This window comes from Pseudomonas sp. 5P_3.1_Bac2 (assembly GCF_025465995.1).
Classification (GTDB): Bacteria; Pseudomonadota; Gammaproteobacteria; order Pseudomonadales; family Pseudomonadaceae; genus Aquipseudomonas.
In genome coordinates this window covers 1-97,812 of record NZ_JANLNY010000017.1, presented here as the reverse complement: position 1 = coordinate 97,812, position 97,812 = coordinate 1, and the positions used below count along the sequence as shown (strand labels likewise).

The window sequence follows — 97,812 nt, the reverse complement described above, 5'->3', positions numbered from 1 at the left end:
GTCGATCATCAGCACACCCAGCTCGTTGAGTTTGCGGCTGTTTTCTGCGTGTACGTAAGCGCTGGTGGCATCGAAGGCGATGCGGATTTCATCGGCTTCGACGTGTGGCAGCAGGCCGTCGACACCGTCGCTGGTGGTTTTCAGGCCCATTTCGCGGGCGCGGGTCAGGCCTTCGGAGGTGGCATCAATACCGACCATCCACACCGGCTCAAGGTATTCGCTGCGCTTGAGCTTGTATAAGAGATCGGTGCCGATGTTGCCGGGGCCGATCAGGGCGCATTTGATTTTTTTGCTCATCAGAGTTCTTCCTATTCAATGCGTCGTTATGCAACGAAGCGCAGGCTGGATTCGCCCAGACCGCCAAGCGTCAGGCTGATTGCATCACCGGGGGCGACAGGGATCAGGGGCGCCAGAGCACCGGAGAGGATGATTTCACCCTTGCGAAAGGGAATGCCGAATTCGCCCAGGGTGTTGGCCAGCCAGGCGACCGCTGCAGCCGGATGGCCCTGTACGGCACTGCCGAAACCACGACCGACTTCCTCGCCGTTTTTCAGCATCACCAATTCCAGTTTGGCCAGATCGGTTTCACGCGGGTTGATACGCTGCTGGCCCAGCGTGAACACGCCGCAGGAGGCGTTATCCGCTACGGTGTCCTGGATGCGGATCTGCCAGTTGTGGATGCGTGAGTCGACTATCTCGAAGCACGGCACTACATAGTCAGTGGCTGCCAGTACGTCGGCGGCAGTGATGCCGGGGCCGCACAAGTCTTCGCGCAGAATGAAGGCAATTTCACCTTCGGCGCGGGGTTGGATCAGGCCGTTAGCGGCGCAGCTGACATCACTGCCGTCAGCGACTTGCATCGCGTCGGTGAGAAAACCGAAGTCGGGCTGATGGACGTCGAGCATGTCCTGCACGGCCTTGCTGGTGACACCGATTTTTTTACCGATGATCTTTTCCCCATCGGCCTGCCGCATGCCCATGGCAATCAGGGAAATCTGGTAGGCGTCGGCGATGCTAAGTGCCGGATGATCCGTCGTCAGGGGGGGGATGGTCGTACCATCGCGCAGTGCACGGTACAGACGTTGAGCTAACTGCTGGTGCAGTGGTTGGTCGCTATTAGGGGTGGTGGGGAGCATTGCGCAATCCTCTACTCAGGCTTGCGTGCATGATGCTCGATGGCTGTTTTGTTGACCTCACCCTATTGGATTATGCCTGCCAACTATCTTGTGCAAGGCCCAGGCAGAGCGCTTCTGCCTGGGCCGTAAGGCCCTTAGCTGGCGGCTTGTGCCCGGCGTTGTGCGCACCAGGCTGCAAGCAGACCGAGGCCGCCGAACACGAAGATACCTAAGCCAAGGGCACTGGCCAGCTCAACAAAGGGTACGTGGGAGTTGATGGCGGGAATGGTGCAGACGGTTAGAAACAGCATGGTTGCGGTGTTAATAATGCTGGGGAGCCACGACATGATGGTGCAGTAAATAGCAAACACCAGGGCGAGCAGGACCACTACGGTCATCAGCATGCCAACGGACTGCATAATCCATAAACAGTAAGCGAGCGCCATGCCCACTGCTGCGCCTAACGCGTCGGCCAGGAGGCGATCCGTGCGTGCTTGATCGATGGACGCCCAATACAGAACAAACAAAAAAGCGGGCCAAAAGTTATGGATGTTCAAGGACATACTCAAGGCGATAAACCCGCTGATCACGGCGATCACGCAGATGAGGACGATCAGGCCTTTGGCCGGTGATAGCTTTGCGTGTGGTACTGCATTCTCAATCGAGCTCATGTTATTTCCTGTTGTTGTTATGGTGGGCACGGAGATGTGCGTAGGCATCATGGCGTGAAGAATTACGCCATTCCTCACCCTCTTGGCTTAGTTGTGCGCGGGAGGAGGGCACTTAGTCCGAGTGGGTGAGGCCCCGATGGCGGGCAGGTGGCATGCTCGGGAAAACTCTGGAGAGGCAACCGTGACATCCCCATTGCCTAGATCCCCTGCGCCATTTCGCCAGCAGCTGCATGCTATGGCTGGCATCTATGCCGTGCTGTTTTTGCTCGGCTTGGAAACAACGCTGGGCGGCTCGGTGTTACCGCAAGCCGCTGCGCAATTGGAGGGGCTCGAACACATTGGCTGGTTGAGCACCATTCAGATGCTCGCCGCCGCTTGTGCAACGCCGGTAACTGCCCGGTTGGGGGATATCTGGCGGCGCAAGTGGTTAGTGTTTATTTCGATTATTTTGCTCTGCACGGCCGGGTGCTTAGCGGCAGCGGCTTCATCCATGGGCGTGTTGCTCGCTTCGCGAGTGGTTAACGGGGTGGCGCTGGGCATGATGGCGGGATCGGCATTTGCGGTGCCGGTCGATGTCTTCCCCGACCCTGCGCAGCGGATACGCTGGCAAAGTATTAGTGGCGTGATGTTCGCCATCTCGAGCAGTCTCGGGCCAGTGTTGGGGGCTGTACTGAGCGAGTTTTTCGGTTGGCGTATGGCCTTGTTGGTGCTGCCGGGAGCTTGTCTGCCAGTGCTCCTCGCCTTGGCCACAATGCCGGATCTGCAGGCGCGCTCGTTGACCCGGCAACGCTTTGATGTCTATGGGGCCTTGTTGATGAGCCTGTTTATTGTGGGTTCATTACTGGGTTTGCAAAGCCTGGGTCATAGTCATGCCGCATGGCTGTATTGGCTGGTTGGCGCGTTGGCGCTGCTGTTGTTGTGGCGCCAGCAGCAGGGGGTGCAACAACCCATTCTGGCTCTGGAGGTTCTGCACAACACGCAGGTCAGGGTTATTTCGCTGACTACCGTCTTGAGTGGCGCGATTCTGGCCGTGCTGATGTTCTATAGCCCCTTGCTCCTCACCACGCTGAACGATATGAGCTTTCGTGAGGCTGGTTTGGTCATGATGCCGATGTTGATTGGGATGCCGTTAGGCAGTCTGCTGAACAGCTTTCTGTTTCCCAAATTGGCCCAGCCCAAGCGCTTGTTCTGCTTAGGCAGCGCCTTGTTGATTGGCGGCACGCTGTGGCTGGTTATGTTGCCGCAGGGCTTATCAAGTGGTGCCATCATGGTCGGCTATGGTTTGTCTGGCGTCGGCCTTGGTTTTATCAACCAGAACCAAACGCTGTTTGTGCAAATGGTTACTCCGCGGCAGTTTGTTGGCGCGGCCACGGGGCTGGTGTCTACGGCACGCAGTTATGGCAGTGCACTGGGCAGTGCAGTGGTTGGCTTGGCGATATTGAGCATGGGGTTGCAGGATGGGCTGGTCATTGCTCTGCTGCTGACTGTCGTTTGTGCTTTGCTGGTTTTTCCCATCAGCTTGCGGATCCAGTTGAATGACCCTGCCTAGTGTCTTTATCCCCCACGGTGCCGGGCCTTGTTTCTTTATGCGCGGGCATCCTGGATTTCCTGATATCTGGGATAACCTGGAGCAGTTTCTACGCACATTGGCGAGCACGCTTGAGGAGCGGCCAAGGGCAATTCTGGTGGTGTCTGCACATTGGCAGGCAGAGTGTTTGCGGGTGACCTCATCGGCTAGCCCCGCGTTGCTCTACGACTACTATGGTTTTCCCGCGCATACCTACCACTTGCAATACCCGGTTGCCGGTGCGCCTTGGCTGGCCGAACAAGTTTGTGCTCTGTTGCAGGCGGCGGGGTTCGAGGCTGAGCCTGAGCGCCAGCGGGGCCTGGATCACGGTGCGTTTATACCCTTCAAATTGATTTATCCCCAGGCCGATATTGCCATCGTGCAGCTGTCTCTGCGCCATGATCTGGACCCTGGTTTTCATCTGGCTGTTGGTCGCTGTTTGGCGCCTCTGCGTGAGCAGGGGGTGCTGATCGTCGGGAGTGGCATGTCGTTTCATAACATGCAGCCTGTTGGACCACAGATCGCTGAGCGGGCACAGGCGTTTGATCAGTGGCTGAATGCCGCGTTGATGGCTGAGCCTGCTACGCGTGCAGCTTTGCTGACGGCGTGGCCCAAAGCTCCGCATGCGCGCTTTGCGCATCCTCGTGAAGAGCATTTGCTACCGCTGATGGTGGCGTGTGGAGCGGCGTTGGAACAGCCTGCCAAGCGTATTTATCACGAGTCGCTGGCAGGCTTGGTCGCGGTATCGGCTTTCCGTTTTGGCTAGCCGATTGCGATATCGCTTTGGCCAAAATAGGCTTGCATTGAGGTAATGAGACCTTGCTCGTTGAAGGTCATCAGATCAATCACGCTGACCCGAGTCACGCTTGCCCCATTACCAATCACGGCCACAAATGCCATCGCTGCCGCATTGCTCATGCTGGCCCGGATAGGGGCAGCCAGCTCCAGTTGTGCGCCTGATAACAGGGCATCGCGATAAAATTCGCGGATGGCCTGTTGGCCCACTTTGGGTGGGCTGCCATAAGGGTCCTCGACGGTTGCGTCAGCGGCATACAGCGCGACAATGGCGTGCAGATCGGCGCGGTTGAAGGCGTCGATATACGCCTGCAGGGCGCTTTTCATTTGTGCTTCTTTTGACATCACATTCTCCCGGTTGCCGCGCAGCTTAAGCCCGACGCAGCTGCGTCAGGGCGTCGTAATTGACTTCGCACAAATGCTCGGAGGTTTCCCATAGCCAGTGCGCCAGTGCCTGATCTGTTGCCATCCCCCCAATGCGTGCGGCTTTTGGCGGGCCTTTCATTTCACCGAGGCCACTGGGACCATAAAAGCCACCCGGTTCGATATCCTTTTGCGTGGCAGCGTAGAGCAGTGGCTGAGCACCTTTGTCGGCGTCTTGTCCGAGCAGGGGCATGATGACTTTCAGCACGGCGCCGACCATTTGGTCTTTCCAGCTGAGGCTGCCTTGACGGCTGCGGTTGCGGCCGATTCCGGTGCGGGCCACACCCGGGTGAGCGGCTACGCTGATCAGTGCTGTGCCTGCGCGCTCGGCGCGGCGTTGCAACTCCTGGGCGAAGAGCAGATTGGCCAGCTTGGTCTGGTTATAGGCACGTTGTGCCTCGTAGTGCTGTAGCAGTTGCAGATCGTCGCGGTCGATAATGCCTTGACGGTGCACCAGGCTGGAGGTGGTGATCACGCGTGGCGCGCGCGCTTGCAGCAGCACGGGCAGCAGGTGGCTGGTGAGCGCAAAGTGCCCCAGATGGCCGATGGCGAGGGTCAGTTCAAAGCCCTCAGGCGTGCGGTTAGCTTTGCTTAAGGGTTGGATGCCGGCATTGTTGAATAGCAAGTCCAGCGGCTGCCCCTCACTGACTAACGCAGCGGCGAAGGATTTGACCTGGCTGAGGTTGCTTAAGTCCAGTCGCGCGAAGTGTGCGTGGGCCAGAGGCTTGTGCAGGTTGATGTGGGCGATGGCGGCGCGTGCGCCCACTTCGTCCAGATCAGCAATCAGCACCTCGGCGCCGGCCTTGGCCAGCGCCTTTGCCGTTTCCAAGCCGATGCCGCTAGCACCACCGGTCACCAGGGCTCGCTTGCCTTGCAGGTTAGGTAACTGCGATTCACTCCATTGCATTGTGTGGTTTCGCCTTATTAGTTGTTTTGGGGATGGCCAGTGCAGTGAGAACAGCTAAGAGCAAGAGCGTGGTGGTGGCAGCCAGGGCAAGGTCGTAAGAGTAGTGTTCGGCCAGTAAGCCAATCAAAATGGGACCTGCGACCATGCCGAAATCCGCCGACATCTGATAGGTAGAAATCACCGTGCCGCCGCGCCCATTGGCGGCATCGCCTGCGGCAACAGCCGCGGATGTTGTACAGAACGCGGTACCCAGCCCCATGCAGGCCATCCCGAGCAAATAGGCCGGCAGCGCGTGGCCGAACTGGATGATCAAAAAGCTGGCCAGAACCAGGCTCAAACCCAGCAACAGCGGCTTTTTAACCCCCCATTTGTCGACATATTGACCCGCTTTAGGAAGGACTAGGGTCTGCGCGAGGGCGCCTATTGTCAGGCCGATGCCAATCCATTTACTGGGCTGTTGCAGCACCACCAGCAAGAACAACGGCAAGACAGAAACCCGCACGCCATAGACGGCAAAGCCGATGGCGAAGTTACTGGTCAGTGCGGCGCGGTACGCGCGCAGTTTGAGCGCAGCGCGAAGGCGCGTAGGGGGTTGGCTCAGCTCGCGTTTGGCACTGTGCGGATGCCGCTGGTCACGCAGTAAAACCAGGGCGACGAGGCCAGCGAGGCCAGCGCCCGTGCCATAAATAAAAAAGGGCAGTCGTACTGACAGGTCGACAAACAAACTGCCGATGGCTGGGCCTGCGACCGTGCCGATGTAATACGCGCCCATAAATAGACCGGTGGCTTTGCCCCGTTGCTCCTGAGCCGTTGTGCGCAGCAGCAGGCTCATGGCCGACACGCTGTACAACACCGAGCCGACTCCGCAAAGACCGCGAAACAGAAGGAGTTGCTCAGCTGACTGAGAAAAGCCGGCAGCAATACTGGTCAGGGCCATAATCAGCAGGCCCGCGCACAGCAAGCGATACTCGCCCCAGAGGTTGCTGAGTGCGCCACTCGGCCAGGCCATCAGCAGGCGGGCCATGGGAAAGGCGGCAATAATCAGCCCCACCATGCTGCTGCCCACCCCTAAGCTCTGGCCAAAAACCGGGATGGCCGGCGACTGGATGCCGAAGCCTACTGCGGAAATGAAGCTGATAACGCACAGGCAGCGCACTTCCAGGGATATTCCGCTTAGCCAGCTACTGCCTGTGGTTACCGGTTTCATAGGCGGTTAGCGTCCGGCAAAAGTTGCGCTGCGTTTTTCCATAAAGGCGCTGACCGCTTCTTTATGGTCCTTGCTGAGGAAGGTCGCGGCTTCCAGTTGCAGTCCCATGTCCAGAGTCAGTTGGCTGTGATGGCGCAGAATCTGGTTAAGGGCGCGCTTGGTGCCTTGCACCGCCAGAGGTGGCAGCTGGGCCATTTTCACGGCCATGTTCAGCGCCTGCGCCTGCAACTCGTCGGGGGCGACCGCTTTGAGGGCCAGGCCCAGGCGGACGGCGTCCTGAGCGTTGATGCGCTCACCGGTCATGAGGTAGTACTTGGCGGTATTGAATGGCATTGCCAATGGCCAGGCCAGTGCGCCACCGTCACCGGCGACCAATCCCACGGGCACATGGGTGTCGGCAATTTGTGCATCCTCCGCCACCAGCAGCACGTCGCACATCAGGGCCAGGGTTGCGCCCAGGCCCATGGCGTAGCCTTGTACGGCACCGATCAGTGGCTGCGGGGTGTTGATAAAGCACTCAATCAGGTGGGCGGCGCTGCGGGTCACCACTTGCATGGTTTCATAGGGCGTCATTTCGGTCTGGGGCTCTTCGCCAAAAGACTTGACGTCGCCGCCCACACAGAACGCCCGCCCGGCCGCTTGCAGTACCACGGCGCGCACGCTGGGGTCATTGCGCAAGTCCGTCAGAATGGCCTCCAGGCCTTCGTGCATGTCGTCGCCAACGGCATTGAGACGCTCGGGGCGGTTCAGGGTCAAGATCAGTACATGGTCCTGGCGTTCAGCCAAGATGCTGCGAAAACGTCCGTAATCAATCATGGGAACTCCGCTAAACAGTGGGCTGGATTAGCCTCGGGAAAGTTTTTCCAACATGGCCGCGCGGGCTTTGGCGCGGGCTGGGTCGTTGACAGCGAGGTTTTGCAGAGCCGTCTCGGCCTCTAGTTGCTCAGCCAGGCTGTTCCGGCTTGCCTGGGTCAGTAAGCGTTTAGTCAGGCCGATTGCTGCACCGGGTTTACTGGCGAGCTGTTGGGCCAGGCTCAGGGCTTCTGGCAGCAGTTGTTCAGGCTCAACGACTTGACTGACCAAGCCCCATTGCAAGGCTTGCTGAGCATCCAGACGCTGGTTGCTGGCCAGCCACTGGAAGGCCCTTGAGTAGCCCAGCAGGCGGTGGATAAACCAACTGCCACCGGCATCGGGCACCAGGCCTATATCAACGAAGGCAGGAACAAACTTGGCGTGGCTCGACGCCAACTGAATGTCCGCCGCACAGGCCAGCGAAAGCCCGGCACCAGCAGCGGCGCCATTAATCGCGGCGATGACCGGTTTATCCAGCGCGGCCATGGCCAGGGTGTGGCTGTTGAAGGTATGGCGCAGGGTGTTGTGCCCCAGCGTGTCCGGCGCGGGCGGGGAGTGCAGGTCTGCTCCTGCGCAGAAAGCGCGGCCCGCCCCGGTTAATACCACCGCTCGCACGTCAGCTGAACTGGCCTCATACCAGGCATCAGATAAGCCCTGATGCAGCTCGCCATTGAAGCTGTTGAGGACCTCCGGGCGATTTAATGTAATCAGCAAGACGTCGCCGTGACGTTCGCGCAGCACGCAGCTCATAGGGTGTTCTCCGTGCCGAGAATGGCGGTGACCTGGCTGGAGAACTGGCCACCGTTACCTTGTGCCAGGGCGATTTCGACCTTGTTTTGCTGGCGCGCGCCGGCCTCACCGCGAATCTGGCGGGCGGCCTCAATCAGCGCAAAAATGCCGTACATGCCGGGGTGGCAATAGGCTAAACCGCCACCGTTCGTATTCACTGGCAGGCTGCCGCCTGGGGCGATACGGCCATCGGCAACAAAGGCGCCGCCTTCACCCTTGGCGCAGAAACCGAGGTCTTCAAGAAACATGATCGGGTTGATGGTGAAGGCGTCGTAGAGCTGCAAGACATCCACATCAGCCGGTTTGATTCCGGCCATGGCATAGGCGCGTGCGGAGGACTCCACCGCGCAGCTGGTGGTGAGGTCGGGCATCTGCGAAATGCTGCGGTGGGAGTGGGCTTCACCCGCACCCAGCAGGTACACCGGAGGCTTGCGCAGTTGCTTGGCGCGTTCGGCACTGGTGATCACCAGCGCGCCACCGCCATCGGTAACCAGGCAGCAGTCGCGAATGCTTAATGGGCTGGAGACCATCTTGCTCTCCAGCACTTCGCCAATGCTCAGCGGGCCTTTGCCGTAGTGGAAGGCCACCGGGTTTAACTGCGCCCACGCGCGGGCAGCCACGGCCACCTCGGCCAGTTGTTCGCGGGTGGTGCCGTATTGGTGCATATGGCGCGCGGTGGCCAAGGCATAGCCGGAAACCGGGTGACGTGGTTTGTACGCCGCTTCGTAATTGGGCCGCTCTTGTAGGCCGGTCATTGCCTGACGCCGATGGCCGTCTGCCCGAGGGGTGCTGCCATAGACAATCAGGGCGGTGTCGCATAAGCCGGCGTTAATCGCTGCCGCCGCGTGGAACAGATACGACAGGAAAGAGCTGCCGCCGATATTGCCGCTGTCACTGTAGCGCGGCCGAATGCCAAGGTATTCGCCGAAATCCAGATTGCTCATGAAGCGGCCCATCACACAACTGAACAAACCATCTACGTCCGTGGTGCGTAAGCCTGCGTCTTCCAGGGCACGGTAGGCCGCCTGAGCGGCCAGCTCGATGGCATAGCGCTGAGGGCCAACGTCGCCTAAATCGGATTCGGCCAGGCCTACAATGGCGGCTTTGCCGCGCAAATGCTGGAGGCTCATGCTGCGTCTCCTTCGACCAGATCAAACACGATGCGTGGCTCCTGATCATCCAGTTGCTCTAGGCGGGCTTTTACCCGGCTGCCGATAGCGGGGGCTGCACAGTCCGGCACGCAGCTCATCATGCGAAAGCCTTCATCCAGATCGACCAGAACCAAGTTGTAGTTCTGGACTTTGTCGTAAACCACGCTGACCGAGTACAGCGTGCCGAGGCCTTTGCTGTCTTGCAGACTGAGGTCCAGCGCGCCGCAGAATGGGCAGCCGGGGCGTGGATAAAAGATCGCTTTATGGCAGCTGGCGCAGGTCTGATAGACCAGTGCGCCACGGGCCAAGCCCTCAAGGTAGCGCTGATAGGGCGCCGTCTCGTGAACATCACGCATCTGATTCACCTTTGGGTTGGGCGTAGTGGGCGATGGCAGAGGCCTTGAGCACGTCCTGGCGTTGACCGTTGGCCTCGCGCTGAACCAGCAAGGAGCACGTGACGATGTGCTTGCCATCGGCGCTGCTTTGCACCGCATCCACCTGGCCGCTGAGGATCAAGGTGTCTCCCGGCCAGACTTGCGCCACGTAGCGCACGGCATATTTGCGCAGGGCGGTCAGGCCCAGCCATTCGCTGGCGTAGGTCGAGAGGATGCCGGCGGTGAGCAGACCATGGGCAAACACGCTGGGATAACCGGCGCGTTGAGCGAAAGTCTCGTCATGGTGGATCGGATTGAAGTCGCCGCCGGCCCCTGCGTAGCGCACTATGTCGGTACGGCTGAGAGGGCCGACCCGACGTTCTGCTGCCTGCTCGCCGACGCTGAAAGCCTTTATCAAAGTGCTCATGACGTGTGTTCCTCGGCGGCTTGCTGGGCAGTTACCGGAGGCATTTCGATGATGGTGCTGCGAGCGATCAGAGCCGGGCTGTCGGTCTCGTCGTAGAAGCCCATTTCACGGATGATCAGTGTCATCTCGCCGCGGGAACCTTGTTTTTTACTGACGTCGGCAATGTGTGTGCGCACGATAAAGGTCTCACCGGCGACGATGGGGCGCAGGTATTCCCACTCGTTGCCGCCGGCCAGCACGCGGCTCAGGTCGAGGTTTAGCGGGTTGCCTTGATGCTGCGGCTGCCAATGCAGGGTTGCGGTGCTGAATGTCGGTGGAACCAGCAAGGACAAAAAGCCCTGCTGGTACGCCGCTTGAAGGTCGAGATAGCAAGGGTCAGTGGCGAAAATCGCCTTGGCGAACTCCGCCACTTTGCCTTCCTCGACCTTGAACCGAAACGCTGGAAACTGGTAGCCGATCAGGGATTGATCTGCCATGTCTGCTCCTTAATGGGCCGCTTCAGGGGCGCCAGCCAGTACTACCAACGCATCTGCGGCGTAGGCTTTGCCTGCATCGACGCGGATCGGGTTGATATCGACTTCGCTGATGTTGTCGTGCTCCAGCGCCAGGTTGCCCACGCCGACCATGATGGCGGCGATCTGCTCTTGCTCATCGTGGGACAGACCACGGCGGCCCTGGACCAAACGCCCTTGGAGCAATTGGCCGAGCGCCTGGCGGGCGGTTTCGAGACTGAAGGGCGGGCGCAGCAAGGTGGTTTCAGCCAACTGCTCCACCAGCACGCCACCTAAACCTACAGCGACCATCGGGCCAAACACCTCATCGCGTTGCAGGCCGCAAGTGAGTTCCATGCGTGCCGGCACCATTTGCTGCACCAGAACCCCATCAAGTACGGCATGTGGCGCACGCTGCGCGACTTCTTCGAGCATGCTCTGATAGGCCTCGCGTATGGCTTGATCACCCTGCAAACCAAGGCGAATGGCGCCAACGTCGGACTTGTGCGGCAGTTGGTAGGACATGACCTTGATCACGACCTTGCCACCGATGCGGGCCGCCGCCGCGACGGCCTGATCTGCGCTGTGTACCCATTCTTCGGCTGTTACCGCGATGCCGTATTCGGCAAACAGGCGCTTGCCCTGGGCCTCCATCAGCACAAACTCACCGGCAGGCAGCTCCAGATGTTGACGACTGCGTGCCACACGCTGGGCGTTAGGGGTGAAGGTGCTGGCGCTGGTGGCCGTACGCGTCGAGAAGCGGTACAGAGCCGCCAGCGACTTGGCGACCCGCTGTGGGTCGGTGTAAGTCGGTACACCGGCTTCTTTGAGTGGCTCAACCAAATCGGTAGACAGGACGGCCAGAGGCTTGTCGGTGTTCTGGTAGAGCTTGACCAGGTCTTTAGCGGCCTCAATGGCGCGGGCCCAGGTCACGGTGGTGAGCATGTCCACCGACGGGCTGTGGGCAACCAGTTGTTGTACCGCCTTGAGCGCATCCGGCTGAATGGCGGCGGTGGTGTCGATGGGATTGGCCACGCTGCCGAAGAACGGCGTGTGCAGCACATCGAGCATCTTTTGTTGTTCATCAGCCGGAAAGGTGGGGACGTCCAGACCATTCAGGGCGGACTCATCCGCCAGTAACACACCAGTACCGCCGGAGGTTGTCATGACGGCCACGCGGTTGTTTTTGACGCGGCGGCCATCTTGGAAAATCATGCCCAGGTCGAGCATTTCTTCCATGCTGTGCGCCACGATTACACCGTACTGGCGGCAAACCGCATCAAACACATTGACCGCACCGACCACCGAGGCCGTGTGGCTCATGGCGGCCTTAGCCGCGGCTTCGGAGCGCCCGGCCTTGAGGATGACGAGCGGTTTGTCGAGCTCCTGGGCGCGGCGGGCGGCGGCAATAAATACCTCCGGGTCGCGCAGGGTTTCGCTGAAGGCCAGCATGACCTTGACCTCAGGCTGTTCGACCAGATAGCGCAGCACAGCGGCGATATTGACGTCCAGCTCGTTACCGGTGCTGACAAACCAACCCAGGCGCAGGCCCGTGAGCAACCCTTTGGTGGTCAGGTAAGAGCCAAACCCACCGCTTTGCGACACCAAGGCTACGCTGCCGCCTGGAGGCAAGGGCTCATCCGGCGTCAGGGCAAAGTTGGCCATAACGCCACCGGCGATATTCAGGTAGCCAATGCAGTTTGGACCGATGACGCGCACCCCTCCCGCACGGGCTTTTTCGGCAATCCGCGCCTGCAAGGCCATGCCTTCTGCACCGGCTTCGGCAAAGCCGGACGAGAGCAGCACCACGCCGCCCACGCGCTTGGCGACAGCCTGTTCGATGATGGCTTCGACGGCATGGCTGGCGACGGCGATGACCACCAGATCGACGTTTTGCGGCAGCGCGTTGATCTCGCTGTAGGCCGTCAGCCCTTGCACTTCAGTATCTTTGGGGTGAATAGGGAACAAGCTGCCGTTGAACGAGCGCTTGATATTGGCAAAGACCAAACCGCCAATGCTGTACAGGTTGTTGGACGCACCGACCATGGCAATGGATTGCGGAGCGAGTAACCGGTCCAGGCCGTTCGAGTTGTATGTTGTCATTGTGATGATCCTTATTTAATCAACGCCACGGTGCTTAGCGCACCAGCATGGAGCCGCCGTCGACCGACAGGACCTGGCCGGTCATGTAGGAGGACTCGGCGCTGGCGAGGTAAATGAAGGTCGGAGCAATTTCGTCGGCTTCGGCCGAGCGCCGCAGTGGGTGTTGCTTGAGTGCGGCGGCGCGTTGTTCGGCGAACTTAGGGTCGTTCATGATGGTTTTGGTCATTTCTGTGGCGGCTGCTGGCGCCACGGCGTTGACCAGAATGTTGTGCTTACCCAGCTCGCGGGCGGCGGTGCGCATCATGCCGAGCATGGCGGACTTAGCCGCGGCATAGTTGATCTGACCAATCGAGCCGTTTTGCGCGGTGGAGGAGCTGACGAAGATAATCCGCCCCCACTGCCGCTCGATCATGTCGTGGACCACGGCCTGCAACCAATAGAAGGAGCCATGCATGTGCACATCAATAACTTGCGTCCATTCGCTGTCAGTCATCTTGTGCAGCATGGCGGGGCGGGTGATACCTGCGTTATTGACCAGAATGTCGATAGCGCCCAGTTCGCTTTTGATCAGGGCTGCTGCGGCATTAACTTCTTCGCGTTTGGAAATGTCACAACGGACAAATAGCGCACGGCCACCTGCCGCTTGAATCAGCGCTGCGGTTTCCTCACCCCCTGCCACGTTGACATCCACCACAGCCACTGCTGCGCCTTCTTGCGCATAGCGTTGTGCAATGCAGCGGCCAATGCCTTGTGAGGCGCCAGTGATGACGGCAATCCGATTTTGTAAACGCATAAACTGTGCTCCAAGGATCAGCGCGGCATGTCGAGCATGCGGGCGAGAATGTTTTTCTGGATTTGCGAAGAACCGCCGTAGACGCTCACTGGACGCGAGGTGAAGTACTCGGCCAACCAGCGCGGCGCATGGCCGTTGAGTGCATCTGCGCCCAATATGTCGAGCGCGACATGCATGGTGTATTGCGCGGCTCTGGACCACAGCAGCTTGCCCACGGAGCCTTCCGGGCCAGGGGCTCGGCCCGCCAAGCGCATGGACAGTTGCTGGGCCACATTGAGGCTCAAGACCTGGATGTCGACATAGGCCTTGGCCAGCTTTTGCCGGGTGGCCGGATCTGCCAGCAGACCGCGTGCTTGCGCAATTTCTTCGAGTTCGTGCAGCTGACGACGCAGGGTCGAGATGGAGCCCGTATCCGAAGCGCCACGCTCGTAAGAGACGGTGGTCATGGCGATGCGCCAACCTTCACCTTCACTACCGATGCGCTGGCTTTCGGGAATACGCACGTCGTCAAAAAACACTTCTGCGGTTTCCGGGTCGCCACTGTGCAACACAATGGGTTGCACGGTGATGCCGGGGGCGTTGAGCGGCGTGAGCAGGCAGGATATGCCTTTGTGCTTGGCCACACTGCTGTCTGTGCGGGCCAGCAGCAGGCACCAGTCAGCAAACAAGGCGCCACTGGTCCACATCTTCTGGCCGTTAACTACGTAGGTCTGCCCGTCGCGTTCTGCGCGGGTGCGCAGTGAAGCCAGGTCAGAGCCTGCCCCTGGTTCACTAAAACCTTGGCACCACTGCACCTCACCGCTGAGCAGGGTCGGCAGGAACTGCTGCTTCTGCTCCTCGGTGCCGTAAGTGAAGATGGCGCGGCCTAAGTAGTTGACCATGGCCGGCAGGCGCGGCGAGTCAGCGCGGCTGGCCTCATCGTTGAGAATGGCGTCGTAGCTGGCCTCAAGGCCCTGGCCGCCGTATTCCTTGGGCCAGTTGAGGCCCATATAACCGCCTGCATAGAGGGCTTGGTGCCAGCTTTTTTGCAGGACGCGCTGACCTTCGATGGAGGTGATGTCACGCCAGTTGGCCGGAATGTTGTGTTTGAACCATTCGCGCAGTTCCAGACGGAATTTGGCTTCGGCGGGTGTGTCACGGTAATCCATTAGCAGGCTCCCAGGCGGGCATCGGCAATCTGATGCAGTTGCTGTGATTCGTTACCAAACAGGCGGGCATTGAGTAGGGCGCGGCGGGTATAGACGTGGGCGATGTGTTCCCAGGTCTGGCCGATGCCGCCATACACCTGCATGACTGTCTCGGTCACTGGCAGGGCAACGGATGAGGCATAGGCTTTGGCTGTGCGTGCTGCGAGCAGGGCTTCGTCGGCCGGCAGTTGGTCAACCGCCCAGGCGGCGTAGCAGGTGGTGCTTTGAGCTGCCTGGATTTGCACGAGCATTTCGGCGCACAGGTGCTGGATGGCCTGGAAGCTGCCAATCAAGGCTTCGTACTGCACGCGCTCTTTGGTGTAGGCCACCGCGCCGGTAAAGGCCCCTTGCAGGGTGCCGGTAATGTCAGCCGCCAAGGTGGTCAGCGCTAGGGCTTGCCAACGCTTGAGGGCGTCGGCACTGAGGCGGCTGCCGACTGTTTCGACAGTGCCCAGTGCGCCTTCGCGGCGCAGAGTGGCACGGGTCAGGTCGGCGGCTTTATCTGCCGCGACAAAGCCCTGATTGAGGCTGACGCGTACGACGTGATCATCCTGTAAACCCAGAGCGTAATGCGCTCCTTCACTGTCCCAGGCGAGGCAGTCGCTTTGGCTCGGCGCGGCGAGTTGCTCAAGTGTCCGGTCAAGCAGCAGTGCGTAACGGCATTCACCCGCGGCCAGTTCTTCAATCCATTCCTGCGGCGCTTGTGCCAGAGCCAATAGCTCGCTGGCCAGAAGCCCGGAAACAAAGGGTTGCGGTACCAGGGTTTCAGCCAGTGCCTGAGCGGCAATCATGACTTCTACGCCGGATGCCAGAGGCTCGCCGTTGTCGCGCAGGCGCAGCCCCAACAAACCCACTTCAGTGATCATTTGCCATGCGTGATCACGCTTGAATGTGTTCAATTCATGGGGGTTACTGATGCCAATAGACTGCGCAAGCCGTTTGGCGGTGCTTTCGAACATTTGCTGTTCTTCATTGAAGAGAGCGAGCACGGGGTAGCTCCTTTTTCGGGTTAGCAAGGCGTGAGTGGGGAGGGCCGTGCCTGGCGCAATTCTTGATAGCGCCAGGCACGGCCGTCATGCCGCATATGCAGTATTAAGCGAGGGTCTTAGTAGGCTGTTCGCTACGCGGCTTATGGTTGGCGTTGGCAGCCACGTGATTGGCGGCCCGATAGCCGAACGTAAGAGCGGGGCCTAGGGTGCCGCCGGCGCCTGGGTAGGAGTCTGCGGTGACGGCACCAGAGGTGTTGCCGATGGCGTACAGGCCGGGGATCGGCTTGTCATCGATGTCGAGGACATTGGCTTGCTTATCGACTTTGAGGCCACCCTTGCTCCCCAGATCGCCCAGATCAACCCGAATGGCGTAGTAGGGCGCTTTATCGAGGGCGCCGAGGCTGGGGTTAGGCTGGTGGCGTGGGTCGCAATAGAAACGATCAAAGCTGTAGTGGCCGCGCTTGAACTCCAGGTCAACGCCAGTGGCGGCGTAGCCATTGAAGGTCTGTACGGTGCTTTCCAGTTGTTTGGGATCAAGGCCGATTTTTTGTGCCAGCTCGCTCAGACTTTCGGCGCGATAGAGCACGTTGTCCCACCACTCCGGTGGCAGGCTGGAGTCGGGCATGATTGAGCCCGGCATGATGCGGCCGAGGATATTTTTCTTGCGGTAATTGGCATCAAAGATAAACCAGCATGGGCTGTTGGCGCCGGTCTCGGCGTTATCGCGGATCATCTCGTGGCCGAAGTCGTTATACGACATCGCTTCGTTGGTGAAGCGCTTGCCCTTGCGGTTAACGCACAAGCTGTGGGCGTAACTGCGCTCAATAAACAGGGCGCTGCGCATGTTCACGTTTGGCGTGTCGGCGGCGGGGAGGCGTATGGTGGGAGCCCACCAGGCCTCATGCATAAATTCAGTAGCAGCCCCGATGTTCTGTCCAGCCAACACCGCATCACCGGTATTGGCCTGCATTGGGGTTACGCTCCACTCAACCTGGGTTTTAACGGGCAGGTATTTGTCGCGCATCTTCTGGTTTTGCTCAAAGCCGCCACAAGCAAGAATCACCGCGCCGCTGGCATGAATCTTAAAGGTGTTGCCGTTTTGGCTTACGACGGCACCCGTAACCCTGCCGTTGTCCACAATGAGTTGTTCCAGTTTGGTGTTCAGCAGGAGCTGAATCTTGCGCTGTTGCAGACCAATGCGCAGGCCTGCAATCAGGGCGCTACCCATGGTGACACGGCGGTCGCGGCGGGTTTTGGCGCGCCAACCGAGGTCCGACCAATAGTTCCAGATCAGTGAGAAGATCTTCCGCTTCCAGCCTTTGGCGCGCGCGCCCAGCATCTGCCCGTCGTAGTAGTCCAGAGCGATGCGGCCGAACAGCTTGGCACCCATGTCGGCTTCGCGCAGGGTGAAAAAATCTGCGCCCAGAACGCCGGCATCAACCGGTTCAACGAACATCGTGCGGCCGTTGTCGGAGGCGCCCGGGAGGTGTTGGCAGTAGTCAGAGTAGCCCGCCACCGGGTTGTACTTAACCCCAATCTCCTGGCGCATGTATTCCACCATTTCTGGGGCCGTATCCAGGTAGGCGCGCAGTTTTTCTTCTGCGACAAGGCCATGGGTACAGGCTTTGAAATAGGTCAGTGCTTGATCGTACGAGTCTTGCTGGGCAATGCCTTGGTTGTTCGGAATCCAGATGCCGCCACCCGACAGGGCCGAAGTGCCGCCGTAACGATCGGTCTTTTCGATCACCAGTACGTCCAACCCCAGGTCGTGGGCGCGGTTGGCGGCAAGCAGCGCGCCAGCTCCTGAACCCACAACCAGAACTGCACAGCGTCTGTCGTCTATGGCAGGTTTCATCACTTGGATCTCCGTAATTGTGCGCTTATAGGCATTGTTGTTTTGGAGGAGGACCTGCACTCGCAGAGGGCAGGGCGATGTTTATTAGGTTGGCGTTTGCGTGTGAGCAGAGGCATCAACCGAATGCAGTAGATTTAGGATTTTTATGCGGGCGGGAGGTGTTTACAGATTTATCTGTTGTGCTACTGCAAACGGTTGATGTGTGTGTCGTGTGTTGTTGTTGAGACTAAGTGCAGGTCGTTTATGCGAAGGCAGGCGGCCTCACACAAGTAACAAGACAAGCTGAACAAGAACAACTCCAGACTTGGACTTGCGGAGCACAACATGCGACTTAAAGAACATGCGTCACTTGCGGTAAACGATTGGCGTCGGGTTACGGTGCCTGTTGTATTTATGGGGTTTTTGCTCAGCCCGATGGCACAGGCAATACAGATCGACACCGGTAATCCAGATATACGGATTAACTGGACGACTGAATTGCGCTTGGGATTGGGCTGGCGGGTCGAGGGCATTGATTCAGACCTCGGTAACGACCCGACCTCGCATCAGTCCGACTACTTTGCTGAGCGTGGCGATATGACGAAGCGTCGCCTGGATGTGCTCAGCGAATTCGACTTCATCTACAAGGATGATTACGGCTTTCGTGTGAGTGCCACGGGTTGGTACGACCACGCTTATCGTGATGATGAGCTCAAGGGCAACCCCATGTACGCCGGGGCTGAGGCCTACCCGAATAACAAAATGTCGCGCCAGGCCCGGCGCTACTATTACGGTCCGTCGGGTGAAATTCTCGATGCCTTCGTCTTTGGTCGTTTTGATCTGGGACGTGTGCCGGTTCAGGTAAAAGCGGGGCAGCATGCGCTGGTCTGGGGTGTGTCGCAGGTTAACTCCAGCGACTCGATTACCTGGAGTCAGCAGCCCGGGAACCTGCAGAAAGGGGCGGAAGTTCCGGGTGCGTCACCCAAAGAACTGGCCATGCCGTTACCGCAACTGTCCTTCCAGGCTCAGCTCAGCGACAGCGTTTCTTTCTCCGGCTACTACCAGCTGGATTGGGAGCCTAACCGCCAGGCTGAGGGCGGGACTTTCCTCGGGGCGCCAGACTTCTTCTATGGTGATCAGGGGCGCATTTTTACTGGGGTGACCATTCCCGGTTATGGCCCGCTGTATGTCAAACAGGGTGAGATAATTGAGCCCAGTGACAAATACGGCAACGCCTATGGCGCCCAGTTGAGCATCAGTCCGGACTGGATGGGGGGCGGCAACTTTGGTTTGGTCTATCGCCGTCTGAATGAGATGCAGCCGTGGTTGGGGCTGATGTCGTTTGATCCGACCGACACCATGGTCTACTCGCGCTTTCATCAGTCTTACAACACCGGTGTCGATCTGTTTGGTGTCTTCACCAACTTCAGCTGGATGGACATCAGTTGGGGCGCGGAGATATCCCATCGACGTGGCACCGCGCTGGACAGCAATTCAGATCTTATCTTCGATAACGATTTGACTGGTGCGACTGGCAACACCTGGCACGGGCTGTTGAACGCGCAAGCGCCGATGCCTAATTTGCCGTTGTATGACTTCGGCATTGTGGTGGCGGAAGTGGCGTATACCTACCTCGATAAAGTGACGCATAACGCCTCACGCTTCTACGAGTGTAACGATGCCCTTGATGGCCCAGGCTGTGGCACGCGCGATGCCAGCAGCTTCTCCCTGATCGTTCAGCCTACGTGGAGTCAGGTCTTGCCTGGCGTTGACCTGACTGGCAGCGCCATTCTGGCCGGCTATGGCTTGCATGGTAACTCGCCGACCCTGATGGGCTCTGCCAAGCGCGCGTTTGCCTGGTCGTTGGGGCTCACTGCTGACGTTGATCAGCGCTACAAGATTGGTCTGTTGTATTCCGATGCGGGGGATTCCGAGGATCGCATAGGGGCAATGGGTAGTACTGACCGTGGTCGTATCAATCTGACATTCCAGACCAGCCTGTAAATGCTTGCCTCTGGATAACAGGGGCAGTGCAAGGTTGTGGGTATGTTTACTGAGGACAATAAGATGAAGATTACTCAGATTGCTGCATCAGCAGCGCTGTCAATTCTATTTGCCGCTCCTGTATTGGCGGCAGTAACGGCCGAAGAAGCGGCGCAATTGGGCACGGATAAACTGACCAGTGTAGGTGCAGAGCGTGCGGGCAGTGCTGATGGCACTATTCCGGCTTGGACTGGGGGCTGGAAAGGTCCGCAGATGCCACAAGAAGGTGGGATTTATCCTGATCCGTTCGTAGGTGAAAAAGCGCTGTACTCAATCAATGCCCAGAACATGGCGCAATACGCCGACAAGCTCTCTGCGGGCACGCAAGAGTTGATCAAGCGCTGGGCGGATTATCGGGTGGATGTTTATCCAAGCCATCGCGTCGTCGATTTTCCCGAGTGGTTGAAGAAGGCCACTATCGCCAATGCCACACGAGCGCAGGGTACTGAAGATGGTGCTGAGGTAGCCGGTGCCATGGGCGGCTATCCCTACGCCATTCCGAAAACTGGCGCTGAGGTTATCTGGAACCATAACTTGCGTTATTACGGGCCGCCCTACCGCTCGCGCTTTGCGGGTTACATGGTGGACTCCTCCGGCAACCTGATCATGACCCACGACCTGGAAAACTATACGGAGTCGCCGTATCACGAGGCGCCGGAAGAAGTCGCGCAGTATTTTCAACGGCGTCTGAGTGTCTATCACGGCCCTGCGCGCATGGTGGGCGAGAAGTCGTTGACGTACATGAGCCTCAACTTCAAGAAAGACGGTAACAACAAAATCTGGTCATACAGCCAAGGTCAGCGGCGCGTGCGGCTGGCGCCGGACTTCGGCTACGACACGCCAATGACCAACGCCGGTAGTACCTATTTCTTTGATGAGCTGGGTATGTGGGAAGGGCAGCTGGATCGTTTTGACTTCAAGCTGGTGGGTAAAAAAGAACTGTTGGTTCCCTACAACAATTACAAAATGCTGATGCATTCCACCGCCAAAGAGTCTTACGGCAAGCAATTTGCCAATCCTGATCTGATGCGTTGGGAGGCGCACCGTGTCTGGGTCGTGGAAGCCACGTTGAAGGCTGGTAAGCGCCATGCGCAAAGCAAGAAGGTCTTCTATGTTGATGAAGATAGCTGGTCCATCGTGCTGTATGAGGGCTACGACCAGGCCGGCAAGATGATGCGCAGTGCGCAGGGGCTGCTGACCTATGACTGGAACAGCCAGTCGGTTCCGAACACCCCCATGGTGATTTACGACCTGGTCAAGGGCCAGTATGTCAGCTCCATGCATATGCAAGGTGGCAGTGGGTATGTGCGCGTTGCGCGCTGGCCCAATAGCCGTATGACATCTGATGCCATGGCGGGCGGCGGTATTCGCTGATCCGCCCAAGGCGTGCCGTTGCGCCGTTAAAGAGAAACCCCAATCACTGATTGGGGTTTTTTTTGCCTTGTATTTAAACGGCTTAGGGCTATTTAGCGGCGTTGTCGGAATTTCTAATCCACATGCAGCATGCGGATCTAGAGCCATTTCTCGAAACTCAAGTCATTGCTGAAGTGGTGCTCGTTTTTATTGGCGCCTTCGCAAACTTAAAACAACAGCAGACTCGATCTTGCGGAGAAATTTATGCGTGTAAGTAGGATGGTCACTGCCCGTTCTGGTATCAGCTCAGCTGGCGTGAGGTGGTTTTCAGGCTGGATACTGTCAGTGCTCTTGAGTGTGTCCTGTCACGCAGTGGCTGCTGAAACCTTCGTTGACCCTTTGGATCAACCTGCATCTGCCATGTCCGCAGTTAACTCCAAGCCTTTGCGTGATATTGCCAATACCGGCAAGCGCCTGGTGGCTGTGGGCGAAAGCGGTTTGATCGTGATTTCCGATGATCAGGGCTCAAGCTGGGTCCAGGCCAGTGTGCCGGTCAGCGTCGACCTGAATGCGGTGTATTTTGCCAACGAGCAACAAGGCTGGGCGGTCGGTCATGGCGCAGCCATTCTGCACACTAATGACGGCGGCCAAACGTGGAATAAACAGCTTGATGGCCGTGAGCTGGCCGCAATCATCAGCACTTATTTCGAGCAGGGGCACTCGGGCTTATCCGTAGAGCGTGCTCAGGCCTATCTCGAGGCCATCTTGAACATGACCCGGCCAGGTCCTGGTCAGTTCTTTATGGGGGTTTGGTTTGATACGACCGGGCAGCAGGGTTACGCGGTAGGGCCTTTTGGCTTGTTCATGGGCAGCCGCGACGGTGGTAAGAGCTGGCAACCCCTGAATACTCAGATTGAGAACAATGACCTGCTGCATTTGACTGCCATTCGTGAGGTCGACGGAACTCTGGCGATTACCGGTGAGCGCGGCCATGTCTGGACCCAAGGACCTGGTGCGCAGACGTTCGTGGCGCGGCAAACCGGTTATGGCGGCACCCTGTTCGGTTTGGCCGGGACATCGCATGTCATGCTCGCATACGGCCTGCGCGGCCATGTGTTTCGCAGCTCCGACGCGGGGCTGAATTGGTCGCCAGTGAATAATTATTTCAAGACGGGAGTGATCGCCGGCGCGCCGCTGGCGGATGGCTCTCTGATTCTGGTCAGCCAGGCCGCACAAGTGGCCACGCTTGATCCGCAGGGGGATCGTCTGACCCCCATCACCATCGCCAACCCGAGCCTGTTTACTGGCGTGGTTGGTCTTTCGGCAAATCAATTTGCACTTGTAGGGCTTAACGGCGTGACCACTCACAGCGTTCCCGTTAAAGCTCAGTCGAGTATGGCGTTGATGCTCTATTGAGCCTGATTTTAGAGGAATAACAAGATGGCCAAGCTTCAGGATGATAGTGCGACGCTGGTGATCCCTGATCGTAAAGATTTTGATAGCCGCTCAGGTAATGCGCTGGAGCGCTTGATTTTCAACAACCGGCTCTTTTTTGTGCTGCTCTGCAGCCTATTGACGTTGGTGTTGGGGTATCAGGCGTTGGGACTCAAGGTGAATGCCAGCTTTGAGCGGATGATGCCCAGCTCACATAGCTTTATCCGCAATTACATGGAGAACAAACAGGATCTCGCGGCGCTGGGTAACTCGGTGCGGGTGATGGTTGAAAACCCCAATGGGACGATTTTTGATCCTGATTATTTGCAGGCTTTGCAGCAGATTAACGACAAGATCAATCTGGCCCCTGGGGTGGATCGGGCCTGGATGCGTTCTCTGTGGATGCCGGCGGTGCGTTGGAATGAAGTGACTGAAGTGGGCATGGAGGGGGGGCCGGTCATGCCCCACAACTATGACGGTTCGCCGGCCTCTCTCGAGGAATTGCAGACTAACGTCATGCGCGGCAACTTGATTGGCGATCTGGTTTCTCTGGATATGCGTTCCTCGGTGATCATGGTGCCGCTGATGGATAAAGATCCACTGACTGGCAAGCCCTTTGATTACAACGAGTTTGCGCGCTTTTTAGAGCATGACATTCGTGGCCAGTTTGAAGCGGCGGCGCCCGGTGCTCAGCCCAAGGTGCGCGTGCACATCATTGGCTTTGCCAAGCTGGTGGGGGATCTGATTGATGGCCTGACTCAGGTTATGGGCTTCTTTGCGATCGCGGCGCTGATAGTCGCTTCGATCATTTACGCCTATACCCGTTGCCTGCGCAGCTCGGTGCTGCTGGTCGTCGCCTCGCTCAGCAGTGTGGTTTGGCTGCTGGGGTTGATGGAACTGCTGGATTACGACATCGACCCGTATTCGATTCTGGTGCCGTTTCTGGTCTTCGCCATTGGTATGTCCCATGGCGCGCAGAAAATGAATGGCATCATGCAGGACATCGGGCGCGGTACTGATCGTTATGTCGCCGCCCGTTATACCTTTCGCCGCCTGTTTGTGGCGGGGTTGTCCGCGTTACTGGCCAATGTGTTTGGCTTCGCCATCTTGATGGTGATTGATATACCGGTTATCCGCGATTTGGCGGTTACGACCAGTATCGGGGTCTTTGTGCTGATCTTCACTCAGCTCATCATGGTGCCGGTCATGTTGTCGTATATCGGTGTTAGTCCCAAAGCGGCACACCGCAGTGTCCGTAATGAGCTGGAGCGCAACACTCAAAGTGGCGGCTTTTTCAAAACCATTAACGATCTGTTGGTGAAGTGCACGCAGCCCGGCCTGAGTCATGCATTGGTGATCATGGCCTTGGTGGTCGGCTACTTTGCCTATGACATCCGTCGTGATCTGCAGATCGGTGATCTGGATGCGGGCGCGCCTGAGCTGCGCGCCGATTCGCGCTACAACCGCGACCTGGCTTTTTTTAACAGCAGTTTTGGCCGCTCCACCGATCAGTTTGCGGTGATTGTTAAAACCGAACCCGGCGAGTGCTCCACCTTTGAAACCCTGACCGAAATCGACCGGCTCAGTCGCATGCTGAGGGATGTGCCAGGTGTGCAGTCGGTGGCCAGCCTGTCGTCGTCAGTGCGCTTTATCAACTCCAGCTACGGTGAAGCAAACCCGAAGTGGATGAGCATTCCGCGGGTGTCGGAAGTGGCTGCTCAGGCTGCGCAGTTGGCGGTTATGCAGTCTCCTGAGCTGGCCAACCAGACCTGCTCGGTTTCGCCGGTGGTGGCATATCTGGCCGATCACCGTGCCGAAACCCTGAACCGCGTGGTTAAAGCCGTCGAGGCGTTTGCCGCTGAGCATGACAACGACAAACGCCGCTTTTTGCTGGCTGCAGGGCCGGCTGGTATCGAGGCCGCCACCAATCAGGTAGTCGCCTCAGCGACCTTAACGGTTTTGCTGCTGCTGTATGGCTCGGTGGTGATTCTCTGCCTGATCGCGTTTCGCAGTTGGCGCGCGGTGATCGTGGCGTTGGTGCCGCTGGTGATCACCTCCTTGCTGTGTGAGGCGATCATGGTGCAGATGGGCATTGGCGTTAAGGTCGCGACGTTGCCGGTGATCGCCCTCGGGGTCGGCGCAGGTGTCGATTACGCCCTGTATCTGCTCAGTATCCAGCTCACGCTGCAACGCAAAGGCGCTTCGCTCGAAGAGGCCTATGCCGGGGCACTGCGCTTTACCGGCAAGGTCGTCGCTCTGGTGGGCCTGACCCTAGCGGCAGGCGTGCTGACCTGGGTCTTTTCACCGATCAAGTTCCAGGCCGATATGGGCATTCTGCTGACGTTCATGTTCTTGTGGAACATGATCGGTGCCCTGGTGCTGATCCCGGCGCTCTCCCATCTGTTACTGCGCGGGCAAACCCGCAAGCCGGCCGTAAGCCCTGAAGGGCAGGCCGTAAGTCCACAGGTACAGCGGGCGTGACGCGTATTGCTTGGCTATAGCGGTAATCGGATTGATCTGACTAATAACGATAAGAAGGATGTTTGCTGATGAGCCCAGTTCTGCGTTTTACCGATAAGAACATTATTGTCACGGGTGGCGCTTCCGGTATTGGCCGGGCCACGGTCATCCGCTTGGCTGCTGAAGGCGCACAGGTGCTGGCGCTAGACCGTGACCTAGATGGCTTGGTGCAAACCCAGGCGCTGGCCCAAGCCACTGCAGCAGCGGGGGCAACAGTGGTGTATGCGCAGGTGTCGGTGACGGATGAGGTGGCCGTGAAACAGGCCATGGCCGACTTTGTCGCGCGGACCGGCCATCTCGATGTACTGGTCAACTTGGCCGGGGTTTTAAGCTCCGAGCACACCACCAAAACCTCTTTCGAAGAGTTTATGCGGGTTGTGCAAATCAATCTGGGCGGCACATTCCTCTGCTGCCGTGAGGCGCTGCCATACCTGCTCGAAAGCAAAGGCAATATCGTCAATGCGGCCTCGACATCGGCATTTTTTGGCCACGCCTATATGGCGGCGTACTCGGCGAGCAAAGGAGGGATTGCTGCGTTGACGCAAGCCTTGTCGCGTGAATACCTCAATCGCGGTGTGCGTGTGAACGCAGTGGCGCCGGGTGGCATTGCCACGCCTATGGTGGCGGCGCAGGCCCAAAGCTTTCCCGAGGGTGCTGATTTCCAGCTGTATATGCACTTATCCCGACCCGATCGGCAGCTGGGCAAGCCTGAGGAGGTCGCTGCGGTGATCGCCACTCTGGCCTGCGCCGATGGCAGCTTCATCAACGGTGAAGTGGTGCGTATCGACGGTGGAACTCACGGTTAAGGAGTGCCCCATGAGCGCACAGAGCAAAACACAAGTCTCGCCATTTTCACCGCTGATGTTCGGGCCGTTGAAGCTGCGCAATCGGTTTATCAAGGCCGGAGCCAATGAAGGCATGACTCCGGATGGCATGCCGACCAAGGCGCTCTTGCAGCACCACCGGGATATAGCGGCCGGTGGCGTGGGTATGACCACGGTGGCCTACGGTGCGGTTTCACCGGAGGGGCGTACGTTTAAGCATCAGTTTCATATGAGCAATGAGGTCATCCCCCATCTGCGGGCACTGACCGATGCGGTACATGCCGAGGGGGCTGCGGCCTGTTTGCAGATTACCCACGGTGGGTCTTTCACCATGCTCAAGCCTGCGCATGGCTACCCCAAAAGTGCTTCGTCAGGCTTCAATGCTTTCGGTTTTCTGCAGGGTATTTTGTGGCAGACGCAGATGCAGGTCGCCGATATGGAGCGTGTCGCGGCTGAGTTTGCGCGGGCTGCGCAATTAGCTCGCGAGGCCGGCTTTGATGCGGTTGAAATCCACATGGGCCATGGCTATCTGCTGAACCAGTTTCTGTCTCCGCTAAGTAATAAGCGTAAGGATGGGTATGGTGGCAGTGTCGAGGCGCGCACACGCTTTCCCGCGCTGGTGTTGCGGCGGGTAAAGGATGCGGTTGGGCAGAACATGGCCGTGAGCTGCAAGATCAATCAAACCGATGCCGCACGTGGTGGGATTGACCCACAGCAGGCCGCGGTCACCGCTCAGGTTTTGCAGGCCGAAGGCGCGGATCTCTTGACCTTGAGTGGCGGCCATAACATGTACAGCCCTTGGGCCTTGTTTGGCAGTGCCATGCCGATTGCTGACATGAAGGCCCAGACTAAAGGCCTGGCCCGTATCGGACCTTGGGCGTTGGGCTTACAACAGCCCAAAGATTTGCAATTTCGTGAGCTGTATTTCCTAGAGTCGGCACGCCTGATTCGCCAGGCCGTTTCTATGCCTTTGGCGCTGGTGGGCGGGGTTAAATCGCTGGCAGCGGCGCAGCAAGTGATGCAGGAAGGGTTCGAGGCAATCGCTCTTGCGCGGGCCTTGATCCATGATTCAAGCTTTGTGAACAAGTTACAGCTGGGGTCGCTGCATCAGTCGGCCTGCAACAGCTGTAACGGCTGCGTAATGGGCATCTATGATCCCAACGGTGTGCGCTGTGTGTTTAACCCACCGAACGATCCGCAGTTGTCCAGAGTCCTTGCAGGAGATTGAGTCACGACCAAGGAGGGCTTACTGCTGTGCTTGTAATAAAAATAAAAAAAAGAGGTAAGACCGATGCCAGCCGCCAGAGTACTTAGAATTGTGGAACGTCCAGACAGTAGTTCAGCCTCTAACTCACCCCCGTTGCTTAGTCTTTCTGATCAAGCCCATCTAAAGAATTTGGTCAGCACGCTGCGCCAAAGTATTGGAGGGGTCGATCAGAATCGCATGATCCATGCGATCTATAAGGGGTTAACCGAGGAGAGTCCTTGGGTCGAGGTGGCCAAGTTCCTTTCTCTATATATGGATGCAACGTCGGCAGTCATTGTGATTCGTCCGTCATCCAGTACGGATCTGGGGTATTTAGTTTGCCAGCCTGCCAATCCGCCGGTTGAACGTATTTATCAGGCCGAGTTGTGGCGACACGACCCGTTTCTGGATTTGCCGCTCAATAAAATTCTGACCATTGATGAATATGTGGGCGATGAAAAATGGCTCAAGTCAGATTTCTACCGTGAGGTATTTGGTCAGTACGGTTCGCGTTATGGCTTAGGCGTCAACCTGATCTCGGATAGTGGCACCGTGTTTCGCTTGCGCCTGTATCGAATGAGTTATGAGCAGCCTTTTTCACAGGCCGATAAAGCTCGGTTGGAGGCGCTGCTACCGCACTTTCAGCAGGCATTAGCGCTGGCTAACCGCTTGGAGTTGGAGTCAACGCAAAATGAGTTGTATGAAGGGGCGTTGAACCGTCTGCACATAGGCTCTGTGGTCCTGGATGAGAATCAGCAGGTGTTGCGTTGTAACCAGGTGGCCAGAGCCATGCTGGATGAAGGCGATGGCTTGCGCTGGTCGGGCAATAGTTTGGATGCCCATTACCGCAATGAGCGGCACTTGCTGAAAGAACTTATGGAGTCGGGCAGTTTGCAGCCCCAGGTCATCTCGATAACCCGGCCCTCAGGCAAGCGCAAGCTGGGCTTGGTGGTGCGCAGCATCCCCTTGCGCAAAGATTCAGAAGGTAAGTGCCGGCCCGCGTGGATCATCTTTTTATGCGATCCGGATGTGCAAACCAAAGCCCCGCGAGAAGTCATGCGGCAGGTTTTCGAGTTCACACCGGCTGAAGCTAATCTGGCCATGGAATTAGCGAATGGTATGTCGCTGGATGAGGCGGCAGAGTTACTGGGGATTCGGCGCAACACGGCGCGCACGCACCTGCGGGCTATTTTTGCCAAGGCGGGCGTAACGCGTCAGGCCGAGTTGGTTCGTTTGGTTTTAAACGGTGTGATTAGCCTTTCCAGCCCAAGCGCTTAAGACATTACTGCTTGCGTTCCTCAATCCGTGCAGCTTCGTGTTGCACGGATTTTTTTCGCTACGGTGCTCGGCGCGGCATCTTATCGTTGTTGAACTTCCGGTTTAAACCTTAAAGCGTTCAACGGCCTGGCGCAGCCGGATGGAAGAACCATTGAGCTCGTGAGAAACCGCCGTGGCCTGCTCGCCGATGCTGCAGTTTTTATGGCTCATTTGCGAGACATGCTCCACTCGCCTGGAGATTAGCTCAGTGCTGGTGTGCTGCTCGTGCATGGCCTGCGAAACGTGACCGATAGCTTCAGCGACTTGATCCGAGCAACGCAGAATATCGGTCATTCGCTCTGCGGCCGTCGCAATTAAGGCTCGGCTGTGTTCGGTGCCGCTCACCACAATGGCCATATCCTCGATGGCGGCTAGGGTCGAGCGCTGAATCGCGCTGACCATCTGCCGCACCTCGGTTGCCGAGGTGCTGGTGCGCGTGGCGAGGGAGCGCACTTCGTCAGCGACTACGGCAAACCCTCGGCCGTGGTTGCCTGCCCGTGCCGCTTCAATAGCGGCATTCAAGGCCAGCAGATTGATCTGCTCGGCAATGCTGGTAATCACGCTAATGATGTTGGTAATGCGCTCTGACTCACTGCCCAGTGCTTTGATCAGATTGCTGGTGTGATTGACTTGCGCGATGGTTTTGTTGCTCTCAATGCCACTGAGCTCGATGCTTTCCACGCCTTGGTGGGCTGCCCGTGCTGTTTCCTGCGCGAGTGCAAGCGCTGCTTGAGCGCTACTGTTGATCTGCCTGACGGAGGTGCTGGTTTGCTCTATGGCGCATGAGATATCGGTAGCCGCCAAGCTTTGCTGTTCGGCGCCGCTGGCAACCTGCTGGGCCATTGAGCTGGTTTGACTGGCCGCATGATCAATCTGCCAGGCGCCATGCAGCACTTCTTGCAGGGCATGCTGCATCTGTTCAAGCAAGGTGTTGAATGATTGTGCGGTGATGGCGACTTCATCTTTGCCGTTGTCATTCACCCGCAAGGTAAAGTCGTTGCTGACGCCCACCTGTTCCATGTGTGCGCGCAGGTGCAGGAGTGGGCCGACCACGCCGCGCACGATCAAAATGGATATGCCGCCGAGCACAAGCACTGCCACAGTCAGGGTGCTGATGATTAGGCTCTTGGTGGCTCGGGTTTGCGTTTCGGCATCGCGCTTGGCCTGTTCGGCGTCCGCCACACTGAGTTGGACGAGCTGCTCTAAGGCTGCTGAGCTGGACTGGATAGAGGCGACCCAATTCGGGGTATTGGCGACCAAGGCGAGTGAGTCATTCTGGACGTCGTACCAGTTTTGCGCCTGTGCCAGTTTCTGGCAGATCTCGGTTTGGGCTTGATTCGAGTTTTCAAAATCCTTCCATAGCTCTCGGAAGGTTTGCCATAACGCTTCGGCTTCTACTGATTTACTGGCTGTCTCGTACTCTTGATAGGCTTGCTTGGCGAGTTCAAGGCTGCGTGTGTGGCGCTGCAAAATGTCGGCAAACAGGCCCTGGGCCTCCGCGATGGCATCTGATTTGTCCGGGAAGTTGTCAAAGTATTCGGAGCGCCAACTGGCCCCTTCCTGCATGGCCGCGATCGAGCTGAGGCGGGCATTTTGTAGTTTTGACAAGGCGTCGACGACGGTCAGCGAATGGCTGATGTTAGCCATGCCCGCTTGCGTCTTAAGCAGCCCGAGCCAACCTGTTGTGCCCACAATCGCAAGGCTCAGGACGAAACACACGAGCAAGGAATACAGTTTTAGACGCACAGAAAGGTTGCGCATTCTGCCGCTCCAGTCAGGTAAAAGTTCGCGGCGAATACGTTACTGAGTTGGCCATATTTCAGCCTGATCTATATGGATCAGGCTCTTGTAGGCATGCTCCTGAACACTTGGCGGACACTGACGGCGCTTGGGCTGGATTTGCCCACTACTCAGTTTGCAGGAGCCGTATCTATGGGGCGTTTATTCGTCTGTGTGGCCATTGTGACGGGGTGGTGAAGGTATTGGACTGGGCATCACAAGGTGCTTGGCACAGGCGGGGCTACGGTGGTCATCGCGCAGCGCAAGGCGCGGGTCGCCCAGGGGCTGAGTGAAGAGTTTGCCGTGGAGGTCAGCTTTGGACAGACCGATGTCTGTGTAAAGAATCAGCTAGAGCGCTTGATAAATGGCACAGCCGAGCGTTATGGCCGGTTCGATATCCTGATCAATAACGCGGGTGGCGGGAGCCTGCCAAAGCCGCTGGAGCAGAGCAGCGATAAAGACGTAAGGGATTCGCTGCAGCTGAACTTTTGGTCTTGCTTGTGGGCCATACAGGCCGCTTTCCCTCACATGAAAGCCCAAGGCCATGGCCGGATTGTCAATTTCGGCTCACTCAATGGTGTTTGCACAGCATGCCTTACAACGTGGCTAAAGAGGCGGTGCGTGCCTTGATCCGCGCCGCAGCAGTGGAGTGGGCGCGGTACGGTATCCTATGTCATGTGATTTACCCGGCCGCCCGTTCGGCGGCTTACGATCAGTTTGCAAGTACCTGGCCGCAAGCCGCAGCGGCTATCACCCGGCAAATTCCTGACCGCAGAATAGGCGAGCCCCAGAGCGACATCGGCGGGCTTGCGCTGTTCCTAGTCAGTGAAGATTGTGCTCAGGTAGTCGCAATGACGATTCATGCTGATGGTGGTTCACACCATGATGGCGTGGCTTGGCGCCCGGATGGTGACTGACCCCCTTGGATTTGACTGCTAGCCCCGCCTCGGCGGGGCTTTTTGCTGTAGGCCGGCAGCCCCAACATGACGGTCACGCTTTGAGAGGTTGATTCAGGTCAGATTTTGCAGGGGTATCTACTGCAAGCGGATCATGCGAGGGGAGATTTGAGAGAGGCATAGTCGCTCCATGACAATAAAGGAGCAAGGGTATGACCTCGCCAACAACATCTTCGCACCAGCCAATTCCACTCGGGCAGTTTGCCCAGCTTAGCAGTGGTCATCGTGTGCATTATCACGAGGTGGGTCGTGCCTCTGCGGCCAAGCCTACGTTGGTGTTCTTGCACGGCAGCGGCCCTGGTGCCAGTGGCTATAGCAATTTCCACCTGAATTACCCGTTCTTTGCTGAACTGGGATATCACGTTCTGGTTCCTGACTACCTGGGCTACGGCCTGTCGGATAAGCCGCAGGACCTCGCTTATACCTCGGCCCTGCATGTGCAGGTGTTGCATGAGCTGCTGGCGCAAAAAGGCGTGTCCAAAGTTGTGTTGATTGGCAACTCGCTGGGCGGCGCCATTTCATTTCAATATGCCCTGAGCTATCCGGAGCAAGTGAGCAAGCTTGTGGTCATGGGCCCGGGTGGTGTCGAAAACCCTGCGCTGTGGGCTGCCGAAATGAGCGGCCTGGTGTGCATGGGCGCATTTATTCAACAGCGTAAAAGCGACCGCGAGTCCTTTCGCGAGCTGTTGCATCACATCGTGGCCTCTGCGGAAACCATCACCGAGGCGGTGATCGACTCGCGCCTGCCGATCTGGCTGGAGCAGCCGATGGAGGTTTTCTCAACCATGAAAGTTGAGGTGTTTGCAGACCGCTTGGCGGAGTTGCAAATGCCGGTGCTTTGCCTGTGGGGGCAGAAGGATAACTTCCTGCCGGTGCGCCATGCCTTGCAGGTTGCAGACAAAGTCGCGGATGTCCGAGTGGTGATTTCGAGTCGCTCTGGTCACTGGTTCATGCTCGAGGAACCTGACTACTTCAATCACGCCGTGCTGAATTTTCTCGGTTGAGCTGCCTGGCCCCGAACGGCGTTCGGGGCCAGCGCACCACTCGATTATTGCTAGAGAACAGGATATGTCGAAGTCTCTATATCGCTCATTGCAAGTGGCCCAGGTTATCGAGGAGACCCACGATAGCAAGTCGGTGGTTTTCCGCGTGCCGGCCGACTCATCGGCGTTCAATTACAAGCCAGGGCAGTTTCTGACGCTGCGTATTCCCACGGCAGACCAGCCCATTGCCCGCTGCTACTCGCTGGCCAGTACGCCGCAGGTCGATCAGGGGCTCAAAGTCACGATTAAACGTGTGCAAGGCGGGCAGGGCTCGAACTGGGTGTGCGACACGCTAAAGCCCGGTGACACCCTGGAAGTGTTGCCGCCGGCCGGGGTGTTTTGCCCTAAGTCTTTGGATGTTGATTTCGTCTTGTTCGCTGGTGGCAGTGGTATCACGCCGGTGATGTCCATTCTTAAGGCGTGTCTGCATCAGGGCCAAGGCAATGTGTTTTTGTTTTACGCCAACCGTGATGAGCGCTCAGTGATTTTCCGCGATGAGCTCAAGGCCCTGGCGCAAACCTACCCGCAGCGTTTGACGGTCATGCACTGGCTGGAGTCGGTGCAGGGTTTGCCAACGCAGGCTCAGGTTAAAGGTATTGCTCGTGCGCATGTGGCGGCCCATGCATTTGTCTGCGGCCCAGGCCCATTTATGGATGGCGTGGAGAGCGCGCTTGTGGAGCTGAATGTCGACCGCAGTCGCATTCATGTTGAGCGTTTTGTCTCCCTGAATAGTGATCCGGGGGTGCTGCTCGATCAGCCTGCCGCCGGCGAGGACGACGGGACGGCAGTTGAGCTCAAGGTGCAGCTGGATGGGCAAGCCCACGGGCTGAGCTGGTCCGGCCAGGTCGATCTGCTGGATGCCCTGCTGGCAGCCGGTGTGGATGCCCCGTTTTCCTGCCGCGAAGGGCGTTGCAGCGCCTGTATGTGCCGCGTTCATGAAGGCGAAGTGAGCATGCGCAGCAATGAAGTTTTAAGCGCTGCCGACTTGGCCGAAGGATGGGTGCTGTCCTGTCAGGCGCGGCCAGTCAGCGACAAAGTTTCGGTCAGTTTTGATGGCTGATAAGAAAACACTCGAACAAAAACAATACGCAGAGGTAAGCGCATGAGCATTAACCAGTTGGCCTATATCGTGGTCGAGTCGACCGATGTCGAGAAGTGGCGTTTCTTCGCAACGCAAGTGATCGGTTTGGCCGCAGAGAACACGCCGTCAGGTGGCCTGTACCTCAAGGCCGACAGTCGCCGCTATCGTATTCTGGTTGTTCCAGGGGCCCGTGATGGGCTGTATTGCTCAGGGTGGGAGACGGTCAGCGAAGCTGCGTTTACTGCGGCGCGAGCGGCTATTGTGAAGGCCGGCGCTGAGCTGATTGAGTCCACCGCCGAAGAGCGCCGCGTGCGCTGTGTGACAGGCATGTTCTCCTTCGTCGACCCGTCCGGTAACCGTCAGGAAGTTACCTGGGGGCCTATCTCTGACTTCCTGCCGTTTATTTCTCCGGTGGGCGTGCAGCGCTTTGTCACCGGCAATATGGGCATGGGGCATGTGGTGCTGCCGTCAATGAATTTCGACGCCTCCTATGCGTTCTGGACTGAAGTCTGTGGCTTCGGTCTATCCGACATCCTGCATGCGCCACTGTCGCCGGAATACACCGCGCGTATTTATTTCATGCATTGCAATCCTCGCCAGCACAGCCTGGCCTTAGCTGAGATGCCGCAACCCAGCGGGTGTGTACACATCATGCTGGAGGTGCCGGAGTTGGACGATGTCGGCCGTGCTCTGGACCGCATTGCGCAGCACAAGGTGCCGCTGGCCGCCTCCTTAGGCCGCCACGTAAACGATGACATGGTCTCTTTCTATGTGTGGACGCCAGGCGGTTTTGCCTTGGAGTTCGGTTGTGGCGGTTTGGTCAAGGATTGGCAGAACGATCACAGCGTATTCGAGACCACCCGCGGCAGTCACTGGGGTCACCAGTGGAGTGCTCCGCCGGGGCATTGAAGGTTTTTAGAGTCCTGATGAAAACGGTCGGCCTTCTCCTTCGACAAGCAGAGGCCGTTACGACCTAACGCAATTTAGAGTCCACTACGTGGGAGCATAAGAACAATGCAAACAACCGAGAAAACCTCAGCAGTATCCGATATCCCCAGTGGCGAAGAGCTGATTGCCCGTGCTCGTGCCCTCATTCCCGTACTGCGTGAACGCGCAGCCTTGGGGGATGAGCGCCGTAGCCTGCCAGAAGAAACCATTGCGGATATGGAGGCCGCAGGCTTGTTCCGTGTGCTGCAGCCCAAACGCTATGGTGGCTATGAAATGAGCCCCAACGTGTTCTACGACATTGTGATGACCCTGGCCGAAGGCGATATGTCGGCAGGTTGGGTGTACTCGGTAGTCGCTGTGCATGCGTGGCAGATGGCACTGTTTGATGACCGTGCCGCGCAAGAGGTGTGGGGTAAGGACAGCAACGTGCGCATCTCCTCTTCCTACATGCCAACCGGGCGCGGTAAACCGGTTGAGGGCGGCTTTATTTTCAGCGGCCGCTGGGGCTATTCCAGTGGTTGCGATCACTGCGATTGGGTATTTCTGGGCGGCTTTGTCGAGACGCCAGAAGGGCAGCCTATCGATGCCCGTACCTGGCTGATTCCGCGCAAGGACTACGAGATTGTTGATACGTGGCAGACCTCGGGCCTTAAAGGCACCGGCAGTAAGGATATTGTGATTAAGGATGTCTTTGTTCCGGACTACCGCACGCACAAAATGGTGGATGGCTTTACCTGCCAAAGCCCTGGCAACGCGGTGAACACCTCGACGTTGTACCGCTTGCCGTTTGGTCAGGTCTTCAGCCGTGCGGTTTCTACCGCCGCCATCGGCGCTCTGCGCGGCATGCTGGATTGCTTTATGGAAACCGCCAAGACCCGGGTCAACGTCATCGGGCTCAAAACCAGCGATGACTCGGCGGCCCAGTTGGTGATTGCCGAAGCCAGCAACGCGATCGATGAGTTGACCTTGGTCCTGCGCCGCAATTTCGAGGTCCTGGAAGGTTATGCCGCCCGGGGTGAAAGCGCCTCCATTGAAGAGCGTGTGAAGTTCCGCTTCCAGGCCAGTTACCCACCAGAGCGCATCTCGCACTTGGCCAGCCGGTTGTTCAAGGCTGCAGGTGGTGCGGCGGTGTATACGAAAAATCCCTACGGCCGCTTCCTGGCCGATATCAATGTGGGTCGCCAGCATGCGGCTAACCAGTTCGCCATGTTTGGCGCCAACTGGGCCAAGGTCCAGCTTGGCGCGCAGAACCAGGATTTCTTTCTTTAAACCCAACACACCGGCAGGGCAACTGCCGGTGTGGCACAGAAAGAGGATGGGGCGAGGCTATGCAGATGCCTGTATCGACTGGTGCTCAACGGCTGAAAATTACTCACTTTAATGATGGCAGTGCGGCTGGTCATTTGCAGTGCTCAATCGCGCTGGGCCTGAGTCGTGAGCACGTAATGGTCGTTGAAGATTGTGTCGCAGACGTGGCTGTGGGGATGGTGCTCAATCCATTGAAGGGTGTTTTTTTAGCGGATGAAGTGCAGCGTTTGATGCGCCTTGGTCTCGCCGACTGGTTGCGCAAAGAGGTCTGTGTGGAACGCATCAATCACATCCTGACGACGCCTGACGCAACAGTGCAGACCGTGCAATTCACCTTGTCTGGTGTGCACGGCAGCCAGTGTGACGTGAGCGTCGATGTGGACGTGAACCTGGCCGGCGATGCTGTGCCGGCAGCCGCTATGGCGAGCATACACGCATGGTGTCATGCACTTGCTGCGCATGAACCTGCTGCCTGGGTTCGCGAAGAGTTGGAGCAGGCTGATCTCAGTCTTGCACCCTTAGTACGCAGTGGTTTGGCCCAGACACGGCTCATCGTCTGAGCGGATGGCGACTCCCTATATCGAATCAGAATTACAACAATTGGAGAGCACAATCGTGGAAGAGCAAGTACGGATTATTGTCAGTGAAAAAATGCAGCGCTTTGCGCGCGGTTGGCACTGCTTGGGACTGACCGAGTGGTTTCGCGATGGCAAGCCGCATAAGGTCAAGGCCTTTGGCACCGAACTGGTGGTCTTTGAGGGCGAAATCAGCAAAAAGCTCAACGTCATCAATGCCTTCTGCCCGCACCTCGGTGGCAACTTGGCAGAGGGTGTGATCAAGGGCGATAGCATTGCTTGCCCGTTCCATGATTGGCGTTGGGATGGCGAGGGCAAGTGCACCGGCATTCCTTACGCCAAGCGTGTACCACCACGGGCTCGCACTCAGCGCTTTGTGACCTGTGAAGAAAACAAGCAGCTGTTTGTCTGGTACGACCAAGAGGGCAGTCTGCCTACGGACAACGTCATTATTCCGCGTCTGGAAGGTTCCTTTAGCGATACATGGAGTGACTGGGACTGGTCATTCCACGAGCTCAACACGACAGGTCGTGAGCTGATCGATAACTTAGTCGACGTTGCCCATTTCTTTTACATTCATGGTGAAGGTAAAGGCGGTGGCAGCTCCTATTTCAAGAACGTGTTTGAAGATCACTTTGCCACTCAGTATCTGGAAATTGGCCCACAGCCTGAGAATCCAGGTTATGCGCGTGATCAGACCTATCAAGGTGATGTCCACGCACTGCCTTGCTGGAACCGTGGTGAGACCACCTATCACGGCCCCGCGTATCTGGTCTCGCGCCTGATGTTCAAACTATCGGCAGAGGATTCCTGCGAGGCCATTGAAATTCTGGCGCAGTACCCGATAGACGAAGAGAACTTCGCGTTGCATATGGGCTTTATCGTGCGCGATAACCCGAACCTGTCTAAGGAATACAACGCAGAGCGGGCCAAGCAGGTTGCAGGCTTCCTACGCCGCGGCACGCTGCAGGATGTCCATATCTGGGAGACCAAAACCAAGATCGACAACCCGCTGCTGTGTGACAGCGACGGTCCTCTGTACCAACTGCGCCGTTGGTATGAGCAGTTCTATGTTGATGTGGCGGATATCAAACCAGAGATGGTCAATCGCTTTGAGGCCGAAACGGACACCCGCCATGCCCTGCCAGTTTGGGAGCAGCAGGCGGCCGAGAAAATTGCTCAAGAACAAGCCGCCGGTATTAAGGCCGGTGGCGATCTCGCTCTGAGCATGTCCTGAGTCCAGCCCCAGCCAGGCCCGAAAGGTGCCTGGCTGGGGTCCTTTCTGCCTGGCTGTTGAGTGCAAGATACCGATATGAAGCATGATCCGACTGACGCGATGTGCACTATGGACGGTTCACTGGAGCAACCTCTTGTTTTGACCTCAGAAGATGAGTTGCAGTGGACGGACTCGGCTGATTTTGTGGTGGTGGGGTACGGTGGCGCAGGTGTTAGCGCAGCTGTGCAGGCCGCGCAAAATGGCCTCAGCGTGATTGCTCTGGATAGCTTTGCCGGCGGTGGGGCGACCGCCATGAATGGCGGCATTTTCTATGCCGGTGGTGGCACTGCGGTGCAGCAGGCGCTCGGTATAAAAGACACTGCCGAAGACATGTACAACTATTTGAAGTTGGAGGTTGATGGTGTCGTTAAAGCAGAGACCTTACGCCGATTCTGTGAGGGCAGTGTTGACGACTTTAATTGGTTAGTGACGCATGGCGTCAGGTTCGGCGAAACCTATTACCCACATAAAACTTTCTATCCTCCCGCTGGATATTTTCTTTATCACTCAGACAGTGGCCTGGCCGCAACTTACGCCGCGCAAACACCTTCCATACCTCGCGGGCACAAGTACTGGCATGCCCGTAATAATCAAGCGACCGGTTTTGGTATCTATCTGACCGAGCCTCTGCAGGCGAGCGCAAAGGCATTAGGGGTGCGCTTCTGGCCACGTACAAATGTACAGCGGATGATCATGTCTAAGGCTGGCGACGTGCTGGGCGTCATGACTCTCCACATGCCAGAGGGGTCGCCCTATACCAAGCAATTTGCTGAAGCCCAGGAGCGGGCGCGAGCCATCCTGCAAAAACTACCCAGCTCAATGCCCGGTTTTCCCAAACTTGAGCGTAAAGCCGCAGGTTATTGGGCACGAGCCCAGCAGCTACAGCAAAAGTACGGCGTGCCACAGTTTATTCGTGCGTACAAAGGCGTATGCCTCAGTGCCGGCGGATTTATCTGGAACCGCAACATGCTGCGTGAGCATGCGGCGAAATATGTCTCCAACATGGCGATGGGCTCGCCTGGAGGCGATAACGGCAGTGGCATTTTGCTTGGACAAAGTGCCGGGGGCGCCGCGGACTTGATGGAGCGTGTCAGCAGTTGGCGTTTTATTAACCCACCTGCGCAGTGGCCTAAGGGGATGTTGATCAATGCAGCGGGGCAGCGCTTTGTTAATGAAGAACTGTATGGCGCGGCGATCGGGCGTGAGATGAATGAAAACCATGGCGGTCGCGGTTACATCATTTTGGATCGAGCGCTATATCGTCAGTCCTGGCGTTCTACCCTGTGGGAAAACCTGTTCCCCTTTATGCGTTTGCCATTGATTCTGGCGCTGATCTTCCAAACCAAGAAGGGCCGCACGCTGGGCTCATTGGCCAAGAAAATCGGCGTATCCGAAGAAACGCTGCTGGCTTCGGTAAAGCGCTATAACGAAAGCGCCAGAGGCTACAGCCCCGATGAGTTCGGTAAATCAGCCAAAGAATGCCACCCGCTACTTGAAGGGCCTTTCTACGCTGTCGATGTCTCGGCTAACAGCAAGTTGTTCCCGTGCTCGGCTATGACGGTGGGCGGACTCAAGGTCAACGAAGAAACCGGTCAGGTTCTGCGTGCGGATGGCAGCAGTATTGCGGGTCTGTATGCGGCAGGGCGGACGGCGATCGGTCTGCCGTCGAACCTGTATGTCAGCGGCCTGTCAGCCGCCGACTGTGTTTTCTCAGGGCGCCGTGCGGCTCGCCATGCAAGTGCTCAAGTACGCTGACCTGCTGCATTCTTAAGGGGTAAGTTAGCCGTCGCAGGCGCGCTGAAGGGGCCTGAGGGGCGTGCATTCGAGTCTGATCTTTTCCTACTTTCACTAATAATAAGAATAGGGTGATGGAGTATGCGAAAGAGTTTGCTGGTGCTTGCTTTGTGCTGGTTGAGCGTGTCGGTCTGGGCAAGCAACGCTAGCCCACAAAAGCTTAGCGAGGTGATCGGTCATGGCGACTTGCTCGGTGCCAGCACTCTGGCGTACTTCAATACGAATGAGCGTGCGCGCGACGAGCGCAGCCTGACGGCGGCATATTCCAGCCTCCATGCGCTTGAAATGTGCATGGCCCACCTGGGACAACCCGTTGCCCAGACACAGGCACTGGCGCAGATGAAGCTGTTGTTAGCCAAGCTAGAGTTGTTACCGGCTGCTCAGCGTGAGCGTTATCCTGAGTTGCTGCAGCAATTCTTGACTGAGCAACAAAAGTTCCGCCATGCCGCTGCGACGGCATATGCCGAGGTGCGTGAGGGCTCAGACAGCATTGAGCAAATGCTCAGTGCCCAGAGTCATGATCTGGCTCATCTTCTGCTGGATTATCAGATCAGGCACTACCCCGAAGTAGCTACGGGCAGGCAGACGCTGTCTGTTGCACAACGAGAGACTCTTACTGCTTCAATCGAGCAGCGCTTCCAAGACCTGCGCACCAGCCAGCCGGAACAGGCAGAGGTGCTCGGCAAAATTAACTCGCAATACCGTTTTATACGCAGTCAGGTACTAAGCCCTGATGGGCGCTTGCAGGCCGGCGTTGAATTTTACTTGAGCCGTGCGGTGCTTGATTTGCAGGAGCTTTCAGCCAGGTAGGTATGACACACGTTCTATTGAAGAGAAAATCGGTAATACCCCCTATTTTCAATCTTCGTCAGAAGTGGGTTAGGCCGCGCTGGCGATTCGCTAAGCGCCGTGGCCACTGCCCGGGCCAAGCCGCGCAAGTGAGTCAGGGGACGCGCACGTCCACGCCTTGGGCGCGTAATTGCTCATAGGCGCGATCCATAGCATTGCGCAGTCGCTCGGCGTTGGCGTCGTGTTTGGAGAAGATAAAGCGCACCGGGATGCGTTCCAGTTGGATAAACGGCAGCTCCGGCACTCCGAGGATCTTGCTCGCCTGTTGATGGGGGATGTGGTAGTCCAGCAGGAAATCGCCGCGATAGCGCAGGAGCATTTCCAGTGCTGCCGCATGGGTGGTGGTGCGGTGCTGCTCGATGGCCATGTTGGGGTCTGCCAGCAATTCGTGGATGCGTCCGGAATAGGTGTAGCCGTTGAGCATGATCAGCGAGCGATGACGCAGGCTGTCCGGGAAGCGCGGAGTCAGGGTGTCGGGGCGGTAATACAGATTGAGGCTGATCTCGCCCAAGGTGTTGCGGCTTTCCAGTGTGTGCTCCGCGAGCTCGACTTTACCTGCCGCGCCGGGCCATAGTTGCACGCTACCGTTGCGCAGGCCGTTGTACAGGCGGGCGCTGGGGTAGGCGCGGATTTGCGCTTGGTAGCCGGCTTGTTCCAGTACACGCTGGGTCAGCTCAATAATCCGTCCCTGGGCACGGCCGTTTTTGTCGGTGTAGCTATGGGGAGGGATTTCGTAATAGCCCACTTTGACGATGGGGCGCGGCGCTGTGGCCGCATTTACAGAGGGTGTGGCTAGCAGGGCCGCGAGGCCCCAGCAGCACAGCTTCGACATCACAAAAAAGTTGCGCATGTCTGCCGATCATTCTCGGGAGTTGAGGTCGCGTAGGGTGACTAGGCAGTCGCAAACTGTCCAGCGCAACACTTCTAAAGCGTGCACTAGTACCGCGCAATTTAGTCGTCGGGCGGCGGCCCCCCGTTTAATCCGCGCGAGCTGGTTGGGCTAAGCCTTGGCGCTGCATAAACAAGCGAAACAACAAGACGCTGGAAAACAACTGCAGCACTTGGGTGGCGCAGTTCAGCGCAATCGAATAAAAGGCGCTCTGGACGATCAGCGCCTGGCTCTGGCCCCACAGGTCAATCAGCCAAATCGGCAGCATCACCAACAGCATCCAACCCAACAGTGGTGCCAGGTGGCCGCCGGTGAGTTGAAAGCTGCGCTTGAGCGCTTCAATCGGCGCGCAGCGTTCCAGTACCAGCAGGTATTCGGCAAACGCCAGGCGGATCAGCAGCCAAATCCCGGGCAGGATAAAGATCGAGGCGCCAAGCAGTATCGCGCCACTCATTAAACCGGTGAGCAAGGCGAATCTGGGCCAGAGTGTCAGGCTCATGGCCAGCAGGTCGCGGGTGCGGGGTTGGGCGCCGCTGCTGCGCGCCGCCAGAAAGAGGATCAGCGCAGCACTGTACAGCGGATAAAACAGCAGACCGGCCAAGGTCTTCAGGAGCATGCTGAGTTCGTCAGTGGCGAGCTTGTCGAACTGCGCCATCAGCAGTGCTTCAAGCACGATCAGCGGTAAACACAGGCGCAGAATGGCGCCTAGGTTGTGGATAAAAAAGTACAGGGCATCACGTAAGGCTGAGAGCAGGTTCATAGTCGCCGCTGGTCGGTGAGAACAGGCGCCACTCTAGCTGATTGGCCGCCTGGCTCCAATCAGCGGCTGCTTGTCCGACATGCCCGCCGTGGCTCTGGCATACTGCGCCTCCATTGCTTAAGCATGAGGATTCACGGTGAAGAAGATTGCCGTATTCGCCGATGTACAAAACCTCTACTACACCGTGCGCCAGGCCTATGCCTGCCACTTCAACTACGCGGCGCTGTGGGCGGATGTCAGCCAGCATGGCGAGGTGGTTGAGGCCTATGCCTATGCCATTGATCGTGGTGATCACAAGCAGCAGCAGTTCCAGCAGATCCTGCGTAACTTGGGTTTTCAGGTGAAGCTCAAGCCCTATATCCAACGCAGCGATGGTTCGGCCAAAGGCGATTGGGACGTGGGCATTACGATCGACATCATGGACGCCGCCACGCGGGTCGATGAGGTGGTGTTGGCCAGCGGCGACGGTGACTTCGATCTGCTGCTGGAGAAAATCCGCTCAAGTTATGGCGTTACCGCGGTGGCCTATGGCGTGCCCGGTTTGACCGCGCAATCGCTGGTGCGCGCAGCCACTCGTTACGTGCCAATTGAAGGCCATTTGCTGTTGAGAAATTAATTCATGTTGGCTGATTCCATTGCCGTGCTCGACTTTGAAACCACCGGGCTGTCGCCTGCCCAGGATGCCCGCGCCACTGAAATCGGGGTGGTGATAGTCGAAGGCGGGCAGATCGTTGCCCGTTATCAAAGCCTGATGAACAGTGGCGCTTGGGTGCCGCCGTTTATTGAGCGCCTGACCGGCATCACTAACGCCATGTTGCGCACAGCTCCGCCGGCGGCGCAGGTGATGCAAGAGGTCGCTGAGTTCGTGGGCGAGCGGCCGCTGCTGGCGCACAACGCCAGCTTCGATCAGAAGTTTTGGGATGCTGAGCTGGCCCGAGTACAGCGTCGCCGTAGCCGTGATTTCGCCTGTTCCTTGCTGTTGGCGCGGCGCCTGTTACCGCTGGCGCCGAGTCATAAACTCGGTCAGCTCAACGATTGGATCGGCCTGCCCGACACTGGGCAGGCGCACCGGGCCTTGGCCGATGCGGAGATGGCGGCCAACCTGACCTGCTTTATGGCGCAGCTGCTGCGCGAGCGTCATGGCTTGAGTGAGGTTTCCCATCCGCTGCTGTGCCAATTGCAGCAAGTGCCGGCGGCGAAGATGGCGCAAACCCTGGCGAAAATTCGCGGGCACTGAGCCGGCCCGCGTTTGTTCAAGGCTTAAGCCGGCTGCTCCTTGTGTTGGAATTGGCGGCGGTACTGGTTGGGCGACAGCTCCGTGTGCTGACGGAACAGGCGGGCAAAGAAGCTGGCATCGTCATAACCCACCTCATAGCTGATGGTCTTGATGCTCTTGCGCGTGGCGCTGAGCAAGCTCTTGGCGGTTTCGATACGCAGGCGCTGTAAATAGTGCAGCGGCTTATCCCCCGTAGCTGCCTGGAAGCGCCGCATAAAATTGCGGATGCTCATGCCGTGTTCGCGGGCTACATCTTCAAAGCGAAACTTGTCGGCGAAGTGATCCTCGAGCCATTGCTGGATCTGCAAAATGCTCATGTCGTGGTGCAGCTTTTGCCCACCAAAACCAATCCTGCCCGGTGCGTAGTTGCGCTGTACCTCATACAAAATATCCCGCGCCACGCCTTGGGCCACGCCGGCGCCACAGAAACGTTCGATCAGGTAGATATACAGGTCGCAGGCGGAAGTGGTGCCGCCGGCGCAATAGAGGTTGTCGGCATCGGAAAGGTGTTTGTCTTGATTGAGCAGCACCTTGGGAAAGCGCTCGGCGAACTCAGCGAAGAAGCGCCAATAGGTGGTCGCTTCTTTGCCGTCTAACAAGCCCGCCTGGGCCATCCAGAACACCCCGGTGGCTTCGCCGCAAATCGAACTGCCGGCGGCGTGGCGTTGTTTGAGCCAGGTGAGCACTTGCGGGTGGCGCTGACAGAGGTCGTCGAAGTCATCCCAAAACGCCGGCAGGATAATGATGTCGGCGTCATCCAGGCTGCCATCGACGGGGATTAGCACGTCGCTAAAGCTGCGCACCGGCTGGCCGTCGGGGCTGACTAAATGAATGGCAAAGGTGGGGACTAAACCTAAGCCTTGCTGCTTACCAAAACGCAGGCTGGCCATGTGGAAAAAGTCTTTGGCCTGCATCAGGGTCGAGGCGAAAACCCCCGGGGTGGCAAGGATGCTGACGCGGCGCAGGGTGGAAGCAGGTGGAGTCGACATAGATATTGTTCTTATTAAGGCTAAGTGGTCATGCACTGGCTGGATCGTCTTATTTATTGGCGCTTGTGTCCAGTGTGAACAAGCGTCTGCTTGGCTAAAGTCGGTGCACTTTTAAACGGCCTTATCTTGCAGGTGTTGCCATGATTCCAAGAACAATATTCGGCTCCGAACACGAACAATTTCGCGACAGCGTGCGCAAGTTTTTGCAGCAAGAGGCGGTGCCCTTTCACCCGCAGTGGGAGAAAGACGGCCACGTCGATCGTGAGCTGTGGCGTAAGGCGGGGGAGGCGGGGATGCTCTGCTCGCATATCCCGGAAGAGTACGGCGGCATGGCCGCAGACTTCCTTTATAGCGCGGTGGTGATCGAAGAAGTGGCGCGCTTGGGCCTGACCGGCATTGGCTTCTCCTTGCACTCGGACATCGTGGCGCCGTACATCCTGCATTACGGCAGCGAAGCGCAAAAACTGCATTACCTGCCCAAGCTGGTTAGCGGCGAAATGGTGTCGGCCATCGCCATGACTGAGCCAGGCGCCGGCTCCGACTTACAAGGGGTAAAAACCACGGCCGTGCTGGATGGCGACGAGTACGTGATCAACGGCTCGAAGACCTTTATTACCAATGGCTGGTTGGCAGACCTGATCGTGGTGGTGGCCAAGACTGATCCCAAGGCCGGCGCTAAAGGCACCAGCTTGTTTCTCGTTGAAGCCAATACGCCTGGTTTCTCCAAAGGCAAGCGCCTGGAAAAGGTCGGGATGAAGGCGCAGGACACCTCTGAGCTGTTTTTCCAAGACGTGCGCGTGCCTAAAGAAAACCTGCTGGGTCAGGCCGGGATGGGCTTTGCCTATTTGATGCAGGAGTTGCCCCAAGAGCGTTTGACCGTGGGCGTCGGCGCCATCGCTTCGGCTGAGGCCGCGCTGCAATGGACATTGGATTACACCCGCGAGCGCAAAGCCTTCGGTAAAGCCGTGGCGGATTTCCAAAACACCCGCTTCAAGCTGGCCGAGATCGCCACCGAGGTGCAGGTCGGTCGAGTCTTTATTGATCGCTGCTTAGAGTTGCACCTTGAGCGCAAGCTGGATGTGCCCACTGCGGCCATGCTCAAGTACTGGGGTACTGATTTGCAGTGCAAGGTGCTCGATGAGTGCGTGCAGCTGCACGGCGGCTACGGCTATATGTGGGAATACCCGGTGGCCCGCGCTTGGGCGGATGCGCGGGTGCAGCGAATCTACGCCGGCACCAACGAGATCATGAAAGAGATTATTGCGCGGGCTTTGTAGCGGCTTCGCCGGCAGCGATAAACGATCAAGCCCGGCCACGCGCCGGGCTTGATCTATCTGGGCTGAGCCTAAGGCGCCGGGTTGGGCTGGCTGCGATGGATCGCTTCGATGCCTTCCAGCACTTGCGCGCTTAACCGCAGTTCGCTGCTGCGCAGGTTGCTCTCCAGTTGCTCAAGGCTGGTCGCGCCGATGATGTTACTGGTGACAAAGGGCCGTGAAGTGACAAACGCCAGGGCCATCTGCCCGGGATTTAGCCCGTGTTCTTCGGCCAGCGCTACATAGCGCGCACAGGCGGCAACCGACTGCGGATTGCTGTAGCGGCTAAAGCGGCTAAACAGGGTCAGGCGCCCATCCGCCGGGCGCGCGCCGTTGCCATATTTGCCGCTAAGCATGCCGAAGGCCATCGGTGAGTAAGCCAACAAGCTGCATTGCTCACGAATCGCCACTTCGGCCAAGCCGACTTCAAAGCTGCGGTTGAGCAGGTTATAGGGGTTTTGAATCGATACGCTGCGCGGCCAGCCATGCTGTTCGGCCAATTGCAGAAACTTCATGGTGCCCCATGGCGTTTCATTGGACAGGCCGATATGCCGAATCTTGCCGGCTTTCACCTGCTCATCTAGCACTGCCAAGGTTTCTGCCAGCGGCGTGCCGTCATACTCCTGATGGTCGTAGCCGAGCTGGCCGAAGAAGTTCGTCGGGCGCTCTGGCCAGTGCAGTTGGTAGAGGTCGATCCAGTCGGTTTGCAGGCGTTTGAGGCTGGCATCCAGCGCGGCGACGATATTCGCCCGGTCATGTTTCAGCGGCGGGGTGCGGATATGGCTGACGCCATTGCCGGGGCCGGCCACTTTGCTGGCCAAGATCCAATCGTGGCGGTCGCCGCGAGATTTAAAATACTCGCCAATGATTTGTTCGGTCTTGCTATAGGTCTCGGGCCTGGGCGGCACCGGGTACATTTCTGCGGTGTCGATAAAGTTGATGCCGTAAGCCTTGGCCCGCTCTATCTGGGCGAACCCCTCGTCACGGGTGTTTTGTTCACCCCAGGTCATGCTGCCCAGGCACAGGCGACTGACGTTAAGGTTACTGCGGCCGAGTTGACTGTACTCCATTACAAACTCCTACGAAGGCGAAAACGCACGGAACAATCGGGTTGCTATTCTCTGCGCAATCTGGATAATTGCGCACCTCTTTCTGCAGTGGAAGTGATGCGCCGCCTGCCGAAGAATCTTGCCGTATACGGTCGCGCTGACCCGAGCCCCCGATAGCGCCTGTTTTCGGCTGCCTTTGACCTTGTCAAAGTAAGCACTATTCAGTAAGATCCGCCGTCTTATTTATCAGGGCGGCCCCTGAGGCTATAAAGAATGAAAACTTTTACTGCTAAACCGGAAACAGTTAAGCGCGACTGGTACGTCGTCGATGCTGCTGGTCAGACCCTGGGTCGTCTGGCTACCGAAATCGCGAGCCGTCTGCGTGGCAAGCACAAACCTGAATACACTCCGCACGTTGATACCGGTGACTACATCGTTGTGATCAATGCTGAGCAGATTCGTGTCACTGGTGCCAAGACCACTGACAAAATGTACTACTCCCACTCTGGTTTCCCGGGCGGCATTAAGTCGATCAACTTTGAAAAGCTGATCGCTAAAGCTCCTGAGCGCGTGATCGAGACCGCGGTAAAAGGCATGCTGCCTAAGAACCCGCTGGGTCGCGACATGTACCGTAAGCTGAAAGTCTATGCGGGTGCTGCTCATCCTCATACTGCTCAGCAGCCCCAAGAACTGAAGATTTAACGGAATAGTTCATTATGTCGGCGACTCAAAATTACGGCACTGGCCGTCGCAAGACTGCAACCGCACGCGTTTTCCTGCGTCCGGGCACTGGCAATATCTCTATCAACAACCGCACTCTGGAAAACTTCTTCGGTCGCGAAACTGCCCGCATGGTAGTTCGTCAGCCGCTGGAGCTGACCGAGACTGTTGAGAAATTCGACATCTACGTTACCGTTATCGGTGGCGGTGTGAGCGGTCAAGCTGGCGCTATCCGTCACGGCATCACTCGTGCTCTGATGAGCTACGATGAAAGCCTGCGCGGCGCGCTGCGTAAAGCTGGCTTCGTGACTCGCGACGCCCGTGAAGTTGAGCGTAAGAAGGTTGGTCTGCGTAAAGCGCGTAAGCGTCCGCAGTACTCCAAGCGTTAATCGCTTACCTGCTTACCAAAAAAGCCCAGCCTCCTTTGCGGAGCTGGGTTTTTTTTATGGCTGCTAAACTCTTATGCGGCATCATGCCGCACGTCTGTAACGCCCAATTTGTAAGGGCTTGCGTCGTACTTATGAGGGTATTTCCTTGTCAGTACAGGGGCTTTTCTTTACCATTTGGCAAATTTTTTTAAGCTAGCGATTTTTACTTAGTATAGGCCTGACCAACAGGCCATAAAGCTGATGGGAGACGACTGAATGAGCAATGACGGCGTGAATGCAGGCCGGCGTCGCTTTCTGGTAGCGGCCACCTCTGTGGTGGGCGCTGCAGGAGCGGTGGGTGCCGCGGTCCCGTTCGTAGGGTCCTGGTTCCCGAGCGCCAAGGCTAAAGCTGCCGGAGCACCCGTTAAGGTGAACGTCAGTAAGGTTGAGCCAGGCCAGCAGATGGTTGCTGAATGGCGAGGCCAACCGGTGTTTATCGTTCGCCGTACTGAGGAAATTCTCAGCAATCTGACGAAGATTGAAGGCAAACTGGCAGACTTCGATTCGAAATCCTCGGTTCAACCTGCTTATGTGGATCCGAAGACTCGTTCGATCAAGCCAGAGGTCTTGCTGCTGGTCGGTATCTGCACCCACTTGGGTTGCTCGCCATCGTTCCGTCCTGAAGTGGCCCCGGCTGATTTGGGTGCTGAGTGGGTCGGCGGTTATTTCTGCCCTTGCCATGGTTCGCGCTACGACCTCGCGGGTCGTGTGTACAAGTCCCAGCCTGCACCGCTGAACCTGCCGGTGCCGCCGCACACGTACGAGACGGATGACATAGTCGTCATCGGTGTGGATCAGGAGCAAGCATGATGAGCAAATTCATGGAATGGGTCGATGCACGTTTCCCCGCGACCAAGATGTGGGAAGACCATCTGTCCAAATACTATGCCCCGAAGAACTTCAACTTCTTCTACTTCTTTGGCTCCCTGGCACTGCTGGTTCTGGTTAACCAGATCCTCACTGGTGTTTGGCTGACCATGAGCTACACCCCTTCGGCTGAAGAGGCATTTGCTTCGGTCGAATACATCATGCGTGACGTCGAATACGGCTGGATTCTGCGCCTGATGCACTCCACTGGCGCTTCGGCGTTCTTCGTCGTGGTTTACCTGCACATGTTCCGCGGTCTGCTCTACGGCTCCTACCAGAAGCCGCGTGAGCTGGTGTGGATCTTCGGTATGCTGATTTATCTGATGCTGATGGCTGAAGCCTTCATGGGCTACCTGCTGCCATGGGGTCAGATGTCGTACTGGGGTGCTCAGGTAATTATCTCGCTGTTCGGTGCTATCCCGGTGATCGGCGATGACCTGACTCAGTGGATCCGTGGTGACTACCTGATCTCCGGCATTACCCTGAACCGCTTCTTCGCCTTGCACGTTGTGGCTCTGCCGATCGTGATTCTGGGCCTGGTTGTGCTGCACATCCTGGCGCTGCACGAAGTCGGTTCGAACAACCCCGATGGCGTGGACATCAAGAAGAAGAAGGACGAGAACGGCATCCCGCTCGACGGCATTCCTTTCCACCCTTACTACACCGTGAAAGATATCGTCGGCGTAGTGGTGTTCCTGTTCGTGTTCTGCTTCGTGATTTTCTTCTTCCCGGAAATGGGTGGTTATTTCCTCGAGAAGCCAAACTTTGAAGCGGCGAACCCGTTCAAGACTCCTGAGCACATCGCTCCGGTTTGGTACTTCACGCCGTTCTACGCGATTCTGCGTGCTGTTCCAGACAAGCTGATGGGCGTTATCGCCATGGGCGCGGCCATCGCTGTGCTGTTCGTCCTGCCTTGGCTGGACCGTAGTCCAGTTAAGTCGATGCGCTACAAAGGCTGGCTGAGCAAAGTTTGGTTGCTGGTTTTCTGTGTGTCCTTCGTGATTCTGGGCGTGCTGGGCGTATTGGCGCCAACTCCAGGTCGTACGTTGCTGTCGCAGGTGTGCACCGTCCTGTACTTCGCATACTTCCTGCTGATGCCGTTCTATACCAAACTCGAGAAGACCAAACCGGTTCCGGAAAGGGTGACTGGCTGATGAAAAAGCTATTTGCTGCACTTGTAATCGCTGCTATGCCGGTTCTGGCCATGGCCAACACTGTTGGCTATGAGCTGGATAAAGCAGACATCGATTTGACCGATAAAGCAGCTCTGCAAGATGGTGCGCGTACCTTCGCCAACTATTGCATGGGTTGCCACTCGGCTCAGTACCAGCGTTTTGAGCGGGTTGCCGACGACTTGGGGATCCCCCATGACGTGATGCTGGAGAACCTGGTGTTCAACGGCTCGAAAATTGGCGATCACATGAAGATCGGCATGCGCCCGGCAGACGCCAAAACTTGGTTCGGTGCTGCGCCACCTGACCTGACTCTGGTCGCTCGCGTACGTGGCAACGATTGGCTGTACACCTACCTGCGCACCTTCTATGAAGATCCTGCGCGTCCGCTGGGTGCCAACAACAAGGTGTTCCCGAACGTGGGTATGCCGAACGTGTTGGTTGGCCTGCAAGGCCGTCAGTACATCGGTTGCAAGCAAGTCCAGGTAGTTGAAGACGGTAAGAAACAATTCGACCCGTTGACCGGCGCGCCTATCACTCACGAAGCTTGTGATCAGCTGACCATCGAGCCGAACACTGGCACGCTGAATGAAGCTGAGTTCGATGAGAAGGTGAAGAACCTGGTGACCTTCCTGGCCTACTCGGCCAACCCGGTCAAGCTGCAGAGCCAGCGTATCGGCACTTACGTGCTGCTGTTCTTGGCTTTCTTCTTCGTATTCGCTTATCTGCTTAAGCGTGAATACTGGAAGGACGTGCACTAAGACTGCGCCACTTCGCTGTTAATCTGCGCGCCCTTTTGGGCGCGCAGTTCTTTGTGCGGTACATAACTTTATAAGCGAGGAGGAACCCATGGGTACGACCAATAGGTTGACCTGCTACTCCGACCCCGCCGACCAATACTCTCATCGCGTGCGTATTGTGCTCGCCGAGAAGAGTGTCAGCGCCGAAATCGTCAGTGTCGATAAGCAGCACTATCCCGCCAAGCTGCAAGAACTCAATCCCTATGCCAGTTTGCCGACCTTGGTCGACCGTGATCTGGCGTTGTATGAGTCCACGGTCGTCATGGAGTACCTGGACGAGCGTTACCCGCATCCGCCTCTGCTGCCGGTGTATCCCGTCGCCCGGGCGAACAGTCGTCTGCTTATGCATCGTATTCAACGCGATTGGTGCGCTAAGGTTGATGTGATTCTCGATGCGCGCATCAAGGAGCCCGTTAAGGCCCTGGCGCGTAAAGAGTTACGTGAAAGTTTAACCGGCGTGTCACCGCTGTTTGCAGACAAGGCTTACTTCCTCAGCGAGGAGTTGAGTCTAGTAGACTGTTGCCTGCTGCCGATTCTGTGGCGCTTGCCTATTCTGGGGATTGAGTTGCCCAGACAAGCCAAGCCCCTGCTGGATTACATGGAGCGGCAATTTGCCCGGGAAGCGTTCCGGAGCAGTTTGTCATCTGTAGAACGTGAGATGCGTTAACGCGAGGAAATTGCAATGAAGTCGAGTCGTCCTTATCTGGTTCGCGCTCTTTATGAGTGGATTGTGGATAACGACTGCACGCCACACCTGTTGGTTAACGCCGACTTTCCAGGTGTGCAAGTGCCCGCAGGTTTCGCCAACGACGGCCAGATCGTGCTGAATGTCTCCCCCAGTGCCGTGCGTCACCTGCATATGGATAACGAAGCGGTGAGCTTCGAAGGTCGCTTCTCGGGTGTGCCGCAGAGTCTCTATATCCCGGCTGCCGCCGTACTCGCGGTGTACGCGCGGGAAAATGGCCAGGGTATGGTGTTTGAGGCTGAGCCGGCAGTGGCTGAATTGGACCACCTGGATGAGCTGGAAGACACGCCGCCGGACACTGAGCCGCCGCGTCCTAGCGGTCGGCCAAGTCTGAAAGTGGTCAAGTAAGACCGAGCAAGCTGCGTAATAAAAAAGGCGATCCGAGGATCGCCTTTTTTATTACCTAAGTGGCAGCTGCTAGTTGGTGTACTCGAACAGCTTGACCACTTTTTGCACGCCGGAAACGCTCTGCACCAGGTTGCTGGCTTGGCGGCCTTCAATTTGCGAGACCACGCCGAGCAGATAAACGATGCCGTTCTCGGTCACCACCTTGATGCGCGAGCCGGGCACGCTGCTGTCGGCCAGCATCTGGGTCTTGATGCGGCTGGTCAGCAGTGAGTCGTTGCTGCGTACCAGCAGCGAGGTAGGGGCCAGCACTTGCAGTTCGTTGTGCACTTTGCGCACGTTACTGACCCGTTTGGCGGCTTGTTCGGCCAGGGTTTTCAGGTCGCTGCGTGGGGTTTGTCCGGCCAGCAGAATAACGCCGTTGTAGCTGGTGACGACGATGTGTGAAGTCGGGCTGCTGAGGTCTTTATGGGCATCGGACACGCTCGAGCTGACGTCGGGAGCGAGAAACTGGTCATCGATCTTGTTGCCGAGGCTGCGATTACCGCAGCCGGCGAGCGTTAGCGTCAGGGCTAAGGCGGCGAGTAGTAGTGGTGAACGGGTCATTCTTCACTCCCAAACAATTGACTATCGATCAGGTCGCACAGGCAGTGGATGGCCAGCAGGTGGACTTCCTGGATGCGTGCAGTGACTTTTGATGGCACGCGGATCTCCACGTCCTCAGGCAGCAGTAGCGAGGCCATGCCGCCGCCGTCGCGGCCGGTCAGGGCAACCACGGTCATTTCGCGGTCGTGGGCGGCTTGGATGGCCTGGATCACGTTGGCCGAGTTGCCGCTGGTGGAGATCGCCAGCAGGACGTCACCTGGTTGGCCGAGGGCGCGAATTTGCTTGGAGAACACCTCGTTGTAGCTGTAGTCGTTGGCAATCGAGGTGATGGTCGAGCTGTCGGTGGTCAGGGCGATGGCCGGCAGGCTAGGGCGCTCACGCTCAAAACGGTTGAGCAGCTCGGAAGAGAAGTGCTGAGCATCGCCAGCTGAGCCGCCGTTACCGCAAGAGAGGATCTTGCCTTCGCTGAGCAGGGCCTGAACCATGGCCTGACTGCCTTGCTCGATAAAGGGAATCAGCACTTCCATGGCCTGCTGTTTGGTCTCGATGCTGGCTTGGAACAGGTGGCGGATACGGGCTTGCATGTCCATCGGGAATATAACCTTCAGTGTGGCGTCTGGTTAGGTGTCAAAGGCGTTTTGAATCCAGTCCAGGTGCGCGGTGGCTTGGCTGTCGGCGGTTATGGCAATCACATCAAAACGGCATGGGTGCTTGGCCCAATGCGCTTCTTGTTGCAGGAACAGCTGTGCGGTGTGGATGAGTTTCTCACGTTTGCGAGCATCAACGCTCGCCGCTGCGCCGCCCCAGGCGCTATGGCGCCGATAGCGAACCTCGATAAATACTACTGTATCGCCGTCGAGCATGACCAGATCAAGCTCGCCGAGGCGGCAGCGCCAGTTGTGCGCCAGCAAGCGCAGGCCGTGTTGCTCAAGATGCTGCCGGGCTTGGGCCTCGGCAGCTTGGCCGCGTTGTTGGGCGCTGGGCGCTGCTTTCAATTACTGGCTGCTGTCAGGCAGGTTTTGCACTTGGCCGTCGCGAAACTCCGCCCAAGGCAGTTGCCGTTCAATGCGCTGGCTGGCATTCAGACTCAGCTCGCCAGACAGACCGTGCAGGCGGGTATCGGGCAGACTTTGCAGCTGGCGCAGGCGTGGGGCCAGCTGGAAGGCATCGGCGCCCATGGCGTAGAGGCGTCCGAGGCTGCCGTTAGCTTGCGGCCACTGCGTGCTGGCTTGCTGGCGCAGTGGGTCGCTGCTGTTAAGCAGCCATGGGGTTTCGCAGAAACGAATGCCGTTTAAGTCCAGATACTGGGCTTGGTTGTAGGCGCCGGTGAACAAATGCGAGGTGGCGTATACCGGTACGTCACCAGCGTACTGGAAGGCCAGGGTCGGCTTGATCTGTTGGGCCTGCTGCGGGGTGGCGGCGAGGAAGATAAAGTCGACATCGCGGCGCCGCGAGGGTGCTGCTGCGACATTGCTGCCAAGCGCGTTTTGCAGGCGCTTGGCGCGGGCTTCGCTTTGGCGCAGCTGGAACAGATCAGCAATCTGCTGCGCCAACTGCACGGGTTGGTCGACGTGCTCGGCAGCAATCAAGGTGCCGCCCTGAGCCTGCCAGCTCTGACGGAAGGCATTTAGCACGCGGTCGCCCCAGTCACCGTTCGGCACCAGCGCTACAGCGCGGCGCATGCCGTCGGCCCAGGCACGGCGCGCGACTTCACGGGCTTCGTCTTCAGCGGCCAGGCCAAACTGATACAGCTGCGCCGGACCGGTGGTGGCGGTTTCACTGTAATTCAAAGCCAGGGTGGTAATAGGTAGTTGTGGGCGGCTGTTAAGTTGGCTGACCAGGTTCTTTTCCAGCGGGCCGATCACCAGTTGCGCGCCGGCGTTTTGCGCTTGGGCGTAGAAGTCATCCAGCGAGGCCAGGCGTGAGCTGTCGTAGAACTGGATGTTCGGTGGGTTCTCGCCATTTTGTTTGGCTTGGTAGTAGGCAGCCATAAAGCCGTCGCGCAGGGCGCGAGCGACATTGGCCAGTGGGCCTTCCTCTGGTAGCAGCAGGGCGATCTGGGTCAGGGGGGCACTGGAGAGCTTTTTCAGATCCTGCAGCGCCAGCGGCAGTTCGAGGGCGGCTGGGTGCTGTGGGTTCTGTGCCTGCCAGTTGTCGATGGCTTTTTGTTGTTGCTCCAGGCTGCCTGGGGTTTTCGCCGCTTGGGCGAGGCCGAGCCAGCCGTCTAGGGTGCTGTCGCCGCTGGCCTGCAACTCGTTGGCAGGCAGGGTGGAGATCAGGGCCCAGATTTGGTTGTGGTTGTCACTGGCGTCAGTGCCGGTCAGCAGTGGCGCGAAGAAGATGCGCTCGCGAGCGGCCGCGAGGTTTTGCCCGTCGGCTTGCAGTGCCTTGGCGCGTACCAGTTGCGTGCGCAGTTGTTGCTCAACGGGCAGCTCGGCCAGGCGCTCCAGGCTTGGATGCTGGAGCGCGCGCAGGGCTGCTTTAGGTTTGTTGTTGGCCATGGCCAGCTCGGCTTGCAAGGTGCTGGCGAATACTTGTTGCGCGGGGGGCAACTCGGCCAGCGGCACTTGCTGCAGGATGGCGCTGGCGCGGGCGAAATCCTTTTGCTTGTAGGCCTGGTCGGTGGCGGACAGGCGTAATGCCGCCGCTTGGCCGGCCGGGCTATTGGCAGCTTGTTGCAGCAGTTGCTCGATGCTGGCTTGCGGCGTGCGCGGCAGCTCGCCCAGGGTCGATGAGGGCTGGCTCGAGCAGGCGACAATGAGCCCGGCAAGGCAGACGATGGACAGTGGACGCAGGCTGACGATCATGTAAGCGTTCCTGATACTTGATCAAATTGAAAGACGAATTGTACCCAAGGCCGCCCGGTGACGCGATGTTGCCGCAGCTAATCCGGCTACAATGGGCGCTTTGTTGATTAAAGAGGGCTGTTTAGTGACCACTCCTGCCGCTGTGAATTCGCCTTATGGCAGTCTTTATGTGGTTGCAACGCCCATTGGCAACCTCGATGACATCTCGACCCGGGCGCTCAATGTGCTACGAAGCGTAGCCTTGATTGCCGCCGAGGACACCCGGCATTCGGCGCGCCTGATGCAGCACTTTGGTATCGGCACGCCGTTGGCGGCCTGTCATGAGCATAACGAGCGTGATCAGGGCAGTCGCTTTATCGAACGCCTGCTGGCGGGCGATGATGTCGCGCTGATTTCTGACGCCGGCACGCCGCTGATCTCTGATCCGGGCTACCACTTGGTACGTCAGGCGCGGGCGGCAGGAGTGCGAGTGGTGCCGGTGCCCGGGGCGAGTGCCTTGATTGCGGCGCTGTCGGCGGCCGGTTTGCCGTCTGACCGGTTTATCTTTGAAGGCTTTTTGCCGGCCAAGGCGGTGGGCCGGCGTGCCCGTTTAGAGCAGGTTAAGGAAGAGCCGCGTACGCTGATCTTCTATGAGGCGCCGCACCGTATCCTTGAGTGCCTGCAGGACATGCAGGCGGTCTTCGGCGCTGAGCGCCCGGCCTTGCTCGCGCGGGAAATCACCAAGACCTTCGAGACCCTCAAGGGCTTGCCGCTAGCTGAATTGGCGGCTTGGGTCGGCGCCGATAGCAACCAGCAGCGCGGTGAGTGCGTGGTGTTGGTGGCGGGTTGGCAGGCGCCGGAAGGCGATGAGGCAATCAGTGCTGAGGCGCTGCGGGTGCTGGATCTGTTACTCGCGGAATTGCCGCTCAAGCGTGCGGCGGCGCTGGCGGCGGAGATCACCGGAGTGCGTAAGAACCTGTTGTATCAGGCGGCGCTGGAGCGGCAAAAGGAGGTTTAGTCCTTGTTCTATAAGGGCGTAGCCGTTACCCTTGGCGGCGGAGAGTCGATCGGACAGTCGCTGCCATATTTAGTTCTGCTAAATGTGGGGGAGGAAAGTCCGGGCTCCATAGGGCGGAGTGCCAGGTAATGCCTGGGGGGCGTGAGCCTACGGAAAGTGCCACAGAAAATAACCGCCTAAGCGCTTCGGTGCCGGTAAGGGTGAAAAGGTGCGGTAAGAGCGCACCGCACGGCTGGCAACAGTCCGTGGCTAGGTAAACCCCACTCGGAGCAAGACCAAATAGGGTTCCATTGGCGTGGCCCGCGCTGGAACCGGGTAGGTTGCTAAAGATGTGCAGTGATGTACATCGTAGAGGAATGGCTGTCCTCGACAGAACCCGGCTTATAGATCGGCTCTCCACCTCCCTTCTTGTGCATGTCCTGCAATCTGTCGCTTATCTCGCAAACAGCAAAAAAAACCAACTCTTAACAAATCACTTTAAGTTTGGTGGTGATGTTGTTGCGCTGGTTAGATTTTGTTCTCCCTTCTTGAAGTTCATTCTGTCTTTTGCTCCCGCAAAGTTAGCTAAATCGCCGTTCTATAAGGACTTTTCCTGCTGTACGCGCCTTGACGGTGGGGTGTGTGCGTTCCTATAGTGTGCGCGAGTGGTAAGAAGTGGCGCAAAGTGGGTTTTTGGGCAAGGAAAGCTAATAAAAAGGGGATACGCGATCGTGTTTCGCGGAGCTAACGCCATCAGTCTCGACGCCAAAGGGCGGCTCGCGATGCCTAGTAGGTATCGGGATGAGCTCGTCTCGCGTTGTGCTGGCCAGCTCATCGTTACGATTGATGCCATAGACCCTTGCCTGTGTGTTTATCCCTTGTCTGAGTGGGAGCTGATTGAAGCCAAGCTCCGCGAACTCGCCTCTTTCCGTGAAGAAAACCGCCGCTTGCAGCGCCTGTTGATTGGCAATGCTGTGGATCTTGAGCTGGATGCCAGCGGACGTTTCCTGGTGCCGCCGCGCCTGCGTGAGTACGCCAAGCTGGACAAGCGTGCGATGTTGGTCGGTCAGCTCAATAAATTTCAACTGTGGGATGAAGATGCTTGGAATGCAGTGGCCGATGCCGATTTGGCAGCGATCAAGCAACCAGGGGCTTTGTCCGACGAACTACGTGACTTGATCCTGTGACTATGACCAGCAGCTTTCGCCATATAACCGTACTTCTCGACGAGGCTGTCGAGGGGTTGGCGCTGCGCGGCGATGGGGTCTATGTCGACGGCACTTTCGGCCGCGGCGGGCACAGCCGATTGATCTTGCAGAAGCTCGGCGGCGGAGGGCAGCTGCTCGGGTTTGATAAAGACCCACTGGCGATTGCAACTGGCAATACCTTGGCGGCCGAAGACGGCCGCTTTGTCGTTGTGCAGCGTAGCTTTGCCGAGCTGGCCGATGAGCTCGCGCAGCGCGACCTGAATGGCCGTCTAAGCGGCATTCTGCTTGACTTGGGCGTGTCCTCGCCGCAATTGGACGACGCGGCCCGCGGCTTTAGCTTTCTGCATGATGGCCCGTTGGATATGCGCATGAACCCGGATGCCGGGGTCAGTGCCGCCCAGTTCATCGCCCAGGCGCCGGAAGAAGAAATCGCTCGAGTCTTTAAAGAGTACGGCGAAGAGCGCTTTGCCAAGCGCATGGCGCGCGCCGTGGTGCAGCGCCGCGAAGAACAGCCCTTTGAGCGTACCGCCGATCTGGCGCAAGTGCTGACCGTGGCCAACCCCGCTTGGGAAAAAGGCAAGAATCCGGCGACTCGTGCCTTCCAAGGTCTGCGCATCCATGTCAATAACGAGCTCGGTGATTTGCAGCGCGGCCTCGATGCGGCGCTGGATAACCTTGAGGTCGGCGGGCGTCTGGTGGTGATCAGCTTCCACTCCCTGGAAGACCGCATCGTCAAACTCTTTATGCGCAAGCACGCCAAAGGCGAGATGGACAAGTTGCCCCGCGACCTGCCGATCATCCCCAAGGCCTTCGAGCCGCGCCTGAAACTGATTGGTAAGCCCGTGTTCGCCAGCGAAGCCGAGTTGCAAGCCAACCCGCGCTCGCGCAGCGCGGTCATGCGCATTGCGGAGAAACTCCGGTGAGCGGGCTATTTCGCAAACCCTTGCCGCGCGGCAGCTGGCTGATGCTGGTGCTGTTCGTCGGCGTTATGGTCTCCGCAGTGTGCGTGTCTTATAGCGCGCACTGGAACCGGCAACTGCTCAATGATCTGTATGCCGAGCTGAGCGTGCGCGACAAAGCTCAGGCCGAGTGGGGGCGCTTGATCCTTGAGCAGAGCACTTGGACGGCACATAACCGTATTGAAACCCTGGCCAGTGAGCGCCTCGGCATGCGCATCCCAGATGCCGCCGAAGTGCAGATGGTGGCGCCATGATGAAGCTCGAAGGCGCACTGTATCCATGGCGTTTCCGTCTGGTGCTGGGGTTGCTGGCACTGATGGTGGGCGCGATCGTCTGGCGTATCGTCGACTTGCAGGTCTTCGATCAGAGCTTCCTGCAGGCCCATGGTGATGCGCGCAGCGTGCGGCATATCCCGATTCCTGCGCACCGTGGTCTGATCACCGACCGCAATGGCGAGCCACTGGCCGTGAGTACGCCGGTGACCACCCTGTGGGCTAATGGTAAAGAACTGCAAAACGGCAAAGACAAATGGCCCGCCTTGGCTCAAGCCCTGGGGCAAGAGCCCAAGGCCTTTAGCGAACGCCTGCTGGGTAGCGCTAACCGCGAGTTTATGTACTTGGTGCGCGGCCTCACTCCTGAACGCGGCCAGCAGATTCTTGATCTGAAAGTGCCGGGTGTGTACGGCATTGAAGAGTTCCGCCGTTTTTATCCGGCCGGTGAAGTGGCGGCCCATGTGGTGGGCTTTACCGATATCGATGACCACGGTCGTGAAGGTATGGAACTGGCCTTCGATGATTGGCTGGCTGGCGTGCCGGGCAAGCGGCAGGTCCTGAAAGACCGCCGTGGGCGTCTGATTAAAGACGTGCAAGTGGCGCAGAACGCCAAGGCCGGTAAGACCTTGGCGCTGTCGATCGACCTGCGTCTGCAGTACCTGGCGCACCGTGAGCTGCGTAATGCGGTCAATGAGTTCGGCGCGAAAGCGGGCAGCCTGGTGATGCTCGATGTGCAGACCGGCGAAGTGCTGGCCATGGTCAATCAGCCTACTTATAACCCGAACAACCGGCGCAATCTGCATCCGGCGGCCATGCGTAACCGCGCCATGATCGACGTGTTTGAGCCAGGCTCGACCGTTAAGCCATTCTCCATCGCCGCGGCGCTGGGCACTGGACGCTGGACGCCGGAAATGACCGTCGACACCTATCCGGGCACCTTGCAGATCGGGCGCTACACCATCCGCGACGTGTCCCGCGGTGGCGTACTGAACCTCACCGGGATTCTGATGAAGTCGAGTAACGTCGGCATCAGTAAGGTGGCATTCGATATCGGTGCTGAGCCGATTTACGCCGTGATGCAACAAGTCGGTTTGGGCCAAGACACCGGTCTGAGCTTCCCCGGCGAGCGGGTCGGCAATCTGCCTAATTACCGGGTGTGGAAGAAGGCCGAAACCGCCACCTTGGCTTACGGCTACGGCCTGTCGGTCACTGCGGTGCAACTGGCCCATGCTTACACCGTTCTGGGTAATAAAGGCCAGGTAGTGCCGCTGTCGATGGTCCGTCTGGATCGCAAGCCTGATGCGGTGCAAGTGATTGATCCGAAAATTGCCCAGACCGTGGTCGGCATGCTCCAGTCCGTGGTGGAAGAGCCGGGCGGTGGCGGCGTGCGCGCCAAAGTGCCGGGCTATCACGTCGGCGGCAAGAGCGGCACGGCGCGTAAGGCCGCCACTGGCAGCAAGGGCTATGTGGATAAAGCCTATCGCTCGTTCTTTGCTGGCGTGGCGCCGGTGAACAACCCGCGCATTGCTGCGGTGGTCATGATTGATGAGCCTAGTGAGGGCGGCTACTACGGTGGTCTGGTCTCGGCTCCGGTATTTGGCAAAGTGATGGCTGGCGCGCTGCGCCTGATGAACATCGCCCCCGACAACTTACCCCAGCAAACCACCACCGCTGCGGTAGCGCCGGCCAAGGGAGGGCGTATCTGATGCCAATGCCACTGAATCAACTACTGCCCCAGGCCTCGAGTAGCGCGCTGATCCGCGAACTGACGTTGGACAGCCGCAAAGTGCGCCCCGGTGATTTGTTTCTGGCCGTGCCCGGTACTCAGCAAGACGGTCGGGTGCATATCAGCGACGCAATTGCCCGTGGCGCTGCCGCTGTGGCCTTTGAAGCTGAAGGTGCGGCGACCATGACCGCGCACAGCGCGGAGCTGATCCCAGTTAAAGGTTTGGCCCAGCAGCTGTCGGCTATTGCCGGGCGCTTCTATGGCGAGCCGAGCCGTGGCCTGCGCTTAGTAGGTATCACGGGCACCAACGGTAAAACCAGTGTCAGCCAACTGCTGGCGCAGGCCTTGGATTTACTCGGTGAGCCATGCGGCATCGTTGGCACCTTGGGCAATGGTTTTTATAACGCCCTTGAACAAGGGCGCCACACCACGCCTGATCCCGTCGGTGTGCAAGCCACCCTGGCTGAATTGAAAAGCGCCGGTGCCCGCGCCGTAGCCATGGAAGTGTCGTCCCATGGCTTGCATCAGGGCCGTGTCGCTGCCCTCGAATTTGATGTGGCGGTGCTGACCAATCTGTCCCGCGATCACCTCGACTACCACGGTTCGATGCAGGCCTATGCCGAGGCCAAGGCGGCCCTGTTCGCCTGGCCGAGCCTGCGTTGCCGGGTGATCAATATCGATGACGCGTTTGGTCGTGAACTGGCTGGCGCCGACCATGATTCGCAATTGCTCAGCTATAGCCTGCAAGACAGCGCAGCCTATCTGTACTGCCGCGATGCACAGTTCGATGAGCACGGTGTGCGCGCCACCCTAGTCACGCCCCGTGGCGAAGGCAGCTTGCACAGTGCTTTGCTCGGCCGCTTTAACCTGAGCAACTTGCTGGCGGTCGTCGGCGCATTGTTGGGTTTGGACTACCCGCTGGATGAAATCCTCAGTGTGCTGCCTAAATTGCAAGGCCCGGTTGGCCGTATGCAGCGCCTCGGTGGCCATGGCCAGCCTCTGGTTGTAGTGGATTACGCCCACACGCCGGATGCCTTGGAGCAAGTGCTGCAAGCGCTGCGCCCCCACGTTAAAGGTCGTCTGCAGTGCTTGTTTGGCTGTGGTGGCGATCGTGACGCCGGTAAACGGCCGCTGATGGCCGCGGTGGTTGAGCGTCTGGCCGATGCCGTGCTGGTCACCGACGACAATCCGCGTACCGAGCAGCCGCAAGTCATTTTCGCGGATATCCGCACAGGCTTCAGCGCGCCTGAGCAGGTGCAGTTTGTCCATGGTCGCGGCCAGGCCATCGCCCAGCTGATTGCCAGTGCCAGCGCCGATGATGTGCTGGTGTTGGCCGGCAAGGGCCATGAGGACTACCAGGAAATCAACGGCGAGCGCCAAGCTTTCTCGGATCTGCTCGAGGCGACTAATGCCCTGGCTGCATGGGGGGCTGCCCATGCTTAAAGCATTGCGGTTGTCGCAAGTGGCCAGCGCCCTGCACGCCCAGGTACTCGGTGCCGACGTGGCCTTTAGTGCGGTGAGCACTGACAGCCGGGCGATTGCACCGGGGCAGTTGTTTATTGCACTCAGTGGCCCGAACTTCGATGGCCATAACTACCTGGCGGAGGTGCAGGCCAAAGGGGCTGTCGCTGCCTTGGTCGAGCGCCACGTGGCGGGTGTCGATCTGCCGCAACTGCTGGTCGCCGACACCCGCCTGGCCTTGGGGCAATTAGGCGCGCTGAACCGCCAAGCCTTCAACGCACCGCTGGTGGCGATCACCGGCTCCAGCGGCAAGACCACCGTTAAAGAGCTGCTCGCCAGTATCCTGCGCGCGGGTCTTAACGGTCCGGTATTGGCCACCCGGGGCAACCTGAATAATGATCTCGGCGCGCCGCTGACCTTGCTCGAACTGGCACCTGAGCATGTCGCCGGGGTGATCGAGTTGGGCGCCAACCATGTCGGTGAAATCGCCTACACAGTCGCCCTGACCCAGCCGCAAGTGGCCCTTATCAATAATGCCGGCAGCGCCCATGTCGGTGAGTTTGGCGGGCCGGAAAAAATCGTCGAGGCCAAGGGCGAGATTCTCCAGGGCTTGGATGCGCGCGGCGTGGCCGTGCTCAACCTGGATGACAAGGCCTTCGCCACCTGGCAGCAGCGCGCTGGGGCGGCGCAGGTGCACAGCTTCGCTCTGACTAACTCAGACGCTGACGTCTATGCCAGCGATTTGCAGCGTGATGCCCGCGGTTGCTCGGCCTTTACCTTGCACAGCGCTGCTGGTCAGACACGCATTCAACTCAATTTGCTCGGTGAGCATAACGTCGCCAATGCCTTGGCCGCTGCCACTGCCGCCTTAGCGCTGGATGTCAGCCTCGCTGGGATTAAAGCCGGTCTTGAAGCCGTGCAGGCGGTTAAAGGTCGTGCTGCTGCGCAGTTGACTGGCAGCGGTTTGCGCGTGATTGACGACAGCTACAACGCCAATCCGGCTTCGGTGTGCGCGGCTATCGATATCCTTGCCGGTTTCCCCGGGCGTACCGTGCTGGTGCTGGGTGATATCGGTGAGCTGGGCGCCTGGGCTGAGTCTGGCCATCGCCAGGTTGGCAGCTACGCCAAGGGCAAAGTGGACGCGCTATACGCCGTCGGCCCGCTGATGAAGTTTGCCGTCGAAGAATTTGCTGCCGGCGCACGGCACTTTGTCGATCAAAACACTCTAATCGCGGCTCTGCATCAAGAGCCGAGTGACACCACCATTCTTATTAAAGGCTCACGCAGTGCGGCGATGGAGAAAGTCGTCGCCGCGCTGTGTGGCACATCCGGGGAGATGCATTAATGCTGCTGCTGCTGGCCGAATACCTGCAACAGTTTCACAAGGCTTTCGCAGTGTTTCAGTACCTGACACTACGCGGCATCCTCAGTGTACTGACCGCGCTGTCCCTGGCCCTGTGCCTCGGCCCGTGGATGATTCGCACCCTGCAGAATCGCCAGATTGGCCAAGCTGTGCGCAACGACGGGCCGCAGTCGCACCTGTCGAAGAAAGGCACGCCGACCATGGGCGGCGCCCTGATCCTCACCGCCATTGCCGTCAGCACCTTGCTCTGGGCTGACCTGACTAACCGCTATGTGTGGGTGGTGCTGGCCGTGACCCTGCTGTTCGGCGCCATCGGTTGGGTGGATGACTACCGCAAAGTCATCGAGAAGAACTCCCGTGGTCTGCCGAGCCGTTGGAAGTATTTCTGGCAGTCGGTGTTTGGTTTGGGCGCGGCGCTGTTTCTGTTTCTGACTGCGCAAACGCCGGTGGAAACCAGCCTGATTCTGCCCATGATCAAAGACTTCAGCCTGCCGCTGGGCGTGGGCTTTGTGGTGCTGACTTACTTCGTCATCGTAGGTTCGAGCAACGCCGTGAACCTCACCGACGGCCTCGATGGCCTGGCCATTCTGCCGACCGTATTGGTCGGCGGCGCACTGGGCATCTTCTGCTACCTGTCGGGCAACATTAAGTTCGCCGAATACCTGTTTATCCCTTATGTGCCGGGTTCCGGCGAGCTGATCGTATTCTGCGCCGCGTTGGTTGGCGCCGGTCTGGGCTTTCTGTGGTTCAACACCTATCCGGCCCAAGTCTTTATGGGTGACGTCGGCGCACTGGCCTTGGGTGCTGCGCTGGGCACCATCGCCGTGGTGGTCCGTCAGGAGATCGTGCTGTTCATCATGGGCGGCATCTTCGTGGTCGAGACCCTGTCGGTGATTATCCAGGTGGCCAGCTTCAAGCTGACCGGCAAGCGCGTGTTCCGCATGGCGCCGATCCACCACCACTTTGAATTGAAAGGCTGGCCCGAACCACGGGTGATTGTGCGTTTCTGGATCATCACCGTGATTTTGGTGCTGATCGGCCTAGCTACCTTGAAACTGCGTTGAGGAATCCATGAGTTTGATCGCATCAGACCACATGCGCATCGTTGTCGGCCTCGGCAAGAGCGGTATGTCCCTTGTGCGCTTCTTAGCGCGCCAGGGCCTGCCTTTTGCCGTGGTCGACACGCGCGCCAACCCGCCGGAGCTGAGCACCTTGCGTGACCAGTACCCGCAGGTTGAGGTGCGCTGTGGCGAGCTGGATGTGGAGTTCCTCTGCCGTGCTCAAGAGCTGTTAGTCAGCCCTGGTTTGGCCATCGCCACCCCAGCGCTGCAAGCGGCGGCTGCGCGGGGCGTTAAGCTCAGTGGCGATATCGATCTGTTTGCCCGTTACGCCAAAGCGCCGATCGTGGCTATCACCGGCTCCAACGCGAAAAGCACCGTGACCACCTTGGTCGGTGAAATGGCGGCGGCGGCCGGCAAAAAAGTAGCCGTGGGCGGCAACTTGGGTACCCCGGCCCTGGATCTGCTGGGTGATGACGTCGAGTTGTATGTGCTGGAACTGTCCAGCTTCCAGCTGGAAACCACCCACAGCCTGAACGCGCAAGTGGCGACTTGCCTGAATATCAGCGAAGACCATATGGATCGCTACGCCGATCTGCAGGCCTATCACCTGGCCAAACACCGCATCTTCCGTGGCGCCAAGCAGGTGGTGATAAATGCTGACGACGCGCTGTCGCGGCCGCTGTTGGGCGACGATGTGCCGGTCACGCTGTTTGGGCTGGGCAAGCCGGACTTCAACCGCTTTGGCCTGCTCGAAGAACACGGTGAGAAGTACCTGGGTTATCAGTTCGCCGCTTTGCTGCCAGTGCGTGAGTTGAAAATTCGCGGTGCACATAACCAAGCTAATGCCCTGGCGGCCTTGGCTTTGGGCCATGCCGTGGGCCTGCCTTGTGAGCCGATGCTCGAAGCGCTGCGCAATTTCGCCGGCTTGCCTCATCGCTGCCAGTGGCTGCGTGAGCGCGCCGGAGTGAGTTACTACGACGACTCCAAAGCCACCAACGTCGGTGCCGCCTTGGCGGCCATCGAAGGCCTAGGCGCGGATATCGACGGCAAGCTGGTGCTGATCGCCGGTGGCGATGGCAAAGGCGCGGACTTCTCGGCTCTTAAAGCGCCGGTGGCGAAGTTCTGCCGCGCGGTGATTCTGCTGGGGCGTGACGCTGAGCTGTTGGCCCAAGCCTTGGCCGGTGCCAGCGAGCTGATTCGCGTCAGCACTCTGGAAGAAGCGGTACAGCGCAGTGCTGAGCTGGCTCAGCGCGGCGATGCGGTGCTGCTGTCGCCGGCCTGCGCGAGCCTGGATATGTTTAAAAACTTCGAGCAACGCGGACAGCTGTTCGCCCAAGCTGTGGAGGGCCTTAAGTGAAACTTCTCGCCCGTCTACTCGCCGCTCCATCACCGCTGCGTAGCCCCCGTGCCGCCGATGTCGACTTTCCGATGCTGGCCGGCTGCCTGGGCCTGCTCGGCTTGGGGCTGGTGATGATCGCTTCGGCTTCCACTGAGGTAGCCGCGGCGCAGACGGGTAATCCGCTGTACTACTTGATTCGCCACATCATCTATGTGGCGCTGGGCCTGGGTGCCGGTTTGCTGACCCTGCTGGTGCCGATGGCTACCTGGCAGAAGCACAGCACCAAGCTGATGTTGATGGCGGTGGTGTTGCTGGCACTGGTGCTGATCCCGGGCATTGGCCGTGAGGTTAACGGCGCCAAGCGCTGGATTGGCTTCGGCTTCTTCAACTTGCAGCCTTCGGAGTTGGCCAAGGTCTTCACGGTGATGTTCCTCGCCGGCTACATGGTCCGCCGCCAAGTGGAAGTGCGCGAGAAACTCAGTGGCTTCCTTAAACCACTGGCCGTGCTGGCGCCCATCGCCGTGTTGCTGCTCGGTGAGCCGGACTTCGGCGCCACCGTGGTGCTGTTCGGCGCTTCGATTGCCATGTTGTTCTTGGGCGGCATTAACCTGGTGCGTTTTATCCCGCTGGGCTTGGCCGTGTTGGGCGCTGGTGTGCTGGTAATGACCAGCCAATCCTATCGCCTGCAACGACTGACCAACTTCGTCGACCCTTGGGCCGACCAATACGGCGCAGGCTATCAGCTGAGTCAGGCGTTGATCGCCTTTGGCCGTGGCGAGTGGCTCGGCGTGGGGCTGGGCAACAGTGTGCAGAAGCAGTTCTACCTGCCTGAAGCACACACCGACTTTGTGTTCTCGGTACTGGCCGAGGAGCTCGGCATGGTCGGCGCGCTGCTGACCGTGGCGCTGTTTATCTTCGTCAGCGTGCGCGGCCTGTACATCGGCCTGTGGGCGGAAAAATCCAAGCAGTACTTCTCGGCTTATTTGGCCTATGGCCTGTCGTTTTTGTGGGTCGGGCAGATCCTGATCAATATTGGCGTGAACATCGGTCGCCTGCCGACTAAAGGTCTGACCCTGCCATTTTTGAGTTACGGCGGCAGCTCTCTGGTGATCTGCTGCGTGTGCCTGGCCATGCTGCTGCGCATCGAGTGGGAGCGCCGTACCCAGTTAGGCAGTGCTGAAGTGGAATTTAAAGAAGAAGATTTCTTTGATGTGCAACCGGCCAAGGAGGTGCGCCATGGGCGCTAACGTCCTGATCATGGCCGGTGGTACTGGTGGACACGTGTTCCCCGCACTGGCCTGTGCCCGTGAGTTCCAAGCCCGTGGCTATAGCGTGCACTGGTTAGGCACGCCGCGTGGCATCGAGAATGAATTGGTGCCGGCGGCTGGTTTACCGCTGCATCTGATTGATGTCACTGGCCTGCGCGGCAAGAGCAAACTGTCCCTGCTTAAAGCGCCGTTGCAGTTGCTGAAAGCCCTGTGGCAGGCGCGCAAGATTGTTCGTGAGCTGCAGCCAGTCTGCGTGCTCGGTATGGGCGGTTATGTGACTGGTCCGGGTGGCTTGGCTGCTTGGCTGCACGGCGCGCCGTTGATTATCCATGAGCAAAATGCCGTGGCTGGCACCGCTAACCGCAGCCTGCTGCGCTTTGCCAGCCGGGTGTGCGAGGCGTTCCCGAATACCTTCGCCGCCAGCGACAAACGCCGCACCACCGGTAACCCGGTGCGCCCTGAGTTGTTCTTGAGCCAGCCGCGCGCCGCTCTGCAGCAGCGTCAGCCTCGCCTGCTGGTATTGGGCGGAAGTCTGGGTGCTGAGCCGCTGAATAAATTGCTGCCCCAGGCGCTGGCCTTGGTCGCGCCAGAGCTGCGCCCACATGTATTCCATCAGGCCGGTAAACAACACGCGCAGATCACCGCTGAGCGCTATCGCGAAGTGGCGGTGCAGGCCGAAGTGGCGCCCTTTATCCAAGACATGGCCAAGGCCTATGCCGAGGCGGATCTGGTCGTGTGCCGCGCCGGCGCCCTGACTGTCAGTGAATTGGCCGCTGCGGGCCTGCCGGCATTTTTAGTGCCGCTGCCCCATGCGATCGATGATCACCAAACCCGTAATGCCGCTTATTTGGCCAGCGAAGGCGCCGCCGTTCTGCTGCCGCAACGCTCCACTGACGCCGCCACGCTGGCCGCGCAGCTGACTGAGGTTTTGATGCACCCCGCACAACTAAACACTATGGCTGAGACGGCCCGTCGTTTGGCCAAGCCTGAAGCCACCCACAGCGTGGTCGACATTTGCTTGGAGGTGGCCCGTGGCTAAATCTCCCGCTGCAGTTCGCTCGGAAGTTCGGCGTATGCGTCGTATCCGCCGTATTCACTTCGTTGGCATCGGTGGTGCCGGCATGTGCGGTATCGCCGAAGTGTTGCTTAACCTCGGCTATGAAGTGTCCGGCTCGGACCTGAAAACCTCGGCCGTGACCGAGCGTCTGGAAAGCTTTGGCGCCAAGATCTTTATCGGCCACCGCGCCGAGAACGCCGAAGAGGCCGATGTGTTGGTCGTCTCCAGCGCCATCAACCCCAGCAACCCGGAAGTAGCGGTGGCGTTGGAGCGCCGTATTCCGGTGGTGCCACGGGCCGAGATGCTGGCCGAGCTGATGCGCTATCGCCACGGCATCGCGGTGGCCGGCACTCACGGTAAAACCACCACCACCAGCTTGCTGGCCTCGGTGTTTGCCGCCGGTGGTCTGGACCCGACTTTCGTTATCGGTGGCCGCCTGAATGCCGCCGGCACCAATGCGCAGCTCGGCAGCAGCCGCTATCTGATTGCCGAAGCGGATGAGAGCGACGCCAGCTTCCTGCATTTGCAGCCGATGGTGGCCGTGGTCACCAACATCGACATGGACCACATGAGCACCTACGAAGGTGACTTCAATAAGTTGAAGAAAACCTTCGTCGACTTCCTGCATAACCTGCCGTTCTACGGTTTGGCCGTGCTCTGCGTGGACGACCCCTATGTGCGCGAGATCCTCCCGCAAGTGGCGCGTCCGACCGTGACCTACGGCTTTGATGAAGACGCCGATGTGCGCGCGATCAATGTGCGTCAGGCGGGTATGCAGACTTTCTTTACCGTGCTGCGCCGTGACTGTGAACCGCTGGATGTGTCGGTGAACATGCCAGGCAACCACAACGTGTTGAACGCCCTCGCGACCATCGCCATTGCCAGCGATGAAGGCATCAACGATGACGCCATCATCCAAGGCCTGTCGGGCTTCCAGGGGGTTGGCCGGCGCTTCCAGGTGTACGGCGAACTGCCGGTGGCCGACGGCAGCGTGATGCTGGTCGATGACTACGGTCACCACCCGCGCGAAGTGGCGGCAGTGATCAAGGCCGTACGCGGTGGCTGGCCTGAGCGGCGTCTGGTGATGGTTTATCAACCGCACCGCTATAGCCGTACCCGCGATCTGTACGAAGACTTCGTGCAGGTGCTGGCCGACGCCAAAGTGCTGCTGTTGATGGAGGTCTATCCGGCCGGCGAAGAGCCGATCCCCGGTGCCGACAGCCGCAATCTGTGCCACAGCATTCGCCAGCGTGGTCAACTCGACCCGATCTATATCGAGCGTGGTGTCGACTTGGCGCCGATCGTTAAGCCGTTGCTGCGCGCGGGTGACATTCTTCTCTGCCAAGGCGCCGGCGATATCGGTGGCCTCGCGCCGCAACTGCTGAAGAGCCCGCTGTTCGCGGCTCAAGAGGAGGGGCAATGAGCGCCCTGAGCCTGCATTCACAAGTGCCGGTCAGTGACTTCGGTCGCGTCGCGGTGCTGTTTGGCGGCACCAGCGCCGAGCGCGAAGTGTCGTTGAAGTCCGGCCAGGCGGTGCTGCAAGCGCTGCTGGATGCGGGTGTGGATGCCTTTGGTATTGATGTCGGGGCGGATCTGCTCAAGCGCCTGAGCCACGAGCGGATCGACCGCGCCTTTATCGTGCTGCACGGCCGTGGCGGTGAAGACGGCGCCATGCAAGGCCTGCTGGAGTGCGCCGGCATCCCTTATACCGGCAGCGGCGTGCTGGCTTCGGCGCTGGCCATGGACAAGCTGCGCACCAAGCGTGTGTGGCTGAGCCTGGGCCTGCCGACACCGAATCATGATGTGTTGGCCACGCGCGAAGACTGCCAGCGTGCAGCCGCTGAGCTGGGCTTCCCGTTGATCGTCAAACCCGCCCACGAGGGCTCCAGCATTGGCATGGCCAAGGTGGATAACCTCGACGCGTTGATCGCCGCCTGGCAAGCCGCCAGTCGTTATGACTCGCAGGTGTTGGTCGAGCAGTGGATCGCCGGGCCGGAATTTACCGTCGCCATGCTGCGCGAGCAGGTGCTGCCACCGATTGCCCTGGGCACGTCGCACAGCTTCTACGACTACGACGCCAAGTACCTGGCCAATGACACCCAGTACCGCATTCCTTGTGGCCTGGATGCCGCTAAAGAAGCGGAGCTGAAAGACCTCACCTTGCGCGCTTGCGCGGCACTGGGCACCCAAGGCTGGGCGCGGGCTGACGTGATGCAGGACGCCGCCGGTAAGTTCTGGCTGCTGGAGGTCAACACCGTGCCGGGCATGACCGACCACAGTCTGGTGCCCATGGCAGCACGCGCTGCCGGCCTTGATTTTCAACAACTGGTGTTGGCCATTTTGGCCGACAGCCTAGCGGCGCGAGGTTAACTCATGAACGCCTCCCTACGTCACCCGTCAGGCTCCAATCGCGCACCGCTGCGCGGTAAGCCTGCGCAGCGCGGCGCCAGCCGCCTGGTGGCCAAGGAACCGCTGGCGCGGCGGGTGAGTATGCCGAAAACCAGCTTCGCTTGGCTGCGTCATCTGACCTGGCCGCTGCTGTTGATTGGTTTGGGTTACGGCACCTATGAGTTGTCGTTACGGGCGCTGCCCTATGCCGATCAGCCGATCTCCAAGATCAGCGTTGAGGGCGATTTGAGTTACGTCAACCAGCAAGCGGTGCAGCAGCGCATTGCGCCGTATGCCGCGACCAGCTTCTTCAGTGTTGACCTGACGGGGCTGCGCCACGAGCTGGAGCAAATGCCGTGGATTGCCAATGCCCAGGTACGCCGCGTGTGGCCGGATCAGCTGGTGGTGCGTTTAGAAGAGCAATTGCCGATTGCCCGCTGGGGTGATGAGGCACTGTTGAATAACCAAGGCGGCGCCTTCGCTCCGCAAGAGTTGGCCAACTACCAGCATCTGCCGCAGTTGTACGGGCCTAAGCGCGCACAGCAGCGGGTGATGCAGCAATACCAGGTGCTCAGCCAGATGCTGCGGCCAATGGGTTTCTCCATTGCGCGCCTGGAACTGCGTGAGCGCGGCAGTTGGTTCCTCTCCACCGGACAGGGCATCGAGCTGCTGTTAGGCCGCGATCACCTGGTGGAAAAGATGCGACGTTTCACGGCCATTTATGACAAGGCCTTAAAAGAGCAACAAGCGAATATTGCGCGCATCGATCTGCGTTACAGCAACGGCCTGGCCGTGGCTTGGCGTGAACCGACGGCGCCCGCAGCGCTTAAACCCGCTGCAGTGCAGTGATTTAGGAGAAGAAATTAGCCATGGCAAATGTGCAGAGCGGCAAGATGATCGTCGGCCTTGATATAGGTACTTCCAAGGTAGTGGCCTTGGTCGGCGAAGTGAATGCGGATGGCCAACTGGAAGTGGTTGGCATCGGCACCCATCCGTCGCGCGGCTTAAAGAAAGGCGTGGTGGTCAATATTGAATCCACCGTGCAGTCGATCCAGCGCGCTGTTGAAGAAGCGCAGCTGATGGCCGGCTGCCGGATTCACTCGGCCTTTGTCGGCGTGGCCGGCAACCACATCCGTAGCCTTAACAGCCACGGCATCGTGGCTATCCGTGATCGTGAAGTCAGCCAGGCTGACCTTGAGCGTGTGTTGGATGCGGCCCAAGCCGTGGCCATTCCCTCGGATCAGCGCGTGCTGCACACCCTGCCGCAGGATTACGTGATCGACAACCAAGAAGGCGTGCGCGAGCCGCTGGGGATGTCGGGTGTACGTCTGGAGGCCAAGGTGCACGTGGTCACATGTGCGGTAAATGCTGCGCAAAACATCGAGAAATGCGTGCGCCGCTGCGGCCTTGAAGTGGATGACATCATCCTCGAGCAACTGGCCTCGGCCTACGCCGTGCTGACGGATGACGAAAAAGAGCTGGGCGTGTGCCTGGTCGATATCGGTGGCGGTACTACCGATATCTGCATCTTCACCGAAGGCGCGATTCGCCACACCGCCGTGATCCCAATTGCTGGCGACCAAGTCACCAACGATATCGCCATGGCCCTGCGTACACCGACTCAGTACGCCGAAGAAATCAAAATTCGTTACGCCTGCGCCCTGGCCAAATTGGCCGGTGCTGGCGAAACCATCAAGGTGCCGAGCGTCGGCGATCGTCCGCCGCGCGACCTGTCGCGTCAGTCCCTGGCTGAGGTGGTGGAGCCGCGTTACGACGAGCTGTTCACCCTGATTCAGGGCGAGCTGCGCCGCAGCGGTTATGAAGACCTGATCCCGGCCGGCATCGTCCTCACGGGCGGTACCGCGAAGATGGAAGGCGCCATTGAACTGGCCGAAGAAATCTTCCACATGCCAGTGCGCCTGGGCCTGCCGCAAGGTGTGCGCGGTCTCGCCGATGTTGTGCGTAACCCAATTTATTCCACCGGTGTAGGCCTGTTGATGTATGGCCTGCAGAAGCAAACCGACGGTATCTCGATGTCGGTGCCCGGTAGCTACAGCGATGAAGTTAAACAACCTGTTTTGGAGCGGCTGAAACGCTGGGTCCAGGGCAATTTCTGATTTTGCAGTAGGCGTTACAACTAGAAAGTAAAAAGGAGAGGGACATGTTTGAACTCGTAGATAGCGCACCACAGAGTGCTGTAATCAAAGTCATTGGCGTAGGCGGCGGTGGCGGTAACGCCGTTAACCATATGGCCAGAAATAACATCGAAGGCGTGGAGTTCATCTGCGCCAACACCGATGCCCAAGCGCTGAAGAACATTGGCGCGCGGACCATCCTGCAATTGGGCACTGCGGTGACCAAAGGCCTGGGTGCCGGTGCTAATCCGGAAGTCGGTCGCCAAGCGGCGATGGAAGACCGTGAGCGTATCGCCGAAGTATTGGCCGGTACCGATATGGTCTTTATCACCACCGGCATGGGCGGCGGTACCGGTACCGGTGCAGCTCCTGTTATCGCCCAAGTGGCCAAAGAAATGGGCATCCTGACCGTGGCTGTGGTCACGCGTCCGTTCCCGTTCGAGGGTCGTAAGCGTATGCAGATCGCCGATGAAGGCATCCGCGCGCTGAGTGAAAGCGTTGACTCGCTGATCACCATCCCTAACGAAAAACTGCTGACCATCCTCGGCAAAGACGCCAGCCTGCTGTCGGCTTTTGCCAAGGCTGACGACGTGCTGTCCGGTGCCGTACGCGGTATCTCCGACATCATCAAACGTCCGGGCATGATCAACGTCGACTTCGCTGACGTGAAAACCGTCATGAGCGAAATGGGCATGGCGATGATGGGTACTGGCTGCGCCAGTGGTCCGAACCGCGCCCGTGAAGCCACCGAGGCGGCCATCCGCAACCCACTGCTGGAAGACGTCAATCTGCAGGGCGCGCGCGGCATTCTGGTGAACATCACCGCCGGTCCTGACCTGTCTCTGGGTGAGTACTCCGACGTAGGTAACATCATCGAACAATTCGCTTCCGACCACGCCACCGTTAAGGTCGGCACCGTGATCGATCCGGATATGCGCGATGAGCTGCACGTGACTGTAGTCGCTACTGGCCTGGGTGCGCGCATTGAGAAGCCAGTTAAAGTCGTCGACAACACTATGCAGGTTTCCGCCAGCGCCAGTGTTAGCGCGAGCACAGCGGCCCCGGCTCCAGTGCGTAACGAAAACAACGTCAACTACAAAGACTACGAGCGCCCCACTGTGCAGCGTCAGAGCCACAGCGGTGCAGCGACAGCGGCGAAGCTAAACCCACAGGATGATCTGGATTATCTGGATATCCCTGCGTTCCTGCGTCGCCAGGCCGATTAATGAAATGTATCAGGAGTATTAAGGTGATTGGTGTTCAGCAAAGGCTGGGTCTGATATTATCCCCGGCCATTGTTGAAAACTATTCGCAACTAGTGCTATAGCGGCCCAAGCCATGATCAGACAACGCACCCTGAAGAACATTATCCGCGCGACCGGCGTTGGCCTGCATTCCGGGGAGAAGGTTTACCTGACCCTGAAGCCAGCGCCCGTGGACACCGGTATCGTGTTCCGTCGTACCGACCTTGACCCCGTCGTGGAAATTCCCGCGCGCGCCGGCAATGTCGGTGAAACCACCATGTCGACCACTTTGGTTAATGGTGATGTCAAGGTGGATACGGTAGAGCACCTGCTCTCGGCCATGGCCGGCCTGGGCATCGATAACGCCTACGTCGAGCTCTCCGCATCCGAAGTACCGATTATGGATGGCAGCGCCGGACCCTTTGTATTCCTGATTCAATCGGCAGGTTTGCAAGAGCAGGACGCCCATAAGAAGTTCATCCGCATCCTTCGTGAAGTGACGGTGGAAGAGGGCGACAAGCGCGCCACTTTCGTCCCATTCGAAGGTTTCAAGGTGAGCTTCGAGATCGATTTCGATCACCCGGTGTTCCGCAATCGCACCCAGTCGGCCAGTGTTGACTTCTCTAGCACCTCCTTTGTGAAAGAAGTCAGCCGCGCCCGTACCTTTGGTTTTATGCGTGATATCGAGTTCCTGCGTTCGCAGAACCTGGCACTCGGCGGCAGCGTAGAAAACGCCATCGTGGTAGACGAGTTCCGCGTGTTGAACGAAGACGGCCTGCGTTATGAGGACGAATTCGTTAAGCACAAGATTCTCGACGCCATCGGCGATCTATACCTGCTGGGCAACAGCCTGATTGGCGAGTTCAAAGGCTTTAAATCGGGGCATGCGCTGAATAATCGCTTGCTGCGCACACTGATCGAGCAAACTGATGCTTGGGAAGTGGTGACCTTTGACGATATCAACACCGCGCCAATCTCTTACATGCGCCCGGTTGCGGCGGTGTAACGCAAGACCCTCTCTGTGTTTGATTAGGCCACCTTCGGGTGGCCTTTTTTTATGTCTGCGTTTTTATTGCTGGCACTTGGCTGCTATGGTTAGCCCTTGCGGGCTTAAGAGCCGCTTTGGCCGTGTTTCGCGAGGCGCTCTAAGGCGGCCTTAAGCTTGGGGTCGGTGATGCCTTCAGCGGTGGCTTGGATGTTTTCCGCGGCGCTGCTGGAGAGGCTGATAGTGCGACTCGCCGCACGCATTTCGACGGTTGGAGGTTGCACCTTAAAGAGAATCTTCGTTAAGGTCGCGAACTCTTCCAGAGCCTGCAATTGCTTGAGCAAGCGTTTTTGTTGATAGCGCAGGCGCGTGGCCCAGTGGCCGTCAGTGATGATTAACAGCAAACAACCTTCCCGCCACGATGCCACCAGGCAGTGCTCGCGGGCCGCCGGTTGCAGCTGGCTGGCCACTAATTGTTGCAAGCGCTCAATGCGTTGCGCTTGATTGAACAGCGTCTTTAAGGGTTTGACCTCGCGCAATAGCGCGGCAGGTGCCCGAGCTGGTAAGGGACGAAAGGCCATGGCGGGAAGCCTGAAAAAATAGAACTGCCATGGTAGCAGACCACTGCTGCCCACTGATGCTTCGTCGTTAGGGAGGGGAGCCCATGCAGATTATTGTGTTGAGTCGGCGCCACGGTGCTGCGCGTACTTTAAGTGTCGATCTGCGCTGGCTGTTGGCCGGTGCCGCGCTGGCATTGATCTTCGCCATTGCCGCTGGGGCTGTGCTCGGTTCGCGCTGGGCACCTGCGCCAGTTATCCAGCCGGCGGTGCCGCTAGCGCAAACGGACGCCGCACGGGTGCAGCAGCAAGAGCAAGTGAGTGCTGTGCGCCGTGATGCACAGCGTCAGTTGGATGCCTTCGCCGCCCATGTGGCCGAGCTGCAAGCCCGCCTGACACGCCTCGATGCACTGGGGGCGCGGCTTACCGAATTGGCTGATTTGGACGCCAGTGAATTTGATTTTTCCCTTAACGTCGGCCAAGGCGGTGCGGAGGACAGTCTCGGTGACGCCGCCTATGCGCCGCCGCCCTTTATGGATGCGCTGGATCAACTGAGCCTGCGCCTCGACAGCCGCGAACAGCAGTTGGAAGTGCTGGAGCAATTGATCGGTGAGCGTCAACTCAGTGAGGCGCAGTATTTGTCTGGCGCACCAGTGCGCCAAGGGTATATCTCCTCACCTTTTGGGCGGCGCGTGCATCCACTGACGGGGCGTAGCGGCCAACATAAAGGTGTGGATTTTGCGGCCAAGGCGGGTAGCGATGTGGTCGCGGTAGCGGCAGGCGTGGTCAGTTTTGTTGGCACCCGTTCGGGCTATGGGCGTACTGTTGAAATCAGCCATGCAGATGGTTACACCACCTTATATGCACATAATCAATCCAGTGAAGTTGCGATTGGCGACCTAGTGCAACGAGGACAAACCATTGCTAAGGTTGGCCGCAGCGGTCGCGCCAGCGGTTATCATGTGCACTTCGAAGTAACGAAGCACGGTCAGTTGGTCAATCCCGCCAGTTACATCGCCCGAGTGGGCGTGGGTGAATAAGGTGGCTTTCCTCATTCACGTTTCCGAGTAGAATGCCCGCTTCGCATGCAGCCATGAGGGCTGCTTGGGTCGCTGTGTAGCCTCCCTTAATCCATACGCCTGGAAGATCCTGTCGATATGTTTGCGCCTTTGTTAAAAAAACTCTTTGGAAGCAAGAACGAGCGTGAAGTTAAACGCATGCTCAAGGCGGTACAGGCCGTCAATGCCTTCGAGGAGCAGATGGTTGCCCTCTCGGATGAGCAGTTGCGCGCCAAGACCAGCGAGTTTCAAGCCCGTCTCAGCAAAGGCGAAACACTCGATCAAATCCTCACCGAAGCTTTTGCCGTAGCCCGTGAAGCGGGTAAGCGGGTCATGGGCATGCGCCACTTCGACGTGCAGTTGATTGGTGGTATGACCCTGCACGAAGGCAAGATTGCCGAGATGCGCACCGGTGAGGGTAAGACCCTGGTGGGCACCCTGGCCGTGTACCTGAATGCCTTGGCTGGCAAAGGTGTACACGTGGTCACGGTCAACGACTACCTGGCCCGTCGCGACGCCAACTGGATGCGCCCGCTGTATGAATTCTTAGGCCTGAGCGTGGGTATCGTGACGCCGTTCATGCCGCCGGATGACAAGCGCGCTGCCTATGCCGCTGACATCACCTACGGCACCAACAACGAATTCGGTTTCGATTACCTGCGCGACAACATGGCGTTCAGTCAGGAAGAGAAATTCCAGCGCGAGCTGAATTTCGCCGTGATCGACGAAGTCGACTCGATCCTCATCGACGAAGCCCGTACCCCGCTGATCATCTCCGGCCAGGCCGAAGACAGCTCGCGTCTGTACATCGAAGTCAACAAGCTGATTCCGCGTCTGAAGCTGCACGTGGAGGAAGAAGAGGGCGTGGTGACCCAAGAAGGTCATTACAAACTCGACGAGAAATCCCGCCAGGTTGAGCTCAACGAAGCCGGTCACCAGTTCGTTGAAGAAATGCTCACCGAAGCCGGCCTGCTGGCCGAAGGCGAGAGCCTCTACTCGGCGCATAACCTGGGCCTGCTGACCCACGTTTACTCGGGGCTGCGTGCGCACAAGCTGTTCCATCGCAACGTCGAGTACATCGTCCAGGAAAACCAAGTCATCCTGATCGACGAGCACACCGGCCGGACCATGCAAGGCCGTCGTCTGTCCGAAGGTCTGCACCAAGCGATCGAAGCTAAAGAAAATCTGCCGATTCAGGCCGAAAGCCAGACTCTGGCGTCGACCACTTTCCAGAACTACTTCCGTCTGTACACCAAGCTGTCCGGCATGACCGGTACCGCCGACACCGAAGCGTTCGAGTTCCATCAGATTTACGGTCTGCCAGTGGTGGTGATCCCCACTAACCGTCCGTTGGCGCGTAAAGACTTCAACGATCTGGTGTACCTGACCGCCGAAGAAAAATATCAAGCCATCGTCAAAGACGTTGAGGCCAGCCTGGCCCAAGGTCGTCCGGTGCTGGTCGGTACAGCCACCATCGAAACGTCTGAGCACATGTCCAACCTGCTGACCAAAGCCGGTATTGCGCACAAGGTGCTGAACGCCAAGTTCCACGAAAAAGAAGCTGAGATCATCGCTCAGGCCGGGCGCCCAGGTGCGCTGACCATCGCCACCAACATGGCCGGTCGGGGTACTGACATTTTGCTGGGCGGTAACTGGGAAGTAGAGGTCGCCAACCTCGAAGACCCAACGCCTGAGCAAATTGCCCAGATCAAAGCCGATTGGCAGAAGCGTCATCAGCAAGTGATCGAGGCCGGCGGCCTGCATGTGATCGCCTCTGAGCGTCACGAGTCGCGGCGTATCGACAACCAGCTGCGGGGTCGTGCCGGTCGCCAGGGTGACCCAGGTTCCAGCCGCTTCTACCTGTCGCTGGAAGACAATCTGATGCGCATCTTCGCCTCGGATCGGGTGAAGAACTTTATGAAGGCACTGGGCATGCAGTCCGGTGAGGCCATCGAGCACCGCATGGTCAGTAACGCCATCGAGAAGGCGCAGCGTAAGGTCGAAGGACGTAACTTCGACATGCGTAAGCAACTGCTCGAATACGACGACGTGGCCAACGAGCAGCGCAAAGTGATCTATCACATGCGTAACACCCTGCTCACTGCGGACAACATCGGCGAGACCATTGCCGACTTCCGTCAGGAAGTGTTGGACAACACCATCAATACTTACATGCCGCCGCAGTCGTTGCCCGAGCAGTGGGATATTGCGGGTATGGAAGAGGCGATTTACAGCAGCTTTAGCCTGCGTCTGCCGATCCAGCAGTGGCTGGATGAAGACGACAAACTCTACGAAGAAGTGCTGCGTGAGCGCGTCCTCGCCGAGCTGCTGAAGGCCTACAACGAGAAAGAAGAAGAGGCCAGTGCTGAAGCGCTGCGCACCTTCGAGAAGCAGATTGTGCTGCGCGTCCTCGATGACCTGTGGAAGGACCACCTGTCCACCATGGATCACCTGCGTCACGGTATTCACCTGCGTGGTTATGCGCAGAAGAACCCTAAGCAAGAGTACAAGCGCGAGTCCTTCACCCTGTTCCAAGAGCTGTTGGAATCGATTAAGCGCGACTCCATCCGTGTCTTGTCCCACGTGCAAGTACGCCGTGAAGACCCGGAAGAGGAAGAGGCGCGTCTGCGGCGTGACGCCGAAGCCCTGGCCGCGCGTATGCAGTTCCAGCACGCCGATGCTTCCGCTCTGCCGCAAGACGACGGCGCCGAGGAAGATGGCGTGGCTACAGTCGCCGCAGTTCCAGCGCGGGTCGAAGCCAAAATCGGGCGTAACGAGCCTTGCCCTTGCGGCTCGGGCAAGAAGTACAAGCACTGCCACGGCCAGGTTAACTAAGCCGTCGCACCCCGCTGTACAGGACTAAACAACGCCGCGTACGGGCTTACCGTTCGCGGCGTTTTATCATCGAATCGGTTTGCTTACCTGAAGGAGTCTTCCCATGGCTGTTGGTCTTGGCCCTCTGTCCACTCTGCACCCTGTCCCTGGCTTCGAGCTGGGTATCGCTTCGGCGGGTATCAAGCGTCCTGGGCGCAAAGATGTGGTGGTGATGCGCTGCGCCGAAGGCTCCAGCGTTGCCGGGGTATTCACCCTGAACGCGTTCTGTGCCGCGCCGGTGATCCTGTCCAAGCAACGGGTTAGCGGCAAAGTGCGTTACCTGCTGACCAACACCGGCAATGCCAACGCGGGCACCGGCGAACCTGGCTTGGTCAACGCGGCCCGCACCTGCGCGGCGCTGGCACAGCTGGCTGGGGTCGACGAGCACGCCGTGCTGCCGTTCTCCACAGGCGTGATTGGCGAGCCGCTGCCAGTCGAGAAAATCGAGGGCGCGCTGCAAGCTGCGCTGGATAACCTGGCGCTGGATAACTGGGCGCAGGCTGCCGAAGGCATCATGACCACCGACACCCAGCCTAAGGGTGCCAGCCGCCAGTTCCAGCATGACGGCGTGACCGTCACCGTCACCGGCATCAGCAAGGGGGCGGGCATGATCAAACCGAACATGGCGACCATGCTTGGCTATATCGCCACCGACGCCAAAGTCGCCCAAGGCGTGCTGCAGGATCTGCTGCGCGATGCGGCGAACAAGTCGTTCAACCGCATCACCATCGACGGCGACACCTCGACCAACGATTGCTGCATGTTGATCGCCACGGGCCAAGCAGCCTTGCCTGAAGTCACCGAGCCACGCGGCGAGCTGTTCGCCAAGCTCAAAGAGGCGGTGTTCTCGGTGTGCATGGAAGTGGCTCAGGCCATCGTCCGTGACGGCGAAGGTGCGACCAAGTTCGTGACCGTGCAGGTGAACGGCGGCGCGACCCACCAAGAGTGCCTGGACGTCGGCTATGCCGTGGCCCACTCGCCACTGATCAAAACTGCATTGTTTGCCTCCGACCCGAACTGGGGCCGCATCCTCGCTGCCGTTGGCCGTGCCGGTGTGGCGCAACTGGATGTCAGCCTGATCGACGTCTATCTGGGCGACGTGTGCATCGCCAGCAAGGGCGGGCGCGCCGCTAGCTACAGCGAAGACCAAGGCGCAGCGGTGATGGCCAAAGAAGAGATCAGCATCCGTATCGAGCTGGGTCGCGGCGCTTGCAGCGAAACCATCTGGACCACCGACCTGTCCCACGAGTACGTGAAGATCAACGCGGAATACCGCACCTGATCCAAGCGAGCCAGGCCAGGGCCCTGCATTCCCGTTGTTTATGCCTGCATAAACAACGGGAATTTGCTTTTCGGGGCTAGGGCTTTTAGCGTGCGCATCTGACTAACCGATGCCAGGCAGGAGGCGCACATGTCGCTGACTCTGATTATTGGCGATAAAACTTACTCGTCGTGGTCGTTACGGGCAGCCTTGGTTTTAGAGCTGGCCGGGGTGGCTTATACAGAGCAGGTGATTGCCTTTAATCGGCCTGACAGCAAGGCGCGGATGCTGCAGCATTCGTCCGCCGGTCAAGTGCCGGTGTTGCATAGCCCCGACGGCGTTATTGGCGACTCGTTAGCCATTGTTGAGTACCTGGCGGAGTGTTATCCACAGGCCGCTTTATGGCCGCAGGCGCGGGATGCGCGGGCTTTGGCGCGCAGCCTGTGTGCGCAAATGCACGCAGGCTTCGGCGCTTTGCGCAGCCATCTGCCGATGGACCTCAAACGTGATCAGCCATTGCCTACGCTTGCGCCTGAGGTGCTGGCCGATATCCAGCGTATCTGCGCTATTTGGCTTGAGTGCCGACAGCGCTTTGCCCAAAACGGCCCCTTTTTGTTTGGCGCACCGAGCATCGCCGATGCGTATTTTGCGCCAGTGGCCAGCCGTTTTCGCAGTTATCAGGTGGCACTCCCCGTGGAGGCCAGCGCCTATGTCGACACTATCTATCAATGGCCAGCGTTTCAGCGCTGGTATCAAGCTGCACAAGAGGAAGATTTGCCGTGAAACCTATCCATGTCGCCGCGGCGGTTATCCGCAATGATCAAGGACAAATCCTGCTCGCCAAACGCCCAGACGATAAACACCAAGGCGGTCTGTGGGAGTTCCCCGGTGGTAAGGTCGAGGCAGGTGAGAGCGTCGAGCAGGCTCTGTCCCGCGAGTTGTTTGAAGAGCTGGGGATTCGTCCGACTACGGCGCGTCCGCTGATCCAAGTGCGCCATGCCTATACGGACAAAAGCGTGTTGCTCGACGTGTGGGAAGTCAGCGCCTTCACGGGAGAGCCCCACGGTGCCGAAGGCCAGCCACTTGCGTGGGTGAGCCCTCGGCAGCTAAACGACTATGAGTTTCCCGCCGCCAACCAGCCGATTATGGCGGCGGCGCGTTTGCCCGATCAGTACCTGATTACCCCGGATGAGTTGAGCCCTAAAGAGCTGCTCAACGGTGTGCATAAAGCCGTCGAGCAGGGCGTGCGTCTGTTGCAACTGCGCGCCCCGGCAATGTTCGATGCGCAGTACCGCGACCTGGCGGTGGATGTCATGGGGCTGTGCGCCGGCAAGGCGCAGGTGATGCTCAAGGGACCGCTGGAGTGGCTGGGCGATTTTCCCGCTGCGGGCTGGCACCTGACGGCTGAGCAACTGCGTAAATACGTGGCCAATGGCCGGCCCTTCCCGCCGCAGCGTTGGCTGGCCGCGTCCTGCCATAACGCCGAGGAGTTGGCGCTGGCAGCGCAGATGGGCGTGGATTTTGTCACCCTGTCGCCGCTGCAAGCCACGGCCACTCACCCGGATGCCACGCCGCTGGGTTGGCAGCAGGCCGGTGAGCTGTTGCAGGGCTTTAACCAGCCGGCGTTCTTGCTCGGCGGCATGACTCCGGTTGAGCGTGAGCGGGCCTGGCAGATCGGTGCCCAAGGCATTGCCGGCATTCGTGGTCTATGGCCGCAGGAATAATGCGCCGTGAGCGTTAACGGCAGCCGCCCCAGCACCTTGCATTTGCCCCGTGGCCCATGGGTAACGGTGTATGAGTGCCTGTGTGCGCACTTTCCTGGCATTGATGCGCATACCTGGCAGCAGCGCTTTGCCCGCGGCCGGGTGTTGGATGCCCAAGGTCAGGCGCTCGATCTGCACAGCGCTTATCGCGAAGGGCTGAAGGTGCAGTATTTCCGTGAAGTGCCGAACGAGACGCCGATCCCCTTCGAGCACCAGGTGCTGCATATCGATGAACACCTGTTGGTGGCGGATAAGCCGCACTTTTTACCGGTGATGCCGGCCGGCCAATACGTTGAGCAAACCTTGCAGGCGCGCCTGGTCAAGCAGTTCGGCAACCCTGATATCGTGCCCCTGCACCGCATCGATCGGCATACCGCAGGGCTGGTGCTGTTTTCCACCAACAAGCAGACCCGTGGCGCCTATCAGGCGCTGTTTCGCCTGCGGGAAATGGACAAGTGCTATGAGGCTTTGGCGAAGGCGTTGCCGCACCTAAGCTTTCCCTTGCTGCGTAAGAATCGCCTGGTGGACGCTGAGCCGTTTTTTCGTATGCAGGAGGGCCCCGGTGAGGCCAACAGTGAAACCCGCGTAGAGGTGGCGCAGCAGCTGGCTGAGCATTGGTTATATCGCTTGTATCCGGTGACCGGCAAGAAGCACCAACTGCGCGTGCATCTGGCGGCCCTCGGTGCGCCGATCCTCAATGATCCGTTCTACCCCGAGGTGACCGCGGCGCCGGATGAGCCCGACGATTACAGCAAGCCGCTAAAGCTGCTGGCGCGGGCCCTGAGTTTTACCGATCCACTGAGTGGCGAGCTGCGTGAGTTTTGCAGCCGCCTCAGTTTGCTGAATTAACTCAAGCGCCGGCTTAGCCTTCGCGGTCTGGCTCTTTAGCCGCAGGCTGCCAGAGGATTTCTTGGATGTTCTGACGCTTGGCAATCAGGCGTGAAGCGACAAACAGCAGGTCGGACATGCGGTTGATATAGGCCAGATTGACCGCGCGTACCGGCTCCTCGGCGTTCAAGGTCTGGCAGCGCCGCTCGCTGCTGCGGGCTAGGCTGCGGCACACATGGGCTTGGGCGATCAGGCGGGAGCCGCCGGGCATGATGAAGTTCTCCAGTGGGCCGACTTCTTCGTTCCACAGGTCGATGGCCGCTTCTAGGCGCTCCACTTCCGCTGTTTGCAGGGCCTGATACTCCGGCATGGCCAGCTCGCCCCCTAAGTCGAACAGGCGGTGTTGGCAGGGTGTCAGCACTTCGATAATTTCCGACAGACCTGGCCACATCCCTTCTTGCTCGGCCAGATCGGCCAGCAGTAAACCGAGTTGGCTGTTCAGCGCATCGACTTCGCCGATGGCTTCGATGCGCGGGTGATCCTTGCGTACCCGGCGGCCATCGGCCAGCCCGGTTTCGCCGGCGTCGCCGGTACGGGTATAAATTTTAGAAAGACGAAAACCCATAAATTAGCCTGTATATGCGTTGGTGGCAGTCAGGGGCAGGCGCAGGGTGAAACAGGTGCCTTGGCCTAACGTGGACTGCACTTCCATTTGCCCTTTGTGGTTGTTGGTGATGATGAAATAGGAAACCGACAAGCCAAGACCAGTGCCTTGGCCGACCTCCTTGGTGGTGAAAAACGGCTCGAAAATACGTTTGCGCACCAGCTCCGACATACCCATGCCGTTGTCCTCGACCTGGATCTCCGCCCACGGCGGCGCCATGCGCGTGCGCAGGGTGATCTGCCCGGGCGCACTGTCGTCAGAGCGCATATGGATAGCCTGCGCGGCGTTTTTCAACAGGTTGAGCAGCACCTGCTCCAGCTCGTTGGCGATGCAGGGGATGGCCGGCAACTGCGAGTCGAAATCGCGCTCGATCAGCAGGCTCTTGAAGTCGAAACTGTCGGTGAGGTCGAAGTCATTGCTGGCGATTTCCAGCGCCTGATCGACCAGCGCGCCGAGGTCGCAAGGCAGCAACTGGCGATCACTGCGGCGGCTGAAGTTGAGCATATGGCTGACGATCTTGGCCGCGCGGTTGCCGGCCTGCTGAATGCCATCGAGCAACTGCGGAATCTCCCGCGCTTGCAGGTATTGGTCGATCGCTTCCAGGCTGATACCGATCTGCTCGGCCTGGGCGCGGTTTTTATCCAGTTCGCTGGACAGGCGGCGGCGGATGTTTTGCACGTTGTGCAGCATAGCGCCCAAGGGGTTGTTGATCTCATGGGCCATGCCCGCGGCGAGGCCGCCGACGGAGAGCATCTTCTCCGACTGCACCATCAACTCTTCCAGGCTCAGGCGTTCGGTGATGTCGTCGATGCGGATCACCACGCCACGGCCGCTGTTGCCGGTCAGGGGGTAGAAGGTCAGGGCGAAGTGCCGTGGCTGGCCGCTGATGCCCCACGTCACGCGCTCAATCTTCTCCACTTGGTGCAGCTCGGCGGTACGCCTGAGTAGATGCTGATAGGGCTTAAGCGGCGGGAAGGCGAGGTAGATCGGCTGATTCACCGCGTCGTCCAGGCTGGTCCCCGAGAGGCTGCTGGCCTCTTGGTTCCACTGGCTGACGTAGAGATCCTCGTCCAGGGCGATCAAGGCCGAGGGCATGGAGTCGATGATGCTGTTGAGGTAGTTCTGAAAGCCGGTGAGCTTCTTCTCGATCTTGCTGCGCACCTGCACTTCCAGCGCCAGTTTGCGGTTGGAGTGGCGGGTTTCTTCGGCCAGGTGTTGCGCTTGGTCGAAGGCGTGCTGGGCATCGTCGCGGGCGCGCTTGAGTTCCTGCTCGCGGGCTTCGATGCGGATCAGCATGGTATTGAAGGCCTCGGCCAAGCTGCCGATTTCATCGGCATTGCCCCGGCGCGCGCGCAGCGAGTAGTTCTCCTCGCGGGTCACCTGCCGCGATAGCTCTTCTAGACGGCGGATCGGCCGGGTGATCAGGCGCCGTACTTGTCGGGACACCAGCAGCCAGAACAGCAAGCTGAAGGCCAGAATCACCGCACTGGCGGTCAATGTGCCGGTGTAGAACGCCACCGGCAGCTCGCTGGACGCCACCAGCAACAAATGCCCTGGCGCATCATGGGCTTGGGGCAACTCGACCAATTGGCTGATGCGAAACTCGCCGTGTTGCCACGAGGCTACTTCCTCAACGCGCGGCGGCAGGTGCAGTTTGCCGCCGCGATGCAGCTGCGCCAGGCTGTGTCCGTTACTGTCGTAGATCACCGCCGCGCGCAGCGGGCTGTAGTCGTCGAGCAGTTGCAGCAGGGTCTTGGCACTTTCCGCTGAGCCCAGGGCTTGTTGGCTCAGTTGGCGGCTGGCAATCAGCCGGCCGAGGGTGTGCAGGGCCTGCGGCGCCACACTTTCCTGGGAAATCCAGTAAGCCGCGCTGATAAACGCCAAGTTGGCCACCAGCAGCACAGTGGCGAGCAAGGCCAGCAAGGCGACCAGCAGTTTTCGGCCAACCGAAAGGTTTTTCAGGCGGTGACGCAGCATGGCAGGTAAAGATCGTGATGGCGGGATTAGGGCAGGGTAGCGCGGCCTTAGTGGCTGGGCAATCCACGCGCCTGCAGATGGTGGACTAAGCGCTGCTGCAAGGCCGGCAGTTGCACCAACGGTAACTGCTGTTGGTGCGCGGCGCGACAGGCATAGCCGAGCAGGTAGCTGATCTCGGTGCGCCGGCCCTGCTGCACGTCTTGGTGCATGGAGGAGTAGTTATGCGCCGTGGCCTCAATCACCTGCTGCACTTGTTCGTGCAGGCCCGCCGCCGCGCTGGCTTGTCCGCAGGCGAGCAGCAGTTGGCTGAGTTCGTCGCACAGCGCCGCCACTTCGCTGGGGTACTGGCGCAGCTCACCATTGCGGCAGTCATGCAGCACCGTCAGTGGATTGATCGCACAGTTAAGGGCCAGCTTGCGCCAGAGGCGACTCAAGATGTCTGGCGTCCACTCATGGCTGATGCCGGCTTGCTGCAAGTCACCAAGCCAGTCAGGTGCGCAGCTATCCTGCGGATCGCCGAGCCAGGTGTGGCCTTGGCCTGCAAATACCACCTGAAAGTCCTCTTGGCGAAAAGCCCCTTCGGTGCTGGAGGCAAAAATACAGCGGGCTTGGGGCACCAGCGCGGCGACTTGCGCCTGACTGCCCAGACCGTTTTGCAGGAGGATGACCTGCGCGTCGGGGCTTAGGCGCTGGGCCACTTGGGCCACCGCGTTCGCCGCGTCATAGGCTTTACAGGCGACCAATAGGCGTGTGATCGGCTGTGTGGCGTCTGCGGTTTGCGCGGCAATGGGGTAGCGGTGCGTATGCCCTTGCTCGGTTAGGCTCAGGCCACCGGCTTGTTGATAGCGGGCTAAGCGCTGTGAGTCGCGCAGGATTAAAGCAACGGGCAGGCCCGCGCGTGCTAAGCGCGTCGCCCAGAGGGTGCCGAGACTGCCGGCACCGAGGATATGCCACATAAAAAATCAGGCTCAATGGGTCAGCGGCAGACGCATAGCGGTGACCCGGCCGCTAAGGTGCGCCTCAGGTAATTGGCTGTGTGCCAGCTGCATGATGTGATCGGGAGTATTGGGCAGGCCGCTGGCGTCGAGGCCAACCAAGCTGATTCCGGCTTTCAGGGTGATAAAGCCCTGGCTGGTCTTAAAAGCTTTGTGGTTGATGCCATCGTGCAGGCGTTTAAAACTGCCGGGGGCACATTCTTGCAGGTCATTGAGCAAGGTCAACAGGGCAAAGTTTTGGGCGTCTAAACGCACCAGAATATCCAGCGGCCGCACCAGTTGTTGCAGACGCCGCGCCACGCTGTTGAGCAGCTCCTGATACAGCTCGCGGCCATGCTGTTGGCGCAGGGCGGCCGCGTCATGCAGCTCCAGCACCAGGTAGCACAGGGCGCCGCCACGGGACTCGATCTGGCGCAGGCTATCGTGCAGCTTCTGCTTTAAATAGCGGCTGTTGCCTAAACCGGTCACCGGGTCGACCAGATTACGTGCCTCCAGGTGCGCGACGGTTTGGCTCAGGCGGCGGTTTTCCAGCAACAGGCGTTGCAGGGAATTGCACAGCCGATCAGCGGCGAAAACCCGCGGCACCAGTTGCTCGTTCATCACCGCTTTATTGATGAAGTCATCGACGCCGCCGTCAAAGGCTTCACCCAGCACGTTCTCGCCCTCTTTACCGGTGAGCAAGATCACATAGGTGTAGTGATTGGCGCTTTCATCCAACTGGCGTACGTGTTCGGTCAGTTGCAGGCCGTTGATCTCGGGCATCAGCCAATCCGCCAATAAAATGCTGGCGCGGCGCTGTTCTAGGAGTTGCAGCGCTTCGGCGGCGCTGCTGGCAAAGCGTACGTCTTGATACCCCGCTTGGCTGAGGGCTCGCCCGATCATGGCGCTGGAGAACTTCGCGTCATCAACCACCAAAATGCTCAAATGCGCTGTGGGCATGGACAAGCTCGCTACGGAGAATTTTCTACGCCTGATACTTCGTCAGGCAGTGTTTGTTAGTAGCGCTATATAATGGGTTGTTTTTTTAATCGTCAAGCCAGGCGCGTCAAGCATTTAGCCAATGCGCCCTGTTAGTGGAGCAAAACCATGCCATCGTTCGACGTGGTGTCCGAGCTGGACAAACATGAAGTGACCAACGCCATCGATAACGCGATCAAGGAACTGGAGCGTCGTTATGATTTGCGCGGTAAAGGCAGCTTTGAGTTGAAAGAGCTGACCGTCAACCTGACGGCCGACGCGGACTTCCAGCTGGAGCAGATGCAGGAAATCCTCAAGCTGGCGCTGATCAAGCGCAAGATCGACGTGCAGTGTCTGGAGTTCAAAGACGCCTATCCATCGGGTAAGGTGGTCAAGCAAGAGGCGCTGCTGCGCGAAGGGATCGATAAGGAGCTGGCGAAGAAAATCGTCGGCCATATCAAAGACAGCAAGCTCAAAGTCCAGGCCGCCATTCAGGGCGAGCAAGTACGCGTCACTGGCAAAAAGCGCGATGACCTGCAAGAAGCCATCGCGGCGCTGCGCGCCAAAGACTTCGGCATGCCGCTGCAATTCAACAACTTCCGCGACTGATCCCGCGCCAGTTGTTTGCCATAAAAAACGCCACGTTCTGCGTGGCGTTTTGCTTTGGTGCGAGGCGTCTATTGCGGGCGGTAGTCGCGCTTGCGCTCGGCGTTAAACAGCTCGGGGAAGCTACGCTGCATGGCGATCTGATACGCGCTGATCAGGCTCTGCCACTCCTCTGTGCTCCACGCCGAATGGCGGCGCAGTTGCAGCATGTCGTGCATGGCTGCCTGCTTAACGCTTAGGCGCAGGCGGGATTTTTCCAAGTCGAGCAGGGCGATCACCGCCCGTGGCGCGGCGCCCTGTTCATCGACACGAATGAAAATGTGCTTGGCGTACAGGCAGTTATGCTGACGCCGGCTGCGGTGCAAGAGGGCCAGGGTGTTAGCGATCTGCTCAAGTACGCTGCTGTGAAAAGCTTCGCCATAGCGTTGGCGCTGACCTTCGGCATACCACTGATCGATGGTGACAAAGCCGTCCAGGGCCTTGGTGACCAAGATCGCCCGCCAGCCTTCAGGATTTTGCTCGGCGGCGCAAAACACGATTTGCGCCACGTTAACCCCGGCACGGGCGGCGCTGAGCAGGGCGTCGCGCTCACGCAATACGGTCGGCCGACCTAAGGGGTAACGCAGGCTGCGATAGATGTGGCCCACTTGCCGCTTGGCGTAGAGGGTTTGACCATGCAGATTCAGACGTTGCACGCCGCTGCTGCCGCTGCGGCGTTCGTTGGGTTCCTCGACCCATTCGCCTTGGGTGTTCCACCAGCCTTGCAGGTCTGAGGGGAAGGCGTCATTTACTACTGATGCCATTACAGTCTTCCGTGGTACTTCGCCTCAGCTAAGCGCCGGGTTTATGGCTCATAGCGGTGGCTAAGGTGATTGATTGTTGTTCTTTTGACTGTCTGCCTGTTCAGTTTGTTCGCGGCGCCACTGCACAATTATCAAGACAATGGTCGGTAAACCGAGAATGGCGGTGAACAAAAAGAATTCGGCATAGCCGAGTTTTTCCACCAAGACGCCAGAGTAACCACCGATTAAGCGGGGCAACAAGAGCATGATGGAGCTCAGCAAGGCGTATTGCGTGGCCGAGAACTTGAGGTTGGTCAGGCTGGACAGATAGGCCACGAAGGCTGCTGTGGCCAGGCCTGCGCTGAGGTTATCGGCGGAGATGGTGACGATTAGCATCTGCAGATCAGCGCCCATGCTGGTCAGCATCAGGAACAGCAAGTTGGTCGCCGCCGAGGTGATCGCGCCAATCAGCAAAATCGGCAAAATGCCGAAACGCACAATCAATAGGCCGCCGATACCGGCGCCAAGCAGGGTCATGATCAAGCCAAACAGCTTGCTGACACTGGCGATTTGATCCTTGGTAAAGCCCTGGTCGATATAAAACACGTTGGCCATCACGCCCATCACCGTATCGGACATCCGGTAGGTAGCGATCAAACCCAGCAGAACAAAGGCATGCCAGCGGTAGCGCTGAATAAAGTCGTTCACCGGCGTCAGTACCGGTGCCAGACCACGGCGGCCCATGGACGACAGGCACAGGGTGGTGAGGATGGTGTAGAGCAGGGCGCGCAGGAAGGCACGATCTTCCAGTAGCAGCTCTAAAGGCGACATGTTGCCCAGCAGCACTTCGAGAATATCGCTCTGGATAAACTGCGAGCACATCGCCGGCACCGATACCAACAGCACAATCAGTACAAATACCGAGGCAATCTGGTGGGTAAAACCGTAGCGCGCTGCGGCTAACTGAGTGCGCAGGGATACCGGCGGCTCTTTCATCCACAGGCTGGTGAGCAGGCCGGGCAGCATCAGCAGCGCAAACAATAGGTAGGTGCCGGCCCAGGCGCCGTGTTGATAGAGCTGGGTGGTGGAGCCAAAGCCTTCGGCGAAATACAGCGCGCCGGCGGTGGCGAGCAAGGCGGCCACGCGGTAGCCCGCCATGTAACTGGCGGCGAGGGCAGCTTGGTGGGTGTCGTCGACGATCTCTAGGCGGTAGGCGTCCACCGCAATGTCTTGGGTGGCCGAGGCGAACGCTACCAATACCGCCAGGGAAATCAGCCAGGTCAGATGGGTGTGTGGATCACACAGGGCCATGCCGGCGAGGCCGATGGCAATCAATATCTGCGACAGCACCAGCCATGAGCGCCGCCGGCCTAAGCCGCCGAGGAGCGGCAGGCGCCATTGGTCGAGCAGTGGCGACCACACCCACTTAAAGGCATAGGCCAGGCCAATCAGGCTGGCAAAACCAATGGTGTCACGGGCAACGCCCGCTTCGCGTAACCAAACCGACAGGGTAGAAAACACCAACATATAGGGCAGGCCAGCGGCAAACCCTAACAGGAGCAAGACCAAAGTCGAGGGACTGGAGTAGGCAGCGATGGCTTCGCGCCAGCTTTTACGAGGCATTGAGCGGGTAACAGCCTAAAATTTAGCTAAGTAGGGGCGCACTCTAACCGCTGTGCTCCATTGGGCGCCAGCCATAGCGCTGCACATCTATCCGATCATTGCGGATTAACACCCCTTCGGCCGCTAAGCGCTGGCGTTGTTCTATGCCGCTGAGGCTGTCGGCGGGCAGGCTGAGCCGGCCGCCAGCGGCAATCACCCGGTGCCAGGGCAGTTGGCTGTCCTCGGGTAATTGACTGAGGGTGCGCCCGACCCAGCGGGCGGCGCGGCCTAATCCGGCAAATTCGGCCAATTGCCCGTACGTGGTCACAGTACCGCTGGGGATCTGCGCCAATACTGTGTACAGCGCTGTGCGGCGCTGCTGCGGTTGATCGCCATGGCTGTTGGCCGGGGGCTGCCGGGGCTCACTTATTAAGCTCTTATGCGGTTTATTCAACATGCCCTTACGTGCTCTGTTACTGATGTTATCGCTGATGATTGCGCCGGCTTGGGCCGATACGGTGTGGCTGAACAACGGTGATCGGCTTAGCGGTGAAATTTTATTGTTAGATGGCGGCAAGCTGGCGCTGAAAACCAAGTATGCCGGGCAAGTGCTGATCAGCTGGCGCGATATCGCCACCCTAAGCTCGGACAAGCCACTGCTGGTGCGTCGCCAGGGCTTCGACAGTGAGCATAGCAAGCAGTTGGCGGCGGCGGACAACGGCATGGTGCGCGTCGTCAATGACGACAGCCAGTTGGTGCCCCTCGCCAGTATCAATCGCCTGATACCACCACGGCCGCTGCTGCGTGACCGGGTGTGGGAGGGCAACCTAGACGGCAAGTTGGATATCAAAGACGACGACAACCAGACCGAGGAGTGGAAGCTCAAGGGCGACACCCGCTTAGAGCACGGGCGCTGGCGCCATGTGTTGGTCGGCGAGTTTGAACGCAAGGATAAGAACAGTGAAAAAACCGCCGATAACTGGCAGCTGGAATACAGCCTTGACCGTTTTATTAACGATCACTGGTTTTGGCGGATAAATGCCGAGCAGGATGAAGATCAGTTTAGTTTTTTCAGGCGCCAGCGTTCCTTAGGTACAGGGCCCGGTTATCGCTTTTGGGAAAGTGAACTCGGCCGTCTAGATGTGATTACCCAATTCAATCGTTTGCAACTCACCACTGAGCAGTCGCAGCTCGAATTAAATAGCTTGTCGCTTAACTGGGATTACAAGCGATTGCTTTGGGGTACCCGGCTGGAGTTGTACAGCAGTGGTGAATTACAAGTGCCGCAAGTGGAGGGCATTGATTATGTGCTCGACAGTGAAGTGGGCTTGCGTTATCGCCTGAATAACTGGGCCAGACTGTCGCTGTTATATGAACTGGAGCAGGCCCAAGGCCTCGGCGAGACTAGCCGCGATCAGCGTTATCTGCTGGGTGTTGGGGTGGGTTGGTAAAACTGAATAAGAAATTTCTGAACTCAAGTGCCGGGCGGCAGGTCATTGCTTGCTCAAATTCGGCGATTAAGGATAATCCGCCGCCTTGGTCAACTTGGGGGAAATTGTTTTAGTTATGCGTGCGCTCTCGCTGTTAGGTCTTGCTCTCATTGCAATGGTTTCCCCGGCTTTGGCCGATACGGTTTGGCTGAAAAATGGTGACCGCTTAACCGGGACTATTAAGTTCTATGACGGCGGCAAGTTAGTTTTGGCTACCGATTACGCTGGCAGCATTGCCCTGGATTTAAAGAAAGTCGCCACCTTAGAAAGTGATCAGGAACTGTTGGTCAAAGAAAGTGCTGATCATGGCGAGCGCGCTAAATCGTTGCAGCCGGCTGAAGAAGGCAAGGTGACCTTGATCAACGGTGAGGCGCCGCGCACCATTGAGTTGGCCAGCGTGGAGCAAATCCTCAAGCCCAAGCCGTTGATTGAAGACTTGAGCTGGAAGGGCAATATCGACGCGGCGATGGATTACAAGCGCGCCGAGAAAGACACCGACGATTACGACATCGTCCTCAAAACCCAAGCGCGTCACGGCCTGTGGCGGCACAACGGGAAGGCCGAGTACAACCGCGAGCTGTCCAATGAGGTGGTCACTACCAACGATTGGAGCGTGGAATACGCCCTCGACCGCTTTATCGACGAGAACTGGTTCTGGCAGGGGCGCCTGGAATACAAGCGCGACCGTATCGAAGACCTGCGTCGGCAGCGCTCGATTGGCTCGGGTCCGGGTTACCAGTTCTGGGATAACGAACTCGGCGCCTTCTCGGTGGCCACGCTGATTAACCGCAGCGATTACCAATACAAGGGCGGCAGTGAAGACAGCTTCTACGGCATCAGCCTGAAGTGGGACTACAACCGCTATCTGTGGGGCAAAACCGTCGAGCTGTTTAGTGATGGGGAGGTGGGTAAACCACTGTCTGGGGTCGCAGACTACGCCTTGGACGCCACTTTGGGCCTGCGTTACAAGCTGACTGACTGGGCCTCGCTGAACATGAAGGCGCAAAAGGATTTAGTCGAAGGGGCCGAAGGCGGTGTGGATGAAACCCGCTATAGCTTTGGTTTGGGTATCGGTTGGTAAGCCGGCTCGGCTAGGTTCTGCTGCTGCCTAGGTTCTGCTGAAACAACAAGGCCCCGCATTGCGGGGCCTTGGCTTTAGCGCAGGGCGATTACAGACGCAGGCCGCCGTCCAGCTCCAACACCCGACCGGTGTAGTAGTCGTTTTCCAGGATGTAGGCCACTGAGTGGGCGATCTCGGCTGGCTTGCCCATACGGCGCAGCGGGATCACCGACGTCATGCGCTCCAGCGCTTCGGGCTTCATGCTGGCGACCATTTCCGTTTCGATAAAGCCTGGCGCTACGCCGGCTACGCGGATGCCGTAGCGCGCCAGTTCTTTGGCCCACACCACGGTGTCGGCAGCCACCCCGGCCTTAGCGGCGGAGTAGTTGGCCTGGCCAATGTTGCCGGCGCGGGAAATCGAGGAAATATTGATGATCGCGCCTTCGTTCTTCAGCTCAATCATCTTCGCCGCCACTTCACGGGTGCACAGGAACACGCCGGTCAGGTTGACGTCGATCACGGCTTGCCACTGGGCCAGACTCAGCTTGCTCAGCTCGCCGTCTTTGACCTTGATGGTGAGGCCATCACGCAGGATGCCGGCGTTGTTGACCAGGCCGTTAAGCGCCCCGAAATCTTCGGCGATTTGCGCAACGGTCTGTACCACTTGTTCTTCATTGGCGACGTTGCACAGGTAGGAGCGGGCCTCCACACCGTGGGCCTGGCAGGCGGCAACGGCTTCGTCGAGGCGCTCTTGGTTGAGGTCGACCAGAGCCAATTTGGCCCCTTTAGCGGCTAAGTATTCAGCCATGGCGCGGCCCAAGCCTTGGCAGCCGCCAGTGATGACTATGACTTTATCTTTCAATTGCATTGCATTTCCCTCGGGTTGTTCTTATCGCGTGCTGCAGGGTCAGCTAGTTAGCGCTACTTGCGCAGCGCGGTGCTTGATTCTGGGCAACTCGCAGTGGTTAAAGGTTGCAAGAGCGAAGCTAAGTACTTGGTGTAACCTTGCCGGCACTGAACCTATTTTTTATTCGGCAGTGCCCGTCCGCTACTGACGGGTTCTATGCAAGGAGTCATAACGTGAGCGAGATGGCCAGTAAGAATGCCCGAGAATTGCTGCTCAAGGAATACCGTGGGGTGCTCAGCACCCATTCCAAGGCAATGCCCGGCTTTCCCTTTGGTTCCGCCGTACCCTACTGTCTGGACGGTGATGGCCTGCCGCTGCTTTTGATCAGCCGTATCGCCCAGCATACCCATAACCTCAAACAGGACGCCAAGTGCTCGCTGTTGGTGGGGGAACGCGCCGCGCAGGACGTCCAAGCCTCCGGCCGCCTGACCCTGCTGGCTGAAGCCAAGCCATTGAGCGACAGCGCGCACATCGAAGCGGCCGCGCAGCGCTACTATCGGTTTTTCCCTGATGCTGAGGGTTATCACCAGGCCCATGATTTTGATTTTTGGCGCTTGGAACCGGTGCGCTGGCGCTATATCGGCGGCTTTGGCGCGATCCACTGGTTGGATCAGGTGGCGCTGGCCAACCCGTTTGCCGGCGACGCCGGGGTGAGCATGCTGGAGCATATGAACAGCGACCATGCGGCGGCCATCAGTCATTACGTCGAGTTGGCCGGCTTGCCGACGCACAGCCCGGCGCAGATGGTCGGCATCGACAGCGAAGGCTTTAACCTGCGCATCGGTGAGAGTCTGTATTGGCTGCCTTTCCCAACATCCTGTAACACTCCCTTGGAAGTGCGTCAGGCCTTGGTGTTGTTGGCGCGGGCGGCGCAGTGGCCGACCGCTGGTAAGGCTTCAGCTTGAATTAAGCACAAAGCCCCATACTTCACTTTTATTGGAAGCTGATCTTCCGTAAAGGACTCTCTGATGCGTGCTTTTCTAGTGTTGTTTTTGCTCTTCCCGATTCTTGAACTGGCCGTGCTGATCAAGGTCGGCGGCGCCATTGGCGTATTCCCGACCCTATTGCTGCTGATCGCCGCCGGCGTGCTCGGCATGCTCTGCCTGCGCTTAGCTGGTCTGGCCACCGCTCTGCGGGCCCGCGAGCGTTTGGCCCGTGGCGAGCTGCCCGATCAGGAAGTGTTGGAAGGCTTGTTGATTGCGGTCGGTGGCGGCCTGTTGTTGCTCCCAGGTTTTATCAGCGATGCGTTGGGCCTGCTGTGCCTGTTGCCATTCACCCGCCGCCTGCTGGTCAACAAGCTGCGCCAACGCGCGGCTAATCAGGCCATGCGTCAGCGCGCTTTCTTCGATGATCAGGCCGCGCGCAGCGGCCAGACCCATCCGCAAGTGCTCGAAGGTGAGTACGAGCGTCGCGACTGACGCTTCTCAACAAAATATTCGAGCCTCGCCCTTGAAATCCCTTGGCGCGCCCTTATGTAGCTGGCACCGCAAGGTTTTCTGTTAAGAATAGATCGACTTTCAGCGCTACGCCCAGCGTGGCGCTACCGGCTCCGCCGGACTTTGCTAACCCGCCGGTGACTGCACCGGCTGTATAAACCACCTATTAGGGAGAGATCGACAATGAAGCTTCGTCCTCTGCATGACCGCGTCGTAATCCGCCGCAGCGAAGAAGAATCGAAAACCGCTGGTGGCATCGTGCTGCCGGGCTCCGCTGCTGAGAAGCCGAACCGTGGCGAAGTCGTCGCTGTAGGTACTGGCCGCGTGCTGGACAACGGTGAAGTGCGTGCTCTGGCCGTTAAAGTCGGTGACAAAGTGGTGTTTGGTCCTTACTCCGGCAGCAACACCGTCAAGGTTGACGGTGAAGACCTGCTGGTGATGAGCGAGAACGAAATCCTCGCGGTCGTCGAAGGTTAATTCAGCGCTACGCCGCTAAGAATTCCGCGCTACTTGAACCTATTAAGGAATAAAGATCATGGCTGCTAAAGAAGTTAAATTCGGTGATTCCGCCCGTAAAAAAATGCTGACTGGCGTCAACATTCTGGCTGACGCAGTTAAAGCCACCCTCGGCCCGAAAGGCCGTAACGTGGTTCTGGACAAGAGCTTCGGCGCTCCAACCATCACCAAAGACGGTGTTTCGGTTGCCAAAGAAATCGAACTCAAAGACAAGTTCGAAAACATGGGCGCGCAACTGGTTAAAGACGTTGCCTCCAAGGCCAACGACGCAGCTGGTGACGGCACCACTACCGCTACCGTTCTGGCTCAAGCCATCGTTAACGAAGGCCTGAAAGCCGTCGCTGCGGGCATGAACCCAATGGACCTCAAGCGTGGTATCGACAAAGCCACCATCGCTATCGTCAAAGAGATCAAAGCCCTGTCCAAGCCTTGCGAAGACACCAAGGCGATTGCTCAGGTCGGCACCATCTCGGCTAACTCCGACAGCGCTATCGGCGACATCATCGCTGAAGCCATGGAAAAAGTAGGCAAAGAAGGCGTCATCACCGTTGAAGAAGGCTCGGGCCTGGAAAACGAACTGTCGGTTGTAGAAGGCATGCAGTTCGACCGTGGCTACCTGTCCCCTTACTTCATCAACAAGCCAGACACCATGGTGGCTGAGCTGGACGGCCCGCTGATCCTGCTGGTCGACAAAAAGATCTCCAACATCCGTGAGCTGCTGCCAGTTCTGGAAGCTGTGGCCAAGTCCGGTCGTCCGCTGTTGATTGTGGCTGAAGACGTCGAAGGCGAAGCCCTGGCGACGCTGGTAGTGAACAACATGCGCGGCATCGTTAAAGTCGCTGCCGTTAAGGCACCAGGCTTCGGCGACCGTCGTAAAGCCATGCTGCAAGACATCGCCGTTCTGACTGGCGGTACTGTGATCAGCGAAGAAATCGGCCTGAGCCTGGAAAGCACCACTCTGGAGCACCTGGGCAACGCCAAGCGCGTGATCCTGAGCAAAGAAAACACCACCATCATCGACGGTGCTGGTCAGCAAGCTGATATCGAAGCTCGCGTTTCGCAGATCCGTAAGCAAATCGAAGAAACTTCGTCTGACTACGACAAAGAAAAACTGCAAGAGCGTCTGGCCAAACTGGCTGGCGGTGTTGCCGTGATCAAAGTCGGTGCCGGCACCGAAGTTGAAATGAAAGAGAAGAAAGCCCGCGTTGAAGACGCCCTGCACGCTACCCGCGCAGCCGTTGAGGAAGGCGTGGTACCTGGCGGTGGCGTAGCACTGGTACGTGCTCTGCAATCGATCAGCGAATTGAAAGGCGACAACGCTGACCAAGACGTCGGTATCGCTCTGCTGCGTCGTGCTGTTGAAGCACCGCTGCGTCAGATCGTATCCAACGCCGGTGGCGAGCCAAGCGTAGTGGTCGACAAAGTTAAGCAAGGTTCCGGCAACTTCGGCTTCAACGCTGCGACCGACACCTACGGCGACATGATCGAGATGGGTATCCTTGACCCAGCTAAAGTCACCCGTACTGCGCTGCAGGCTGCAGCTTCCATCGGCAGCCTGATGATCACCACCGAAGCGATGATCGCTGAAGTGGCTGAAGACAAGCCAGCGATGCCAGATATGGGCGGCATGGGTGGTATGGGCGGCATGGGCGGCATGATGTAAGCCACCCGGCAACCCTACGGGCTGCGCCAGACTGCAGCCCGGACGTGATTGACAAAGCCCCGTGCCTCGGCACGGGGCTTTGTTTTTGTGGCGCAGTTGCAGGTCCGCGACCGCCATCACAAAACTGACCACGCGCATGCCGTTTGCCCCCACGTGGCTGGTGTTGGTAGGCGCGCAACTGCTACAAAGTCATTATTAAGTACTATCGTGCTTCTATATTGCTGGCAACCTTGCTGAACTGATTGTCTGACGCGCGCTGACCGTTGGTCAGTAAGTGAACAGCTTTGCTCAGTAGTCCCCTAAGGTACGCACTCAGCTACTCGAAATTTCAAGAGGTTGCAGTAATGAAGCTAGAAATTGCACGAGGTTTGTTTCTGCTCGGTGCAGTCGGCGTAACTTGCGTTGCTGCAGCCGCATGGCATGAGCCAAAAACCCAAGTGATCGCACCGAAGAATCTGAGCTATTGCCCGCTGCCGGCACAGGAGCGCCGTGTTGAGGCGATGAAAACGGACGAAGATTTGCTGCTGTTTATGTTCGGTCTGACCCAAGGCGCGCGCTCGCAAAGCTGAGACGCTGACGCTGCGCCA

Annotated in this window: 94 protein-coding genes, 1 other RNA gene and 2 pseudogenes; 61 read left to right on the top strand and 36 right to left on the bottom strand. The window is 58.6% G+C overall.

Features of this window, described 5'->3' with window-relative positions; all coding sequences use genetic code 11:
* The 3 genes and pseudogenes from NTD81_RS11190 to NTD81_RS11180 all read right to left on the bottom strand — a co-directional run.
* Positions 1 to 297: pseudogene (locus NTD81_RS11190) on the bottom strand (acetaldehyde dehydrogenase (acetylating)); the annotation flags it as partial.
* Between the two features lie 26 nt (positions 298 to 323).
* Positions 324 to 1,136, bottom strand: coding sequence for a fumarylacetoacetate hydrolase family protein (locus NTD81_RS11185; RefSeq protein ID WP_262182415.1), 813 nt, complete (start codon positions 1,134 to 1,136; stop codon positions 324 to 326).
* A gap of 134 nt (positions 1,137 to 1,270) precedes the next feature.
* Positions 1,271 to 1,786: a hypothetical protein gene (locus NTD81_RS11180; RefSeq protein ID WP_262182413.1), complete on the bottom strand. Its 516-nt coding sequence runs from the start codon at positions 1,784 to 1,786 to the stop codon at positions 1,271 to 1,273.
* Positions 1,787 to 2,021: 235 nt separating this feature from the next.
* Here NTD81_RS11180 and NTD81_RS11175 point away from each other — a divergent pair, with 235 nt between their 5' ends.
* Both NTD81_RS11175 and NTD81_RS11170 read left to right on the top strand, forming a co-directional pair.
* Positions 2,022 to 3,335 carry an MFS transporter gene (locus NTD81_RS11175; RefSeq protein WP_262182412.1) on the top strand — a complete coding sequence of 438 codons (1,314 nt, stop codon included), beginning with the start codon at positions 2,022 to 2,024 and terminating at the stop codon, positions 3,333 to 3,335.
* Positions 3,322 to 4,119 (top strand): DODA-type extradiol aromatic ring-opening family dioxygenase, encoded by a 798-nt coding sequence (locus NTD81_RS11170; RefSeq protein ID WP_262182411.1) that lies wholly within the window; start codon positions 3,322 to 3,324, stop codon positions 4,117 to 4,119. Before NTD81_RS11175 ends, NTD81_RS11170 begins: the two co-directional genes overlap by 14 nt.
* Here NTD81_RS11170 and NTD81_RS11165 read toward each other — a convergent pair.
* From NTD81_RS11165 to NTD81_RS11100, 14 genes are all read right to left on the bottom strand, one after another.
* The gene (locus NTD81_RS11165) at positions 4,116 to 4,493 is read right to left on the bottom strand and encodes a nuclear transport factor 2 family protein (RefSeq protein ID WP_262182409.1); all 378 of its coding nucleotides are present in this window, start codon (positions 4,491 to 4,493) and stop codon (positions 4,116 to 4,118) included. The genes NTD81_RS11170 and NTD81_RS11165 overlap by 4 nt on opposite strands.
* A gap of 25 nt (positions 4,494 to 4,518) precedes the next feature.
* On the bottom strand, positions 4,519 to 5,478 hold the full coding sequence (locus NTD81_RS11160; RefSeq protein WP_262182408.1) for an oxidoreductase: 960 nt from the start codon (positions 5,476 to 5,478) through the stop codon (positions 4,519 to 4,521).
* Entirely contained in the window at positions 5,465 to 6,685 is a 1,221-nt protein-coding gene (locus tag NTD81_RS11155) for an MFS transporter (RefSeq protein WP_262182406.1), read from the bottom strand. Before NTD81_RS11155 ends, NTD81_RS11160 begins: the two co-directional genes overlap by 14 nt.
* Before the next feature lie 6 nt (positions 6,686 to 6,691).
* A complete protein-coding gene (locus NTD81_RS11150; RefSeq protein ID WP_262182405.1) occupies positions 6,692 to 7,501 on the bottom strand; it encodes an enoyl-CoA hydratase/isomerase family protein in 810 nt (269 codons plus the stop codon).
* Between the two features lie 27 nt (positions 7,502 to 7,528).
* Complete coding sequence (locus NTD81_RS11145; RefSeq protein ID WP_262182404.1) at positions 7,529 to 8,287, bottom strand: enoyl-CoA hydratase/isomerase family protein; 759 nt, start codon at positions 8,285 to 8,287, stop codon at positions 7,529 to 7,531.
* Positions 8,284 to 9,456 carry an acetyl-CoA acetyltransferase gene (locus NTD81_RS11140; RefSeq protein WP_262182402.1) on the bottom strand — a complete coding sequence of 391 codons (1,173 nt, stop codon included), beginning with the start codon at positions 9,454 to 9,456 and terminating at the stop codon, positions 8,284 to 8,286. Before NTD81_RS11140 ends, NTD81_RS11145 begins: the two co-directional genes overlap by 4 nt.
* Positions 9,453 to 9,833: a Zn-ribbon domain-containing OB-fold protein gene (locus NTD81_RS11135; RefSeq protein WP_262182400.1), complete on the bottom strand. Its 381-nt coding sequence runs from the start codon at positions 9,831 to 9,833 to the stop codon at positions 9,453 to 9,455. The genes NTD81_RS11140 and NTD81_RS11135 overlap by 4 nt, the downstream gene beginning before the upstream one ends.
* Positions 9,826 to 10,278, bottom strand: a complete 453-nt coding sequence (locus tag NTD81_RS11130) for a MaoC/PaaZ C-terminal domain-containing protein (RefSeq protein ID WP_262182398.1) — start codon at positions 10,276 to 10,278, stop codon at positions 9,826 to 9,828. The genes NTD81_RS11135 and NTD81_RS11130 overlap by 8 nt, the downstream gene beginning before the upstream one ends.
* On the bottom strand, positions 10,275 to 10,754 hold the full coding sequence (locus NTD81_RS11125) for a MaoC family dehydratase N-terminal domain-containing protein (RefSeq protein ID WP_262182396.1): 480 nt from the start codon (positions 10,752 to 10,754) through the stop codon (positions 10,275 to 10,277). The genes NTD81_RS11130 and NTD81_RS11125 overlap by 4 nt, the downstream gene beginning before the upstream one ends.
* Before the next feature lie 9 nt (positions 10,755 to 10,763).
* The gene (locus tag NTD81_RS11120) at positions 10,764 to 12,872 is read right to left on the bottom strand and encodes an acetate--CoA ligase family protein (protein WP_262182394.1); all 2,109 of its coding nucleotides are present in this window, start codon (positions 12,870 to 12,872) and stop codon (positions 10,764 to 10,766) included.
* 34 nt (positions 12,873 to 12,906) lie between these two features.
* Positions 12,907 to 13,665: an SDR family NAD(P)-dependent oxidoreductase gene (locus tag NTD81_RS11115; RefSeq protein ID WP_262182393.1), complete on the bottom strand. Its 759-nt coding sequence runs from the start codon at positions 13,663 to 13,665 to the stop codon at positions 12,907 to 12,909.
* Positions 13,666 to 13,682: 17 nt separating this feature from the next.
* On the bottom strand, positions 13,683 to 14,813 hold the full coding sequence (locus NTD81_RS11110; RefSeq protein WP_262182392.1) for an acyl-CoA dehydrogenase family protein: 1,131 nt from the start codon (positions 14,811 to 14,813) through the stop codon (positions 13,683 to 13,685).
* A complete protein-coding gene (locus NTD81_RS11105; RefSeq protein WP_262182390.1) occupies positions 14,813 to 15,841 on the bottom strand; it encodes an acyl-CoA dehydrogenase family protein in 1,029 nt (342 codons plus the stop codon). Before NTD81_RS11105 ends, NTD81_RS11110 begins: the two co-directional genes overlap by 1 nt.
* A 103-nt stretch (positions 15,842 to 15,944) precedes the next feature.
* Positions 15,945 to 17,696, bottom strand: coding sequence for an FAD-binding protein (locus NTD81_RS11100; protein ID WP_262182389.1), 1,752 nt, complete (start codon positions 17,694 to 17,696; stop codon positions 15,945 to 15,947).
* Positions 17,697 to 18,020: 324 nt separating this feature from the next.
* Here NTD81_RS11100 and NTD81_RS11095 point away from each other — a divergent pair, with 324 nt between their 5' ends.
* The 7 genes from NTD81_RS11095 (at position 18,021) to NTD81_RS11065 (ending at position 28,373) form a co-directional block, all read left to right on the top strand.
* Positions 18,021 to 19,679, top strand: coding sequence for a DUF1302 domain-containing protein (locus NTD81_RS11095; RefSeq protein ID WP_262182386.1), 1,659 nt, complete (start codon positions 18,021 to 18,023; stop codon positions 19,677 to 19,679).
* A gap of 42 nt (positions 19,680 to 19,721) precedes the next feature.
* Positions 19,722 to 21,092 (top strand): DUF1329 domain-containing protein, encoded by a 1,371-nt coding sequence (locus tag NTD81_RS11090; RefSeq protein WP_262182385.1) that lies wholly within the window; start codon positions 19,722 to 19,724, stop codon positions 21,090 to 21,092.
* A 399-nt stretch (positions 21,093 to 21,491) separates the two neighbouring features.
* Positions 21,492 to 22,487, top strand: a complete 996-nt coding sequence (locus tag NTD81_RS11085) for a WD40/YVTN/BNR-like repeat-containing protein (protein ID WP_262182384.1) — start codon at positions 21,492 to 21,494, stop codon at positions 22,485 to 22,487.
* Positions 22,488 to 22,511: 24 nt separating this feature from the next.
* The gene (locus NTD81_RS11080; protein WP_262182383.1) at positions 22,512 to 24,986 is read left to right on the top strand and encodes an efflux RND transporter permease subunit; all 2,475 of its coding nucleotides are present in this window, start codon (positions 22,512 to 22,514) and stop codon (positions 24,984 to 24,986) included.
* A 68-nt stretch (positions 24,987 to 25,054) separates the two neighbouring features.
* Positions 25,055 to 25,831, top strand: a complete 777-nt coding sequence (locus tag NTD81_RS11075; RefSeq protein WP_262182382.1) for an SDR family NAD(P)-dependent oxidoreductase — start codon at positions 25,055 to 25,057, stop codon at positions 25,829 to 25,831.
* A gap of 10 nt (positions 25,832 to 25,841) precedes the next feature.
* Positions 25,842 to 27,077, top strand: a complete 1,236-nt coding sequence (locus NTD81_RS11070) for an NADH:flavin oxidoreductase (protein ID WP_262182380.1) — start codon at positions 25,842 to 25,844, stop codon at positions 27,075 to 27,077.
* A gap of 216 nt (positions 27,078 to 27,293) precedes the next feature.
* Positions 27,294 to 28,373, top strand: coding sequence for a helix-turn-helix transcriptional regulator (locus tag NTD81_RS11065; RefSeq protein WP_262182379.1), 1,080 nt, complete (start codon positions 27,294 to 27,296; stop codon positions 28,371 to 28,373).
* 102 nt (positions 28,374 to 28,475) lie between these two features.
* On the opposite strand, the gene NTD81_RS21440 is transcribed toward NTD81_RS11065, so the two are convergent.
* Together NTD81_RS21440 and NTD81_RS21435 are read right to left on the bottom strand one after the other, a co-directional pair.
* A complete protein-coding gene (locus NTD81_RS21440) occupies positions 28,476 to 29,255 on the bottom strand; it encodes a methyl-accepting chemotaxis protein (RefSeq protein WP_410017148.1) in 780 nt (259 codons plus the stop codon).
* A 78-nt stretch (positions 29,256 to 29,333) separates the two neighbouring features.
* A pseudogene (locus NTD81_RS21435) lies at positions 29,334 to 30,173 on the bottom strand (HAMP domain-containing protein); the annotation flags it as partial.
* 240 nt (positions 30,174 to 30,413) lie between these two features.
* On the opposite strand from NTD81_RS21435, the gene NTD81_RS21430 reads away from it, so the two are divergent.
* From NTD81_RS21430 to NTD81_RS11015, 10 genes are all read left to right on the top strand, one after another.
* Positions 30,414 to 30,821: an SDR family oxidoreductase gene (locus NTD81_RS21430; RefSeq protein WP_410017147.1), complete on the top strand. Its 408-nt coding sequence runs from the start codon at positions 30,414 to 30,416 to the stop codon at positions 30,819 to 30,821.
* Positions 30,782 to 31,108, top strand: a complete 327-nt coding sequence (locus tag NTD81_RS11055) for an SDR family oxidoreductase (RefSeq protein ID WP_262182376.1) — start codon at positions 30,782 to 30,784, stop codon at positions 31,106 to 31,108. Before NTD81_RS21430 ends, NTD81_RS11055 begins: the two co-directional genes overlap by 40 nt.
* 191 nt (positions 31,109 to 31,299) lie before the next feature.
* Positions 31,300 to 32,151, top strand: coding sequence for an alpha/beta fold hydrolase (locus NTD81_RS11050; protein ID WP_262182375.1), 852 nt, complete (start codon positions 31,300 to 31,302; stop codon positions 32,149 to 32,151).
* 64 nt (positions 32,152 to 32,215) lie between these two features.
* A complete protein-coding gene (locus tag NTD81_RS11045) occupies positions 32,216 to 33,250 on the top strand; it encodes a ferredoxin--NADP reductase (protein ID WP_262182374.1) in 1,035 nt (344 codons plus the stop codon).
* Positions 33,251 to 33,292: 42 nt separating this feature from the next.
* Complete coding sequence (locus NTD81_RS11040) at positions 33,293 to 34,180, top strand: VOC family protein (RefSeq protein ID WP_262182372.1); 888 nt, start codon at positions 33,293 to 33,295, stop codon at positions 34,178 to 34,180.
* 105 nt (positions 34,181 to 34,285) lie between these two features.
* Positions 34,286 to 35,488, top strand: a complete 1,203-nt coding sequence (locus NTD81_RS11035) for an acyl-CoA dehydrogenase family protein (protein ID WP_262182370.1) — start codon at positions 34,286 to 34,288, stop codon at positions 35,486 to 35,488.
* Positions 35,489 to 35,547: 59 nt separating this feature from the next.
* Positions 35,548 to 36,087 (top strand): hypothetical protein, encoded by a 540-nt coding sequence (locus NTD81_RS11030; RefSeq protein WP_262182368.1) that lies wholly within the window; start codon positions 35,548 to 35,550, stop codon positions 36,085 to 36,087.
* Positions 36,088 to 36,142: 55 nt separating this feature from the next.
* Positions 36,143 to 37,339, top strand: a complete 1,197-nt coding sequence (locus NTD81_RS11025) for an aromatic ring-hydroxylating dioxygenase subunit alpha (RefSeq protein ID WP_262182367.1) — start codon at positions 36,143 to 36,145, stop codon at positions 37,337 to 37,339.
* 60 nt (positions 37,340 to 37,399) lie between these two features.
* The gene (locus tag NTD81_RS11020; RefSeq protein WP_262182366.1) at positions 37,400 to 39,133 is read left to right on the top strand and encodes an FAD-binding protein; all 1,734 of its coding nucleotides are present in this window, start codon (positions 37,400 to 37,402) and stop codon (positions 39,131 to 39,133) included.
* Positions 39,134 to 39,265: 132 nt separating this feature from the next.
* Positions 39,266 to 39,982 carry a hypothetical protein gene (locus NTD81_RS11015; RefSeq protein ID WP_262182365.1) on the top strand — a complete coding sequence of 239 codons (717 nt, stop codon included), beginning with the start codon at positions 39,266 to 39,268 and terminating at the stop codon, positions 39,980 to 39,982.
* A 133-nt stretch (positions 39,983 to 40,115) separates the two neighbouring features.
* Here NTD81_RS11015 and NTD81_RS11010 read toward each other — a convergent pair whose 3' ends face one another.
* Positions 40,116 to 40,871, bottom strand: a complete 756-nt coding sequence (locus NTD81_RS11010) for a substrate-binding periplasmic protein (protein ID WP_262182364.1) — start codon at positions 40,869 to 40,871, stop codon at positions 40,116 to 40,118.
* A gap of 127 nt (positions 40,872 to 40,998) precedes the next feature.
* A complete protein-coding gene (locus NTD81_RS11005; protein ID WP_262182362.1) occupies positions 40,999 to 41,670 on the bottom strand; it encodes a hypothetical protein in 672 nt (223 codons plus the stop codon).
* A 136-nt stretch (positions 41,671 to 41,806) separates the two neighbouring features.
* Here NTD81_RS11005 and NTD81_RS11000 point away from each other — a divergent pair, with 136 nt between their 5' ends.
* Together NTD81_RS11000 and NTD81_RS10995 are read left to right on the top strand one after the other, a co-directional pair.
* Positions 41,807 to 42,286: an NYN domain-containing protein gene (locus tag NTD81_RS11000; protein ID WP_262182361.1), complete on the top strand. Its 480-nt coding sequence runs from the start codon at positions 41,807 to 41,809 to the stop codon at positions 42,284 to 42,286.
* A 3-nt stretch (positions 42,287 to 42,289) separates the two neighbouring features.
* A complete protein-coding gene (locus tag NTD81_RS10995) occupies positions 42,290 to 42,907 on the top strand; it encodes a PolC-type DNA polymerase III (RefSeq protein ID WP_262182358.1) in 618 nt (205 codons plus the stop codon).
* 23 nt (positions 42,908 to 42,930) lie between these two features.
* On the opposite strand, the gene NTD81_RS10990 is transcribed toward NTD81_RS10995, so the two are convergent.
* On the bottom strand, positions 42,931 to 43,836 hold the full coding sequence (locus NTD81_RS10990; protein ID WP_262182419.1) for a GlxA family transcriptional regulator: 906 nt from the start codon (positions 43,834 to 43,836) through the stop codon (positions 42,931 to 42,933).
* A gap of 239 nt (positions 43,837 to 44,075) precedes the next feature.
* On the opposite strand from NTD81_RS10990, the gene NTD81_RS10985 reads away from it, so the two are divergent.
* Positions 44,076 to 45,212: an acyl-CoA dehydrogenase family protein gene (locus tag NTD81_RS10985; protein WP_262182356.1), complete on the top strand. Its 1,137-nt coding sequence runs from the start codon at positions 44,076 to 44,078 to the stop codon at positions 45,210 to 45,212.
* 68 nt (positions 45,213 to 45,280) lie between these two features.
* Here the strand turns inward: NTD81_RS10985 and NTD81_RS10980 are convergent, their stop codons facing one another.
* Positions 45,281 to 46,318 carry an NADP(H)-dependent aldo-keto reductase gene (locus tag NTD81_RS10980; protein WP_262182354.1) on the bottom strand — a complete coding sequence of 346 codons (1,038 nt, stop codon included), beginning with the start codon at positions 46,316 to 46,318 and terminating at the stop codon, positions 45,281 to 45,283.
* A 252-nt stretch (positions 46,319 to 46,570) separates the two neighbouring features.
* Here NTD81_RS10980 and rplM point away from each other — a divergent pair, with 252 nt between their 5' ends.
* The 7 genes from rplM (at position 46,571) to NTD81_RS10945 (ending at position 51,377) form a co-directional block, all read left to right on the top strand.
* Positions 46,571 to 46,999, top strand: a complete 429-nt coding sequence (rplM, locus tag NTD81_RS10975; RefSeq protein ID WP_262182352.1) for a 50S ribosomal protein L13 — start codon at positions 46,571 to 46,573, stop codon at positions 46,997 to 46,999.
* A 14-nt stretch (positions 47,000 to 47,013) separates the two neighbouring features.
* Positions 47,014 to 47,406 carry a 30S ribosomal protein S9 gene (gene rpsI / locus NTD81_RS10970; RefSeq protein ID WP_262182350.1) on the top strand — a complete coding sequence of 131 codons (393 nt, stop codon included), beginning with the start codon at positions 47,014 to 47,016 and terminating at the stop codon, positions 47,404 to 47,406.
* A gap of 255 nt (positions 47,407 to 47,661) precedes the next feature.
* A complete protein-coding gene (petA, locus tag NTD81_RS10965) occupies positions 47,662 to 48,255 on the top strand; it encodes a ubiquinol-cytochrome c reductase iron-sulfur subunit (protein ID WP_262182348.1) in 594 nt (197 codons plus the stop codon).
* The gene (locus NTD81_RS10960; protein WP_262182418.1) at positions 48,255 to 49,466 is read left to right on the top strand and encodes a cytochrome b; all 1,212 of its coding nucleotides are present in this window, start codon (positions 48,255 to 48,257) and stop codon (positions 49,464 to 49,466) included. Before petA ends, NTD81_RS10960 begins: the two co-directional genes overlap by 1 nt.
* Positions 49,466 to 50,245 (top strand): cytochrome c1, encoded by a 780-nt coding sequence (locus NTD81_RS10955; protein ID WP_262182346.1) that lies wholly within the window; start codon positions 49,466 to 49,468, stop codon positions 50,243 to 50,245. The genes NTD81_RS10960 and NTD81_RS10955 overlap by 1 nt, the downstream gene beginning before the upstream one ends.
* 88 nt (positions 50,246 to 50,333) lie before the next feature.
* Positions 50,334 to 50,951 carry a glutathione S-transferase N-terminal domain-containing protein gene (locus NTD81_RS10950; protein WP_262182345.1) on the top strand — a complete coding sequence of 206 codons (618 nt, stop codon included), beginning with the start codon at positions 50,334 to 50,336 and terminating at the stop codon, positions 50,949 to 50,951.
* A 15-nt stretch (positions 50,952 to 50,966) separates the two neighbouring features.
* Entirely contained in the window at positions 50,967 to 51,377 is a 411-nt protein-coding gene (locus NTD81_RS10945) for a ClpXP protease specificity-enhancing factor (protein ID WP_262182344.1), read from the top strand.
* Between the two features lie 69 nt (positions 51,378 to 51,446).
* On the opposite strand, the gene NTD81_RS10940 is transcribed toward NTD81_RS10945, so the two are convergent.
* The 4 genes from NTD81_RS10940 to NTD81_RS10925 are packed head-to-tail and all read right to left on the bottom strand — an operon-like array spanning position 51,447 to position 54,787.
* Positions 51,447 to 51,980 (bottom strand): BON domain-containing protein, encoded by a 534-nt coding sequence (locus tag NTD81_RS10940; RefSeq protein WP_262182343.1) that lies wholly within the window; start codon positions 51,978 to 51,980, stop codon positions 51,447 to 51,449.
* The gene (locus tag NTD81_RS10935) at positions 51,977 to 52,570 is read right to left on the bottom strand and encodes a phosphoheptose isomerase (protein WP_090249136.1); all 594 of its coding nucleotides are present in this window, start codon (positions 52,568 to 52,570) and stop codon (positions 51,977 to 51,979) included. The genes NTD81_RS10940 and NTD81_RS10935 overlap by 4 nt, the downstream gene beginning before the upstream one ends.
* Before the next feature lie 30 nt (positions 52,571 to 52,600).
* Positions 52,601 to 52,975, bottom strand: coding sequence for a YraN family protein (locus NTD81_RS10930; protein WP_262182342.1), 375 nt, complete (start codon positions 52,973 to 52,975; stop codon positions 52,601 to 52,603).
* The gene (locus tag NTD81_RS10925; RefSeq protein WP_262182341.1) at positions 52,976 to 54,787 is read right to left on the bottom strand and encodes a penicillin-binding protein activator; all 1,812 of its coding nucleotides are present in this window, start codon (positions 54,785 to 54,787) and stop codon (positions 52,976 to 52,978) included.
* A gap of 91 nt (positions 54,788 to 54,878) precedes the next feature.
* Between NTD81_RS10925 and rsmI the strand changes: the two genes are divergently transcribed.
* The 18 genes from rsmI to lpxC all read left to right on the top strand — a co-directional run bounded on the left by rsmI (position 54,879) and on the right by lpxC (position 74,250).
* On the top strand, positions 54,879 to 55,784 hold the full coding sequence (rsmI, locus tag NTD81_RS10920) for a 16S rRNA (cytidine(1402)-2'-O)-methyltransferase (protein WP_410017146.1): 906 nt from the start codon (positions 54,879 to 54,881) through the stop codon (positions 55,782 to 55,784).
* 41 nt (positions 55,785 to 55,825) lie between these two features.
* Positions 55,826 to 56,184: RNase P RNA component class A (gene rnpB, locus NTD81_RS10915), an RNA gene on the top strand.
* A gap of 310 nt (positions 56,185 to 56,494) precedes the next feature.
* Positions 56,495 to 56,950 (top strand): division/cell wall cluster transcriptional repressor MraZ, encoded by a 456-nt coding sequence (gene mraZ, locus NTD81_RS10910; protein WP_160343709.1) that lies wholly within the window; start codon positions 56,495 to 56,497, stop codon positions 56,948 to 56,950.
* A gap of 2 nt (positions 56,951 to 56,952) precedes the next feature.
* A complete protein-coding gene (gene rsmH / locus NTD81_RS10905) occupies positions 56,953 to 57,894 on the top strand; it encodes a 16S rRNA (cytosine(1402)-N(4))-methyltransferase RsmH (protein ID WP_262182339.1) in 942 nt (313 codons plus the stop codon).
* On the top strand, positions 57,891 to 58,184 hold the full coding sequence (gene ftsL / locus NTD81_RS10900) for a cell division protein FtsL (RefSeq protein ID WP_262182338.1): 294 nt from the start codon (positions 57,891 to 57,893) through the stop codon (positions 58,182 to 58,184). The genes rsmH and ftsL overlap by 4 nt, the downstream gene beginning before the upstream one ends.
* Entirely contained in the window at positions 58,181 to 59,908 is a 1,728-nt protein-coding gene (locus tag NTD81_RS10895) for a peptidoglycan D,D-transpeptidase FtsI family protein (protein WP_410017145.1), read from the top strand. The genes ftsL and NTD81_RS10895 overlap by 4 nt, the downstream gene beginning before the upstream one ends.
* A complete protein-coding gene (murE, locus tag NTD81_RS10890) occupies positions 59,908 to 61,371 on the top strand; it encodes a UDP-N-acetylmuramoyl-L-alanyl-D-glutamate--2,6-diaminopimelate ligase (RefSeq protein ID WP_262182337.1) in 1,464 nt (487 codons plus the stop codon). The genes NTD81_RS10895 and murE overlap by 1 nt, the downstream gene beginning before the upstream one ends.
* The gene (gene murF / locus NTD81_RS10885) at positions 61,364 to 62,734 is read left to right on the top strand and encodes a UDP-N-acetylmuramoyl-tripeptide--D-alanyl-D-alanine ligase (RefSeq protein WP_262182336.1); all 1,371 of its coding nucleotides are present in this window, start codon (positions 61,364 to 61,366) and stop codon (positions 62,732 to 62,734) included. The genes murE and murF overlap by 8 nt, the downstream gene beginning before the upstream one ends.
* Positions 62,734 to 63,816: a phospho-N-acetylmuramoyl-pentapeptide-transferase gene (gene mraY / locus NTD81_RS10880; RefSeq protein WP_262182335.1), complete on the top strand. Its 1,083-nt coding sequence runs from the start codon at positions 62,734 to 62,736 to the stop codon at positions 63,814 to 63,816. Before murF ends, mraY begins: the two co-directional genes overlap by 1 nt.
* 7 nt (positions 63,817 to 63,823) lie before the next feature.
* Complete coding sequence (gene murD / locus NTD81_RS10875; RefSeq protein ID WP_262182334.1) at positions 63,824 to 65,170, top strand: UDP-N-acetylmuramoyl-L-alanine--D-glutamate ligase; 1,347 nt, start codon at positions 63,824 to 63,826, stop codon at positions 65,168 to 65,170.
* Positions 65,167 to 66,399 carry a putative lipid II flippase FtsW gene (gene ftsW / locus NTD81_RS10870; RefSeq protein WP_262182333.1) on the top strand — a complete coding sequence of 411 codons (1,233 nt, stop codon included), beginning with the start codon at positions 65,167 to 65,169 and terminating at the stop codon, positions 66,397 to 66,399. The genes murD and ftsW overlap by 4 nt, the downstream gene beginning before the upstream one ends.
* Positions 66,389 to 67,459, top strand: a complete 1,071-nt coding sequence (murG, locus tag NTD81_RS10865) for an undecaprenyldiphospho-muramoylpentapeptide beta-N-acetylglucosaminyltransferase (protein WP_262182331.1) — start codon at positions 66,389 to 66,391, stop codon at positions 67,457 to 67,459. Before ftsW ends, murG begins: the two co-directional genes overlap by 11 nt.
* A gap of 34 nt (positions 67,460 to 67,493) precedes the next feature.
* A complete protein-coding gene (gene murC, locus NTD81_RS10860; RefSeq protein WP_262182416.1) occupies positions 67,494 to 68,900 on the top strand; it encodes a UDP-N-acetylmuramate--L-alanine ligase in 1,407 nt (468 codons plus the stop codon).
* A complete protein-coding gene (locus NTD81_RS10855; protein ID WP_262182330.1) occupies positions 68,897 to 69,847 on the top strand; it encodes a D-alanine--D-alanine ligase in 951 nt (316 codons plus the stop codon). Before murC ends, NTD81_RS10855 begins: the two co-directional genes overlap by 4 nt.
* Before the next feature lie 3 nt (positions 69,848 to 69,850).
* Positions 69,851 to 70,714, top strand: a complete 864-nt coding sequence (locus tag NTD81_RS10850; protein ID WP_262182328.1) for a cell division protein FtsQ/DivIB — start codon at positions 69,851 to 69,853, stop codon at positions 70,712 to 70,714.
* Positions 70,715 to 70,734: 20 nt separating this feature from the next.
* On the top strand, positions 70,735 to 71,982 hold the full coding sequence (ftsA, locus tag NTD81_RS10845; protein WP_262182327.1) for a cell division protein FtsA: 1,248 nt from the start codon (positions 70,735 to 70,737) through the stop codon (positions 71,980 to 71,982).
* 44 nt (positions 71,983 to 72,026) lie between these two features.
* Positions 72,027 to 73,226 (top strand): cell division protein FtsZ, encoded by a 1,200-nt coding sequence (gene ftsZ, locus NTD81_RS10840; protein WP_262182325.1) that lies wholly within the window; start codon positions 72,027 to 72,029, stop codon positions 73,224 to 73,226.
* A 112-nt stretch (positions 73,227 to 73,338) separates the two neighbouring features.
* Positions 73,339 to 74,250: a UDP-3-O-acyl-N-acetylglucosamine deacetylase gene (gene lpxC / locus NTD81_RS10835; RefSeq protein WP_262182324.1), complete on the top strand. Its 912-nt coding sequence runs from the start codon at positions 73,339 to 73,341 to the stop codon at positions 74,248 to 74,250.
* Positions 74,251 to 74,354: 104 nt separating this feature from the next.
* On the opposite strand, the gene NTD81_RS10830 is transcribed toward lpxC, so the two are convergent.
* A complete protein-coding gene (locus NTD81_RS10830; protein WP_262182322.1) occupies positions 74,355 to 74,810 on the bottom strand; it encodes a DUF721 domain-containing protein in 456 nt (151 codons plus the stop codon).
* A gap of 83 nt (positions 74,811 to 74,893) precedes the next feature.
* On the opposite strand from NTD81_RS10830, the gene NTD81_RS10825 reads away from it, so the two are divergent.
* The 6 genes from NTD81_RS10825 (at position 74,894) to NTD81_RS10800 (ending at position 82,591) form a co-directional block, all read left to right on the top strand.
* A complete protein-coding gene (locus NTD81_RS10825; RefSeq protein ID WP_262182320.1) occupies positions 74,894 to 75,826 on the top strand; it encodes a M23 family metallopeptidase in 933 nt (310 codons plus the stop codon).
* 117 nt (positions 75,827 to 75,943) lie between these two features.
* Positions 75,944 to 78,679, top strand: coding sequence for a preprotein translocase subunit SecA (gene secA / locus NTD81_RS10820; RefSeq protein ID WP_262182319.1), 2,736 nt, complete (start codon positions 75,944 to 75,946; stop codon positions 78,677 to 78,679).
* 103 nt (positions 78,680 to 78,782) lie between these two features.
* Entirely contained in the window at positions 78,783 to 80,000 is a 1,218-nt protein-coding gene (argJ, locus tag NTD81_RS10815) for a bifunctional glutamate N-acetyltransferase/amino-acid acetyltransferase ArgJ (protein ID WP_262182318.1), read from the top strand.
* Between the two features lie 129 nt (positions 80,001 to 80,129).
* Entirely contained in the window at positions 80,130 to 80,762 is a 633-nt protein-coding gene (locus tag NTD81_RS10810; RefSeq protein ID WP_262182317.1) for a glutathione S-transferase family protein, read from the top strand.
* The gene (locus NTD81_RS10805) at positions 80,759 to 81,703 is read left to right on the top strand and encodes a Nudix family hydrolase (protein ID WP_262182316.1); all 945 of its coding nucleotides are present in this window, start codon (positions 80,759 to 80,761) and stop codon (positions 81,701 to 81,703) included. The genes NTD81_RS10810 and NTD81_RS10805 overlap by 4 nt, the downstream gene beginning before the upstream one ends.
* A gap of 6 nt (positions 81,704 to 81,709) precedes the next feature.
* Positions 81,710 to 82,591, top strand: coding sequence for an RluA family pseudouridine synthase (locus tag NTD81_RS10800; RefSeq protein WP_262182315.1), 882 nt, complete (start codon positions 81,710 to 81,712; stop codon positions 82,589 to 82,591).
* Between the two features lie 13 nt (positions 82,592 to 82,604).
* On the opposite strand, the gene NTD81_RS10795 is transcribed toward NTD81_RS10800, so the two are convergent.
* Genes NTD81_RS10795 through NTD81_RS10780 form a run of 4 tightly spaced genes read right to left on the bottom strand, consistent with a single transcriptional unit; the run spans position 82,605 to position 87,145 of the window.
* Entirely contained in the window at positions 82,605 to 83,195 is a 591-nt protein-coding gene (locus NTD81_RS10795) for a cob(I)yrinic acid a,c-diamide adenosyltransferase (RefSeq protein ID WP_262182313.1), read from the bottom strand.
* A gap of 3 nt (positions 83,196 to 83,198) precedes the next feature.
* A complete protein-coding gene (locus tag NTD81_RS10790) occupies positions 83,199 to 85,211 on the bottom strand; it encodes an ATP-binding protein (RefSeq protein ID WP_262182312.1) in 2,013 nt (670 codons plus the stop codon).
* Between the two features lie 47 nt (positions 85,212 to 85,258).
* Positions 85,259 to 86,167 (bottom strand): putative 2-dehydropantoate 2-reductase, encoded by a 909-nt coding sequence (locus NTD81_RS10785; protein WP_262182310.1) that lies wholly within the window; start codon positions 86,165 to 86,167, stop codon positions 85,259 to 85,261.
* A 12-nt stretch (positions 86,168 to 86,179) separates the two neighbouring features.
* Positions 86,180 to 87,145, bottom strand: coding sequence for a response regulator (locus NTD81_RS10780; RefSeq protein ID WP_262182308.1), 966 nt, complete (start codon positions 87,143 to 87,145; stop codon positions 86,180 to 86,182).
* Between the two features lie 147 nt (positions 87,146 to 87,292).
* Between NTD81_RS10780 and NTD81_RS10775 the strand changes: the two genes are divergently transcribed.
* Positions 87,293 to 87,772, top strand: a complete 480-nt coding sequence (locus NTD81_RS10775; RefSeq protein WP_262182307.1) for a YajQ family cyclic di-GMP-binding protein — start codon at positions 87,293 to 87,295, stop codon at positions 87,770 to 87,772.
* Between the two features lie 68 nt (positions 87,773 to 87,840).
* On the opposite strand, the gene NTD81_RS10770 is transcribed toward NTD81_RS10775, so the two are convergent.
* From NTD81_RS10770 to NTD81_RS10760, 3 genes are read right to left on the bottom strand one after another with little or no spacing between them, the layout of a single operon-like run.
* Positions 87,841 to 88,572 carry a lipopolysaccharide kinase InaA family protein gene (locus NTD81_RS10770; RefSeq protein WP_262182306.1) on the bottom strand — a complete coding sequence of 244 codons (732 nt, stop codon included), beginning with the start codon at positions 88,570 to 88,572 and terminating at the stop codon, positions 87,841 to 87,843.
* Positions 88,573 to 88,632: 60 nt separating this feature from the next.
* Entirely contained in the window at positions 88,633 to 90,174 is a 1,542-nt protein-coding gene (locus NTD81_RS10765) for an AmpG family muropeptide MFS transporter (RefSeq protein WP_262182305.1), read from the bottom strand.
* 43 nt (positions 90,175 to 90,217) lie between these two features.
* Entirely contained in the window at positions 90,218 to 90,610 is a 393-nt protein-coding gene (locus NTD81_RS10760; RefSeq protein ID WP_262182303.1) for an MGMT family protein, read from the bottom strand.
* On the opposite strand from NTD81_RS10760, the gene NTD81_RS10755 reads away from it, so the two are divergent.
* Complete coding sequence (locus NTD81_RS10755; RefSeq protein WP_262182301.1) at positions 90,609 to 91,604, top strand: DUF481 domain-containing protein; 996 nt, start codon at positions 90,609 to 90,611, stop codon at positions 91,602 to 91,604. The genes NTD81_RS10760 and NTD81_RS10755 overlap by 2 nt on opposite strands.
* A gap of 115 nt (positions 91,605 to 91,719) precedes the next feature.
* Positions 91,720 to 92,724 (top strand): DUF481 domain-containing protein, encoded by a 1,005-nt coding sequence (locus tag NTD81_RS10750; protein WP_262182299.1) that lies wholly within the window; start codon positions 91,720 to 91,722, stop codon positions 92,722 to 92,724.
* Positions 92,725 to 92,812: 88 nt separating this feature from the next.
* On the opposite strand, the gene NTD81_RS10745 is transcribed toward NTD81_RS10750, so the two are convergent.
* Positions 92,813 to 93,571, bottom strand: a complete 759-nt coding sequence (locus tag NTD81_RS10745; protein ID WP_262182297.1) for an SDR family oxidoreductase — start codon at positions 93,569 to 93,571, stop codon at positions 92,813 to 92,815.
* A 212-nt stretch (positions 93,572 to 93,783) separates the two neighbouring features.
* Between NTD81_RS10745 and NTD81_RS10740 the strand changes: the two genes are divergently transcribed.
* The 5 genes from NTD81_RS10740 to NTD81_RS10720 all read left to right on the top strand — a co-directional run bounded on the left by NTD81_RS10740 (position 93,784) and on the right by NTD81_RS10720 (position 97,794).
* Entirely contained in the window at positions 93,784 to 94,515 is a 732-nt protein-coding gene (locus NTD81_RS10740; protein ID WP_262182296.1) for a HugZ family protein, read from the top strand.
* Between the two features lie 63 nt (positions 94,516 to 94,578).
* Complete coding sequence (locus NTD81_RS10735) at positions 94,579 to 95,028, top strand: FxsA family protein (RefSeq protein WP_262182294.1); 450 nt, start codon at positions 94,579 to 94,581, stop codon at positions 95,026 to 95,028.
* Positions 95,029 to 95,229: 201 nt separating this feature from the next.
* The gene (locus NTD81_RS10730) at positions 95,230 to 95,523 is read left to right on the top strand and encodes a co-chaperone GroES (RefSeq protein WP_038412213.1); all 294 of its coding nucleotides are present in this window, start codon (positions 95,230 to 95,232) and stop codon (positions 95,521 to 95,523) included.
* Positions 95,524 to 95,581: 58 nt separating this feature from the next.
* A complete protein-coding gene (groL, locus tag NTD81_RS10725) occupies positions 95,582 to 97,225 on the top strand; it encodes a chaperonin GroEL (RefSeq protein WP_262182293.1) in 1,644 nt (547 codons plus the stop codon).
* A gap of 344 nt (positions 97,226 to 97,569) precedes the next feature.
* Positions 97,570 to 97,794, top strand: a complete 225-nt coding sequence (locus NTD81_RS10720; RefSeq protein ID WP_262182292.1) for a hypothetical protein — start codon at positions 97,570 to 97,572, stop codon at positions 97,792 to 97,794.
* The last annotated feature ends 18 nt before the right edge of the window (positions 97,795 to 97,812 follow it).

What these genes read in the sequence shown, in the direction of transcription:
- NTD81_RS11160 (WP_262182408.1), bottom strand. Translation starts at nt 5,478, where the DNA reads ATGCAATGGAGTGAATCGCAGTTACCTAACCTGCAAGGCAAGCGAGCC.
- NTD81_RS10935 (WP_090249136.1), bottom strand. Translation starts at nt 52,570, where the DNA reads ATGGACATGCAAGCCCGTATCCGCCACCTGTTCCAAGCCAGCATCGAG.
- NTD81_RS10940 (WP_262182343.1), bottom strand. Translation starts at nt 51,980, where the DNA reads ATGACCCGTTCACCACTACTACTCGCCGCCTTAGCCCTGACGCTAACG.
- NTD81_RS11010 (WP_262182364.1), bottom strand. Translation starts at nt 40,871, where the DNA reads ATGCGCAACTTTTTTGTGATGTCGAAGCTGTGCTGCTGGGGCCTCGCG.
- NTD81_RS11170 (WP_262182411.1), top strand. Translation starts at nt 3,322, where the DNA reads ATGACCCTGCCTAGTGTCTTTATCCCCCACGGTGCCGGGCCTTGTTTC.
- NTD81_RS10995 (WP_262182358.1), top strand. Translation starts at nt 42,290, where the DNA reads ATGTTGGCTGATTCCATTGCCGTGCTCGACTTTGAAACCACCGGGCTG.
- NTD81_RS11155 (WP_262182406.1), bottom strand. Translation starts at nt 6,685, where the DNA reads ATGAAACCGGTAACCACAGGCAGTAGCTGGCTAAGCGGAATATCCCTG.
- NTD81_RS10830 (WP_262182322.1), bottom strand. Translation starts at nt 74,810, where the DNA reads ATGGCCTTTCGTCCCTTACCAGCTCGGGCACCTGCCGCGCTATTGCGC.
- NTD81_RS11095 (WP_262182386.1), top strand. Translation starts at nt 18,021, where the DNA reads ATGCGACTTAAAGAACATGCGTCACTTGCGGTAAACGATTGGCGTCGG.
- ftsA (WP_262182327.1), top strand. Translation starts at nt 70,735, where the DNA reads ATGGCAAATGTGCAGAGCGGCAAGATGATCGTCGGCCTTGATATAGGT.
- NTD81_RS10895 (WP_410017145.1), top strand. Translation starts at nt 58,181, where the DNA reads ATGATGAAGCTCGAAGGCGCACTGTATCCATGGCGTTTCCGTCTGGTG.
- NTD81_RS11140 (WP_262182402.1), bottom strand. Translation starts at nt 9,456, where the DNA reads ATGAGCCTCCAGCATTTGCGCGGCAAAGCCGCCATTGTAGGCCTGGCC.
- NTD81_RS11165 (WP_262182409.1), bottom strand. Translation starts at nt 4,493, where the DNA reads ATGTCAAAAGAAGCACAAATGAAAAGCGCCCTGCAGGCGTATATCGAC.
- NTD81_RS11145 (WP_262182404.1), bottom strand. Translation starts at nt 8,287, where the DNA reads ATGAGCTGCGTGCTGCGCGAACGTCACGGCGACGTCTTGCTGATTACA.
- NTD81_RS10750 (WP_262182299.1), top strand. Translation starts at nt 91,720, where the DNA reads ATGCGTGCGCTCTCGCTGTTAGGTCTTGCTCTCATTGCAATGGTTTCC.
- NTD81_RS11055 (WP_262182376.1), top strand. Translation starts at nt 30,782, where the DNA reads ATGCCTTACAACGTGGCTAAAGAGGCGGTGCGTGCCTTGATCCGCGCC.
- NTD81_RS11135 (WP_262182400.1), bottom strand. Translation starts at nt 9,833, where the DNA reads ATGCGTGATGTTCACGAGACGGCGCCCTATCAGCGCTACCTTGAGGGC.
- NTD81_RS11125 (WP_262182396.1), bottom strand. Translation starts at nt 10,754, where the DNA reads ATGGCAGATCAATCCCTGATCGGCTACCAGTTTCCAGCGTTTCGGTTC.
- NTD81_RS11185 (WP_262182415.1), bottom strand. Translation starts at nt 1,136, where the DNA reads ATGCTCCCCACCACCCCTAATAGCGACCAACCACTGCACCAGCAGTTA.
- NTD81_RS11075 (WP_262182382.1), top strand. Translation starts at nt 25,055, where the DNA reads ATGAGCCCAGTTCTGCGTTTTACCGATAAGAACATTATTGTCACGGGT.
- NTD81_RS10825 (WP_262182320.1), top strand. Translation starts at nt 74,894, where the DNA reads ATGCAGATTATTGTGTTGAGTCGGCGCCACGGTGCTGCGCGTACTTTA.
- argJ (WP_262182318.1), top strand. Translation starts at nt 78,783, where the DNA reads ATGGCTGTTGGTCTTGGCCCTCTGTCCACTCTGCACCCTGTCCCTGGC.
- groL (WP_262182293.1), top strand. Translation starts at nt 95,582, where the DNA reads ATGGCTGCTAAAGAAGTTAAATTCGGTGATTCCGCCCGTAAAAAAATG.
- NTD81_RS11050 (WP_262182375.1), top strand. Translation starts at nt 31,300, where the DNA reads ATGACCTCGCCAACAACATCTTCGCACCAGCCAATTCCACTCGGGCAG.
- NTD81_RS10950 (WP_262182345.1), top strand. Translation starts at nt 50,334, where the DNA reads ATGGGTACGACCAATAGGTTGACCTGCTACTCCGACCCCGCCGACCAA.
- NTD81_RS10960 (WP_262182418.1), top strand. Translation starts at nt 48,255, where the DNA reads ATGAGCAAATTCATGGAATGGGTCGATGCACGTTTCCCCGCGACCAAG.
- NTD81_RS11065 (WP_262182379.1), top strand. Translation starts at nt 27,294, where the DNA reads ATGATCCATGCGATCTATAAGGGGTTAACCGAGGAGAGTCCTTGGGTC.
- NTD81_RS10720 (WP_262182292.1), top strand. Translation starts at nt 97,570, where the DNA reads ATGAAGCTAGAAATTGCACGAGGTTTGTTTCTGCTCGGTGCAGTCGGC.
- NTD81_RS10745 (WP_262182297.1), bottom strand. Translation starts at nt 93,571, where the DNA reads ATGCAATTGAAAGATAAAGTCATAGTCATCACTGGCGGCTGCCAAGGC.
- NTD81_RS10735 (WP_262182294.1), top strand. Translation starts at nt 94,579, where the DNA reads ATGCGTGCTTTTCTAGTGTTGTTTTTGCTCTTCCCGATTCTTGAACTG.
- rsmH (WP_262182339.1), top strand. Translation starts at nt 56,953, where the DNA reads ATGACCAGCAGCTTTCGCCATATAACCGTACTTCTCGACGAGGCTGTC.
- NTD81_RS10760 (WP_262182303.1), bottom strand. Translation starts at nt 90,610, where the DNA reads ATGTTGAATAAACCGCATAAGAGCTTAATAAGTGAGCCCCGGCAGCCC.
- NTD81_RS11040 (WP_262182372.1), top strand. Translation starts at nt 33,293, where the DNA reads ATGAGCATTAACCAGTTGGCCTATATCGTGGTCGAGTCGACCGATGTC.
- NTD81_RS10730 (WP_038412213.1), top strand. Translation starts at nt 95,230, where the DNA reads ATGAAGCTTCGTCCTCTGCATGACCGCGTCGTAATCCGCCGCAGCGAA.
- murC (WP_262182416.1), top strand. Translation starts at nt 67,494, where the DNA reads ATGCGTCGTATCCGCCGTATTCACTTCGTTGGCATCGGTGGTGCCGGC.
- NTD81_RS11080 (WP_262182383.1), top strand. Translation starts at nt 22,512, where the DNA reads ATGGCCAAGCTTCAGGATGATAGTGCGACGCTGGTGATCCCTGATCGT.
- NTD81_RS11130 (WP_262182398.1), bottom strand. Translation starts at nt 10,278, where the DNA reads ATGAGCACTTTGATAAAGGCTTTCAGCGTCGGCGAGCAGGCAGCAGAA.
- NTD81_RS10765 (WP_262182305.1), bottom strand. Translation starts at nt 90,174, where the DNA reads ATGCCTCGTAAAAGCTGGCGCGAAGCCATCGCTGCCTACTCCAGTCCC.
- NTD81_RS11035 (WP_262182370.1), top strand. Translation starts at nt 34,286, where the DNA reads ATGCAAACAACCGAGAAAACCTCAGCAGTATCCGATATCCCCAGTGGC.
- NTD81_RS11120 (WP_262182394.1), bottom strand. Translation starts at nt 12,872, where the DNA reads ATGACAACATACAACTCGAACGGCCTGGACCGGTTACTCGCTCCGCAA.
- NTD81_RS10785 (WP_262182310.1), bottom strand. Translation starts at nt 86,167, where the DNA reads ATGTGGCATATCCTCGGTGCCGGCAGTCTCGGCACCCTCTGGGCGACG.
- rsmI (WP_410017146.1), top strand. Translation starts at nt 54,879, where the DNA reads ATGGGCGCTTTGTTGATTAAAGAGGGCTGTTTAGTGACCACTCCTGCC.
- ftsZ (WP_262182325.1), top strand. Translation starts at nt 72,027, where the DNA reads ATGTTTGAACTCGTAGATAGCGCACCACAGAGTGCTGTAATCAAAGTC.
- NTD81_RS10795 (WP_262182313.1), bottom strand. Translation starts at nt 83,195, where the DNA reads ATGGGTTTTCGTCTTTCTAAAATTTATACCCGTACCGGCGACGCCGGC.
- NTD81_RS21440 (WP_410017148.1), bottom strand. Translation starts at nt 29,255, where the DNA reads ATGGCCCAGCAGGTTGCCAGCGGCGCCGAACAGCAAAGCTTGGCGGCT.
- NTD81_RS10985 (WP_262182356.1), top strand. Translation starts at nt 44,076, where the DNA reads ATGATTCCAAGAACAATATTCGGCTCCGAACACGAACAATTTCGCGAC.
- mraY (WP_262182335.1), top strand. Translation starts at nt 62,734, where the DNA reads ATGCTGCTGCTGCTGGCCGAATACCTGCAACAGTTTCACAAGGCTTTC.
- NTD81_RS10790 (WP_262182312.1), bottom strand. Translation starts at nt 85,211, where the DNA reads ATGCTGCGTCACCGCCTGAAAAACCTTTCGGTTGGCCGAAAACTGCTG.
- NTD81_RS11005 (WP_262182362.1), bottom strand. Translation starts at nt 41,670, where the DNA reads ATGAACCTGCTCTCAGCCTTACGTGATGCCCTGTACTTTTTTATCCAC.
- NTD81_RS10810 (WP_262182317.1), top strand. Translation starts at nt 80,130, where the DNA reads ATGTCGCTGACTCTGATTATTGGCGATAAAACTTACTCGTCGTGGTCG.
- murE (WP_262182337.1), top strand. Translation starts at nt 59,908, where the DNA reads ATGCCAATGCCACTGAATCAACTACTGCCCCAGGCCTCGAGTAGCGCG.
- NTD81_RS10990 (WP_262182419.1), bottom strand. Translation starts at nt 43,836, where the DNA reads ATGGCCAGCCTGCGTTTTGGTAAGCAGCAAGGCTTAGGTTTAGTCCCC.
- lpxC (WP_262182324.1), top strand. Translation starts at nt 73,339, where the DNA reads ATGATCAGACAACGCACCCTGAAGAACATTATCCGCGCGACCGGCGTT.
- murD (WP_262182334.1), top strand. Translation starts at nt 63,824, where the DNA reads ATGAGTTTGATCGCATCAGACCACATGCGCATCGTTGTCGGCCTCGGC.
- NTD81_RS11115 (WP_262182393.1), bottom strand. Translation starts at nt 13,665, where the DNA reads ATGCGTTTACAAAATCGGATTGCCGTCATCACTGGCGCCTCACAAGGC.
- NTD81_RS10775 (WP_262182307.1), top strand. Translation starts at nt 87,293, where the DNA reads ATGCCATCGTTCGACGTGGTGTCCGAGCTGGACAAACATGAAGTGACC.
- rpsI (WP_262182350.1), top strand. Translation starts at nt 47,014, where the DNA reads ATGTCGGCGACTCAAAATTACGGCACTGGCCGTCGCAAGACTGCAACC.
- NTD81_RS11100 (WP_262182389.1), bottom strand. Translation starts at nt 17,696, where the DNA reads ATGAAACCTGCCATAGACGACAGACGCTGTGCAGTTCTGGTTGTGGGT.
- NTD81_RS10780 (WP_262182308.1), bottom strand. Translation starts at nt 87,145, where the DNA reads ATGCCCACAGCGCATTTGAGCATTTTGGTGGTTGATGACGCGAAGTTC.
- NTD81_RS10925 (WP_262182341.1), bottom strand. Translation starts at nt 54,787, where the DNA reads ATGATCGTCAGCCTGCGTCCACTGTCCATCGTCTGCCTTGCCGGGCTC.
- petA (WP_262182348.1), top strand. Translation starts at nt 47,662, where the DNA reads ATGAGCAATGACGGCGTGAATGCAGGCCGGCGTCGCTTTCTGGTAGCG.
- NTD81_RS11175 (WP_262182412.1), top strand. Translation starts at nt 2,022, where the DNA reads ATGGCTGGCATCTATGCCGTGCTGTTTTTGCTCGGCTTGGAAACAACG.
- NTD81_RS10980 (WP_262182354.1), bottom strand. Translation starts at nt 46,318, where the DNA reads ATGGAGTACAGTCAACTCGGCCGCAGTAACCTTAACGTCAGTCGCCTG.
- NTD81_RS10855 (WP_262182330.1), top strand. Translation starts at nt 68,897, where the DNA reads ATGAGCGCCCTGAGCCTGCATTCACAAGTGCCGGTCAGTGACTTCGGT.
- NTD81_RS11030 (WP_262182368.1), top strand. Translation starts at nt 35,548, where the DNA reads ATGCAGATGCCTGTATCGACTGGTGCTCAACGGCTGAAAATTACTCAC.
- NTD81_RS11180 (WP_262182413.1), bottom strand. Translation starts at nt 1,786, where the DNA reads ATGAGCTCGATTGAGAATGCAGTACCACACGCAAAGCTATCACCGGCC.
- NTD81_RS10755 (WP_262182301.1), top strand. Translation starts at nt 90,609, where the DNA reads ATGCCCTTACGTGCTCTGTTACTGATGTTATCGCTGATGATTGCGCCG.
- NTD81_RS11150 (WP_262182405.1), bottom strand. Translation starts at nt 7,501, where the DNA reads ATGATTGATTACGGACGTTTTCGCAGCATCTTGGCTGAACGCCAGGAC.
- NTD81_RS10850 (WP_262182328.1), top strand. Translation starts at nt 69,851, where the DNA reads ATGAACGCCTCCCTACGTCACCCGTCAGGCTCCAATCGCGCACCGCTG.
- rplM (WP_262182352.1), top strand. Translation starts at nt 46,571, where the DNA reads ATGAAAACTTTTACTGCTAAACCGGAAACAGTTAAGCGCGACTGGTAC.
- murF (WP_262182336.1), top strand. Translation starts at nt 61,364, where the DNA reads ATGCTTAAAGCATTGCGGTTGTCGCAAGTGGCCAGCGCCCTGCACGCC.
- NTD81_RS11045 (WP_262182374.1), top strand. Translation starts at nt 32,216, where the DNA reads ATGTCGAAGTCTCTATATCGCTCATTGCAAGTGGCCCAGGTTATCGAG.
- NTD81_RS10955 (WP_262182346.1), top strand. Translation starts at nt 49,466, where the DNA reads ATGAAAAAGCTATTTGCTGCACTTGTAATCGCTGCTATGCCGGTTCTG.
- NTD81_RS11110 (WP_262182392.1), bottom strand. Translation starts at nt 14,813, where the DNA reads ATGGATTACCGTGACACACCCGCCGAAGCCAAATTCCGTCTGGAACTG.
- NTD81_RS10770 (WP_262182306.1), bottom strand. Translation starts at nt 88,572, where the DNA reads ATGGCATCAGTAGTAAATGACGCCTTCCCCTCAGACCTGCAAGGCTGG.
- NTD81_RS11090 (WP_262182385.1), top strand. Translation starts at nt 19,722, where the DNA reads ATGTTTACTGAGGACAATAAGATGAAGATTACTCAGATTGCTGCATCA.
- NTD81_RS11070 (WP_262182380.1), top strand. Translation starts at nt 25,842, where the DNA reads ATGAGCGCACAGAGCAAAACACAAGTCTCGCCATTTTCACCGCTGATG.
- murG (WP_262182331.1), top strand. Translation starts at nt 66,389, where the DNA reads ATGGGCGCTAACGTCCTGATCATGGCCGGTGGTACTGGTGGACACGTG.
- NTD81_RS10945 (WP_262182344.1), top strand. Translation starts at nt 50,967, where the DNA reads ATGAAGTCGAGTCGTCCTTATCTGGTTCGCGCTCTTTATGAGTGGATT.
- secA (WP_262182319.1), top strand. Translation starts at nt 75,944, where the DNA reads ATGTTTGCGCCTTTGTTAAAAAAACTCTTTGGAAGCAAGAACGAGCGT.
- NTD81_RS11085 (WP_262182384.1), top strand. Translation starts at nt 21,492, where the DNA reads ATGTCCGCAGTTAACTCCAAGCCTTTGCGTGATATTGCCAATACCGGC.